The organism is Microbacterium daqui (assembly GCF_050408675.1).
In the GTDB taxonomy this organism is placed as follows: Bacteria; Actinomycetota; Actinomycetes; order Actinomycetales; family Microbacteriaceae; genus Microbacterium.
Genome location: NZ_JBNTKF010000010.1, coordinates 1 through 82602 on the forward strand (window position 1 = coordinate 1; position 82602 = coordinate 82602).

Here is an 82602-nt window from a genome sequence, read left to right on the forward strand (position 1 = left end):
CCCTCCTCAAAGCATCCGACTGCGAGTTCGCGTTGCTTGGGTGAAAGTGCGGAACGTGCACGCATAGAAAAACTCCCCGAAAATTGGTATCTGATTTCTCAGTCCAACTTCCGGGGAGCAGTTCAGAGAAGGCGCCCGCTCTTTTCGTTGTGAAACTTAGGCGGCGACGTGTGCCGTCAAGAACCAGCGGTCCTTTTCGAGGCCGCGACGAATCTCAATCGCAACGTCTTGGCTCGTGAGGTCGATCTCGTCGAGGCCGTCGATAGCGTCCTGCGTCTGAGCAAGAATCTTGTCGATGTCGGCGACGACAGCGTGAATCATGGCGTCCGAGCTCGCGAATGCGGCGGGAACAGCGGTCTCACCGGTCTCGGCTGCGACGACGCTGGCGCGGGCGTCAATGGGCAGACCCAGCGCAACGATACGCTCGGCGGCCGTGTCGGCCCAGTCCATGGCGTGCGCCACGACCTCGTCGAGCAGCTCGTGAACACCCACGAAGTTCGCACCACGAACGTGCCAGTGTGCCTGCTTGCCGTTGAGTACGAGCGCCTGCAGGCTGTGAACCAGCGGCGTCAGGAACTGAGCGGAGCCTGCAGCGACGGTCGGGTCGCTGGCGGTGGTTGCGATGGTCTTCGACGTGGTCATGAGGTCCTCCTCGGTTGGGGTTGTACTCGGTATAACACCTAAGGTACTCGTTTCATTCCGTCGCGCAAGCAAGCTGAGGCTGGGCTAACTCCCTGATAGAACGCGAAATTTAGGTGAGCCTTAGCGAACTTGACCGGCTAACCCAGCGCGGGCGGCCACACGCCGATGATGAGAGCCATGACGACGACGGTGACCAGCTCGTGAGCGATGTTCATGATCGTCAATCCGCTCGGTCGCCCCTCAAAAGCATCGTGGGTGATGAAGCGGGCGGCGGTGAAGCCGGCCCACAGCAAAACGCCCGTGACGAGCGCGGCGATGAGGTAGCTGCCGTTGTAAAAATTGTGAGCGATGGTTGTGGCTCCCGCGAGTACCCAGGCTGAGACGAAGCTCACGACAACGGTGACGATGATCGGAACCACAGCGTTCGAGGCAGAACCGGGCGTCACCTTGGCAAGTTTCATCCAGCGGTCGCCAAAGACCTTCGGCGTGTACCAAACGGAGCCAACGATCATAGTCGACAGAGTGGCGAGAATGACGGCCCAGTAATTGATTTCCGGAACCATGAGGTGCTCCTTTTCATAGCGTTGAGTGAATGATGACGCACGATGAGCGGTATGAACAAGAGGCGCGCTTGGGCAGATTCGTTGCGACCCCTAGAGTCGGGAGCATGACGATTTCACCTGATGCTTCGGTTCTGCCTGTCTCCGGCATGACGCCCGCGATTGCCGACACGGCATTCATTGCGGCTGGTGCCCGACTCATTGGCGACGTGCGTCTCGCTGACAACGCCAGCGTGTGGTTTAACGCGGTGCTTCGCGGCGACAGTGCGTCGATCACGGTCGGTGAGCGCAGCAACCTGCAAGACAACGTCTCGGTGCATGTTGATGCCGGTCACCCGGTGGTCATCGGCACCGATGTTTCGGTCGGCCACAACGCAGTCGTGCACGGATGCACGGTTGAAGATGGCTCGCTCATCGGTATGGGTTCGGTGATTCTGTCGGGCGCCGTGATCGGTGCGGGCAGCCTCGTTGCCGGGGGAGCGGTCGTGCTCGAAGGAACCATTGTGCCGCCGGGTTCGCTCGTGGCTGGTGTGCCGGCCAAGGTGCGCCGTGAGCTTACCGACGACGACAAGGCGCGCCTCTTGAAGAATGCAGCGGTGTACCTCGACCACTCGATGAATCACTCGGCAACAGTCAACGCTGACTGAGACCGAAAACGAATGAGGCGGGTACCATACGGGGCACCCGCCTCATCGCGTTGCGAGAGTCTTAGCTGTCGTTGCCGATGGCCTTCATACTCGCAGTGTCGCGCGAAACTTCGACGTGCGTGGGGTCGAGCACACGGCGCAGGAAGTCTTGCGTGCGCGGCTCGCGCGGGTTGCCGATCAGATCGTTGGGGTGGCCCTGCTCGACGACGACGCCGCCGTCCATGAACACCACGTGGTCTGCCACTTCGCGGGCGAACGCCATTTCGTGGGTCACAACGACCATCGTCATGCCGTCGCGCGCGAGGCCGCGCATAATGGCGAGCACGTCTCCGACGGTCTCGGGGTCGAGGGCCGAGGTCGGCTCATCGAACAGCATGAGCTTCGGGTCCATCGACAGCGCCCGCGCAATCGCAACGCGCTGCTGCTGGCCGCCCGAGAGCTCGACCGGGTAACGCGATTCGAGCGAGGCCAGGCCGACGGCGGCGAGGTGCTTGCGGGCGACCTCCTGTGCCTCAGCGCGCGGGCGCTTGAGGACTTTCTCCTGCGCCACGGTGCAGTTCTGTAGCACGGTGAGGTGGGGGAAGAGGTTGAACTGCTGAAAAACCATGCCCACCTGGGCGCGCATGGCATCCACGTCAACATCTTCATCCGTCGCGTCAAAACCTGCGACGTGAATGGTTCCGCCATTCGGCTGTTCCAACAGGTTGATGCAGCGCAACAGCGTGGATTTGCCAGAACCAGAGGGGCCGATGAGACACACTACTTGACCCTGACGCACGTTCAGGTCGATGCCCTTCAGAACTTCGTTGGAGCCATACGCCTTGCGCAGACCGGTGATCTGTACTCCGGCGGGGGCGATTGCGGTGGCGGTCATCGCTTTTCCTTTCGCGACGTGCGCTGAGAGTTCTGTTCGCTACGGCGCTCAAACCAGCGCGCCAGCATGCTGAGCGGAACCGTGATCACCAGATACAGAAGACCGGCAACGACGAAGGCGGTGGCGCCACCGCCGTACGTGATCATGCCATCACGGCCGATCTTGGTGATGTCGTAATTGATGGCCTGCATGCCGAGCACGTAGACGAGCGAGGAGTCTTTCGTCAGAAGGATGACCTCGTTGGTGAGGGGAGGCAGCACGATACGGAACGCCTGCGGGATCACGATCGTGATCATGGCGCGGGTGTGCGACATGCCGAGGCTACGCGCCGCCTCAATTTGGCCCTTTGGCACGGCTTGCAGGCCAGCACGGAGCGTTTCAGCCATGTAAGCGGCGGAGACGGCACCGAGCGCGATCATCACGGTGGCCCACAGGGGGAGCTTGAGTCCCTGGAATGCGATCGGGAGGAGGAAGCCCGCGCCGATAAGCACGAGCAGTGCCGGAATACCACGGAAGAACTCGATGTAGACGGTGGCGATCCACTGGTATGGCTTGAACGTTGCCATCTTCATGAGCGCAAGAATGAGGCCGAACGTCAGTCCGAACGCAAACGAGGCGCCGGTGTACAACAACGTGTTCACGAGGCCGGGGAAGAGGATCGTGGGGAAGAGCTTCGGGATGACCTCAAAGCGCAAGAACGAGTCAACGACCGCAGGCCAGTCGATGATGAAGGCGAGGACAGCAATGACGACGATGCCGATGCCGCCCTGAATCCAGAGGCTCCGCTGCCTGCGTTGAGTGGCGGTCAATGCCATGAGGGCACCTTTCACAGAGTGGGCCGGCCCGCGTAAGCGAGCCGGCCCCGGTACGAATTACTTACCTTCGAACCACTTAGCTTCGAGCTTGGCGAGGTCGCCGCTGTCCTTCAGCTTCTTGATCGTCTTGTTGACCTCCGCGAGGATCTCAGCGTTCTTGCCCTTGGGCACGATGATGCCGAGGTTCTCGTCGGTGGGGATGTCTTCCACGACGACGAAGTCATCGTTGCCCTTGATCGCGTACTTGAGAACTGACTGGTTGCCCAGCGATGCCGCCGTGTTGCCGGCGGTCAGCGCGAGAATCTGCTGACCCGAGTCTTCGTACTCGGTCGGGTTGAGGCCCTTGTCCTTCGCGTAGGTAGCACCCGTGGTCGCTGCCTGAACGCCGACCTTGTCCTTGGCATCTTCGAGCGACTTAATGCCGGAGGCCTTCGACGCGACCAGCACGAGTGCGTCATTGTAGTAGGGCTCCGAGAAGTCGACGTTCTGCTTGCGCTCGTCGTTGATCGTGATCGACGACGCCGCGATGTCGCAGTCGGTGCCGAACAAGCCCGACGTGATGGCCTCGAACGACGAGTCGACGACGGCGAGCTCAAGGCCCATGTCGTCGGCAACGGCGCGCGCGATGTCAATGTCGAAACCAACCGGGTCACCGGTGGCCTCGTCGAGCATTTCAAACGGCTCGTAGGGAATGTCGGAGCAAACGGTGAGCTTGCCCTCGGTGATCGTCTTGATGCCGCCCGCAGCGTCGCCACCGTTTGCGTCACCGCCAGTGCCCCCACAAGCGGAAAGGGTAAGCGCAGCGGTGGCTGTGAGGCCCAGCAGCGCGATTCGGGAAATACGGTTATTCATAAGAACACCCATCTGTGAATGAGTCATGTGTTGCGCAAGTGTATCCGTCAGGCGCGCCGATCTCATTACGCCACGGCAGATCGTTTCCCGGTGGTTATATCCGACCGCTCAAGCACCGCTGAGTGGGCGTACGTACGCGTCGCCGCGTTGAGAACGCCCGGACGCTGACACCGTGAACCGCACGATGTCACTGAGATAGCGATCATCGGAGGCCTCGTATCGCTGTCCGTTTGCATCGCGACTAATGCGGCGAAGCCGCAATATAGGAAAGCCACGGGGGACCCCGAGGAGCTTTGCATCCGTCTCATCGGCGGCAACGGCGTCGATTTCGTGCTCAACGGTTGCGCCCGCAAAACCACGCGACTCCAAGTACTCCGTAATGGACACAGTGTCGAGGTCTACGTCGAACAGTACGCGGCCAACAGGCGCGGTAAAGCTCAGCCGCTCGAACATGGTCGGCCGGCCATCCAGACTGCGCAGGCGCAACACGTCGACGACGGCGTCGCCCTCGGCGATGCCCAGCAACGCGCTGAGTCGGGCGGGATTGACGTATTGACCCCCGCGGAAACCGAGCGGTTGATGCCGGTCCGGCGGGGGATCGCTGCCGGTGGCGGCTGGATCCGGACTGACCTGCAAACCGACCCGCGCGCGGCGGGGGCCGCGATCCGCGCGTACCTCGCGGGGCAGGGCGTCGACTTCTTGTTACGCACTCACGTCGGTGACGTGTTTGCGACCGAGCCGATCGCCATAGACCCGGAAGATCTGATCAGACGATGCATCACTCTTCGAGGGTTCACAATTATGCGCCTCGCGATCTCGGTGATGCGGTGCGGTTTCTGCGTGACCGCCACAGCCGTTATCCGTTCGCTTCACTTGTCGGTGAAACGTTCACGCTCGATCAGATCGATCAAGCGATCGCGTGCGCAGCCGAAGGAGCACACGCGCGTGTCGGAATTCACCCCCGTTGATGGGGGAGCTGGGCTACCGTAGCGGCATGACCACAACGGAGATTCCCACCATCGCCGTCACCGGTGCCGCCGGCCAGATTGGCTACAGTCTGTTGTTTCGCATTGCCGCTGGCGGTATCTTCCGGCACCGTCAATTCCGGCTTCGATTGCTGGAGATTGAGCCAACATTGCCCGCACTCGAAGGTGTGGTGATGGAACTCCAGGACGGCGCCTTTCCGCTGCTCGCTGGCATCGACATCGGGTCCGACCCGCACCAGGTCTTTGATGGCGTCAACCTCGCACTCTTGGTCGGGGCGAGGCCCCGCGGACCAGGAATGGAACGCGCTGACCTGCTCCAGGCGAACGGAGCGATCTTTACGGCGCAGGGGCGCGCGCTCAACGAGGTTGCTGCTGACGACGTGAACGTCATTGTCACTGGCAACCCCGCGAACACGAACGCCCTCATCGCGCAGCGCAACGCGCCCGATATTCCGGCCAGCCGCTTCTCGGCGTTGACGCGGCTCGACCACAACCGCGCGATTTCGCAGGTGGCCGCGAAGACGGGGGCTGCCGTGCGTGACATCTCCCGCGTCACGGTTTGGGGCAACCACTCCGCATCACAGTTTCCCGATCTCGCTCACGCTCATATCGGCGATGAAATGGCCGTCGACGTCATCGGCGACGACGCGTGGATTGAGAATGAGTTCATTCCCACTGTCGCGCAACGTGGCGCCGCGATCATTCAGGCGCGGGGGTCGTCGTCTGCGGCCTCAGCCGCCTCGGCAACCGTTGATGCGGCACGCGACCTGATTCATGGTTCCGCAATCGATGACTGGGTGTCGATGGCTGTGCCCTCGGATGGCTCGTACGGCGTGCGTGAGGGGCTCGTCTCGTCGTTTCCGGTCACGACCGCTGACGGCGAATGGACGATTGTTCCTGACCTGGAGATCAGCCCATTCGCACGTCAGCGTATCGACGCGTCGGTTTCCGAGTTGCAGGAGGAGTACGACGCGGTAACGGCGCTCGACCTTATTTAGCCGACTCTGCTTCCTGCGACCTTCGCCCCGAAGACGCGTGAGAACCTAGGCGGTCGGTACCGGCTCCCGATCGCGCTCGGTCGCGTCGTCACTATCGTCAGCGTCGTGATCCGTGTTGTTGTGTGCCACCGGGTGCTTGCGCTCAAGCGAAGCGCCCTCAACATCAACGTCAGGCATGATGCGGTCGAGCCAGCGCGGCAACCACCACGCCGACTTGCCGAGCACCGTCATGACGGCGGGCACGAGCACCATGCGCACGACGAACGCGTCGAACAGCACGCCGATCGCGAGACCGAAGCCGAGCGGGCGAATCATCGTGAGGTGGCTGAATACGAAGCCGCCAAACACGGCGATCATGATGATTGCTGCGGCCGTCACAACCGGGCGGCCGCCGCGGAGGCCCGCAACGACGGCTTCGCGCGCCGGAACGCCGTGCACGTAGGCCTCACGCATACCCGAGACGAGGAACAGCTGGTAGTCCATCGCCAGGCCGAAGAGCACACCCATCAGGATGATCGGTGCGAAGCTCAGTACCGGCCCCGGAGCGTGCACGTCGAAGATCTCCGACAGCCAGCCCCACTGGTAGATCGCGGTGACCGCACCCAGCGACGCGAAGAGCGACAGCACGTAGCCGGCGGTGGCGATGACCGGAACCAGGATGCTGCGGAACACGAGGACCATGATGATGAGCGACAGGCCGAGAACGACGAGCAGGTAAACCGGCAGGGCATCTTGCAGCTTCTCAGAGACATCGATGTTGCCGGTCGCCTGGCCAGCCACGCCGAGCGTCGCGTCTTCGGTCAGATCGAGACCGCGGAGCGTGTGAACGAGGGTTTCGGTCGTCTCACTCGTGGGGCCATCGGTTGGGATCACCTGGAATGCAAAGACGGTGCCATCGGCGGAGACCCCCACGGGTGCTACGGCCGACACGTCGTGCTGCGCGCCGAGCTGGGTGCCGACAGCGGCCTGCGTCGCCAACTGATCTGCTTCGGCGACAGCGTCATCGAACGTGGCGACGACAAGGAGCGTGCCGTTCTGACCAGCACCAAACTCTTCGGTCACCGTCGTGTAGGCCTGATACTGCGTGGTGTTAACCGGCTCAGATGAGCCATCGGGAAGGCCGAGACGCATCGACAACGCCGGAATCGCGATAACCAGGAGCGCCGCAATCGCGACCGCTGCGGCTACGAGCGAGCGTCCGACGCGCATCGCCTTGAGCGGGCGCGGAGCGGCTTGCGCCTCGCCAATCAGTGCGCGCTTGCGCTTCGGCAGTGCGCGGAGCTTCATGAGACCGAGCAACGCCGGCGTAAAGGTGATGGAGACAAACACGGCGATGGCCACACAGACAGCGGCCACGATACCCATGACACCGAGGAACGGAATGCCCGTGACGAGCAGCGCAACCAGGGCCACGATGACCGTGCTGCCAGCGAAGACCACGGCGTTGCCGGCGGTTCCGTTGGCGAGACCGATGGACTCTTCAACCTCGATGCCCTGCAGAAGCTGCTGGCGGTGGCGGTTCAGAATGAACAGGGAGTAGTCGATACCGACCGCGAGACCCAGCATGACGCCGAGAGCAGGCGTGATCGACGCCATATCGACAACGCCCGAAAGGGAAAGTGAACCGGCGACACCCACGCCCACGCCGACGATCGAGCTGAGCAGGGGCGTAACGGCGGGCAAGAACGCGCGCATCATGATTATCAGCACGATGGCGGCGAGAAGGATACCCACAATCTCACCGACACCGATGAGGCCATCGACGCTCATCGTGATGGTGGCGGAGTAGTCAATGTTGACGCCCGCGATGCCAGCGGAATCGAGGGCATCACGAACCTCGGCCTTGGTGTCGTCCGGGAGCGTGTAGACCATCTCATCAAACTGCACGGCACCGATAGCCGTTGTGCCTGACTCCGAAACCATCGACAGGTTGGTGCTCAGGTCAACGAGCGTCTGTCCGTTCGTGACGTTTGCCTGCTGGGTCGCCAGCTCCGTGGTTCCGGTTTCAATCTGTGCCAAACCGGCGTCGATGTTTGCCTGCTCCGTATCGAGACCGGCGAGCTGGCCGTCAAATACGGGCTTCGCCATTTCGTACGTGCCGTCTGCCTTCGCGGCGGCAACCGCGGCCTCGAGCTGAGCACGACCAGCATCAAGCTGCGTCTGACCAGCCTCGAGCTGAGCGCGGGAAGCATCGAGTTGTGCCTTGCCTGCATCGATCTGCGCCTGACCGTCGGTCAGCGCGGTCGCCTGCTCGGTGCGCATCTGCTCAACGGCGAATGGGTTGGTCGCACCAGCGACGCCGGCGATGCCGGAGACATCGTCGAGAAGGGCCGCAATATCGGCCTTCTGCGTGTCGGTGAACGTCGTGTCGTCATCGGTCGAGAAGACGACGGTTGCCGAAGCCCCGGTGAGTTCGGGGAAGGTATCGGCGAGCTGATCGCTGACGCGCTCGGTCTCAGTATTAGGAATCGAGAAGCTCGTCGCCAGAGCGCCGCCAAACGCCAGGAAAGCGACGCCAGCGAGGCCGAGAATAACAAGCCAACCGACGATGACAGCCCACGCGCGACGCGCGCTAAATCGGCCGAGTCGGGAGAGCAATTCCGCCATGAGTGATCCTTCGAGAAGAGTGGACAACGCGGGGTGCTTCATCGAACCCAAATCCACGCTATCCGACAAGTGTTGGAAAAGTTGCGTCAGGACGAAACGATGGAGCAAACTCCCGGTTTCGCGGGGTGTATCTGCGAAGATCGGGGGCATGGACCCCCGTATCGCCCGCAGCCGCGCCGTTTTGCACGAGGCGATGATTGCGCTGGCGGGGGAGCGGTCGCTTGATGACATCACGATCGCCGACATCACAGCCCGCGCCGGAGTCAACCGATCAACGTTCTATCAGCACTTTTCTGACAAGGGTGCGTTGCTCGCCGACGCGCTCGAAGCCGCGGCCGACGTGGCTGCGGGGGCGCTGCGAGAAATGGGGCCGGCTGACCCGGGCGATCCGATGCCGCCCGCACTGCTGACATACCTTGAGCACATTCGTGATCACGCCGCGCTCTATCGTCGCGTGCTCGGCGATCACGGTTCCGGTGTCGTCGCTTCGCAACTGCGCGGCCACATTGGCGCGATTGCCATTGATGTGGTGCGCCGCGTCGTTCCGGAGGGCGCGTTCACCGTCCCGGCTGATGTTGTTGGTGAGGCTTACGGTGGCACCGCGCTGGGTGTGGTCACCGCGTGGCTCCGTCATGATCCGCTGCCCGATGTGGATGTCGCCGCCGGTTGGCTGTGGTCGATGGTCGTCGGCACCTATATTGCCGACCCACCGCAGTCTCTCTGATAGCCGCCCACTGGTTCCGTCGCCGCATTCGTCGTTCCGACTTCGCCAACAGCGGAACCAGGGGCTGGGAAAAAAGAAAACCCCCGGTTTGCCGAGGGTTTTGTTGGAGGGGCTGACGAGAATCGAACTCGCATCATCTGTTTGGAAGACAGAGGCTTTACCACTAAGCTACAGCCCCAAAGCGCGGAATTACGCGGCTTTTCAGCCATTCTGCGTTCGGTGTTCATTGGATTGAACGTGTCTACACTAGCGGATATTTTTGGGTGCTCATGACGCTTGGCCCAAATTTTTACCGAGTGCGTGTCGCCGCGGCACGCAAGCCCATTTCCATCGGCTAGACTTTCGGGGGTCGTTTCCGTGCGTTTGTGCGCAATAGTTCCGGGGCGTAGCTCAGTTTGGTAGAGCGCCCGCTTTGGGAGCGGGAGGTCGCAGGTTCAACTCCTGTCGCCCCGACCAACGACCATCCAGAATCTTCACCAGCATTTCTGCACGTGAAGAACCAACAAGGAGAACGAACAAGCATGGTGAACAGCACCGTCGAGAAGCTGAGCCCCACGCGGGTCAAGCTGCGCATCACGGTCACGCCGGAAGAGCTCAAGCCTTCCGTTGCACACGCGTACGAGCACATTGCTCAGGACATCCAGATCCCCGGCTTCCGCAAGGGTAAGGTTCCGGCCCCGATCATCGACCAGCGCGTCGGTCGCGGTGCTGTCATCGAGCACGCTGTCAACGAGGGTCTCGACGGTTTCTACCGCCAGGCTGTCAACGACAACGAACTGCGCGTTCTGGGTCGCCCGTCGGCAGAGATCATCGAATGGCCGTCGGAGAAAGACTTCTCTGGTGACGTTGTCATCGAGGTTGAGGTTGACGTTCGCCCCAAGTTCGAGCTGCCGGCACTGGCAGACATCAAGCTGACCGTTGACGCTGTTGCTGTCGACGAGAACGCTGTCGCCGAAGAGCTGGACCGCCTGCGCGGCCGCTTCGGCACGCTGGTCACGGTTGACCGCGCTGCCAAGAAGGGTGACTTCGTTGAGCTGAACCTGGTTGCAGCGATCGACGGTAACGAGATTGACCGCGCCGAGGGCGTTTCGTACGAGGTGGGCTCGGGCGAACTGCTCGAGGGCACCGACGAGGCTGTTGAGACGCTGACCGCTGGTGAAGACACCACGTTCCGCTCGAAGCTGGTCGGTGGCGAGCACGCTGGCGAAGAGGCTGAGGTCGCTGTCACGGTTGTGGCTGTCAAGGAGCGCGAGCTTCCCGAGGCTGACGACGACTTCGCTCAGATGGCGTCGGAGTTCGACACGATCGCTGAACTGCGCGACAGCCTGCAGGCACGCGTTGCTGAGCAGGGTGTCTTCACGCAGGGTGCGGCCGCTCGCGACAAGCTCATCGAGGCTCTCCTCGAGAAGGTGGAGATTCCGGTTCCGCCGCAGCTCATCGAAGACGAGGTGCACGCACACCTCGAGGGTGAGAACCGTCTCGAAGATGACGCACACCGCGCAGAGGTTACCGAAGCGAGCGAGAAGCAGTTCCGCACGCAGATGGTTCTCGACGCTGTGGCTGAAGACGCCAAGGTCCAGGTTGGTCAGGAAGAGCTCACGCAGTACCTGATCCAGTCGGCTGGCCAGTACGGCATGTCGCCGCAGGAGTTCGCTGACATCCTGCAGCAGAACGGCCAGATCCCAGCCCTCGTTGCTGAGGTTGCTCGCAACAAGGCTCTCGCGATTGCTCTCGGCAAGGTTTCGGTCGTTGACACCGACGGCAAGGCTGTTGACCTGAGCGGCTTCGCTGCCGTTGAGGACGACGCTGACGAGGCCGAAGAGGCAGAGGCTGAGAAGCCCGCGAAGAAGGCTCCTGCAAAGAAGCCCGCCGCGAAGAAGCCGGCCGCGAAGAAGGACGAAGCGGCTGACGCAGACGAGAAGCCTGCGAAGAAGCCCGCCGCGAAGAAGGCTCCAGCCAAGAAGGCTGAGTAATTCGTAACGCGAAGGCCGGACGATGCGAATCGTCCGGCCTTCGTCGTCTCTATCGACCGAATTTTGGCAGGGGAGAGGTCTTCGTGGTGAGTATGCCGCGACACCTGATATGCCGACGGCGAACACGGGCGAGACGGGCCTGTGACGCCGGTAGATTCGAATCACCACAAGGAATTGGGAGCACTCATGGCTGAACCCCTCATGGCGACCAGCGTCTTCGACCGGCTGCTGAAGGACCGCATCATTTGGCTCGGGTCCGAAGTTCGCGACGACAACGCAAACGAGATCTGCGCCAAGATTCTTCTTCTTGCTGCGGAAGACCCGCAGAAAGACATTTACCTCTACATCAACTCGCCCGGTGGTTCCATCACCGCGGGTATGGCGATCTACGACACGATGCAGTTCGTTCCGAACGACATCGTGACGGTCGGCATCGGTATGGCCGCCTCGATGGGCCAGTTGCTGCTGACGAGCGGAACCAAAGGCAAGCGTTACATCACGCCGAACGCCCGCGTTCTGCTGCACCAGCCGCACGGTGGCTTCGGCGGAACCGCCAGCGACATCCAGACGCAGGCTGCTCTCATTCTCGACATGAAGAAGCGCCTCGCTGAGATCACGGCTTCGCAGACCGGCAAGACCGTTGAGCAGATCAACGCTGATGGTGACCGCGACCGCTGGTTCACGGCAGAAGAGGCCCTCGAATACGGCTTTGTCGACCACATCCGCGAACACGCGACCGATGTGGCCGGCGGCGGCGGTACCGAGAAGTAACGGCATAAGGACGAAGGAATCGAGTAATGAACACTCCCTCTTACGGTGGCCCCTCGGGCCTGCAGATGCCGTCGAGCCGCTACATCCTGCCGCAGTTCGAAGAGCGCACCGCCTACGGCTACAAGCGTCAAGACCCGTACAACAAGCTGTTTGAAGACCGCGTGATCTTCCTCGGCGTGCAGGTTGACGACGCATCGGCTGACGACGTGATGGCGCAGCTCCTGGTTCTGGAGAGCCAAGACACCGACCGCGACATCACGATGTACATCAACTCGCCCGGTGGCTCGTTCACGGCGATGACCGCGATCTACGACACCATGCAGTACGTCGCACCCGACATCCAGACGGTCGTTCTGGGTCAGGCCGCGTCGGCAGCTTCGGTGCTACTCGCCGGTGGTACGCCGGGCAAGCGTCTGGCTCTGCCGAACGCGCGCATCCTGATGCACCAGCCCGCTGTTGGTGAGGCCGGTCACGGTCAGGCCTCTGACATCGAGATTCAGGCCGCCGAGATCATGCGCATGCGCACGTGGCTCGAAGAGACCATGGCGAAGCACACCGGCCGCTCGGTCGAGCAGGTCCACAAAGACATCGATCGCGACAAGATCCTGTCGGCACAGGAGGCGCTGGAGTACGGTCTGGTTGACCAGGTACTGACGACGCGCAAGCGCAAGCCGCAGGCGCTCACCGCGTAAGTATCCCGATTGATGGCCTCGAGATTAACCTCTCGGGGCCATCATCATTTCGACGTGTTGTTCCGTTACACGGCGAATATCCGAGCCGATGTCGGTAGATGCGTTTAGGCTCGAAGTGTCAGCAAACGAAGGAGAAATCGATGACACGTCTCGGTGAGAGCGCCGATCTGTTTAAGTGCTCCTTCTGTGGCAAGAGCCAGAAGCAGGTGCAACAGCTGATCGCTGGCCCCGGCGTCTACATTTGCGACGAGTGCATTGAGCTCTGCAACGAGATCGTCGAAGAGCGCATGGCTGAGGCGGCCAACGGTGAGGTCGTCGAGTTTGATCTGCCGAAGCCGCGTGAGATTTTCTCCTTCCTCGAAGAGTACGTCGTCGGTCAAGAGCCCGCGAAGCGTGCGCTGGCTGTCGCCGTCTACAACCACTACAAGCGCGTGCGTGCACGCGGAACCTTGCAGGCGGCTGAAGACAAGGCTGAAGACATTGAGATTGCCAAGAGCAATATCCTCATGATCGGCCCGACGGGTTGCGGTAAGACGTATCTCGCACAGACCCTCGCCAAGCGCCTCAATGTTCCGTTCGCCGTCGCTGACGCCACCTCGCTCACCGAGGCTGGTTACGTCGGTGAAGACGTTGAGAACATTCTGCTGAAGCTCCTGCAGGCCGCCGATTACGACGTCAAGCGCGCTGAGACCGGCATCATCTACATCGATGAGATCGACAAGATTGCCCGCAAGGCGGAGAACCCGTCGATCACGCGTGACGTGTCGGGCGAGGGCGTGCAGCAAGCGCTACTGAAGATTTTGGAAGGAACCGTGGCTTCGGTTCCGCCGCAGGGTGGTCGCAAGCACCCGCATCAAGAGTTCATCCAGATTGACACCACGAACGTGCTGTTCATTGTTGCTGGCGCATTTGCTGGCCTCGAAGACATCGTGTCGTCGCGTGTCGGTAAGCACGGCGTCGGCTTTGGCGCTCCGCTGCACCACAAGGGTGATGACATGGACCTGTTCGCTGAGGTGCTGCCAGAAGATCTGCATCGCTTCGGTCTGATTCCGGAGTTCATTGGCCGACTCCCGGTTGTGGCTTCGGTATCGCCGCTCGACCAGCGTGCGCTGATGGATATTCTGACAGTGCCGCGCAACGCCCTGGTCAAGCAGTACCAGCGCATGTTCGAGCTCGACGGCGTGACGCTGGAGTTTGACGAAGACGCGCTGATCGCCGTGGCCGACCTCGCGGTTGCTCGCAAGACCGGTGCCCGCGGCCTCCGCGCGATTCTGGAAGACGTGCTCGGCCCAATCATGTTCGAGATTCCCTCGGCTGACAACGTGCAGAAGGTCATTGTCACGCGTGCCGCCGTCGTTGATGGCGACGCACCCACGCTCGTGATGAAGCAAAAGCGCAAGAGCGCGTAGTCCGTGACACCGACGCCCGAGGCAACGAAGCCTCCCGTGCTCGCCCCGATCCTCGCAGGCGTTAGCGGTGCCCTCGCGGGCTTTGCGTCGTCGTTTGCGATTGTGATGGCCGGTGCCGTCGCGGTTGGGGCAACGGCTGGTCAAGCGGCGTCGGGTCTGCTTGTCGTCAGCCTGGTGCAGGGCGTTCTCGCGATCGTGCTGTCGGCAACCTCGCGGTGGCCGATCTCTATCGCATGGTCGACGCCGGGTGCCGCCGTTTTGGTGGGCGCCGGCACCATCACGCAAGACTTCCCAACTGCTGTGGCGGCCTTCATCGTCGTGGGCGTCATGATTGCGCTCACCGGGCTCTGGCCGTGGCTGTCACGGGTGATGACGAGTATTCCGGCGCCCATTGGTTCCGCGATGCTCGCCGGCATTCTGCTACCCATTTGTCTCGTGCCGGTCGAAGCGTCGATGACGTTCCCCGCACTCGCTCTGCCGCCGATTCTGGTGTGGCTGGTGCTGTCGCGATTCGCGGCTCGCTGGGCGGTACCCGCGGCAGTGCTCCTCACCGTGGTGCTGGTGATCATCTCAGCCGGGCCATCGTGGGCGGCGGGCGTTAACCTCGCACCGCATCTTGAGCTGGTCGCACCGTCATTCGCCGACCCACTCGCGATCGTGTCGCTCGCGATTCCGATGTACATCGTGACAATGGCGGGCCAAAACATCCCCGGCTTCACCGTGCTGCACACGTACGGCTACGCGCCAGCGCCAGCCCGGCAGATCATGCTCACGACCGGGCTCGCGAGTGCAGTCTCGGCGCCGTTCGGCGCCCAGACGGTCAACCTGTCCGCGCTGTCGGCCGCGATCATGGTCGGTGACGAACACACGCCTCGTGATCGCCGATGGATCGCAACGGCTACTGGCGGCATCGTCTACATTCTGCTGGGACTGACAGCCACCGTCGCTGGTGCGCTCATCACCGCAAGTCCGACGATTCTCATCGTGTCTGTCGCCGGGCTCGCGTTGCTCGGAGCGCTGATCACCGCGATCATGAGCGCTCTCGAAGACGCGCGCGCCCGCGTGGTGGCGGTCGGAACCTTCATCGTCGTCGCCAGCGGCATGACGGTCTTTGGCTTTGGTTCCGCTGTCTGGGGCCTCATCGTCGGAACCATCATATGGCTGGTCTTCATCACGAGCGCCCGTAAGCCTCGTGCCGAAGCTGACGCTACGGCTTGACGGGCAGAATGAGGTCGGTGCGCATGTTGGTGGTGGCGACCGTGCGCGGGTCGCTGACGTAGGCCTCAATCCAGATGTCGCGCAGCTCACCGGTGGCACCGCTCGTGACCTTCTGCCACGAGTCAGACATGGTCTCGTAGGAGCCCGTGTGGCTGAGAATCATCGCGGGGCCCGCCGGCAATGCTGAGGCGTGAATGCGTCCGGCTGGGCTCTCAATAACGCTCGTCGGCGCACCCATGGCCGGGAAGCCGACCTCTACATCGAACACACCCGTCGGGTCGCCGTAGTAGACCGCGTATGCCGGGCCGACAGCAATGAACTGGCCTGCAGACATCGAACGCCCCAGGGCATTGAACGACGAGTCGAAGATGTTGCGCAGGTCAGCGACCGTCACACCCTCGTGGCGAATGACGACGAGGAGTTCAGCCTCGAGGCTCTCCGAGGTCACCTCGGTGTAGGGTTCGGGCGAAAGCGGGGGAATCGACATGGGTGCTCCTCGATGGGGGTGCGGGTGTTGCTCCACCCGCACCCCTCAATGTTATTCGCTCAGGCCGCGACGTTTCAGGAGCGGCGCGATGTCAGCATCGCGACCGCGGAAGTCGCGGTACGCCTCGAGCGGGTCTTTGGAACCACCGACGCCGAGCAGTCGCTCGCGGAAGCGGTCGCCGTTCGCGCGGGTGAGTCCGCCCGACTCTTTGAACCACTCGACGGTGTCGGCATCGAGCACCTCGCTCCAAATGTAGGAGTAGTAGCCGGCGCTGTAGCCGCCCGAGAAGACGTGCGCAAAGTACGTCGACGCGTAGCGGGGCGGAACCACGGCATTGTCGAGTCCGATGTCAGCAAGTGCAGCCGCCTGGAAAGCGGCAACGTCGGTGACGGCCTGCGCATCGGCAGCCGACAGCGAGTGCCATGCCTGGTCAAGCCACGCCGCCGCCAAGTATTCGCTCGTCGCGAAGCCCTGGTTGAACGTCTCTGACTCCGCCATGCGGGCGACAACGACGGCGTCGAGCGGTTCGCCCGTCTCGATATGGCGAGCGTAGTTGCTGAGCACCTCGGGCCACATGATCCACATCTCGTTGACCTGGCTCGGGAACTCAACAAAATCACGGAACACATTCGTGCCAGCGAAGTGCGGATAGGTGGCGACGGCAAATAGGCCGTGTAGCGCATGACCGAACTCGTGGAAGAGCGTGTTGACCTCGTCAAGCGTCAACAGCGTCGGCCCGGAGGCGGGCTTGGGCACGTTGAGGTTGTTGAGCACAACGGGCTTCGTGCCCCGCAGGTGTGACTGCGAGACGAGGTGGTTCATCCACGCTCCGCCGCGCTTCGAGTCGCGCGTGTAGAGGTCAAGAATGAAGAGCCCGAGAGCGGAACCATCTTCGTTGAAGACCTCGAAGGTGCGGGCATCGGGGTGGTACGTCGGCAGATCGGGTCGTTCCTTGAACGTGATGCCGTACAGCTGCGTCGCAGCATAGAAGACACCGTCGGTCAGCACACGTTCGGCTTCAAACCACGGGCGCAGTGCGGCGGTGTCGACGTTGTACTTTTCGGCGCGGACCTTCTCCGTGTAGAACGCCCAGTCGTGGGCTTGCAGCTCAAATGGTTCCGCTTCGCTCTTATCGATGAGCTCCTGCAGCGCCTGCTGCTCGGCAACAGCGTTACGGGCCGCGGGGGCGGCGAGCTCGCGCAGGCGTGTGTGGACGGCTTCGGGGGAGCCAGCGGTCTCATCTGACGTGATGTAGGCCGCGTGTGAAGCGTATCCGAGGAGTTCTGCGCGCTCGGCACGCAACCGCACGATCTCGAGGAGCACTTCGGCGTTCGAGTGTTCGCCAGCGGTGGCGCGGGCGAGTGACGCCTGCATGATACTTTCGCGCGACGCGCGGTTGGTGAGGGATGCGAGCAGGGGGTGGCCGGTGAACAGGGGGAGTGAGAGCATGTAGCCCTCCTCGCCGCGCTCGGCGGCTGCTGCACGGGCGGCGTCGAGTTCACTGGGCGTCGCGCCGTCGAGAGCGCTGGCGTCGGCAAACAGCGGTGCGAGGCGGTTGGTGTCGCCGAGGAGGTTCTTTTCGAACGACGTGGTCAGTGTCGCAAGCCGCGCGTTGAGCTCCTTGAGGCGCGTCTTTGCGTCGTCATCGAGACCGGCTCCGGCGTGCGTCATTTCGGCGTAGCGACGCTCAATCAGGTAGCGCTGCTCGGGGGTGTACTCGCGCTCGTCACGCGACTCCCAAATCGTCTTCACGCGCGAGTACAGGAACGCGTCGAGAATGATCGCGTCGTTGTGCGCGGCGTAGAGCGGGGCCAATTCTTCTTCGACGGCCTGAATGTCTGCGGTGGCATCGGCCGAGCTGACCGTGTAGAACGCGTTGGTGACGTACTCGAGCTGCTCGCCGGTGCGCTCCCACGCTTCGAGCGTGTTCTCAAACATGGGCATCGATCGCACGCGCGTAATAGCGCTGATCTCCTGCAACTGCTCGGCAAAAGCCGCCTGGAATGCCGGAATATAGTGCTCGGGCTTGATGTCGGAGTAGTCGGGGATTCCGTAGGGGAGCGATGACGGAGTCAGCAGCGGGTTGTCAGTATCTGTCATGGCGAAAGCCTATCGAGCGGGGCGCACGAGCTACCACCTTCGTGAGTTGGCCAAGCACGACCTCATTCGTGAGGTTCAAGGGCAGGGCACCGCTCGCGAGCGCTGGTGGGAGCGCCCCCGCGGTTCGGTCGCGATGGGTGCCCCTGATGCGCGGGTGACGCCTGCTGGCAAGCTCGCCACGTCAATCGTGATCGAAGAGTTCTACCGTCGTCGCCACGAGCAGCTTCTCGGCTTCTTGCGCGACACGGCTGACATCCCCGATGACGACGACCTCAAGGCCCTCCTCACAACCTCCACTGTCTCTCTCACTGACGCGCAGTTCACTGAGATGGCAGAAGCGGTACAGAACGTGATCTCTGAATACGTCGAAAAGTACCGCGACCAAACCGGTGACGGCGTGCGACGCTTTGCCGTCCGCGCCGACATCTTCCCCCTTCCAGCCTTCGATGACTCGGAGACGGCTCTGAACGCCCGTCGTGACGCCTCTGCTGCGCGCCACGTCGGCCTTCTCCCGCGATGACGACCCACGCGCAGCGTGCGTGCACCGCAACCAAGCCGCACCTCGGTTCCACTTTTGCGAAGCTGTGGACAGCCGCCGCCTTCTCAAACCTCGCTGACGGCCTCGGCCGCACGGCGGTGCCGCTCATCGCAACGACCCTCACGCGCGACCCGCTCGCCATTGCGGCGCTCGGAGCGGTCGCCTTCTTGCCCTGGCTCATTTTCGGTCTACCCGCCGGCATGATCGTCGACCGCTTCGACCGCTGCTACATCATGGCGCTTGCCAACACACTGCGTGGTGGGGTCGCGCTGGTGTTGGCCATTTTGGCGTCGACCGGAACCTTGACAATCGTGAGTCTGCTGGTGGCCACGTTGGTCTTCGGGCTGGGAGAGACGCTCTTCGATAATGCGACGAACGCCGTTTTTGCCAGATGTATCTCCGTTTGGAACGTGCCGTGGGGTGCGCTACGTCAGACCATCATTCTGAACCGTCTGTTTGGGCGCGTGCTCGGCATCATTCGCTCGGTCACCTGGGGCATCATGCCTATCGCGACCCTGATTGGCGGCATCGTGGCGCGCCAAGACTTGCGACTGCCGTTCATCATCGGCGCTGGCATTCAGCTCGTCGCGACACTGCTGTGGTCACGCGTGATTCTGCGGGCCAGCGAGTACAACGAACCCATTCCCGCGCCGCGACGCGAAACCATGACTGCGGAGTGACTAGCTCCAGGGTTGCGTGATGACCTCGTCATCAGCGGTGATCAGCACTTCGTAGCCGCTGTCGATTTCAGCGCACGGGCGGCCCTCAAGCCACGTCAGCGTCCACATCGCCCCGGCCGGCGCATCAGCGTCGACCGCAGAGATGGCGCCGCGCAGGGCGTCAGGAACGGAACGGGGTGGTTCCGAGCCTGACGCCCAACGCGTGCCGAGTTGCATTACGCGTCTTCCGCCGGTGCCAGCTCGATCGAGACGACGGCGAGTTCTTCGCCTTCGACCACGTCAAGCTGCGCGATACGTCCGACAGCGCTGAGGTCAGCGGCCGCTGCTTGCAGTGCGGGAAGCGTTGCCGCGGGAGCCGCGATGACAGCGCGGTCAACCGCGGTCTTCTGCGATGCCTTAGCCTCGGTCTTCGCGCGGCGAATACCGATCAGGGCAGCCGATGCCGTCTCAAGAACGGTCGGGTCGCCAGCGGTCTCACGCGAAACCGGCCAGGCGGTGGCGTGAACCGAACCCTCGTTGAACCACGACCAGGCCTCTTCCGCGGCAAACGCGAGCACCGGGGCCAGCAGGCGCAGCAGTGTCGACAGCGCGATGCGCAGTGCGGCCACGGCCGAAGCGCCCTCGGCGCCGCCCGCGTACGCGCGCTCCTTGACGAGCTCGAGGTAGTCGTCGCAGAACACCCAGAAGAAGCTCTCGGTGACTTCCAGCGCACGCGCGTGGTCGTAAGCCTGCAGCGCCTTCGTGGCCTCGGCGATAACGCCGTCGAGCGTTGCCAGCATCGACAGGTCGAGTGCTTCGGTGACCGACTCTTCAGCGGCGTCGCCGAACGACAGCACGAACTTCGCCGCGTTGAGAACCTTGATCGCCAAGCGGCGACCGATCTTCACCTGCGTCGGGTTCTGCGGGTCAAACGCGGCGTCAGCGCCCAGGCGGCTGGAAGCCGCCCAATAGCGGACCGCGTCGGTCCCGTGCTGGTTGAGGATGTCAGCCGGGGTCACAACGTTGCCCTTCGACTTCGACATCTTCTTGCGGTCAGGGTCAACGATGAAGCCGGAAATAGCGGCGTCAGACCACGGCGCGCGGCCGTCCTGCAGCGCCGAACGCAGCATCGTCGAGAAGAGCCACGTGCGGATGATGTCTTGACCCTGCGGGCGCAGATCAAACGGTGCCACGAGGTTCCACAGTTCGTCGTCGCGCTCCCAACCACCAGCAAGCTGCGGGGTGAGCGACGAGGTTGCCCAGGTGTCGAAAATGTCGATTTCGCCCTCGAAGCCGTTCGGCTTGCCACGCAGGCTCTCGTCGTAGCCCGCGGGAGCGTCGCTCGACGGGTCAACCGGAAGCTGACCGAGGTCGGGCGTGATGACGCGGTCGTAGTCGCGCTCGCCGTTTTCGTCGAGGCCGTACCACACCGGAATCGGCACACCGAAGAAGCGCTGGCGCGAAACGAGCCAGTCACCGGTCAGGCCACCAACCCAGTTTTCGTAGCGCACGCGCATGAAGTCGGGGTGCCAGTTGAGCTCCTTGCCGAGCTCGATCAGGCGGTCACGCAGTTCGGTGTCGCGGGCGCCGTTGCGCAGGTACCACTGGCGCGTCGACACGATCTCGAGCGGGCGGTCACCCTTTTCGAAGAACTTCACGGGGTGCGTGAAGGGCTTCGAAACCTCAAGCATTTCACCGGTCTCGAGCAGCTTCTCCACGATCGCCTTGCGGCCTGAGAAGACCGTCTTGCCGGCAACCTGCTCGGTGTAGAACGCGATGGCCTCTGCCGACTCGATGCCAGCGGGAGCGTCAGGGAGGAAGCGACCGTCCAGGCCGAGCACGGTGCGGTTGGGCAGGCCCTCACCGTCAGTGGTGCGCAGCTCGCGCCACCAAATGATGTCGGTGATGTCACCGAAGGTACACACCATGGCGATACCCGAACCCTTGTCCTGCTTCGCCAGGTGGTGGGGGAGCACCGGAACCTCGACATCGAAGAACGGGGAGCGCACGGTGGTGCCGAAGAACGGCTGGTAGCGCTCGTCGTCGGGGTGAGCGACCAGGGCGATACACGCGGGGAGCAGCTCCGGGCGCGTGGATTCAATCACGATGTCACCGGCGGGGCCGTGGAACGCGATCTTGTGGAACGACGCCTGCTGATCGCGGTCTTCGAGCTCGGCCTGCGCGATGGCAGAACGGAAGTCAACGTCCCACAGCGTCGGCGCGAGGTCTTGGTAGGCCTCGCCGCGCTCGAGGTTCTTGAGGAACGCAAGCTGCGACGTGCGAATCGTGTCGTCAGAGATGGTGCGGTAGGTCTGCGTCCAGTCGACGCTGAGGCCAACCTGACGGAAGAGCGATTCGAACTGCTTCTCGTCTTCGATCGTCAGCTCTTCGCAGAGCTCAATGAAGTTACGGCGGCTGATCGGCTTCTGGTCTGCGGCCTTCGACGACTTGTTGTCGCCACCACGGAACGGCGGCTCAAAGTCAGCCTCGTACGGCAGTGACGGGTCGCATCGCACGCCATAGTAGTTCTGCACGCGGCGCTCGGTGGGCAGACCGTTGTCATCCCAACCCATCGGGTAGAAGACGTTCTTGCCCTGCATGCGCTCAAAACGTGCCTTCACGTCCGTGTGCGTGAACGAGAACACGTGGCCAATGTGCAGGCTGCCCGACGCGGTGGGCGGCGGGGTGTCGATGGAGAAGACGCTGTCGCGACCGTTCTGCACGGCGGCGGTGCGGTCAAAGCGGTAGACGCCAGACTGCTCCCACGTCTCGCCCCATTTCGCTTCGAGACCTTCGAGGGCGGGCTTGTCAGGAATGTGCGCGTCAGCCATGGGTATCTCCAAGCGATATAGGCGGCACCGTGTGAGCGTGCCTGATGTGAACTGACCTCCAGGATACCAGCGCTTGCACCACCGGTCGGCCTACGCACGCACCCCGGCGGGCGGCTACTCTGCGACGCGAATACCGGCGGCCGTAGCAAGTGCGACGGCGGCGTTCTGCGCCTGCTCGACTGAGATCGTCATGCCCCGCAGTGCTGCCATGTCGGTGACGCGGGCGAAGTCGAGACCGCGCAGATCAACGTGTTGGGCGGTGCTCTCGCGCGGGTCGAGTTCGCCAGCCGTGCTCTCGACAAAACGCACACGGTTGAGTTTTGCCACGGGCATATCGAGCGTGTCGATGAGGCAGTGTCGAACATCAACGTCGCGTACCGATGCTCGGCCCAGCGTCAGGTAGTCGATGCGCACGCCATCGAAGACGACGGCGTCGAGCCCGGCTTCAGTGAGATCAAGGGTGCCGATGCGCCCACCGACGAACCGTACGCGACCGAGGTGTGCGCCTCGCAATTGCAGAGAGGCCACGCGCAGATCGCGAAACTCAACGTCGCTGATGTCGGCAAACTTGAGCACCAGGGTGTCGCAGCTCACGCCACGCAACACGGACTCACGAACAGTGCTGCTGGTTCCGTCGGCATCCTCGAGCGTCGCGAACTCCACGCCTTCAAAGAGCCCGTGGGGGCGCAACGCTGTGGCCTCATCAAACCTGTTCGGCAGGTCAGGAGAATCGGCACGCGGGGGAGTGAGAGACGAACGTATAGCCACCACGCCACGGTACCCGTCGCCGCTGACAGCGCGCTCACCGCCTAGGCTTTCGGCATGGTGTTTCGCATTGTGCTTCTCGGTAACGGCAACCTCGCGAGCCTGCTTACGACGGCGATCGCAGAGCGCCCGAACTATGTGGTCGTCGGAACCATCGGGCGCGCTGATGAGATTCCTCCGGTCGCCAATTACGACCTGCTGGTTGAAGTTGCCGCGCCTGAGGCGGTCAGTGCGCGTGTGCTGCCTGCAGTCGAGGCTGGAGCCACCGCACTGATCGCGAGTGTGGGTGGTCTCGCCGATGCTGACGTGCGCGCCCGTCTCGAGCGGGCGCCGGGCCGCGTGCTCGTCGCGAGCGGCGCCGTCGGCGGCCTCGACCACGTACGTGCGTTGGCGCTGAGCGGCGAAGTCACGGCGGCACACATTGCCTCAAGCAAGCTCCCCGCAACGTTGATCCAGCCGTGGATGGACGACGACCTCGTCGCCCGGCTTCGTGCCGGTGCCGAGCGCATCGTCGTGGCATCCGGAACCGCGGAGCATGTCGCCGCGCTATTCCCGCGATCTGCCAACGTGGCCGTTGCCGTCACGCTCGCGGCAAACGCCTGGGGGCGTACGACCGCCGAAATGATTGCTGACCCGGCCGCCATCAGCACGACGCACCTCATCACGGCGACCGGCACTGCTGGTTCCGCTCGCTTCGAAGTCTCCAACGTGCCTTCCCCGGCGCAGCCGCGTTCCAGCATGATCGTGGCGTCATCGCTCATGCGATCAATCGACGCGATTGCCGCGGTACATGGTGACGGTAATGCTGCTGTCGGCAACCTCCTATCACTGCTATAGCACTTTGTGAACGGCGTCTAACAACGCCAAATGGCGCTAGGCTTTGGGTATCCCGCTCCTTCCGCAAAGGATTCCTATGTCTTTTCGTCGTGCCCGCCGCGCTCTTCTGCTGACCGCGGCCGTTTCCGTGTTCGGACTCACACTCAGCGCTTGCGCCACTGACGCGCCCGCTGGGGGCAACACCGCTGAGGGCGGCGAAGTTGTGTGGGCAATTGAGGGTGCCAACCTCTCCGATAGCCACATGGACCCGCATACGAGCCAGATGGACGTGAGCTCGATGGTGCAGCGTCAGATTCTGGACTCGCTGGTGTGGCAGAACGCCGACGGCTCGTTCTCGCCGTGGCTTGCGAAGGAATGGACCGTCTCAGAAGACGGCCTGACGTACACGTTCACGCTGCGTGATGATGTGACCTTCCACGATGGTGAGAAGTTCACCGCGGAGTCGGTCAAGGCCAACTTCGAGCACATCGTTGACCCCGAGACGAAGTCGGCGCAGGCCGCCAGCATGATTGGTGGCGAGTGGTACGCCGGCACCGAGGTCATCGACGAGTACACCGTCGAAGTGAAGTTCACCCAGCCGTACGCACCCTTCCTCTCCGCGGCCAGCACCCCGCTGCTGGGCTTCTACTCCACCAAGGCGCTGGAAGCCGGAACCGAGAAGCTGAAGGCGGGTGCGCCCGGTGTGAACATTGGTACGGGTCCCTTCGTGCTGAGCGAGTTCATTCCGAACCAGGAGATCGTTTACACGCGCAACGACGACTACAAGTGGGGCCCGCAGGGCCAGGAAGCTCCGAGCATCGACACCCTTCGTGTTGCGCTGGTCTTGGAGTCGAGCGTGCGTACCGGCATGCTGAACTCGGGCGAGGCGCAGCTCGTCAGTGACCTGCCGCCGAGCGCCGTTGGTTCCGTCGATGAGGGTGCCACGATCGAATCGAAGCCGGTTCCGGGTCTGCCGTACTCGCTGTACCTCAACGAGAAATACGGCGTGCTTGCTGATCAGAAGGTGCGCGAAGCGATTTCGCTCGGTATCGACATTGACACCGCCGTTGACACGATCTTTGATGGCCAGTTTGAGCGGGCGTGGAGCATTCTCAGCCCCTCGAGCCCGGGCTACGATGCGTCGCTGGAGAACGCGTGGGCGTTTGACCCCGCGGCTGCCGCAGCACTGCTCGACGAAGCTGGTTGGACGACTCTCGACGCCGATGGCTACCGCACGAAGGACGGCAAGCGCCTGTCGGTGCGTTGGATCGCATGGACCCCGATCGCTGACGAAAACAAGGCGCTCGGCGTCGCGTTTCAGGCAGACCTGAAGAAGATCGGCGTCGAGCTGATTCGTGAAGAGCTGGAGCCGGCCGCCTACAACGAGCAGTACGGCCCGAAGACGTTCGACATCACCGACTGGAGTTTCTCTGGCCCAGACTCCGACCTGCTGCGCAGCCACCTGCACACCGACGGATTCCAGAACGCTTCCCAGGTCAGCAACCCCGAGGTTGATGCCCTTCTCGAGAAGGCCATTGCCTCGAGCGACACCGACGAGCGCAACGGGTACTACACCGAGCTGCAGCAGTGGAACGCTGCCGACAACGCGATCATTCCGATCTACGTGCCCGCGCTGATCTCAGCAGTTGATGGCTCGGTCGACGGTCTGGCGTTTGACGTCTACGGTCGTCCGCTGTTCTACGACGTCAAGCTCGACAAGTAAGCCATCGCGCTTCGGCGCGCCAGAATGAGTCGCATGACAACGTCGCGCAGCGCCATCACCACGGGTGCCCTTCGGGCCCTGGTGATGGCGCTGTTCGGCGTTCTCATTGTGTGGGCTGCGGCGACCCTCGCGTTTGTCATCACGAATGTTCTACCGGGCGATCCCGTCGCGGTCATGCTCGGGCCGCAAGCGCAGATCTCAGAGGAGGCAAAAGACGCTCTTCGTGAGGAGCTGGGGCTCACGCAGCCGCTGTGGAACCAGTACGTCGCCTACATTTCTGGGCTTATGCGCGGTGATTTGGGGGAGTCCCTGCAATTGCGGATGCCCGTGATTGACGTCATCGGTCGACAGTTCGGCTCCACACTCCAGCTCACCGGGCTGGCGCTGCTGTTTGCGCTCGTGATCGCCGGCGCCGTCACGTTCATTGCCCGCGGACGCCGTGCACGTCGTGTCGCGGCCACCGCCGAACTCATCGTGCTGTCCGCTCCGGTCTTCTGGATCGGCCTGCTGTTGCTCACGGTCTTCGCGTTTGGGCTCGGATGGTTTCCGGTCTCCGGGGCGCGGGGTTTTGCGTCGCTGATTCTGCCCGCGCTCACCCTGGCATTGCCGTGCGCCGCGCTCATCGGTCAGCTTGTTCGCGACGGCGTCGAAGAGGCCGAGAACCAGCCGTTCGCCTTCACGGTGCGTGCCCGCGGCGCCAGCGACGTGCGGTTGCTGACCCGCCACACCCTGCGCCATGGTTCCCTCGGCGCGCTCACTATGGCGGGATACCTCGTCGGTTCGCTCCTCGGTGGGGCGGTGCTCGTCGAAACCGTCTTTGCCCGTCAGGGCGTCGGGCGCGTGGCGCTCACCGCGATCCTCAACCGCGACCTGCCAGTCATCTCTGGCGTCATCGTGATGAGTGCGCTGATCTTCACGATCATCGCGATTCTCTCTGACGTTGCGATGACGGTGCTGGACCCGCGCCTGCGCAGCAGGGGGAGTCGTTCATGATGCTCCTGCGCAAGCCCAGCGCTTTGCTATCGATCGTGTTTCTTGCCGTTGTGGTGGTCGCGATGATCGCGCCGCAACTGCTCACCCAGCGCGACCCGCTTGAGGTCGACCTGAGCGTTGCCCTCCACGCGCCGAGCCTTGACCACCTGTTCGGCACCGATCAAACCGGTCGCGATGTCTACACGCGCGTCATTTATGGGGCGCAAGCGTCGATTGGTGTGGGCCTCATCGCAACCGGAACCGCCCTCATCGCCGGACTCGTGTTCGGCACCCTCATCGGGCTCGCACCCCGCTGGCTCGACGCGATCCTGATGCGTGCCGTTGACCTGTTGCTCGCGGTGCCAGAGTTCGTACTGGCGCTCATCATCGTCGCGGTTCTCGGCCCCGGCCCCGTCAACATCGCGTTCGCTGTGACCCTCTCCGTGGTTCCGGTCTATATCCGTCTCGCCCGAGTGCACACGCGCAGCCTCCGCCAAGCCGAGTTCGTGACATCCGCGAGGTTGTTGGGCATTGGTTCCGTGCGCGTGCTGTCGCGGCACGTCATGCCCACCGTGCTGGCAAGGCTTTCGGTGCTCGCCACGATCGGCGTCGGCACCGCGATTCTGTCGGCAGCGGGCCTCAGCTTTCTCGGCCTCGGTGTCACCGAACCCGCGCCCGAATGGGGGCTCATGCTCTCTGGCGGCCGCAACGAGCTGGCGACAGCGTGGTGGATCGCGGTGTTCCCGGGCCTCGCGATCACGGCAGTCGTTATCGCCACGAGCGTGCTCGGCCGCCACTTGCGCCGCTTGACCGAGGAGGGTGCAGCATGACCGCCGCCGCAGTGCAGGGGCTCACCGTGCGTTTTGGTGATGTCGTGCGGGTTCGCGATGTTTCGCTCGCCGTTGAGCCGGGCTCGATTCTCGCGATCGTTGGTGAATCTGGTGCCGGCAAATCGCTCCTGGTATCGGCGCTTCTGGGGCTTACTCCCTCGGCTGCGACGACGACTGCCGCGTCGATTGCCATCGGCGGCGTCGACCTCACGCACGCGACGGAACGCCAGTGGCGAGCCGTGCGTGGCGTGCAGGTTGGATTGGTGTCGCAAGACGCGCTGAGTTCGCTCGACCCGTTGCGCCGCATTGGTGCGGAGGTTGCCGAGCCGCTTGAAGTGCATGGCATCGGTTCGCGCGCGGATCGCCGCGAGCGCGTTCTGGATGCGCTTCGCGAGGTGGTGATGCCGGAACCATCAGAGCGGGTTCGGCAGTATCCGCACGAGTTGTCGGGTGGGTTGCGTCAGCGTGCCCTCATCGCGTCGGCGCTCGTCGCGGACCCGCCGCTTCTGATCGCCGATGAGCCGACGACCGCATTGGATGCGACCGTACAACGACACATCCTGACCCTGCTGCGTTCGCTCGCTGACGAGGGTCGCGCGATCATTTTTGTGAGCCACGATCTGAGTTCCGTCGCACACATCGCCGACCGGGTCATGGTGATGCGTGACGGTGCTGTGGTTGAGCATGGCGACGCTCGTGCGCTACTGCGATCACCTCAACACGAGTACACGCGCGAGCTCATTGCCGCGTCGCAGTTTACTGTCGAGAATGCGGCGGCGGTGCACGGCGAGCGTGTGGTGGAGGCGCACGGAGTGACGGTGCAGTTCGGCTCGCGAGTCGCCACCGAAGACGTCAGTTTTTCGTTGCGGGCCGGAACCACGTTGGGCATTGCGGGGGAGTCGGGCTCGGGTAAGTCCACGGTCGCGAATGTCGTGATGGGCTCGCTCGCGCCCACGTACGGGCAGGTTGTGTTGCTCGACAGCCCCTGGAATCCCGGGACGGAATCAGCTCGGCGTCCCCGCCGCGGACTCATCCAGCTCGTGGCACAGAACTCGCGCGCATCGCTGAACCCGCGCTGGAGTGTGCGGCGGGTTCTCGCCGAGGCGCTTGGCGCAGCGGGACGCCGTGCCGATGACGCAACGATCGATTCACTGCTCGCTGACGTCGATCTGCCTGCCGATGTCGCGGTGCGTCGCCCACGTCAGCTTTCGGGCGGTCAGGCGCAGCGCGTCGCCATTGCGCGTGCGTTGGCGATGAACCCGCGCATTCTCGTGCTCGATGAGCCGCTCAGCGCACTCGACGTGTCGGTTCAGGCGCGCATTCTTGACTTGTTGCGCCGACTTCAGCAGGAGCGCGGCCTCAGCATGATCTTCATCTCCCACGACCTCCGCGTCGTCGCGGGCCTTGCCCACGACCTCATCGTGATGAAAGACGGTGCAGTTGTCGAGCAGGGTGAAACCCGCGAGATCTTCGCCAAACCCACCCACCCCTTCACCCGCGAACTCCTCGCCGCCGCAGCCCTCACCCCACGCGATCCCTAGCCCCGCGCCGCTGGTTCCACAGTCCTGGTTCCACTCCTCCCTGTTCTGCACGACGAAATCTGGTAGATCGCCCGACACTCCGGTATTTGTGACGACGCCATCACGTTGATCGTGCAGAACAGGATTGACGGAGGGGGAGGAGTGGAACCACCGGGGCGCGGAGGGCGGAACGACAGCACACGGCGCGATAGGTCCCAGCACACTTGCGTCCCGCACGTCAAATAAAACCGCGCTAGAATGGACGAACACACTGCGATCCGGCTATCACCGGGGAGTGCTCGGAAGAACAGGCGCAAGCCCTAGTAGAACCGAGCGGGGCAGGCCCGTTACAGCCGCTGAACGAGTGGTTCGTTGCCCTCCGGGTATACGAGCAATGCGGGGTGGTACCGCGGTCGACAGATCGTCCCTGCAGGAGCCAAATTCAAGCCCTGCGAGAGACCATGACCTATCCTCGTTCCTCATTCGGACCAGCCGCTGATGCTGTCGTGCCCAGCCCGCGCTTCCCGGAGATCGAAACCGACATCCTGGAGTTCTGGGAGCGCGACCAGACGTTCCGCGCGAGCATTGCGCAGCGCGAGGGTAACGAAGAGTGGGTCTTCTACGATGGCCCGCCGTTCGCCAACGGCCTCCCGCACTACGGTCACCTGCTGACCGGGTACGCGAAAGACCTGTTCCCGCGCTTCCAGACCATGCGCGGCAAGAAGGTTGACCGCGTCTTCGGCTGGGACACGCACGGTCTTCCTGCCGAGCTCGAAGCGATGAAGCAGCTCGGCATCACCGAGAAGAGCGAGATCGAAGCCATGGGCATCTCGACCTTCAACGCGAAGTCCCGCGAGTCGGTTCTCGCCTACACCCGCGAGTGGCAGGACTACGTGACCCGCCAGGCGCGCTGGGTTGACTTCGACAACGGCTACAAGACGCTCGACACGTCCTACATGGAGTCGGTCATGTGGGCGTTCAACCAGCTGTTCGAGAAGGGCCTCGCCTACGAGGGCTACCGCGTTCTGCCGTACTGCTGGCGCGACGAGACGCCGCTGTCGGCGCACGAACTGCGCATGGACGACGACGTCTACAAAGACCGTCAAGACCCGTCCGTCACCGTCACTTTCCCGCTGGTGGGGGAGAAGGCGGAACAATTGGGTCTCGCTGGTGTGCGCGTGCTCGCGTGGACGACGACGCCGTGGACGCTCCCAACCAACCTCGCTCTCGCCGTTGGCCCGGAGATCGACTACGTCGTGGTTCCGGCTGGCCCGAACGGCGCCGCTGACGCCGAAGGCGGCACGTACCTGCTCGCTGACGCGCTGCTCGGCAACTACGCGAAGGACCTCGGCTACGAATCGGCCGACGACGCCCGCGCCGCCATCGCCCGCACCCTTCCTGGTTCCGACCTCGCCGATGTGCAGTACGAGCGTCTCTTCGACTACTACGCCGACGCCGAGACCTACGGCACCGAGAACGCGTGGCGCATCCTTGTCGACGACTACGTCACGACCGCTGACGGTACCGGTGTTGTTCACCAGGCACCCGCCTACGGTGAAGACGACATGCGCGTGGCTGCGGCCGCCGGCATCCCAACTATCCTGTCGCTCGATGACGGCGGCAAGTTCCTCCCCAACGTCACCGACGTTGCCGGCATGCTGTGGCTTGACGCGAACACGCCGCTCATCCGCCTGCTGCGCGCTGCTGGCCGCATGCTTCGGGAGCAGAGCTACGTGCACAGCTACCCGCACTGCTGGCGCTGCCGCAACCCTCTCATCTACAAAGCCGTCTCGAGCTGGTTCGTGCGCGTCACTGACTTCCGTGACCGCGCGATCGAACTCAACGACGACATCACTTGGGTGCCGGAGAACGTCAAGCACGGCCAGTTTGGCAAGTGGCTTGAGGGTGCACGCGACTGGTCGATCAGCCGCAATCGCTATTGGGGCTCGCCGATTCCGGTGTGGAAGAGCGACAACCCCGAGTACCCACGCGTGGATTCGTACGGCTCCTTCGCCGACCTCGAGCGCGACTTCGGCCGCTTGCCCCGCAATGAGCAGGGCGAGGTCGACATGCACCGCCCGTACATCGACGACTTGACGCGTCCGAACCCCGATGACCCCACCGGCCAGTCCACGATGCGTCGCATCGAAGACGTGCTCGACGTGTGGTTTGACTCCGGTTCGATGCCGTTCGCGCAGGTGCACTACCCGTTCGAAAACCAGCAGTGGTTCGACGAGCACTCGCCCGCCGACTTCATCGTCGAGTACATCGGTCAGACGCGTGGTTGGTTCTACGTCATGCACGTGCTCTCGACCGCACTGTTTGACCGCCCCGCCTTCACCGGCGTGAGCTGCCACGGCATCGTGCTCGGCTCTGACGGCCAGAAGATGTCGAAGTCACTGCGCAACTACCCGGACGTCTCCGAGGTCTTCGATCGCGATGGTTCCGACGCTATGCGCTGGTTCTTGATGTCGTCGTCGGTCCTCCGCGGTGGCAACCTTGTCGTCACCGAAGAGGGCATCCGCGCCGGCGTGCGGGAATTTATGCTGCCGCTGTGGAGCTCGTGGTACTTCTTCGCGACCTACGCCAACGCGGCGCAGGAGGGTGGCTACGAAGCCTCGTGGCGCACCGACTCGACCGACGTGCTCGACCGCTACATCCTCGCCCTCACCGGCGACCTGGTGCGCGGTGTCGCCGAAGACCTCGAAGGTCTGGATTCCACGAGCGCGACCGAAAAGCTCCGCGACTTCAGCGACGCGTTGACGAACTGGTACATCCGCCGCTCGCGCGACCGCTTCTGGGTTGGCATCACCGACGACGAAACGTCGCGTGAAGCCTTCGACACGCTCTACACGGTGCTCGAGACGCTGACCCGCGTCGCGGCCCCGCTCATCCCGCTCATATCTGAGCAGGTCTGGCAGGGTCTCACCGGTGGTCGCAGCGTGCACCTGCAGGACTACCCAGACGCTGACGCCTTCCCGGCGGCAGAAGACATCCGCTCCGCGATGGACGCCGTGCGCGACATCTCGTCGACCGCCAACGCCCTGCGCAAGCAGCACAAGTTGCGCGTGCGTCTGCCGTTGCAGTCGCTGACGGTTGTCACGAACGGAACCACGGGGCTGGCTCAGTTTGAAGCGATTCTGCGTGAAGAGCTCAACGTTAAGTCCGTGGAACTCGTCGAGGCCGTTGACGGCATCGGTGCGCAGTACGGCATCACGCAGCGACTCGTTGTGAACGCTCGTGCTGCGGGCCCGCGCCTCGGCAAGCAAGTTCAGCAGGCCATCATGGGCGCGAAGAACGGCGACTGGAGCGAAACCGACGGTGTGGTCACCGCCGGTGGCCTCGCGCTGGTCGAGGGGGAGTACGAACTCGCTCTCGAAGCTGGCGGTGTTGCCGAAGGCACCGCGATCTCGCTGCTTCCCGGTGGCGGCTTCGTGCTGCTTGACACGGTCACGACCCCGGAGCTTGAGGCGGAGGGCATCGCGCGCGACGCGATCCGTGTCGTGCAGGAGGCTCGTAAGAACGCTGGTCTCGAGGTCAGCGACCGTATCGTGCTGGCGCTCAACGTCGCCCCGGCGATCGCCGAGGCGCTGAACACGCACGCCGAACTGATTGCCGCAGAAACGCTGGCCGTCGGCTTCGCCGTGCAGGCCACCGAAGGCATCGATGAGCTCGTCAAGACGGTCACCAGCCCCGGTGACGGTGTGTTCCGTAGCGGAACCACGGCGCTCGGCTCCGACAAAGCAGCCATCGTCGTGACGATCGAAAAGAACTCGCAGGGAGACCAAGCGTGAGCGACATTCAACGCGCTGACCGCGTCTATTCCGAACTGCTGACCCGCCAGGGGGAGCAGTGGGTGCAGCCGCGCGTCGAGCGCACGCGCCGTGTGCTCGAACTGATGAATGACCCGCAGAAGACGTACCGGGTCATTCACCTGACCGGAACCAACGGTAAGACGTCGACTGCTCGCATGATTGAGAGCCTGTTGCGTGCGCATGGTTTGCGTACCGGCCTGTTCACGAGCCCTCACCTCGTTCGCTTCACCGAGCGCATGATGGTCGACGGTGAACCCGCCAACGACGGTGCTGTCGCCGACGCGTGGGAAGAAATCGAACCGTTCGTTGACATGGTCGACGCCGAGCTGGCAGCCGCCGGCGACGCACCGCTCACGTTCTTCGAACTGCTCACGATCCTCGCGTTCGTGGTCTTCGCTGACGCGCCCGTAGACGTCGCCGTGATCGAAGTCGGTATGGGCGGCGCGTGGGATTCCACCAACACAGCCGATGGTGATGTCGCGGTGTTCGCACCGATCGACATCGACCACGCGGCCCGCCTCGGCGACACGATCGAAGAGATCACGATGGTCAAGGCCGGCATCATCAAAGACGGTGCCTCCGTGGTTTCGGCGCGCCAGACGCCCGAAGCCGAAGCGATCATTCGCGCTGTCGCTGCCGACAAGGCAGCCACCGTCGCATTCGAGGGGGCTGACTTCGCCCTCGTGTCGCAGCGTCTCGCCGTGGGTGGCCAGCAGGTTACCGTTCGAGGCCGCGCCGGTGTCTACGAAGACGAATACCTCCCGCTGTACGGCGCACACCAGGGCTTCAACGCGGCCCTCGCTATCGCCGCCGTAGAGTCGCTCATTGGCGATGGCAGCAACCCGATTGCTGAAGACATCGTGGCCGAAGGCTTGCAAGAGTCGACCTCCCCCGGTCGCCTCCAGCTCATCGGCACCGAGCCGACCGTCCTTGTCGACGCGGGCCACAACCCGCACGGTGCCCGCGCGCTGGCAACGGCACTGCGCGAGTCGTTCGATTTCGACGAGTGGGGCCTCGTGCTCGGTGTCCTGGAAGACAAGGACGCCGTCGGCATTGTCGACGCACTCCGCGAGATTCCGGCACACGTGTTCGTGACATCACCGACCTCTGACCGTGCGGCAGACGCTGACCGCCTCGCAGACGTCGTTGAGAATGCGGGTCTGCCGGCCACCGTGCACCCGGTGCTCGACGATGCGGCTGAAGCTGCACGCGAGTGGGCCGCAGTCTCGCCCCGTCGTGCCGTCATCATCGTTGGTTCCGTCGTTCTTGCGGGCGAAGCCATCGCTCTGTCCGAAGAACAGAGCTGGAAGCCCGCTACCGGAGGTCAGGCGTAATGAAGAAGAGCTATCCGCTCGCCGCGCGCCTCGGCGCCGTCATTCTCGGCTTTGAGTCGATCATCATGTTCCTCGGCGGTCTGTTCATTTTCGGAATGAAACTGACTCCCGAGGGAATTGAACCGTGGTGGGGCATCGTCCTCGGCATCGTGATGACCATCGCGATGATCGTCACGGCAGGCCTCTGCCGCTTCCAGTTCGGCATCATCATTGGCTGGATTCTCCAACTTGTCGTCCTCGCAGGCGGCTTCCTCAACCTCGCGTTCGTCGTCGTGGCTGCCGTTTTCGGTGGCCTGTGGGCGTATGCGATGATCACGTCGGCGCGAATTGCCCGCCAGGCTCCTAGCGCCGCACAAAACACAGAAGGTGACTGAAATGGAAATCGAAGAGACGCTCGTCCTCGTTAAGCCCGATGGTGTCGCACGCGGCCTGACCGGTGCGATCCTCGCTCGTATCGAGGCTAAGGGCTACGCACTCGTTGACCTCAAGCTCGTCCAGCCCGACCGCGCGCTGCTCGAACAGCACTACGCCGAGCACGAGGGCAAGCCGTTCTACGAGCCGCTTCTCGAGTTCATGATGTCGGGCCCGTCGGTAGCAATCCGCCTCGCTGGCAACCGCGTCATCGAGGGCTTCCGCTCGCTCGCGGGCACGACCGACCCGACGACCGCGGCTCCCGGAACCATCCGTGGCGACTTCGGCCGCGACTGGGGCCTCAAGGTTCAGCAGAACCTCGTTCACGGTTCTGACTCGGTCGAGTCGGCAACGCGCGAACTGGGCATCTGGTTCTCCTAAGCACAACGCAAGAGGCGCCGCATCCTTTCGGGTGCGGCGCCTCTTGCATTGCGTCAGAACTTAGACGAACAAGACGTTGAGAAGATCCAGGCGCAGCTGAGCCATCACGGCGACAGCGGCGTAGCTCACGACGGTGAACAGGGGAGTCCACCCCATCAGCCTGGCGCCGAAGTCTTGCAGGCGGGCACCGAAGACACCGATCCGCATGACGTGGAAAGTCACCGCCCAGAATGACGGAATGACGACCGCCCACGTCACCATGCACCACGGGCAGAGTGTGCCGAGCTCGAAGATGCTCTGCGTCATGAGCCAAATCACGAAGCCCTGGGCGAAAACAAAACCGCCCCAGAACAAGAACCAGAACCACTTCGCGAAGCGCGCACCAGCCAAAATCGCGACACCAACCACGATCGGTGCAAACCACATCGTGAGCCCGAGCAGTGGGTTCGGAAAACCAAAGACCGAGCCCTGCGCTGACTCCAGGTTTGCCTTGCACTGCACCAACGGTGAGATGTCGCAATTGAGAATGGCGTCGGGATTCAGGAGCAGATGAAACCGCTCAAGGGTGAGCTGGAAGGCCGCCCACCAGCCAATAACGCCCGCGATGATCAGCCAGATGGCGAACACGGTCGGACGGGTGCGCTGTTCGGTCATGTCACCAGTATTCCATCAGCGCAATACGGCGCGGCCGTGAAAACTATGCCGGAATACTGCACCGGGCCGCGGTTAGTGCGATAATAGACACAGAACTACATCTCGGCCGCGCCGAGACCGTGGTCCAAGAAGACTTTGGGGGCACAAGATGCCCTCGCGATCCGAGCCTCGAGCCGATCGCACGCCGATAGAGTTCGCGGTACCGCAGGTGCGGAGCCGCACGAGAGAATTGCCGGGCAGCGCGCGGAGTTGCCCGCAGGGAGTGCGCCAGCAATGGCTGATCAGAATAATGAAGAACACGCTACCCACAACGACGACGCGCCTGTCGAGCCCACTGAGGTTCACGAAGGCGTAGCTGTCGAGGCTGACGCTCCGGCGGCAGAACCAGCCGAGCTTGTCGTGCCGCCCGTGCCGCCACTGCCGGAGACCCCGGCTGAGGTTGCTGCCGCTGCCGAGCCCACCGCTGAGACGGTTGTTGAGTCGGCCGCGGAAGATGCCGCTGAGGCGACCGTTGCTGCGCCTGAAGCCGATGCTGTCACCGAGACCGAGGTTCCGGAACCAGTGGCTGCAGACGAAGCGCCGGCTGACGCCGCCGAGGCGGAAGCTTCGGAAGAGCCGGCCGCCGAGGCTGAAGCTTCGGAAGAGCCGCCAGCTGAGGCTGAGGTAGCGGAAGCACCGGTGGAAGAGCCTGAGGCCAAGCCTGAGCCCGTGACTGCCGTTTCGCTCGGCCTGTTGCCCGAGACGTTTGTCTCGCAGGTGACGACGGCGCTTCACTTCTACGCGCCCGAGTTCATTCCGCTGCCGGCTCGCCCGACGCACCACAACGACGAAGAGTCGTCGAGCTCGCGTCGCCGTCGTCGCCGCGGCAGCTCGAATGAGGTCGAAGAGGCCCCGGCAGCGCCCCCGGCACGCCGTCAGCGCGCGGTTGAGGTCATTACCGAGCCGCAGCGCATCAAGGGCTCCACGCGTCTGGAAGCGAAGAAGCAGCGCCGCCGCGATGGCCGCGAAGCTGGTCGTCGTCGCACCGTCGTGACCGAGGCTGAGTTCCTCGCCCGTCGCGAGGCTGTCGACCGCAAGATGATCGTGCGTTCGAAGTCTGGCCGCGTGCAGATTGCTGTTCTCGAAGACAACGTGCTCGTCGAGCACTACGTTGCTCGCAACCAAGACGCTTCGCTCATTGGCAACGTCTACATCGGTCGCGTGCAGAACGTGCTGCCGTCGATGGAGGCTGCGTTCGTTGACATCGGCCGCGGCCGCAACGCCGTGCTGTACTCCGGTGAGGTGGACTGGGACTCGGTCGAGACCGGCAACCAGCCGCGTCGCATTGAGCTCGCCCTCAAGACCGGCGACAAGGTTCTCGTGCAGGTCACGAAAGACCCGGTCGGCCACAAGGGTGCCCGCCTGACGAGCCAGATTTCACTGCCCGGCCGCTACCTCGTGTACGTTCCCGGTGGCGCCATGAACGGCATCTCCCGCAAGCTGCCCGACACCGAGCGTGCGCGCCTCAAGCGCATCCTCAAGGAGGTTCTGCCCGAATCGAGCGGCGTCATCGTCCGTACCGCTGCCGAGGGCGCAACCGAAGAGCAGCTCACGGTCGACGTGCAGCGCCTCACCGCCCAGTGGGAGCACATCGCCAAGGTCTCTGAGTCTGGCCAGGCGCCGCAGCTTCTGCACTCCGAACCCGACCTGCTCGTCAAGATCGTCCGCGACGTCTTCAACGAAGACTTCACGAAGATGATCATTCAGGGCGACGAAGCACAGCGCACGATCGAGAGCTACCTCGCCGGTGTCGCTCCTGACCTGCTGGAGCGCGTCGAGCGCTACGAGGGAGACGCTGACCCGTTCGACTCGTTCCGCATCACGGAGCAGATTGAAAAGGCGCTCGACCGCAAGGTGTGGCTGCCGTCGGGTGGTTCGCTCGTGATCGACCGCACCGAGGCCATGACCGTTGTCGACGTCAACACCGGCAAGTTCGTCGGTTCCGGCGGAAACCTCGAAGAGACGGTCACCAAGAACAACCTTGAGGCTGCTGAAGAGATCGTTCGCCAGCTTCGCCTCCGTGACATCGGTGGCATCATCGTCATCGACTTCATCGACATGGTGCTGGAGACGAACCGTGACCTCGTGTTGCGCCGCCTCGTTGAGTGCCTGAGCCGCGACCGCACGAAGCACCAGGTTGCCGAGGTCACGTCGCTCGGTCTCGTGCAGATGACGCGTAAGAAGCTGGGCCTGGGCCTGCTGGAGACCTTCAGCGAGCCGTGCGAGGTGTGCGCGGGCCGCGGCGTCGTCGTGCACCACGACCCGGTCGTGAAGCACCGTTCGAACTCGTCGAATAACAGCAACTCGAACCAGAACCGCCGCCAGCGGGGCAACCAGAACTCGAACCAGAACTCTGGCGCGTCCTCCAACGCCGCAACCAATGGTTCCGCGCCCTCGTCTACGGCCCCCGCTACGGGCACGCACGTGATCCCTGAGGGTGCGAAGAGCGCACTCGCGCAGATTGCGGCATCGACGAAGGCTCCGAACGCAGCGGAACCAGCGGCTGAGTCGCCGGTAGAAGCACCCGTCGAGCGTCCCAAGAAGCCGCGTAAGAAAAAGCCCGCCGCCGACTCGCCGAGCGAAGCGCGTCCGAAGTCGGAGAAGGAGCAACTTCTGGAGTCCGTGCTGGACGCTCTGCCGGAGCCCAAGGCTCCCGGCCAGGGCCGCTCGCGGTCACGCCGCGTGACGACCGCTGCGCTTACGGGTACGCCGGTTTCGACGAAGCCGGCGGCTGACGCAGCCGCCGAGAGCACGCCGAGCGAATAACGCAGAAACTCAGAACCGCCCACCAGCCTTATGGCCGGTGGGCGGTTCCGTTTGCATCGCTCTTAGCGACCGCGGCGCTCGCGCATCGTGACACGCAAGCCGGAGGCAATGAGTCGGCGGGTGAGTTCATGACTATCGACAAGCGACGCGCCGTCGGCGATGAGTCGCGGCAACATTTCTTCCGGAACGTCGTAGTGATCAAAATCAAACGCTCGTCGGGGGATTTGGTTGCGCGCCGCGAATTCATGAAGCTCAGCCAGATTGTCGTCACTGACCAAATGTGCCCATAACCGGCCGTGTGCAGGCCAACGGGGCGTATCGACGAGTATGCTCACTATTAGATGTTAGGTCTCACGCAGTGAGGCCAAGCGTTTGTCTACGGGCGTTGTAGTGGTTCTCCTTTCGGGTGCCGCTGGGAGTCGCCTGCGACACGCCACCCTGGTTTTGCCGGGTGGGGCATGTATCAGGTAAAGTAGACCCTTGGTGCGCATACCGCGTCGTCCGCCCAGGCGGCGTCGAAAGACTTGCAGCCGCACCACCTCCTCGTGGGGGCCCGATTTTTCGGGTGATGCAAGCAGAGTCTTTTACGACATTTCGGAGCAATTCCGCTCCCTAACGAAACAAGGTGTGAAGTGGTTTACGCAGTTGTGCGCGCCGGCGGCCGTCAGGAGAAGGTTGAAGTTGGCACGATCGTGCAGCTCGACCGTCTCCAGGCAGCTCAGGGTGAGAAGATCGAGCTTCCCGCTGTCCTGCTCGTTGACGGCGAAGCCGTGACGACCGACGCGGACAAGCTCGCGAAGGTTAAGGTCACCGCTGAGGTTCTTGGCAACCTCCGTGGCCCGAAGATCGTCATCCAGAAGTACAAGAACAAGACCGGCTACAAGAAGCGCCAGGGTCACCGTCAGGACCTGACCCGCGTCAAGGTCACCGGCATTAAGTAAGCCAAGGAGAAACACGAGATGGCACACAAAAAGGGCGCAAGCTCCACCCGTAACGGTCGTGACTCCAACGCACAGCGCCTCGGCGTGAAGCGTTTCGGCGGCCAGACCGTCAACGCCGGCGAGATCCTCGTCCGTCAGCGCGGCACGCACTTCCACCCCGGCGCAAACGTCGGCCGTGGTGGCGATGACACGCTCTTCGCTCTTGCAGCGGGCGCTGTCGAGTTCGGCACGAAGGGCGGCCGCAAGGTCGTCAACATCGTCGCTGAGTAACACTCAAGCTTCAGGACAGGGGCGGGCTTCGGCTCGTCCCTTTCCATTTACCCGGAGGAATAATGGTTTCGTTTGTCGACCAAGTAACGCTGCACCTGCGCGCAGGCAAGGGCGGTAACGGCTGCGTCTCCGTTCGCCGGGAGAAGTTCAAGCCGCTTGCTGGCCCTGATGGCGGCAACGGCGGTGACGGCGGTCAGATCGTTCTGGTGGCTGACCCCCAGACGACCACGCTGCTGTCGTACCACCACAGCCCGCACCGTAACGGCGGAAACGGCGGCTTCGGCATGGGCGACCATCGCTCCGGCGCGGCGGGGGAAAGTCTCGAGCTTCCCGTTCCCGTTGGTACCGTGGTGAAAGACCCGAACGGCGAGGTCCTTGTTGACCTTGTCGAGCCCGGCATGCGCTTCATCGCAGCTCCCGGCGGCCAAGGCGGCCTGGGTAACGCGGCTCTCGCAACTCAGAAGCGCAAGGCACCCGGTTTTGCTCTACTCGGAACCCCGGGGTGGACGGGCGATGTCGTTCTTGAACTGAAGACGGTCGCTGACGTTGCGCTCGTCGGCTACCCGAGCGCGGGTAAGTCGAGCTTGATCGCCGCAATGTCGGCAGCCCGCCCGAAGATCGCTGACTATCCGTTTACGACTCTGCACCCGAACCTGGGCGTTGTGCAGGCCGGTGACTCGCGATACACCGTCGCTGACGTTCCTGGCCTCATTGAGGGCGCGAGCGAAGGCCGCGGACTCGGCCTCGAGTTCCTCCGTCACGTCGAGCGTTGCTCCGTGCTGGTTCACGTTCTCGACTGCGCAACGCTGGACCCGGGCCGCGACCCGATCAGCGACCTCGACATTATCCTCGCGGAGCTTGAGGCCTACCCGGTTCCTGAAGGACAGCTGCCGCTTCTGGAGCGCCCGCAGCTCATCGCTCTGAACAAGGTCGATGTTCCTGATGCCAAGGAGCTCGCCGAATTTGTACGCGGCGACCTGGAAGAGCGCGGCTACCGCGTCTTCGAGATCTCGACCGTCGCCCACACGGGCCTGCGCGAGCTGTCGTTCGCGATCGCCGAACTGGTTGATGAGCACCGCGCATCGCTCGAGCACGAGCCCGCGCCGCAGCGCGTCGTGCTGCGCCCGAAGGCCACGAGCGAGGGCGATTTCTACGTGCGCATGGACGGCGGTAGCTACGGAAACTACTACCGCATCATCGGCGAGAAACCCGAGCGATGGGTCCAGCAGACCGACTTCCAGAACGATGAGGCCGTCGGTTACCTCGCCGAACGTCTCGACAAACTAGGCATCGACAACGCACTTTTCCGTGCTGGTGCGGTTCCCGGTGCAACGGTCATCATTGGTGAGGGCGATGGCATCGTCTTCGACTGGGATCCCTCGATTTCTTCGGCTGCCGAAGTCATGGTCTCGCCCCGTGGTTCCGACCCCCGCGTTGACCCGAACACCCGCCGCACCACGTCACAGCGACGCGAGCAGTACAAGAAGACGATGGATGCACGCACCTTCGAGCGTGCTCTGGAAGAAGAGCGCCGCTTGGCACGCGAGGAGGACGAAGCGGAATGACCGCGCAGAAGCGAGCAGACATTGCGACATCGCGTCGCGTTGTTGTGAAGGTTGGTTCGTCGTCAATCTCTGGTGAAGAGTCGTGGCGAATCCCGATGCTCGTGCATGCGCTTGCCGACGCACACCGTGCCGGCATCGAAGTCACGCTCGTCTCGTCCGGTGCCATCGCCACCGGCATGCCGTACCTCAACCTGGAGTCGCGCCCGTCCGATCTGGCCACGCAGCAGGCCGCTGCTGCCGTCGGCCAGAACGTTCTGGTGTTTCGCTACCAGGAGGCGCTCCGGCCGTTCCAGATCGTCGCGGGCCAAGTGCTGCTGACAGCGCACGACCTGGAGAACCCCACGCCGCGTTCAAACGCACGCCGCGCGATGGAACGACTGCTGAGCCTGCGTATTCTGCCGATCGTCAACGAGAACGACACCGTGGCGACGCACGAGATTCGCTTTGGCGACAACGACCGTCTCGCCGCCCTTGTCGCACGCCTCATCGGTGCCGACGCCCTCATTCTGTTGAGCGACATTGAGTCGCTGTACACGAAGCCGCCGCAGGAGGAGGGCGCCGAGCCCATCGACACCATCCTGCCGACCGACGATCTTTCGGCACTGGAGTTTGGTTCCGCTGTCGTGAACACCGTCGGAACCGGTGGCGCGGCCACGAAGGTCTCGGCGGCTCGTCTGGCGGCTGCGGCCGGCATCGGTGTGCTCGTCACGAGCGCAGACAATGTCGCCGCAGCGCTCAAGGGCGAAGCGATCGGCACATGGTTCGCGCCTGCCGACGTCGACAACACGCCCGTCACCGGCGCAGTCGATATGGTTGAGGCGTGACCGAAAACTTTCCCGCAGAACTGGTTGACCGCCTGGTTGCTGCGAAAGAGGCTTCCCGTGCCGTCGCACGTTTGACGAGCGGTCAGAAGGCGACGGTGTTGAACGCGATCGCTGACGCCCTCGTCTCCTCGAGTGCACGCATCGTTGCCGCCAATCAAGGCGATCTGGATAGGGGAGTGGCCGACAATATCGGCGACGGACTCCTTGACCGGCTACGCCTTGATGAAGCACGCATCGAGAGCCTCGCGGCCGCGGTGCGTGACGTTGCGAAGCTACCCGACCCGGTCGGTCAGGTTGTTGGCGGACACCGCCTACCCAACGGCGTGGCGCTCGAACAGGTACGCGTACCGTTCGGTGTCGTGGGCGCAATTTACGAGGCTCGCCCGAACGTTACCGTTGACATTGCGGCCCTGGCTCTGCGCTCCGGCAACGCCGTGCTGTTGCGCGGCGGCTCGGCAGCGCGCGACAGCAACACAGTGCTGGTCGCCGTCATGCGCGAAGCGCTCGAAGCGGTCGGTGTGACGGCAGACGTGATCGGTTCTGTCGATGACTTTGGTCGTGAAGGTGCTCGCGCACTCATGAAGGGCCGCGGCTTTATTGATGTTCTCGTGCCCCGTGGTTCCGCTTCTCTGATCGAAACCGTGGTGACGGAGTCGACCGTACCCGTCATCGAGACGGGTGCCGGCAACGTGCACATCGTGCTCGATGAATCGGCGCCGCTTGAGTGGGCGCGCGACATTGTTGCCAACGCGAAAACGCAGCGCCCGAGCGTGTGTAATGCCGTTGAGACTGTCCTCGTGCACCGCGATGCTGCGGAACGACTGGTTCCGGCAGTTGTTGAAGCACTTCAGCAGGGTGGTGTCACCGTGCATGGCGACGACCGCGTGCAGGGCTTGGCGTCGGGTGTCGTCCCGGCGACCGAAATGGACTGGGATACCGAGTACCTCAGCCTGGACGTCGCGATGAAGGTTGTCGACTCACTCGATGAGGCGCTTGCTCACATTCGCCAGTATTCGACCGGTCACACCGAGTCGATTATTACCACTGACCTGCACAACTCCGAGCGCTTCCTTGCTGAAGTGGACTCGGCCGTTGTCATGGTGAACGCCTCGACGCGCTTCACCGATGGTGGCGAATTTGGTTTCGGTGCCGAGGTCGGCATCTCCACCCAGAAGCTTCACGCTCGCGGGCCGATGGGGCTGAGCGAGCTGACCAGCACGAAATGGCTCGCGCGCGGCGCGGGGCAGGTCCGCGCATAAAGAACTAGACTGAGATTAACCTCTCAGAGATCACCCGATCGGAGTACATCAATGACCATCGCATCCGCGATCCTCACGACCGCATCTGAAGCCGGCCAAGACCCGCTCGCCGTCATGATGCAGACCTTCCCGGCCTTCATCATCGCGATCAGCATCTTCGGTGTGCTGGCTCTCGTTGCCGCGTCGTACCGCAACGTTGCTAACCGCCACGCACCCAAGGCTGAGCAGTACGCAGCCCGCCACGGTGGCGACGCGCATGGAGCAGGTCACTAGGTTTTCTTGATGACGCAGACGCGGCTTCCTCGTATCGGGGTGATGGGTGGGACGTTCGATCCCATTCACCATGGTCACCTTGTAGCAGCGAGTGAGGCCGCTCACTCCTTTGACCTCGATGAGGTCGTCTTCGTGCCAACCGGGCAACCGTGGCAGAAGTCCGGAGTCAGCAATCGCGAGCACCGGTATGAAATGACCGTGATCTCGACTGCGTCAAACCCGCGATTTACCGTGAGTCGCGTAGATATTGACCGTGAGGGCCCGACCTACACGATCGACACTCTGCGCGACCTTGCGGCACAGCGTCCAGACGCCGAGCTGTTCTTTATCACCGGAGCAGACGCCGTCGCACAAATTCTCAGTTGGCGCGATCACGACGAGCTGTGGGATCTTGCCCACTTCGTCGCGGTCTCACGCCCCGGGCATGTCCTCAGCACCGAAGGACTTCCCAGCGAACGTGTGAGTCAATTAGAGATCCCCGCAATGGCCATTTCATCGACTGATTGTCGCGAACGAGTACAAAGAGGACACCCCGTGTGGTATCTCGTTCCCGATGGTGTCGTGCAATACATTGCAAAGCATCACCTTTATCGGAGCACTGAATGACCTCCAGCGACCAGCCTGCAGACAAGCAGCTGACGCGCCGTCAGCTACGCGAAATCCGGATGACCGGCGCGACGCCTATTGTCACGCCCGAAGCTGCCGCCGAGGCGGCCGCTCAGTCCGCTGCCGCCGCGCAGACGGAACCAGAAACCAGCACCGAGGCAAGCCCCGCGGTCGAGTCTCCCGCGACGCCTGCAGAACCGGTCGCGGTCGAAACTCCCGCTGAGCCACCGTTGCACTTGCCGCGCGCTGCGGAGCCGATCGTAGAATCGCCGGCACCCGTTGCCGACGCGGCAGTCGATCTGGGTGTGCGCGCCCGCACGCGTCGCCAGGCCCGTGACCAAGAGCGCATCCGAACCAATTCGATTCCGGTGCTGACGCCCGAAGCTGGCACCCCCATCGTGCCAGCTGATGAGCCGACTGCTGCCGACGAGGCGCCGGAAGCAGTGGTGCCGGAAGACGTAGCCGCTGAAGCGCCCGTGGTTGCTGAGGCGACTCCGGAACCTGCACCCGTCGTTCCGGAGCCAGTCGTTGAGCCGGAACCCGTGGCAGAACCCGAGCTCGTGGTTCCGGAGGCTGCTCCGGTCGCAAGCGAGCCAGACGTGGCAATCGTCGAGCCGGTTGCTGACGAATCGGCGCCCGAGGCTGTCACCGAAGCGCCCTCGGCGTTGACGCTTGACCCGGAACCCGCGGCAGAAACGCCCGAGTCACAGTGGGCACCGCGCGCGGCAACGGGTGCGGCCCCGATCCCGCTGTCAGACCCCAACCACGCAAGCGAATCGATTGCGGCTTCGATGGCTACGAGCTCCGAGCCCGAAGCAGACGACAAGCACCAGGTGCGCGCTGACTTTGGTTCGGCGCTGCTGACACCGGCCGAGAGCTTCGACGACCTGCTCGTGCGTAGCTCCACCTCATCGGGGAGCGCGGGTTCCGCCAGCATGCTGGTGTTGCCAGAAGACGTTTCACTGATGCCGCTGACGGCTCCCGTCACGTCGACCGGTCAGGTCATTCTGACGGGCACGTTCGCGTTGCCCGAGGGGCTCGGCTCGCAGGGCCACGCCCCGGGCATCGCCGACGGCAAAGACGTTGACGCTGTTCTGATTGACGGCGAACTCGCGCCGCAGTCATCTCCCACTCCCATCGCCGCCATCGCGGCTGTGAGCCAGGCTAAGACGCCGGTCGAAATGATTCGTCCGCCGGCCCCAGAAAAGAGCAGCAAGCTCGTGGTGGCGCTCGCCATTACCGCTGGTCTGCTTTCGCTGGCTGCCATTGGCTTCACGATCTATGTCGTAACGACCGGAAAGTTCTAATGACGACCTCCCAAATCACGATCGACATGGTGTCGATCGCCGCCCTGGCCGCCGACGCAAAGGGTGGCGTTGACATCGTCGCTCTCGACGTCTCTGAGCCGCTGCCCTTCGTCGACGCGTTCGTTATCGTCACGGGCCGCAACGAGCGCCAGGTGGCCGCTATTGCCGACGAAGTCGAAGAGAAGATGCTTGAGGCTGGCCACAAGCGTTTGCGCCGTGAAGGCCGTGCTGACGCCCGCTGGGTGCTGGAGGACTTCGGTGACGTTGTCGTTCACGTCTTCCACGAGGAAGAGCGCATGTACTACTCGCTCGAGCGCCTGTGGAATGACTGCCCGACAATTCCGTTTGAATTGCCAAGTCCTGTCGAAAATTCCTGATTTGGTCAGAACCACCATTCAGCATGTAGTAGGCTGAATGAGTTGCCTCGCAAGGGCAACAGAGGGTCTGTGGCGCAGCTGGTAGCGCACCTGCATGGCATGCAGGGGGTCAGGGGTTCGAGTCCCCTCAGATCCACCACAACGAAGAAGGGCGTCCCGAAAGGGGCGCTCTTCTTCGTTTATGAGATCCTCAGTGTTTGGCGCGCGTCGGCCTTCGGACTGCGCCACACCAGCACCGCGACCACGGCGACGAGAATGCCGGTTGTCACGGCAAAGGGGAGTGGGATGAGCGGATCCAAGCGGCGCGACGTGCTCGCCCTCTTGCACCGCCGAAATGATCGCGTTCGACGATGCCAGTAGGCTCTCGCCGAGCAAGAACAACGTGAATAGTCCGTAGCGCTCCGTGACGTGATGCGGGTGCCACGGCATGGTTCCATTTTTCTCCGCCACGATCGGTACCGATATCTCTGCGATAACCAGCGCAACAACGGCAAATCCGAACACGGAGCTTGGCAACAGAAGCGCGAGAAGCCACAGCACCTCGACGATCGCGATGCCCGCAGCGTAGGTGAGGGTCGTTCGACGCAACTCGCCGGCACCGTGGGACGCCCGCATCCATTGCGCCAGCATGGCCACACGCATGACGACGTAGGCGAACACCGAGATTGTGAAGTTGCCTTCGGTGAATGCTGGGCCGATTCCGGCGGCGAGCACGAGCACGCCGCACGTGGGCTCCGGAGCCAGAGGAGAACTCCGGCCACCCCCGTCAAGTCACGGGCGCGGCGATTCTGGCTAACCGGTGCGCGTTAGAGGTGTTTACCGCCGGTCACCGCGAGCACCGCGCCGGATACGTACGATGCGTCTTCCGAGGCGAGATAGACGTAGGCGCCGGCGAGCTCGGCAGGCTGTCCGGCGCGGCCGAGCGGGGTGTCCTGCCCGAATTTCGGCAACTTGTCTGGCCAGTCGGTTGCCGGGATGAGTGGCGTCCAAATCGGTCCGGGCGCGACGGCATTGACGCGAATACCCGCGGCACCCTGTTCATCGGCGAGAGCTGTCACAAAAGCGACTTGCGCAGCCTTCGTCATCGCGTAGTCGAGCAGCTCAGGCGACGGCGAGGCCGACTGGATAGAGGAGGTGACGATGACGCAACTGCCCGGCGGCATGAGCGGAAGTGCGGTGCGCACCATCCAAAATGGCGCATAAAGGTTCGTCTTCATGACGCGATCAAACTCGGCCGTACTGAATGCTGCTTGCTCATTGCGGCTGCGCTGATACCCGGCATTGAGCACCAAAATATCGAGTCCGCCTAACGCCTCGAACGCGTCTCGTACGACTTTCTCACTCGTCGCCTCATCAGTGATGTCGCCCGGCAACGAAACCGCCGTGCGTCCTGTCGCCCGCAGGATTTCTAATGTGTCGTCAGCGTCACCCTGCTCTGCGGGCAAGTGGCTGATCGCAACGTCAGCACCTTCTCGGGCGTATGCGATGGCGACCGCGCGCCCGATGCCGGAGTCACCACCGGTGATCAGCGCTCGCCGCCCGGTCAAACGCCGGGCGCCCTGGTAGGAGTCTTCGCCGTGATCGGGCTGAGGAGTTGTTTCGGTCACCAACCCAGGCTGAGAACCGGTGTCGCGGGGGAATCCGTCGGAATGATATTTCGTACGTGGATCCACGATTGTTTCAGTCATATCCCCACGATAAGGAGCCGAAGTTGCCTGGCCGAGGGGGTTGACACTCGGTAGAAGCGATGCGTTGCCTACCGCTCGAGGAGTGTTCGCAACCCCGTGACACCGGCGCGACTGCCGCCCCGCAACACCTCGCCCGTTTCATACGCTTCGAAGAGCCGCGGGTCGATGTAGCTCGCGCGTGCGACGGCCTCGGTGTTCCCCAACGCGGCCGCGGCAGCGCGCACAGCGTCGCGCACTGCCGAGGCTTGCTCCGTCTCAGACTCCCGATAGCCGATGGCAGTCAGTGCGCGCGCAGCCTCTAACGTGCCGTGCAACGTACGGAAGTCTTTGGCAGTGAACTCGCCGCCAGTACGGTCGCGCACGTCGGCGTTCACTTCGGGAGCCCGCAGCGGATGCCAACCGATGTCATCCTGCCACGCGAGGAGCCGCTTGCTCGGTCCGCGATTCGCCAGCGTCTTGAGCACGGCGGCAAGATCGGGGTCATGGAGTTCGGAGTCCCATCGCAGACCACCCTTGGCGCGAAATCGTAACCTGATGTCGGCGCCATCGAGCCAAACGTGCCGGCAGCGCAGGGTCGACACTCCGACCGTCTTGTGCGTTTGTTCGTACGCTTCCGAACCGATCCGCACGAGTGCAGAGTCCAGGATTCGAAACGCCGCGGCCAACACGACGCGCCGCTCCATGGTTCCGCGTCGCAAATCTTTCGTCACGCCTTGACGCGCCATCGGTAAAACGTCGGCGAGATCCAGCGCACGCGAGAGCTTCTTTGCCGCCGCCGCCTCGATCCACGATGGGTGGTAGCGGTACTGGGTGCGGCCATCAGCATCAACCCCGGTTGCCAACACCTTGGCATCGGGGGAGCGAGCGATGTGCACGTCGGTCCACGCGGGTGGAATCACGAGATCCCGGAACCGTTGCAGTTGCGCGTTCGACGTGATGCGGGCACCATCGGCGGCACGGTATTCAAAACCACGCCCGCGGCGAACTCGCCGGGTCGCGTCCCCGCCCACCGCGGTCATCTTTCTGTACCGTGATTAGTCGTCTTGGACTTCCCACCCAGCGCGTGGCTGCGTGGTTCCATCACTGTAATCAGGGCGCTTCGGCTGGGGCGGCTGATCGGAACCTTCGCCGCCTACGCGGCCACCGAAGGGGCGGCCATGGTCGGCATACTCATCGCGTTGAAACACGAGTCGCCACGGCCCTGCGGTGAAATGGGCGCCGTGGCGTAGGGTCTCGGTATCGTCACCGGGGGCCGTGGCACTCGACATCGGATTAGCGTTCATTTCGCCGTCGCCATGCAACGTCAGCACATACTCGTCGCGGTCATCGTGAATGATCGTGGCGTGCAGCGAGTCCATATCAGGAAGCGTCAGCGTGCACGTTGATGACGAACCAATCGTGGTCTCTTCATCGACGATCTCATGGGTCATTCGTTCAGTCTCGTTGGTTATCAGAAGCCGCGGATGACCCGCACCACGCTGAGCATGGCTCGTGGTTGGTGGAGGAGTCGAGCGCACCGTTTGTTCGGTCATAGCGCCATGCATTCGTTCGTTCATACCCGCAGGCTAGGCCCGTTCGCAGGCGAACGTGAGCCCCTTGACAAGCCACGCCGGGCATGACGGCCGAGTGTCAACGCGCGGTGCCGAGGGGCACGCTTTTGGGAGCGGTTAGTCTTTCGGCGCTGGCGACTCCCCCCGATGCGCGTAGTCGGGACGATCGGGTTGCGACTTCTGCATCGAAGCCCAACCGCCCTCGCGTCCGCCGTACGGCCTACCATGGTCGGCAAACTCGTCGCGCTGGTAGACAAACCGCCAGGGCCCGGCCGTGAAGTTCGCGCCGGAACGCAGAATCTCACTGTCTTCACCGCGAGAAACCGGGTCAATGTGGAGATTGGCGTTGGTGGTGCCGGCGCCGATCATCGTCAGCGTGCGTGGTGGTGGGCACGGGACCGGTGCGCATGTGCTGTTCGGTCATAGCGCCGTGCATTTTTTCGCTCATGCGCGCATGCTACGCGTGAGAAGCGGAACCATCTAGCCCTGTCGGTGACGGTGCGAGCGCCGGTGCAGGAAAAGAATGGGGCGCTCACCGAAACGGTGAGCGCCCCAAGACTATTTAGCGGTCGCTGTTCTTATGACGCGGCTTGCGTGCCGGTCGCTCGTCACCGCGATCTTCGTAACGCGGTCGATCGTCGCGAGCGGGGCGGTCCTTACGGAAGCCACCGTCACGGTCATCGCGACGAGGACGATCGTTGCGGTANCGCTCGTCACCGCGATCTTCGTAACGCGGTCGATCGTCGCGAGCGGGGCGGTCCTTACGGAAGCCACCGTCACGGTCATCGCGACGAGGACGATCGTTGCGGTAGCCGCCAGCCTCGTCATCACGACGACGCCCACCCGGACGACCGCGGTCGGGCTTGATCTCGATCAGGCGGCCCGAGATGCGCGTGTCGCGCAGTTTGTCGAGCGTTCCCGCGGGCAGCGAGGTCGGCAGCTCGACGATCGAGAAGTCCGGCTTGATGGCGATCGCACCGAAGTCATCGCGGCCGAGGCCGCCCTCGTTGGCAAGGGCGCCGACGATCTGACGCGGCTCGACGCGGTGACGGCGTCCCACTTCAATGCGGTAGGCGGTGAAAGCACCCGAGTTGCGCTCACGACGCGGGCGGGCTTCGCCGCCATCGCGGTCGCGGGTCTTCTTGCCGCGACCCTCAACACGAGCGAGTTCTTCGCGCATGCGCTCGTCTTCAGCCTCGTCGAGCAGCAGGGGAGTTTCGCCCTGCGAGACGATAGCAAGAGCCGCCGCAACATCCGCTTCCGGCACATCATGGTTCCGCACGTAGTGCGCAATGATGTCGCGAAACTTGTTCATGCGATCGGTCTCGGCGAGGGCAGCCGTGATCGAGTCGTCGAAGCGCGTCAAGCGCGTGTTGTTGACGTCTTCGCTCGTCGGCAGCTGCATCTGGGTGGGCTGCTGGCGGGTCGCCTTCTCGATGTGTCCGAGCAGGTAGCGCTCGCGTGGCGTCACGAAGCTGATCGCGTCACCGGTGCGACCAGCGCGGCCGGTGCGACCAATACGGTGCACGTACGACTCGGTGTCGGTCGGAATGTCGAAGTTCACGACGTGGCTAATGCGTTCAACGTCAAGACCACGAGCGGCAACGTCGGTGGCAACGAGAATGTCGAGCTTGCCGTCCTTCAGCTGGTTGACGGTGCGCTCACGCTGAGCCTGAGCAACGTCACCGCTAATGGCGGCGGCCGAGTATCCGCGAGCACGAAGCTTCTCTGCGACGGTCTCGGTTTCACCGCGTGTGCGTACGAAGATGATCATGCCGTCGAAGTTTTCCACCTCGAGGATGCGCGTGAGCGCGTCGATCTTCTGCTGGTGCGAGACGATGACGTAGCGCTGAGTGATGTTGGTGTTGGTCGTGGTCTTCGACTTGACCGTGATTTCTTGCGGCTCGCGCAAGTAGCTCTTCGAGATTCGGCGAATCTGCGCCGGCATCGTGGCCGAGAACAGCGCGACCTGCTTGTCAGCAGGAGTCTCAGCAAGAATCGTCTCGATGTCTTCGACGAAGCCCATCTTGAGCATTTCGTCAGCCTCGTCGAGCACGAGGTACTTGAGCTCAGAGAGGTCAAGCGTGCCCTTGTCGAGGTGGTCCATGATGCGGCCGGGGGTGCCGACCACAATGTGCACGCCGCGGCGTAGCGCCGACAGCTGAACGCCGTAGCCCTGACCGCCGTAAACCGGGAGCACGTGGACGTTCTTCATGCGTGCCGCGTACGCTTCAAACGCCTCAGAGACCTGGAGCGCGAGCTCTCGGGTCGGTGCGAGCACGAGAGCCTGCGGCGTCTTCTGCGAGACGTCGAGGCGCTGCATGATCGGTAGCGCGAATGCGGCGGTTTTTCCGGTTCCGGTCTGTGCCATACCGACGACATCGTGGCCGTCGAGCAGAGTCGGAATGGTGGCTGCCTGGATCGCGGAGGGTCGTTCATAACCGAGGTCGCGGATCGCGGCAAGAACGGGCCCATCGAGGCCGAGATCAGCGAAGGTGACCTGTTCCTCGTCAGTTTCGGGAGCGGTGTCTTCTGTTTCCTTCACCTACCAAGCGTACCGCCTCCGCCCGTTCACATCAGTCGTTCGGGTACCGAGTGGTAGTGTTGGCAGGTACTGCACACCAATTCAACCCGAAATGTGTCGCAGGCTAGGCCGCTGAGCTGATTGATTTCTTCTACCGCGGCGATCGGAGCCGGAGCTGGCTCCACCGCCTGACGGTGAATGACGCCGTCGCGTTCTCATGCTCAGAAAGCCCATGTCTACGCAGACTACCCAGACCACTATGTCGTTCGCCGAGCTCGGCGTTCCCGCATCTATCGTTGATGCCCTCGTCGCCGAAGGCCGCCCGACGCCGTTCCCGATTCAGGAGTCGACCCTGCCGTCGACGCTGGCTGGCGTTGACGTTCTTGGTCGTGGCCGTACCGGCTCCGGCAAGACGCTTGCCTTCGCCATCCCGCTCGTCGCTCGCCTCGGTGCGCTGCGCGCCGGCGAAAAGCGCCGCGGTCGTCGCCCGGCGGGCCTCGTGCTGTCGCCGACCCGTGAGCTTGCGACGCAGATTGCTGCCACAATTGAGCCGCTTGCCAAGGCCGAGGGACTCAAGGTCACCACGATCTTCGGTGGCGTTTCGCAAAAGCGTCAGGAAGACGCTCTCCGTGACGGCGTTGACATCGTCGTGGCCTGCCCCGGCCGGCTCGAGGACCTCATGAAGCAGGGCTACGCCCACCTCAACGAAGTCAGCATTAGCGTGCTCGATGAGGCTGACCACATGGCTGACCTCGGCTTCTTGCCGGGCGTGACCCGCATCATGTCGGCCACCGACACCAACGCCCAGCGGTTGCTGTTCTCAGCGACGCTGGACAACGGCGTCGACAAGATCGTGAAGCGCTTCCTGCGCAACCCGGTCGAGCACACCGTTGACGAGGCCAACGCGCCGGTTGTTGACATGACACACCACCTCTTCGCGATCGAAGACCAGGACGAAAAGAATGCAATCGTCAAGGCGCTCGCTTCTGGTTCTGCTCGCCGCGTCTTCTTCATGCGCACGAAGCACCAGGCGAAGAAGCTCGCGAAGCAGCTCACCGCGTCGGGGATTCCCGCCGTTGACCTGCACGGCAACCTCTCACAGGCTGCCCGTGACCGCAACCTCGCCGCCTTCTCGTCGGGCGAAGTGCGCGTACTCGTCGCTACCGACGTCGCCGCTCGTGGCGTGCACGTTGACGACGTTGACCTCGTCGTTCACGTGGACCCGCCCGCCGAGCACAAGGCGTACCTGCACCGCTCGGGCCGCACGGCTCGCGCCGGTAACTCGGGTGATGTCGTTACGCTCATGCTCGAAGCACAGCGCAAAGACACCCTCGACCTGCTGAAGAAGGCAAAGATCAAGGTCACGCCGCAGCGTGTAACGGCGTCAAGCGAGCCCGTTATTGCCATGATCGGTGAGGTTGCGCCCCGCGTTGCACCGCGCGCCGGCGGCCCCGGCGTCGGCAACAAGCCGCTCGAGACCGCGCCGACCGGAAAATCGCAGGGCGCCAACGCGCAGCGCAAGCGCCAGGCTCGCGAGCAGCGGGCGGTCAGTGGAACCGCGGGTCGTCCGTCGCGCACGCGTCGCGTTGGCGGTCAGCCGCGTCGTGAGGACGGTCGCCCCGAGGGTGAGCAGTCGCAGCAGCGCCGCCAGCAGCGTCCCGCAAACGGCGGTCAGCGTCACACGGATAACGCTCGTCGCGGCGACAACCCGCGTCGCGGTGACAACGTGCGTGGTGCTGACGCGCCCCGCACGAACGGTGGCGGCCCGCGCCAGGGCGCTACACAGCGCTCGCACGGTGACAACCAGCGTCACGGTTCCGCTCCGTCGCAGCCGGCCGGTCGTCCGGCTGGTCAGCGTCGGCGCGCTGGTCGCCCGAGTGGTGCTCCGACGAGTCGCTAACACCTGATTTATGAGTGAAGCCCGGCCACTGCGGCCGGGCTTCAGTCATTTGTCGCCTTCGCGGCGGCGCACGATCTCGTTGATCCAGCTCGGCGCGAAGGGCGATGTGCAGTTCGGGGGAGTCGGGTAGTCCTTGAGCACCTCAAGGCGCTCACCGATGTCGAGGGCACGTTCGCGCAGGTGCGGGTGGTAGATGCCGATGTTCGCGAGGGTTTCGTTCATGTTCCACTGCAGGGTGCCGGGAGCGGCCACCATCTCAGCCTCGATCTGATCGAGTAGCCCCTCGAGGTCCGGGCCAGCCGGCTTCTTGATGACGCGATCAGTGGTCAGCGCCCACCCTGCGGCACGCACGTGGGTGTCAGCGTCAGTGAACCAGGCCTCACGCAGTTTTGGCTCGAGGGGCGACTTCTTGGCGATGTAGTTGACGAGCCAGTCGGTCGTCTTCGGTGTGCGCGACTCGCGCAACATGGTGTCGAGTTGGGCGACCGTGTACTCCTTCGGCCGGCTGATGAGCAGCGCGACCAGGCGGGCGGGCGTCACATCGGTCGCCCACAATTCGCCGGCGAGCTCACGATTCATGCCAATGCGTTTCGCAACGCCGCGCAGCTTGGTGAGGTTCACGCCATGGTCGTCACCATGCCGCTCGTTGACAGCGCGCGCCTTCGGGTCTTCCAGCGCGCTCAGCTCATCAATAACGTCTTGTGCGGTCGTCATGCCATCTCCTCGAAGGTTGTCACGGCCGAAATCATGCTATCCCGCAGCGACTCACCGCGCGCAGCGAACTCACGTTGCCGCCGCACGTACTCGGCCTTGCCCGCGGCGGTCTCAACGGGCACAGCGTCATAGCCCCACGCGGTGATGTCATAGGGCGAAGCCTGCATGTCAAGGAGGCGAATGTCGCGCGCTAACTCGAAAGAGTCGAGCAGCACATGGCCTGGTAAGACGGGCCCCAGTTTGAGTGCCCACTTATACAGATCCATGCCAGCGTGCAGACAACCCGGCTGCTCCATCACGAGCTGCAGCTGCCGCGTTGGTGCGACCGCGTTCAGCGGCACCGCAGCGGGCGTGAAGAACCGGTAAGCGTCGTAGTGCGTGCATTTCAGGTCAGCCGCCTCGACAACGGCGTCGGTGCCGGCTTGGCCGAGCCGCAACGGAACCGCATGGCGGTGTTCGTCTTGCCGATACACCATGGCCCACTCATGCATTCCGAAGCAGTCGAACCGGCCCGGTCGCGACGCCGTCGCGCGAAGCAACGACACAACGTGCTGCACACCCGCACCGCGCAATTCGGTGAACGCGTCGGTGTCGAGTCGCGTGGTTCCGTCGTCATCTGTGACGTACCAGCGCATATCTGCGCGGGCAGTGCCGGAGACGTCGGCGAGATCGACGCCAACTCCGGGATGCCACTTGCGCATCACCGCGGGCTTGTACGAGTAGTACGTAAAAAGAAAGTCCCAAATGGGATGAGTTTCGCCGCGCAGAGTGCGCTCGCGATGCCCGGCGGTGAGGGCGTCGGCGCGCTGATGATGCGCGGTCTCCAGCGCTGTCCACTCGGCCCGCGACAGCACGACGCCCGGCACGACAGAAACAACGCTCACGGTTCTATTCTCGCAGTGATTATGACGCCGTGACCCAGCGGGTGCCGCTGGGCTCGGGAACCACCGAACCCGCGGTGAGCGCCGCGAGGATACCGGCGAGCGAGGGCGCGGTGTCGCTGTCGGAGCCGACCGTGAGTGTCACGTCGGCGCCCCATATTGTGTCAATGATCGTGAAGCCGCGGCGGCGAAGATCAGCCTCCACAGCGCCGGCCGAGACCAGGGGGAGCGTCAGACGTTGTTCGAGCATGAGTTCGCGGCGCACCGTCTTCGCGACGTCGACGCCCGCGCGCACAGCATCGGAGTAGGCGCGGATGAGACCGCCCGTGCCGAGGAGCGTACCGCCAAACCAGCGTGTGACGACGGCGACGACGTCGCTGACTCCGGAACCATCGAGCACGTCGAGCATCGGGGCGCCCGCGGTGCCGCCGGGTTCACCGTCGTCGCTTGAGCGTCGTAGCGACCGGTCGGGGCCGATCACGAACGCGAGGCAATGGTGACGCGCGTCGTGAAACTTCTCTTTGGTTCCGGCCCAGACGGCACGGGCCTCGTCATCGCTCGACACCGGCGTTAGCGTGCAGAGAAAACGGGACCGAAGTACTTCGATCTCAGCAGACGCCTCAGCGGCGAGTGCGGTGTACTGCGAGGTAATCACGGCGGGCCTTCGTAGGGGAGGAGGGTGAAACAGAAGGGCCCCGATCCGAAGATCGGGGCCCTTCTGGCATTACTTAGTTCTTGCTGTCTGCGCCAGCTTCGACCTCGGCGGTTTCGCCGTGACCGGCAACACCGTGTGCGTGGTGCGAAGCTGCCTCGTCGAGCTCGGCCTGCGTGACCGGTGCGAGACGGTCTTCGAAGAACCAGCGCGACAGTGCCGCACGGAACTTCTGCATTGCCGGGATCCGGCCCTTGTCGTTCGGGCGAACAACCAGGGGCTCGTAGGTCTGGTAGTCGACCAGCTTGACCATTTCGTACTCGTCCACCGGCTGGTGAACTTCGATGTACTCGCCACCGGGGAGGCGGACGATACGGCCCGACTCGTAACCGTGGAGGGCAATCTCGCGGTCCTTCTTCTGCAGTGCGATCGCGATGCGCTTCGTGATGAAGTACGCGAGGATCGGGCCGAGGAAGAGGAGAGCCTGCAGTGCGTGGATAACGCCTTCCATGGTGAGGCTGAAGTGCGTTGCCATGAGGTCAGACGAAGCTGCCGCCCACATGACTGCGTACATCGTGACACCAGCCGCACCGATAGCGGTACGGGTTGCTGCCTGACGCGGGCGCTGAGCGATGTGGTGCTCGCGCTTGTCGCCCGTGATCCACGCCTCGATGAAGGGGTAGAAGAGGACGAGCAGGATGAACACACCGATGATCGCGACCGGGATCAGAATACCGAGCGAGAGCGTGTGGTTGAAGATCACGACATCCCAGTTCGGCGGAGCCAGACGCAGCATGCCGTCAGCAAATCCGATGTACCAGTCAGGCTGCGTACCAGCCGAAACCGGCGACGGGTCGTACGGGCCGTAGTTCCAGACCGGGTTGATCTGGAAGAGCGACGCGATCAACACGATCACACCGAACGTGATGAACAGGAAGCCGCCCATCTTCGACATGTAAACCGGCATCATCGGGTAACCCACGACGTTGTCGTTCGAGCGGCCGGGGCCAGCGAACTGCGTGTGCTTGTTCACGATCATGAGCACGAGGTGTAGGCCGATCAGGGCGATCACCAGCAGCGGCAGAATCAGGATGTGCAGCGTGTACAGGCGGCCGACGATCTCAGTGCCCGGGAACTCGCCACCGAAGAGCAGGAACGAGGTCCAGGTTCCGATAACGGGGAAGCCCTTGATCATGCCGTCGATAATGCGGAGACCGTTACCCGAGAGCAGGTCGTCGGGGAGCGAGTAACCGGTGAAGCCTTCTGCCATCGCGAGGATGAAGAGGACGAAACCGATGACCCAGTTGAGCTCGCGGGGCTTGCGGAATGCGCCGGTGAAGAACACGCGAAGCATGTGCACACCGATACCCGCAACGAAGACGAGTGCTGCCCAGTGGTGGATCTGGCGAACCAGGAGACCACCGCGAAGGTCGAACGAGATGTAGAGCGTCGACTCCATCGCCGCCGACATCGGAATTCCCACCATCGGCGCGTAGGCACCCGTGTAGTGAGTTTCGACCATCGAAGCGTCGAAGAAGAACGTCAGGAAGGTTCCGGAGAGGAACACAACCACGAAGCTCCACAGCGCAATCTCACCCAGCATGAACGACCAGTGGTCGGGGAAGATCTTGCGACCGAGCGCCTTGACGAAGCCGGAGAGGCTCGTGCGCTCATCGAGGTAGTTGGCTACGCCACCGACGAACTTGCCGCCGAGCGGAGCCTGCTTCTCGCCCTTGTCAATCACAGGGCTGTTTGCGGTACTCAATGACGCTCCCAGAAGCTCGGGCCGACGGGCTCGGTGAAGTCGCTACGTGCCATCAGGTAGCCCTCATCGTCGACGGTGATGGGCAGCTGCGGAAGCGGGCGTGCCGCCGGTCCGAAGATAACTGCCGCGTGGTTAGTGATGTCGAACTGCGACTGGTGGCACGGGCACAGCAGGTGGTGCGTCTGCTGCTCGTACAGAGCAACGGGGCAACCGACGTGCGTGCACACCTTCGAGTAGGCGACGATGCCGTGGTACGACCAGTCCTTGCGCTCGGGCAGCTCGTTGAGCTTGTCCTCGGGAACGCGAACCAGGAGAACGATGGCCTTGGCCTTCTCCTCGAGGTAGCCGTCCGAGTGCGGAATCTCCGACAACGGCTGGGGGATCACGTGAACAACGGAACCATAGGTGAGATCCGATGCCTTGATGCGCTCACCAGACGGGTCGTGAGCAAGGTACATGTCCTTGTCCCACATCGTTTCCTTCAGCAGTGCGACGGGGTCAACACCGTGCGGAGCGAGGCCGCGGAAGAGCGTGATACCCGGGATGACGCTGGCAACGATCGCTGCGATGAGCGAGTTGCGGATCATCGCACGGCGGCCGAAGCCACTCTCTTCGTTAGCGTCCGCGAAGTCCTGAATGGCTGCCGCGCGAGTCTCTTCTGAGCCGCGGGTAGCGTGGCGCTCCTCGGTGAACTCCTTGTCGCTCATCAGCGCCTTGGACCAGTGAATGGCACCAATACCGATGGCAAGGAGGGCGAGTGCGATGCCGAGACCGATGTACAGGTTGTTCGCGCGCACAGCGGTGAGTGGGTTGATCTGATCTTCGATCGGGAACAGCATGTAGGCGGCTACCGCCCAAATGCTGCCGGCCAGCGACAGGTAGAAGAGCGAGTAAACGGTGCGCTCGGCACGCTTCTCAGCCTTCGGGTCTTTGTCGGTCATCCGCTCGCGGTGCGGCGGCAAACCGGGGTTTACAGCAGGGTCATCGACCTTGACGGCGATGCCCGATGAAGGCTGGTAGCTGTGCTCCAGCGCCTTCGGGTCATCCACGTGAGTCATTGTGCTCCTCGTATCTCAAAGCTTAAAAATGAACCTGCGTTAGTTGGACTTCGCGGTGATCCACACAGTGAGTGCAACGAGCGCGCCGATTCCAAAAATCCAAACGAACAGACCTTCAGACACGGGGCCGAGCGATCCGAGCGTCATTCCACCGGGGGAGGGCTCGTTCTGCATGTAGAGAACAGCGGAGATCAGGTCACGCTTTTCATCTTCGGTCAGGGTCATGTCGTTGAAGACCGGCATGTTCTGCGGGCCGGTAACCATGGCTGCGTAAAGGTGCAGAGCGGAGGTGTTCATAACCGACGGGGCGTACTTACCCTCGGTCAGTGCACCACCTGCACCGGCAACGTTGTGGCACATGGCGCAGTTAATGCGGAACAGCTCAGCGCCGGCTGCGACATCGCCGCCACCGTCAAGAATGCGCTCGTCGGGGAACGTGGCGCCGCCACCTTCCTGCTGAATCCAAGCAGCAACGGCAGCGATCTGCTCGTCGGTGAACTGGGGAGCCTTCTGCGGTGCCTGCGGTGACTGTGACTGCATCGGCATGCGACCGGTTGCCATCTGGAACTCGACAGCGAGTTCGCCGGTACCGATGAGGCCGGGACCTGCTTCGGTACCTTCGAGGTTCATGCCGTGGCAGGTTGCACAGTTTGCCTGGAAGAGCTTCTTGCCGTCGTCAACCGTCAGCTCGGTGGCTGCCGTCGACGAGGGGGTAGCGGCCATGGCGGCGGAAGCGCCAGCGTATACTCCACCCGTCAAAAGCAGGCCGATGCCGATCAGGGCAACGGTGGCCATGCGGCTACGACGGCCGCCAGCACGGGTCTTCTTCTCGCGTGACATATCGAGTTCAGCTCTGCTTTCTTACTTGAGGAAGTAGATGACGAGGAACAGGACAATCCAGACCACGTCGACGAAGTGCCAGTAGTAGGACACGACGATGGCCGTGGTGGCTTCCTTGTGACGGAAGTTCTTCACCGCGTACGCGCGTCCGATGACGAGGAGGAACGCAATCAGACCACCGGTCACGTGCAGGGCGTGGAAGCCCGTCGTGATGTAGAAGGCCGAAGCGTAGGAGTCAGCCTGAATCGGCAGCCCCTCAACCACCAGGGTGGTGTACTCCCAGACCTGACCGGCGACGAAGATCGCGCCGAGTGCGAAGGTGATCCAGAACCACGGAACCATACCCATACGCTTCTTGCCCTCGGAGAGTCCCGAGTACGGCTGGAAGCGCTCAGCAGCGAAGACACCCATCTGGCAGGTGAACGAAGACGCCACCAGGATCAGGGTGTTTACCGTTGCGAACGGAATGTTCAGGAGTTCGGTGCGGGCCGCCCACAGCTCGGGAGAAGTACTCCGAAGCGTGAAGTAGATGGCAAACAGGCCAGCGAAGAACATAACCTCGCTACCAAGCCACACGATGGTACCGACCGAAACCGGGTCTGGCCTCTTAACTGTTTTTGCCGCCGGGGCATGCGTCACTGTGCTCGTCACCCTTCCATTATGGCCGATAACCGAGCGTGTTTTATGCATCGGGCCGGATCAAACGGGCTTAAAGCGAACTTAGGGCATCCTTACAAGTGCCTGGGAACCTGCCTTGTATCAGGCACAGTGCGTCTGTGAGCCGCGTAAAGACACGGAACGTTACCGACGCACTGTCGGCGTGTCGCGCCTCGCTAATATTGAACAATGTTCGATGAGATCTCCTGGCCCCATATTTTGACAACCCTTCTAGAGGGCAAAGACCTCAGCGTCGGGGAGTCGACCTGGGCCATGCGGGAGATCATGCAGGGCCGCGCGACCGAATCCCAGTTGGGTGGCTTCCTCGTCGCGCTACGCGCCAAAGGGGAGACGGTTGATGAGATCGTGGGCTTCCGTGACGCGATCCTGGAATCTGCGCATGGTCTGCCCGTGCCGGCCGACGTTCTTGACATCGTCGGAACCGGTGGTGACCGTTACGGCACCGTCAACGTGTCCACGATGGCGTCGATTGTGTGCGCGGCGAGCGGTGTTCCGGTCGTTAAGCACGGCAACCGTGCGGCAACGTCATCTTCCGGTGCTTCGGATGTCGTGAGCGCTTTGGGCGTCAACCTCAACACCACACCCGAGCAGGTCGCCGAGGTTCTCGAGAAGGTTGGCCTCTCCTTTGTATGGGCTGCTGCTTTCCACCCGGGCTTCCGCTTCGCTGGCCCGACGCGCTCTGAGCTGGGCGTGCCGACCGTGTTCAACATCCTCGGTCCGCTGTGCAACCCCGCGCGCGCCGAAGCCAACGCCGTGGGTGTTGCGCAGCTTGACCGCGTTCCGCTCATTACCGGCGTCTTCCGTACGCGTGGCGCCACGGCACTCGTGTTCCGCGGCGACGATGGCCTGGACGAGCTGACGATCACCGGCCACAGCCGCATTTGGGAAGTGTCGCGTGGTGATATTCACGAACACGACCTCGACCCTCGTGACCTCGGGTTTGCTTATGCCTCTATTAGCGACATCCGGGGCGGCGATCCCGCGTACAACGCGCAGGTCGTTCGCGACGTTCTCGCCGGCAAGGAAGGGCCGATCCGCAACATCGTGCTCCTGAATGCTGCCGCTGGCATTGTTTCCTACCGCCTCTCGCATGATGCATCACAGGCGCAACGCTCCATGGTTGAACGTCTCGCTGAGGGTCGCGACCAGGCAGTAGCCGCGCTGGATAGTGGAGCTGCCGCGGCCAAGCTCGACGAGTGGGTGCGCGTGACGCAGTCATTCGCCGCCGCAGGTTAGCCAGGAAGGCGCAAGAACGGAGCGCCCCGAGCCGAAAGCTGGGGTGCTCCGTTTCGTTTTCATTGGGCTAGCCGCGCGGCGCGATGGCTGCGCGAAAACGCTCGAGTGCCGTCGTGTACGACCATTTCTCGGCGAGTGCCTCGGCGTGCGCGGCCTCATCGGCGATGAGCGGCGTGAGCGGAACCAGGGGGAGAGTGACGTCGACGTTGCGAGCCACCTCCACAACAGTTGGTGCAACGTCGAGATAGTCATTCGCCGTCAGGATCTTCTTGGCGACGCCCGCTGACATGCCCGTACCCTCAGTTGCTGCCGCACGAATGGCGGCGAGGTTGCCGTGATTCTGCAGGAGGGTCGCGGCGGTCTTCTCACCAACGCCGGCAACACCGGGGAGGCCGTCGGAGGCGTCACCACGCATCGTTGCGAAGTCCGCGTATTGATCGGCGCGGACGCCGTACTTTTGCTGCACGACAGTGTCGGTGATGATTTCTAGGTTGCTCATGCCGCGCGCGGTGTAGATGACGCGCACGTCGCGCGCATCATCAACGAGTTGGAACAGGTCGCGATCGCCGGTCACAACGTCAACGTTGCCGCCCGCGACAGTGGCGAGCGTGGCGACAATATCGTCTGCTTCGAACCCAGCGTGACCAACGATGGGGATATTCAGTGACGTCAGCATGTCGCGAATAATCGGAATCTGCGTCTCCAGCGGGTCTGGTACCTCTTCAACGTCGGGCCCGCCGGCCACCTCTTCGACAACACGGTGTGTCTTATAGGTCGGAATGAGGTCAACCCGCCACTGCGGACGCCAATCATCATCCCAGCAGGCCACGACAGCATCAGGCTGATACAGCGTGACGAGCTTCGTGATGATGTCGAGCAATCCGCGCACGGCGTTCACGCTGGTTCCGTCCGCGGCCTTCACAGAGTCGGGCACGCCGTAGAACGCTCGGAAGTACAAAGAGGCGGTGTCGAGAAGCATGGTGCGGGGCATGTGGTCATTTTGTCACGCGCCACCGTCGGTGGGGCGTCGTATGGTGTGGGCATGCCGAAGAGTCGTGAGGATCAGTTTCGTGCGCTGCTTGCCGAGCAGCGCGAAGAGGCGTTGCGTGCTCTTGCCGCAGCCCAAGCATCGCTCGCGATGGTGGCGGAAGCACGTGATCAGGCCGGGGGAGACGACGAGCATGATCCGGAGGGTGTTCCGCTGTCGCGAGAGTGGGCGCGCGTAGATGCTGCGGCGACGGAAGCTCGAGCGCGGCTCGATGAGGTCGATGCAGCGTTGCTGCGCCTAGAAACCGGCACGTACGGCGTGTGTCGTAGCTGTGCCGGCGCGATCCCGATCGAGCGGCTGCGGATTCGTCCGTATGCCGATGTTTGTGTCCCGTGCGGATCCCGGTCGCGGCGCTGAACCCGCTGTTCGTCCGGGGCGACCATCGCAGCGTCAGTAGGCTGGAAGCATGCTTCCCCTGACTCTGACTGACGGCGCTGTGCTGCGCGATGTGCGCATCGATGACGCCCCTGCGCTGCTCAACCACATCAGAGAACTCGCTGAATATGAGCGTGAGCCTGATGCCGTCCTCAACACGGTGGCCGCGATCGAGTCGACGTTCTTTGGTGACAACCCGCATGCGTTCGCACACGTTGTCGAGCGTGATGGTTCCGTCGTCGGCATCGCTATTTGGTTCTTGACCTACTCCACGTGGACCGGCACGCACGGCATTTGGCTCGAAGACCTGCACGTCTACCCGTCTGAACGCGGTCGCGGCTACGGCAAGCAGCTGATGGCATCGATCGCAGCGGTGTGTGGCGAGCGCGGATACCGTCGCATGGAGTGGACCGTTCTGAACTGGAACGAGCCGGCTATCGGCCTCTACCGTTCGCTCGGCGCAGCCCCGATGGACGAGTGGACGACCCAGCGTTTGGTGGGCGACGAGCTGTCGGCGTTGGCTGCCACGCTTTCCTAATTGCGGCCTGGATTTCACCCACTGTGGCGTGCGCGCCGCGCGTGTCGTATGGCGGGTCAATTCTGATATGCTGAGGTGTCATCTTTGTGGCTGTATTAAGCGACAAGACGAGTGACACAAAAATCCATTTGCTTAAACGCCTGAGATTGCGTGCGTCCAACCACGCCGTCGCTGACGGAGTCTAAGCCCGAGTTTCCAATCCAACAAGGACAACCCACTACATGACTAACGCAACCGCCCTGGCCACCAAGCAGGTCGCCATCAACGACATCGGATCTGCTGAGGACTTCCTGGCCGCGGTCGAACTGACTATCAAGTCTTTCAACGACGGCGACATCATCGAGGGTACGATCGTCAAGATCGACCGCGATGAGGTTCTCCTCGATGTCGGCTTCAAGACCGAGGGTGTTATCCCCTCGCGTGAACTGTCGATCAAGCACGACGTTGACCCCAACGAGGTCGTTTCCGTCGGTGACCTGGTCGAGGCACTTGTTCTCCAGAAGGAAGACAAGGAAGGCCGCCTGATCCTGTCGAAGAAGCGTGCACAGTACGAGCGCGCTTGGGGCGACGTGGAGAAGATCAAGGAGAACGACGGTGTTGTCACCGGTTCTGTCATTGAGGTTGTCAAGGGTGGTCTCATCGTTGACATCGGACTCCGTGGCTTCCTCCCGGCATCGCTCATCGAGCTGCGCCGTGTTCGCGACCTGACGCCGTACCTCGGCCAGGAGATCGAAGCAAAGATCCTCGAGCTCGACAAGAACCGCAACAACGTCGTTCTGTCGCGCCGCGCTCTGCTCGAGCAGACGCAGTCGGAGACCCGCACGCACTTCCTCAACAACCTGCACAAGGGTCAGGTTCGCAAGGGTGTCGTTTCGTCGATCGTCAACTTCGGTGCGTTCGTTGACCTCGGTGGCGTTGACGGTCTCGTCCACGTTTCCGAGCTGTCCTGGAAGCACATCGAGCACGCTTCTGAGGTCGTCGAGGTTGGCCAGGAAGTCACCGTCGAGATTCTTGAGGTTGACCTGGACCGCGAGCGCGTTTCGCTGTCGTTGAAGGCAACGCAGGAAGACCCGTGGCAGGTATTCGCACGTACCCACGCAATCGGTCAGGTTACCCCCGGTAAGGTCACCAAGCTGGTTCCGTTCGGTGCATTCGTGCGCGTTGCTGACGGCATCGAGGGTCTCGTTCACATCTCCGAGCTCTCGGGCAAGCACGTTGAGCTTGCTGAGCAGGTTGTCTCGGTTGGTGACGAGGTCTTCGTTAAGGTCATCGACATCGACCTCGAGCGTCGCCGCATCTCGCTGTCGCTGAAGCAGGCTAACGAGTCGGTTGACCCCTACGGCACCGAGTTCGACCCGGCTCTGTACGGCATGGTTGCAGAGTACGACGAGAACGGCGAGTACAAGTACCCGGACGGCTTCGACGCTGAGTCGGGCGCTTGGAAGGAAGGCTTTGACGCCGAGCGCGAGAAGTGGGAGCAGGACTACGCTGCTGCCCAGGCTCGTTGGGAAGCACACAAGGCTCAGGTCATCAAGGCCGCTGAGGCTGAGGCTGCAGCTCCCGAGTTCGATGCAGGCGCATCGTCCTTCTCGAGCGACTCGGCTGCCGCTGGCACGCTGGCTGACGACGAGGCACTCGCAGCTCTCCGCGAGAAGCTCTCGGGCAACGCTTGATCTAACGATTAACTGACGGGGCCGGAACCATATGGTTCCGGCCCCGTTTTCTTTTTTGCTGTGTGGAATGCTGTCGCGGAACCACGGGGCTGGCTCTGGCAGGATGGTGCGTATGCCTCTCATTGCGCTCACCGGCGGGATCGCGTCAGGAAAGTCTTCGATCGCCCGCCGCTTTGCCGAACACGGTGCGATCGTCGTTGATGCGGATGCGGTGGTGCGGGAGCTGCAGGAGCCGGGCACACCGGTGTTGGCGGCCATGGTTGCCGAGTTTGGCGCCGACATTCTGGACGACACGGGCGCGCTGAAGCGTGCGGAGCTGGGCGCGCGCGTCTTCGGCTCACCGGAGAAGGTGGCCACGCTGAATGCCATTGTGCATCCCGCGGTTCGTGCGAAGACCGAACAGCGCTTCACGGAAGCGTTTGCGCGCGATCCGGAGGCCGTGGTGATCTACGACGTGCCGCTGTTGGTTGAGGCTCGGTCGAGCGACCCGTGGGAACTCATTATCGTGGCGCACGCGCCGGCAGAAGAACGCGTTGCGCGCCTCGTCGAGTTTCGCGACATGAATGAAGATGAGGCTCGGGCCCGGGTGGCCTCGCAAATCCCTGACGAGCAACGCCTGCAAATCGCTGACGTCGTCATTGACACGAGCGCGTCACTTGACCAGACGCTGCTGGAAGCCGACCGGGTATGGAACGACCTGGGTTCGCTTCTGCGTATCGCTCGAGATCGTCGCGAGGAGCGCGCTTAGCCACGCGTCGCGCCGAGTGTCTGAGGGCACGCGTAGGCTGGTGGCATGCAACCCACGCGTGCCGTCCGTCCCTTCGAGGTCATCAGCGAATACGAGCCCTCAGGTGATCAGCCGCAGGCGATCGCTGAGCTGGCGGCGCGCATTAATGCGGGCGAGACTGACGTTGTACTGATGGGTGCCACCGGTACCGGTAAGTCTGCAACGACGGCCTGGCTCGTTGAACAGGTGCAGCGGCCGACGCTCGTGTTGGCGCACAATAAGACGCTCGCCGCGCAGCTCGCGAACGAGTTTCGTGAGCTGATGCCGAACAATGCGGTTGAGTACTTCGTCTCGTACTACGACTACTACCAGCCTGAGGCGTACGTTCCGCAGACAGACACCTTCATCGAGAAAGACTCATCGGTCAACGCCGAGGTTGAGCGACTCCGCCACTCCACGACGAATTCGTTGCTGTCGCGACGTGACGTTGTCGTGGTGTCGACGGTGTCTTGCATCTACGGGTTGGGTGCGCCGGAGGAATATCTGCGCGCCATGGTCGCGCTACAGGTGGGGGAGCAGTACGATCGCGATGCCCTCATTCGCCAGTTCATTTCGATGCAGTACAACCGCAATGACGTTGACTTCTCGCGGGGTAATTTCCGTGTTCGTGGCGACACGATCGAAATCATTCCGGTGTATGAGGAGTACGCGATTCGCATCGAGATGTTCGGTGATGAGATCGAAGCGCTGTACCGTCTCCACCCGCTGACCGGTGACGTCATCGACAAGCTGGACTCGGTTCCGATCTTTCCGGCCTCGCACTACGTCGCCGCAACTGATGTCGTGCAGCGATCGATCAAGACGATCGAAGATGAGCTGGCGGAACGGCTGAAGGAGTTTGAGAGCCAGGGCAAGCTTCTCGAGGCGCAGCGTCTGCGCATGCGCACGACGTTTGACCTCGAGATGTTGCAGCAGTTGGGCTTCTGCTCGGGCATTGAGAACTACTCGCGTCACATGGACGGGCGTGAGCCCGGCGAGCCGCCACACACACTGCTCGACTTCTTTCCCGATGACTTCCTGCTTGTGATTGACGAATCGCACGTCACCGTGCCGCAGATTGGCGCGATGTACGAGGGTGATGCGTCGCGCAAGCGCACGCTCGTTGAGCATGGCTTCCGTTTGCCGAGTGCGATGGACAACCGTCCCCTGCGATGGGACGAATTTAAGAACCGCATCGGTCAGACCGTCTATCTGTCGGCGACGCCTGGCAAGTACGAGATGGGCATTGCCGACGGTGTCGTTGAGCAGATCATTCGCCCGACGGGCCTCGTTGACCCGGAGATCGTCGTCAAGCCGTCCAAGGGGCAGATTGACGATTTGCTCGAGCAGATTCGCATTCGCGTTGAGAAAGACGAGCGCGTGCTCGTCACGACGCTGACGAAGAAGATGGCTGAAGAGCTCACCGACTTTTTGCAAGAGCACGGCGTGCGCGTGCGGTACCTACACTCCGACGTTGACACGCTCCGACGTGTTGAGCTGCTGAGCGAACTCCGTGCGGGCGTTTATGACGTGCTGGTGGGTATCAACCTGCTGCGTGAAGGCCTTGACCTGCCCGAGGTATCGCTGGTTGCGATTCTCGACGCTGACAAAGAAGGATTCCTGCGCAGCGGAACCTCGTTGATTCAGACGATCGGTCGTGCGGCTCGTAACGTCTCGGGTCAGGTGCACATGTATGCCGACCGCATCACGGACTCCATGGCCAAGGCCATCGAAGAGACTGAGCGCCGTCGCGAAAAGCAGATTGCGTACAACACCGAGCACGGCATCGATCCGCAGCCCCTCCGCAAGAAGATCGCGGACATCACTGATGCGCTGGCGCGTGAGGGCGCTGACACCAAGGCGATGCTTGCGCGAACCGGGGGAGCGAAGAAGAAGTCACCGACTCCGAAGCTCGGCCGCGAAGGCATTGCGGCTGAAGGCGCAAGCCAGCTGGAGTCGACGATTGCTGACCTCACCGATCAGATGCTGACGGCTGCGCAAGAGCTCAAGTTCGAGCTCGCAGCGCGATTGCGCGATGAGGTGCAAGACCTGAAGCGTGACCTGCGTCAAATGGAGAAGGCCGGCCACGCGTAACGGTGCTCTAAGACGGGCAGTGCATGAGGGGCTTCGGTCCCGAGCGATCGAACTCGTGCTCGTTCATCGGGTGACCGCACAGGGGGCAGGCCTTCGCCACAGACGACTCAACCGGCGTGCTCTCGTACGGACCGACTGATGCGGGGCCAGCGAACTTGATGAGGCGTGAGTTCAAGAACGTGTACAGGCCTCCGGCTTCGCGGATACGCGTGCGGAGCGGCTTCTTCTCAGGCATATTCCTTAGTGTACTAAACATTAGGTCGTATAGAATGCAGATATGACGATTTCACGTGACGACATGCTTGCCCTAGACAGTCAATTGTGCTTCGCGCTCGTCACTGCTGCACGCAACGTCGTATCGATTTATCGTCCCATTCTGGAGCCGCTGGGCTTGACTCATCCGCAGTATCTCGTGATGCTCGCGCTGTGGGAGAGTTCGCCGCGCACGCTCAATGACCTCGCCGATGCTCTCGCCATGGATTCCGCGACAGCCTCGCCGTTAGTAAAGCGGCTGGAGGTTATGGGGTTGGTGGCTCGTCAGCGCAGTGCGACCGACGAGCGACGCCTCGATATCGTCGTTACCCTCGAAGGGCGAGCGCTCCGTGATCGCGCCCTGGAGGTTCCGCCCGCCGTCATCGAAGCCACCGGAATGACCCTTGATGACATTGTGGCGCTGCGCGAGTCGTTGCGGCCGTTCGCCGGGAGGAAGTTGGTGACCAATGCTTCGGAATGATGAGACCTCCCTCATCCGCTTTCCTGAGAAACGGCTGAATTGCGCCGGAATGTAGCGACTTTGCACGTTGAGAGGATGAGAACCATCTCAGGCTGAGCAGTTTGCCCGGTGGGATCCCTAGGCTCGCGCGAGAGGGCGGCGTTGTGCCGTACCCGCCCGTGAGAAGGGATCCACAAGCATGTCTTCATCATCCATGCGGCGCCGTCGCGCAGGTCTCGCCGTCGTCACGACGGTCGCGCTGGTCTGCGGCGGTGCACTTGCCGCAACCCCGGCAACCGCAGCCGACCCGGTCACGATTAACCTCGTGACCTTCAACGACTTTCACGGTCGTCTGCAGAACGAGCCGCGCTCCGATGCCGCCGGCATTGCGGCGCTCGCCGGCGCCATTTCGGAAATCCGCGCTGGCAACCCGAACACCGTTGTTGCGGCGGCGGGCGACCTCGTCGGCGCTTCGACATTCACATCGTTCATTCAAAATGACGAACCGACGATTGCCGCGCTGACCGCTGCCGGCCTTGATGTGAGTGCAGCGGGCAACCACGAGTTTGACCAGGGCTGGGCGGATCTTCGCGACCGCATTCAACCGCTAGCCGGCTGGCAATACATTGCCGCCAACCTGCACGATCGCGTCACTGGTGACCCGATCATGCCCGAGTACTACACCCAAACATTTGACGGCGTAACGATTGGCTTCATCGGCGCCGTCACCAACGAACTGCCATCGCTCGTGAGCCCCGCGGGGATTGCCGACGTCGTTATCGGCGACGTTGCCGACAACGTCAACCGAGTGGCTGACGACCTGCGTGATGGCGACCCCGCCAACGGTGAGGCCGATGTGGTCGTTCTTCTCGTGCACGAGGGCGCAGCCGATACGACGCTCGCATCCGCAACAGACCCGGCGTCACCGTTCGGTCGCATCGTGACGCAGGTTGATGGCGACGTTAACGCTATTGTTTCCGGCCACACGCACCTCGCGTACAACCACGTGATTGACGGGCGACCGGTCATCTCCTCCGGGCGATACGGTGAGATGTTCTCTGACATGGAGATCGTCGTTGATCCCACCACGAAGCAGCTCGTCTCGATGACGAACGAGACGTTCTCGATGAAGACCAACGGGGTACTCAACTATCCCGAAGACCAGGCTATTCTCACCGACATCGTGGAGCCCGCCGCCCTCGTTGCGGCCGAAAAGGGCAAGGTTTCGCTGGGATCGATCACCGGTGACTTCAATCGCGCACTGAAGTCGGACGGCAGCACGGAGGCGCGCGGCGGCGAATCAGTCTTGGGCAACTGGGTTGCCGACGTGCACCTGTGGGCAGCGCAGCAGGCCAAGCCCGAAACGCAGATCGCGTTCATGAACCCTGGTGGCCTCCGCGCTGACATGCCATACGCAGGCACCTCAGCAGAAGACCCCGACGGCAACGTGACCTTCAAGGAAGCGGCCGATGTACAGCCGTTCGCCAACACACTGATGACGCTGACGCTCACCGGTGAGCAGATTCGCCAGGTGCTCGAGCAACAGTGGCAACCGGCCGGGTCTTCGCGGCCGTTCCTCAAGCTCGGTGTGAACGATGGTTTCCAGTACACGTTCAACCCGACAGCAGCGCTGGGCGAGCACATCACGTCGATGACGCTCAACGGTGTCGAGATTGACCCCGCGGCGTCGTACGTTGTCGTGGCCAATAGCTTCTTGGCTACGGGCGGGGACAACTTCGGTGCCTTTAAGAACGGCGTCGGCCTTGCTGACTCCGGTCTCAGCGACCTCCAGTCGGTGGTGGACTGGTTCGTTGCGCACCCCACGGCGACCCCCGACCTCGCGCAGCGCGCCGTTGGGGTCGTCGCAAGTGCACCCGCGGATGCTGCTGGCTTTGTTGCGGGGGAGACCGTGACGCTCGACCTGTCCGGCCTGGAGTTCACGACTACCGAGGCGCTTGCCGGCACGGTGACCGCAACGCTCGGCTCGGCATCCGTCACCGCTGACATCACTCGCACAGTGACCGACAACGATGACCTCACCGGCCAGGCCACGGTCTCGCTCGTGGTTCCCGCGGACGTCTCCGGTGACGTCAGCATCGCCGTGACGACCCCCACCGGAACCTCGGTGATGGTTCCGCTCACCGTGCAGGTTCCGGTCGTCAAGGCCGACACCACGACGGTGGCGTTTGCGAACAAGGTGCTCGCGAAATCCAACCAGAAGATCAAGGTGACCGCGCTCGTGTGGGCAGACGGCGCCCAGGTCGCCGGAACCGTCACGGTTTACGACGGCGACACGGTCGTGGGCACCGGAACGGTGAACAAGCACGGCGTTGCGAAGATCACGGTGTCGGGCCTCGCCGTTGGCTCGCACAAACTGATCGCGGTCTACGAGGGCAACGACGAGCTCAATAGCTCGACGAGTTCCGGGTGGCCCATCTACGTGTGGCACTAGTCGCTGACACGGTGGACACCAGTGGGTGGAAGGCAACGGGCCTTTCACCCACTGTGTTTTTGCCGAGAGGGAGCCCGTGCGACCTCAGTGTCGGAGGCCACGCCTAGACTTGTCGGGTGCCCATTGTCTCTGTTCCGAACTTATCCAAACTGACCGTTCGTGGCGCTCGCGTCCACAACCTGCAAAACGTTGATCTCGACATTCCTCGTGACGCCATGGTCGTCTTTACCGGCCTTTCTGGTTCCGGTAAATCCAGCCTCGCGTTCGACACGATCTTCGCTGAAGGCCAACGTCGCTATGTGGAGTCGCTCAGCGCCTACGCACGTCAGTTTTTGGGGCAGGTAGACCGACCAGATGTCGATTTCATCGAGGGGTTGAGCCCAGCGGTCTCGATCGACCAGAAGTCAACGAACCGCAACCCGCGCTCAACGGTCGGCACAATCACGGAGATTTACGACTACATGCGTCTTCTGTGGGCACGCATTGGTGTGCCGCACTGCCCGGAGTGTGGCGAAGTCATCCAACGCCAGACCGTGCAGCAGATCGCCGACCAGCTGATGGATCTACCTGAACGCACGCGCTACCAGGTGGTGGCTCCCGTCGTCTCCCAGAAGAAGGGTGAGTTCGTTGAGCTCTTCCGCGAGCTCGGTGCCAAGGGCTTCAGCCGCGCGATGGTCGACGGCGAAATGATTCAGTTGGCTGAACCGCCGACGCTCAAGAAGAGCTACAAGCACGACATTGCCGTCGTCATCGATCGTCTCGTGGCGGGCCCCGGCATTCTGAGCCGCATCACCGACTCGGTCGAGACGGCGCTCGGCCTGACGAACGGCATCGTGCAGGTCAACTTCGTGGATGAAGAGGGCGACGACGCATGGCAGTCGTTCTCCGAAAAGCTCGCGTGCCCCAACGGGCACCCCGTGCAGTTGACTGAGATTGAACCACGCACGTTCTCGTTTAACGCGCCGTTCGGTGCGTGCCCGACGTGCTCGGGTTTGGGCACCCGCATGTCGGTCGACAGCGAGCTGCTGCTCGGAGACGTTGAGCTTTCAATTCGCGATGGCGTCGTGATTCCGTGGACGACCCAGGGCAAGGGTCTCTTCCAGTACTACGAACGCCTGCTTGAGGGTCTCGCACGAGACCTCGATTTCTCGCTGGACACCCCGTGGAACCAGCTGAGCACGGAGGTGCAAGAGGCCGTTCTGCACGGTGAGAACTACAAGGTCACGGTGAAGTGGAAGAACCGCTACGGCCGTGAAATGCGGTACGCGTCGGGCTTCGAAGGCGTGGTTCCCTACATTGAGCGCCAGTACCAGCAGGCCGAAACCGACACACAGCGTCAGCGCTGGGCTGAGTACCTTCGCGAGGTTCCGTGTGCTGCGTGCGACGGCGACCGCTTGAAGCCTGAAGTGCTGTCGGTGCTGATCCACGGCCACTCGATTGCCACGACCACGCGGCTAAGCCTTGCTGAGGCTCACGAGTTCTTCGACAAGCTCGAGCTGAACAACCGTGAGGCGAAGATCGCGGCACAGGTGTTGCGCGAGATTCGGCTGCGTCTGCAGTTCTTGATTCAGGTGGGTCTGACGTACCTCAACCTGTCGCGCTCCGCTGGCTCGCTGTCGGGTGGTGAGGCGCAGCGCATTCGTCTGGCGACCCAGATTGGTTCTGGCCTGACGGGTGTGCTCTATGTGCTCGATGAGCCGAGCATTGGCCTGCACCAGCGTGACAACCGTCGCCTCATTCAGACGCTCGTCACGTTGCGCGACCTGGGCAACACGCTCATCGTCGTCGAGCACGATGAAGAGACCATTGAAGCGGCCGACTGGATCGTTGACATCGGCCCGGGCGCTGGCGTTCACGGCGGCACCGTCGTGCACTCTGGCCCGTACCCTGAGCTCCTCGCCGACACGGCCTCGATGACGGGTGACTACCTTTCTGGCCGTCGCTCCATCGCGTTGCCGGAGAAGCGTCGCGCGATCGACCCTGACCGTCAGATTTCGGTTGTCGGAGCAAAAGCAAACAACCTGCGCGATGTGACGGCTGACTTCCCGCTCGGCGTCTTCACCGCCGTCACCGGCGTCAGCGGTTCTGGTAAGTCGTCCCTTGTCAACGACATCCTGTACCGCGTTCTTGCCGGCCGCCTGAACGGTGCCCGCACGCTCCCCGGTAAGCACTTGCGCGTCACAGGCCTCGACAACCTAGACAAGGTCGTGCACGTCGACCAGGCGCCGATTGGGCGCACGCCGCGCTCCAACCCAGCGACCTACACCGGTGTGTTTGACCGCATTCGCACCCTGTTCTCGGAGACCACCGAGGCCAAGGTGCGCGGCTACCAGCCGGGTCGCTTCTCGTTTAACGTCAAGGGCGGCCGCTGTGAGGCCTGCTCGGGTGACGGAACCATCAAGATCGAGATGAACTTCCTGCCAGACGTGTACGTAGCGTGTGAAGTGTGCCAGGGCAAGCGATACAACCGCGACACACTCGCCGTGCACTACAAGGGCAAGAACATCGCCGAAGTGCTCGAGATGCCGATCGCAGAAGCGGCCGAATTTTTCGAGCCTATCCAGGCGATTCACCGCTACCTGAAGACCCTCGTTGACGTGGGCCTCGGCTACGTACGCCTCGGGCAGTCGGCCACGACGCTGTCTGGCGGTGAAGCGCAGCGTGTCAAGCTCGCGACCGAACTGCAGCGCCGCAGCAACGGCCGCAGCATTTATGTGCTCGACGAGCCGACCACGGGTCTGCACTTCGAAGACGTCCGTAAGCTCCTCGAAGTGCTCAATGAGCTCGTCGACAAGGGCAACACGGTTGTTGTCATCGAGCACAACCTTGACGTCATCAAGTCGGCCGACTGGGTTATCGACCTGGGCCCCGAGGGCGGGTCCGGGGGTGGCATGGTCATGGCGACCGGAACCCCCGAAGACATTGCGCTGGCGGAGGGTAGTCACACCGGTCACTTCCTCGCAGAGATCTTTGCGAAGGCTGGCGTTGATCCGGCACAGGTGGCACGCCCGAAGCTGGTGAAGAAGAAGGCAGTGGAACCAGTGAAGAAGGCGACTGCGAAGAAGAAGACCTCGGCGGCGCGGGCTAAGAAAGCTAGCTAATGGCCAGCGATCTGCCCTACAAGCCGAAGCCGGGGGAGATTCCGACCAACCCCGGCGTGTATCGCTTTCTCGATGCCGCGGGGCGCGTGCTCTACGTTGGCAAGGCGAAGAGCCTGCGTCAGCGGTTGTCGAACTATTTCGCACCGTTGCACACCCTGCACGAACGCACGCGTCGGATGGTCACGACGGCGGCAAGTGTGGAATGGACGGTCGTCGATAGCGACGTTGATTCGCTCCAGCTGGAGTACATGTGGATCAAGGAGTTCGATCCGCCCTTCAACGTGCGGTACAAAGACGACAAGTCGTACCCGTACATGGCGATCACGCTGGCAGATGAGGCCCCGCGCGTAATCGTGACGCGCAACCCCAAAATTCGGGGAGCCAAGTATTTCGGGCCGTACCCGAAGGTCTGGGCGGTGCACGACACCATCGATCAAATGATCAAGGTGTTTCCGATTCGCACGTGCTCGGACGCAGCCTACAAACGCGCCATGCAGTCGGGGCGCCCATGCTTTCCCGGTCAGATCGGCCGCTGCGGCGGACCGTGCTCGATGAAAGTGACGATCGAAGAACACCGCGAGATGGTGAATGACTTCGTCGCGTTCATGTCGGGTGGCGACTCCCGCTTCACGAAGAAGCTCACCGCTCAAATGCAACAGGCCGCGGCCGACATGGATTACGAAGCGGCCGCAAAGTATCGTGACCAACTCGCCTCCATCGAAGCCGTCCTGAGCAAGAGCGCACTCGTCTTGCCAGCAGACGAAGATGCCGACCTGTTCGGCATTGCCGAAGATGAACTGGCAGCTGCCGTGCAACACTTCATCATTCGCGGTGGGCGTGTGCGCGGTGTGCGCTCCACGACGGTCGAGAAAGAAATCGACATCAGTGGTGCGGAGCTGGTCGATCAGCTCTTGCAGCGCGTCTACGGCGACGCGAACCCGGAGTCCATTCCCAAGCGAGTATTGGTTCCGTCGCTTCCTGATGATGCTGCAGAACTCGAGCAGTGGTTGCGTGCACGGCGGGGCAAATCAGTGCAGCTTAAGGTTGCGCAGCGTGGCCAAATGGCCGACATCATGAAAACGGCAACCCTCAATGCGTCGCAAGCGCTCATGCTGCACAAGACGCGTCGCTCTGCCGACTACGTGTCTCGTTCGCGCGCACTCACCGACCTGCAGGAAGCTCTCGGGCTGGAAACGGCGCCACTGCGCATCGAGTGTTACGACATTTCGCACCTCTCCGGCACGAACGTCGTCGCGTCGATGGTCGTGTTTGAAGACGGCTTGCCGCGCAAAGACCAATACCGGTCGTTCAACATTGCCGAAACCACCGACGACACCGACTCGATGTATCAAGTGCTATCGCGCCGCCTCGCCCGCCTGGACGACGACGCCGAAGCGGTCGATGAAGCCGGCAATCGCAAGCGATTTGCCTACCCGCCGCAATTGCTCGTTGTCGACGGTGGCCAGCCACAGGTTGCCGCAGCAGCGCGCGCCCTGGCCGACGCTGGCCGCACCGATATTGCGCTATGCGGCATTGCGAAGCGCCTCGAAGAGATCTGGTTGCCCGGTGACGACTATCCCGTCATTTTGCCGCGCACCAGTGAGGCCCTGTATTTGGTGCAACGCTTGCGCGACGAGGCGCACCGATTCGCCATCACGCATCAGCGCAAGCGTCGCAAAAGTGGCATCACCACGGTGCTTGCCGAGGTTCCGGGTCTGGGGGAGACCCGCATCAAAACGCTCTTGCGGCACTTTGGCTCTGTCACGGCGCTGAAGAACGCGACCGCGGCAGAAATCACCCAGGTGCCGGGTATTGGCCAGGGTCTCGCAGAAACAATTAGCGAGCACCTGAAACCTCGGTAGTCTTGATGTAGCGAGAGGAGCACAGCGTGAGCACGTCAGACGAGGGCCAGGTCCTCATCGTCACGGGAATGTCGGGGGCAGGGCGCTCGACGGTAGCGAACGCGCTGGAAGACCTGGGATGGTACGTCGTCGACAACCTCCCGCCGCAAATGTTGCGTCCGCTGCTCGACTTTTCCAGTGCGAGCGGAACCTCATTCCCTCGCGTTGCGGTCGTGATCGACGTGCGTGGCGGCACCCTCTTCGCGGAATTGCCCGACGTGCTGCAAGAACTGCGCCGACGTGGTGACACCCGATTGGTGTTCCTCGACGCTTCTGATGAGGTTTTGGTGCGCCGTTTTGAAGCCGTGCGCCGACCGCACCCCCTGCAAGGGGAGGGCACGCTCGTCGACGGTATTCACGCCGAGCGCGAGCGCCTGCGTATGGTGCGGGAGAGCGCCGACGTCTTGATCGACACCACCAACTTCAACATTCACCAGTTGGCGAATGCCGTTTCTGACACGTTCCGCGACGAGGATTCGTCAAAACACGACGTCACGGTGATGAGCTTTGGCTTCAAATACGGTCTCCCGACTGATGCGGATTTCGTGGCTGACATGCGTTTTCTTCCCAACCCGTTTTGGAACGAAGAGCTGCGCCCGTTCACCGGAAAAGATGCCGCAGTCTCGGACTACGTGCTTTCCCAGCCAGGAGCGAGCGAGTTCATTGAGAGTTACGCCGCAGCCGTTCGGGCGGCGATTGACGGGTATCAGCGAGAGAACAAGCGCCACTCGGTTATCGCTGTCGGTTGCACGGGCGGCAAGCACCGCTCAGTCGCAACGTCTATCGAATTGGCAAAACGCTTGGCAGAAGTGCCAGGCATTGCCGTTCGAGTGAAGCATCGAGACCTCGGTCGAGAGTAAGATAGAAGTTCCGCCTTTTTGCGCGCTCCCGACTTTTTATTTGAAATAGAGGTACCCCAGTGGCACTGACCGCCGATGTCAAAGGCGAACTCGTCTCGATTCGCGACCCGCGCCCTTCGGTTCGCGTTGCAGAGCTGACGAGCATCCTGCGTTTCGCTGGCGGACTGCACTCGATTGCCGGCCGCGTTGCGGTCGAAGCTGAGGTCGATGCCGAAGTCCTCGCGCGCCGTGTGGCTCGCGATCTTGTTGAAATTTACGCTGCCCGTCCGGAGATTGTTCCGGTTCAGGCCTCAGGCTCGCGCTCGGGCAACCACTGGGCTGTTCGCGTGATCGAAGGTGGCGAAACGCTCGCCCGCCAGACCGGTCTGCTCGACCAGCGCCGTCGCCCTGTTCGTGGCCTGCCCAACCGTCTCACTACGGGCACGCGTGATGACCTGGCCGCCATCTGGCGCGGTGCATTCCTCGCCGCCGGAACACTGACCGAGCCCGGTCGTTCTGCCGCAGTGGAGGTCAGTGCACCGTCGGGTGAAGCGGCGATGGCCCTTGTCGGCGCCGCACACCGCATGGGCATCGCGACGAAGGCCCGTGAGGTCCGTGGCGTGCCGCGCGTCGTTGTCCGCGAGGGCGAGTCGATTCGTGCGATTCTCGCCGCGATGGGTGCTGTGCGCACCGCCGCTGCGTGGGATGAAATGCGTCAGCGCCGCGAAGTACGTGCCGGCGTGAACCGCCTCGTCAACTTCGATGACGCCAACCTTCGTCGCTCGGCACAGGCTGCCGTTGCCGCGTGTGCTCGCATCGAGCGCGCGCTGGAGATCCTGGCCGATGAGGTACCTGATCACCTCCGTCAGGCTGGTGAGCTACGCCTTGCGCACCGTGACGCGAGCCTCGATGAGCTGGGCCACCGCGCTGACCCGCCGCTGACCAAGGACGCCGTCGCAGGTCGCATCCGTCGCCTCCTGGCGATGGCAGACAAGCGCGCCGAGGTTGAGGGAATCCCCGGAACCGAAGCTGCGGTTCCAACCGGCGAAGACTAAACACCGCCAATACTTTACCCGCCGCCCGGCACGGGAATCTTCCCGAGCCGGGCGGCGTTGGCGTCGGTAGGATGAAAATGATTGACCCTCCCGCTTCGGCGGCTCCGGGGGTCACCAAGGCGCCCGATGGGTGCGGACCAGAAAGAAGCGAAATAATGGCGACATACACGCTGCCAGAGCTCACCTACGACTACTCGGCTCTCGAGCCTGCAATCAGCGGTGCCATCATGGAACTGCACCACGGAAAGCACCACCAGGCCTACGTGACCGGTGCCAACACGGCCCTCGAGCAGCTGGCTGAAGCACGTGCGGCAGGCAACTTCGCAAACATCAACAAGCTCGAGAAGGACCTCGCGTTCAACCTTGGTGGTCACACCAACCACTCGATCTTCTGGACAAATATGTCGCCGAACGGTGGCGACAAGCCCACCGGCGAGCTTGAAGCCGCAATCACGGATCACTTTGGTTCGTTCGACGCATTCCAGGCACACTTCACCGCCGCAGCACTCGGCGTGCAGGGTTCGGGTTGGGCTGGCCTGTTCTGGGACTCGATCGGTGAGAACCTGATCATTCAGCAGTTCTTCGACCAGCAGTCACAGTTTGCCGCGGGTTCCGTGCCGCTGCTGCTCCTTGACGTCTGGGAGCACGCATACTACCTCGACTACAAGAACGTCCGTGCCGACTATGTCAAGGCGTTCTGGAACATTGCGAACTGGGACAACGTGCAGACACGTTTTGAAACAGCACGCACGCAGAGCAAGGGCCTGCTGGTACAGTCGTGAACGGTGGCGTCCCCGGTTGGGATCACCACCGGGGACGCCGATGTCCGCGAAACTATTCGTCACGCGTTCATCGGCGCGCGTGACAGACCACTAGGGAGCATAAGTGGCTGTAAAGATTGGCATTAACGGCTTCGGCCGTATCGGGCGCAACTACCTGCGCGCGGCTCTGGCGCAGGGCGCCGACCTCGAGGTTGTTGCCGTCAACGACCTCACCGACAACAAGACCCTCGCGCACTTGTTGAAGTACGACTCGATCCTTGGTCGCCTCGACCAGGACGTAACGTACGACGACGAGTCGATCACGGTGGGCGACAGGGTTATTCGGGTGTTCGAGGAGCGCGACCCCGCAAACCTGCCCTGGGGCGAGCTCGGTGTTGACATCGTTATCGAGTCGACGGGTCGTTTCACGAAGGCCGAAGACGCTGGCAAGCACATCGCTGGCGGCGCCAAGAAGGTCCTCATTTCGGCACCCGCAACGGGTGAAGACGCAACGTTCGTCATGGGTGTTAACGAGCACCTGTACGACCCCGCTGCGCACCACATCATCTCGAACGCCTCGTGCACCACGAACTGCCTCGCGCCACTCGCGAAGGTGTTCAACGATAACTTCGGTATCGAGAACGGTCTGATGACCACGGTTCACGCCTACACGGCTGACCAGAACCTGCAGGATGGCCCGCACAGCGACCTTCGTCGTGCACGCGCCGCCGCGGTCAACATTGTTCCGACGTCGACGGGCGCTGCCAAGGCTATTGGCCTGGTTCTTCCGGAGCTCAAGGGCAAGCTTGACGGCTTCGCACTGCGCGTTCCGGTTCCCACCGGCTCGATCACTGACCTCACGGTGACGGCTTCGCGTCCGGTCACGCTGGACGAGGTTAAGGCTGTCTACAAGGCTGCCGCGGCTGAGGGCCCCCTCGCCGGCATCCTGAAGTACACCGAAGATGAAATCGTCTCCAGCGACATCGTCACTGACCCGCACTCCTCGATCTTCGACGCAGGTCTGCTGCGCGTTATCGGCAACCAGGTCAAGCTGTCCAGCTGGTACGACAACGAGTGGGGTTACTCCAACCGCCTCGTAGACCTCACCGAATACGTTGGAGAGCGCCTCTAAATATGACTCTGCGAACCCTCGACTCGCTCGGAAACCTGGCGGGTAAGCGCGTTATCGTGCGCTGCGACCTGAACGTGCCGTTGAAAGACGGCATTATTACGGACGACGGCCGCATCCGCGCCTCACTTCCTACGCTGAACACCCTCATTAACCAGGGTGCTCGTGTAATCGTGTGTTCTCACCTCGGGCGTCCCGAGGGTGCACCGGACGAGCGCTACAGCCTCGCTCCGGTTGCGCAGCGTCTTGCCGAACTCCTCGGCAAGCCGGTCGCGTTTGCGCGCGACACGGTAGGGGAGTCGGCGCAAGAAGCAGCAGCTGGTCTCGATGACGGCGGCATCGCCGTCATCGAGAACCTGCGCTTCAACCCGGGCGAGACCAGCAAAGATGCGGGCGAGCGTGCAGCGTTCGCCCAGCAGCTGGCTGCCCTGGGCGACGTCCTCGTCTCTGACGGATTCGGCGTTGTCCACCGCAAGCAGGCCTCTGTCTACGAACTGGCGCAGCTGGTTCCGTCTGCCGCGGGCCTGCTGATTGCAACCGAACTTGATGTGCTTGATCGCCTCACCGAGAACCCGGAGCGCCCTTACACAGTCGTGCTTGGCGGCTCGAAGGTCTCCGACAAGCTCGGTGTTATTGAGCACCTGTTGCCGCGCGTTAACCGCATTCTGATCGGCGGCGGCATGCTCTTCACGTTCCTGAAGGCGGAGGGCCACAACGTGGGCTCAAGCCTCTTGGAAGAAGACCAGCTCGACACCGTTCGCGGCTATCTCGCTGACGCGCGTGAGCGCGGCGTAGAGATCGTGCTGCCGACGGATGTCGTCGTCGCGGAGAAGTTCGCCGCTGACGCTGCACACGAAGTCGTTCCTGCGAATGCCATTGAGGAGACGAGCTTCGGAACCAGTGGCATCGGCCTCGACATTGGTCCAGAAACGTCGAAGGCTTTCGCTGACGCCGTGCGCTCCAGCAAGACCGTGTTCTGGAACGGCCCGATGGGCGTGTTCGAGTTCGCCGCGTTTGCTGGCGGCACGAAGGCCGTGGCGCAGGCTCTCACCGCCGTTGACGGCTTGAGTGTGGTCGGCGGTGGCGACTCTGCCGCAGCCGTACGCCAGCTCGGATTCAACGATGACCAGTTCGGTCACATCTCCACCGGCGGTGGAGCCAGCCTCGAATTCCTCGAAGGTAAGAAGCTTCCCGGACTGGAGGTCCTCGGATGGTCGTAACGCGTATCCCCCTCATAGCGGGTAACTGGAAGATGAACCTGGATCACCTCCAGGCCGTCGCATTCGTGCAGAAGCTGCACTGGACGCTGAAAGACGCGAAGTTTGAGTCCAGCGCGGTTGAGCTGGCGGTATTCCCGCCGTTCACCGACATTCGCTCGGTGCAGACGCTCATCGACGCTGACAAGATTCCGTTCTCGCTGGGCGCGCAAGACATTTCGGCACACGACTCGGGTGCGTACACCGGTGAAATTTCCGGCCTGTTCCTCTCCAAGCTCAAGTGCGGCTACGTCATCATCGGTCACTCCGAACGTCGCGACTACCACAACGAGACCGATGAGATCGTGGCCGCGAAGACGAAGGCCGCCATCAAGCACGGCGTTGTTCCGGTGATTTGCGTCGGTGAAACCGCAGAAGACCTGGAGAAGCACGGCGCGAGCGCTGTTCCGGTCGCTCAGCTGCGCGTTGCCCTCGACGGTCTCGACAAGAAGTCTGACATCGTCGTTGCGTACGAGCCGGTGTGGGCCATTGGCTCCGGCCAGGCGGCAACTCCGACGCAGGCGCAGGATGTTTGCAAGGCCCTCCGCGGCGTCATTGCCGCGACTCTGGGTGACGATGCGGCTGCCCGCACCCGCATTCTGTACGGCGGATCCGTCAAGGCCAACAACATCGCTGCGTTCATGCGCGAGCCCGATGTTGATGGTGCTTTGGTTGGCGGCGCAAGCCTTGTGGTCGACGAGTTTGCGGCAATCGCGCGCTTCCCGAGCCACGTCGGCGTCTAGCGTTTCGCTCTGGCAGATTCGTCTTCTCCCATATACTGGAGTTTCGTGCGCGATCCGTTCGCACTTGAAAGGTTTTCCCGTGGCTATTCTTGAGCTCATCCTGCAGATTGTGCTGGGCCTCACCAGCTTGCTGCTGACCCTGCTGATCCTTCTCCACAAGGGTCGTGGTGGCGGTCTCAGTGACATGTTCGGTGGCGGAATGAGCGCCTCCTACGGTTCGAGCGGACTCGCCGAGCGCAACCTGAACCGCTTCACCGTGGTTCTTGCTCTCGTCTGGTTCGTGACGATTGTTGGCCTGGGCCTGATCACCAAGTTCAACGGATTGGCAGGCTAATGGCTACCGGAGGTAACGCTATTCGGGGTACCCGCGTTGGCGCTGGCCCCATGGGCGAGCAGGATCACGGCTACCACGCTGACCGCCTGGCGGTTTCGTACTGGGACGCGCTCGGCAACGAGACGGTTCGCTATTTCGCGGCCAACCTGCCGGAAGAAGAAATTCCGGAGCAGATTGACTCGCCGCAGTCGGGTCTGCCCGCCGGTCGCGACAAGAACAACCCGCCGGCGCTGGCAAAGCCCGAGCCCTACAAGACGCACCTCGCATACGTGAAGGAGCGTCGTACCGACGAAGAGGCTGTTCAGCTTCTCGACGAGGCTCTGGCTGCCGTGCGCGCACGTCGCGGTCAGTAAGACATCACAACGAGAAAGGGCGGGAGCATTTTGAACTGCTCCCCGGAAGTTGGACTGAGAAATCAGATACCAATTTTCGGGGAGTTTTTCTATGCGTGCACGTTCCGCACTTTCACCCAAGCAACGCGAACTCGCAGTCGGATGCTTTGAGGAGG

General features: G+C 62.8%; 77 protein-coding genes, 3 tRNA genes and 1 pseudogene. 51 read left to right on the top strand and 30 right to left on the bottom strand.

The features are described 5' to 3' along the window. Positions 1-156: 156 nt before the first annotated feature. Together ACQUSY_RS07820 and ACQUSY_RS07825 are read right to left on the bottom strand one after the other, a co-directional pair. Positions 157-642: a Dps family protein gene (locus tag ACQUSY_RS07820; protein WP_428903930.1), complete on the bottom strand. Its 486-nt coding sequence runs from the start codon at positions 640-642 to the stop codon at positions 157-159. Between the two features lie 137 nt (positions 643-779). Continuing rightward, entirely contained in the window at positions 780-1205 is a 426-nt protein-coding gene (locus tag ACQUSY_RS07825; protein ID WP_428903931.1) for a DUF1761 domain-containing protein, read from the bottom strand. 104 nt (positions 1206-1309) lie between these two features. Here ACQUSY_RS07825 and ACQUSY_RS07830 point away from each other — a divergent pair, with 104 nt between their 5' ends. Continuing rightward, complete coding sequence (locus ACQUSY_RS07830; RefSeq protein WP_428903932.1) at positions 1310-1849, top strand: gamma carbonic anhydrase family protein; 540 nt, start codon at positions 1310-1312, stop codon at positions 1847-1849. A gap of 61 nt (positions 1850-1910) precedes the next feature. On the opposite strand, the gene ACQUSY_RS07835 is transcribed toward ACQUSY_RS07830, so the two are convergent. The 4 genes from ACQUSY_RS07835 to ACQUSY_RS07850 all read right to left on the bottom strand — a co-directional run bounded on the left by ACQUSY_RS07835 (position 1911) and on the right by ACQUSY_RS07850 (position 5026). Then, the gene (locus tag ACQUSY_RS07835) at positions 1911-2723 is read right to left on the bottom strand and encodes an amino acid ABC transporter ATP-binding protein (protein ID WP_428903933.1); all 813 of its coding nucleotides are present in this window, start codon (positions 2721-2723) and stop codon (positions 1911-1913) included. Next, positions 2720-3538, bottom strand: a complete 819-nt coding sequence (locus ACQUSY_RS07840) for an amino acid ABC transporter permease (protein ID WP_428903934.1) — start codon at positions 3536-3538, stop codon at positions 2720-2722. The genes ACQUSY_RS07835 and ACQUSY_RS07840 overlap by 4 nt, the downstream gene beginning before the upstream one ends. A 57-nt stretch (positions 3539-3595) precedes the next feature. After that, complete coding sequence (locus tag ACQUSY_RS07845) at positions 3596-4417, bottom strand: transporter substrate-binding domain-containing protein (RefSeq protein WP_428903935.1); 822 nt, start codon at positions 4415-4417, stop codon at positions 3596-3598. 81 nt (positions 4418-4498) lie between these two features. Beyond that, positions 4499-5026 (bottom strand): GntR family transcriptional regulator, encoded by a 528-nt coding sequence (locus ACQUSY_RS07850; protein WP_428903936.1) that lies wholly within the window; start codon positions 5024-5026, stop codon positions 4499-4501. On the opposite strand from ACQUSY_RS07850, the gene ACQUSY_RS07855 reads away from it, so the two are divergent. Both ACQUSY_RS07855 and ACQUSY_RS07860 read left to right on the top strand, forming a co-directional pair. Further along, the gene (locus ACQUSY_RS07855) at positions 4943-5380 is read left to right on the top strand and encodes a hypothetical protein (protein ID WP_428904005.1); all 438 of its coding nucleotides are present in this window, start codon (positions 4943-4945) and stop codon (positions 5378-5380) included. The two genes, ACQUSY_RS07850 and ACQUSY_RS07855, sit on opposite strands and share 84 nt — an antisense overlap. A gap of 4 nt (positions 5381-5384) precedes the next feature. Then, the gene (locus tag ACQUSY_RS07860; protein ID WP_428903937.1) at positions 5385-6374 is read left to right on the top strand and encodes a malate dehydrogenase; all 990 of its coding nucleotides are present in this window, start codon (positions 5385-5387) and stop codon (positions 6372-6374) included. 45 nt (positions 6375-6419) lie between these two features. Here the strand turns inward: ACQUSY_RS07860 and ACQUSY_RS07865 are convergent, their stop codons facing one another. Next, complete coding sequence (locus ACQUSY_RS07865) at positions 6420-8981, bottom strand: MMPL family transporter (RefSeq protein ID WP_428903938.1); 2562 nt, start codon at positions 8979-8981, stop codon at positions 6420-6422. 148 nt (positions 8982-9129) lie between these two features. Between ACQUSY_RS07865 and ACQUSY_RS07870 the strand changes: the two genes are divergently transcribed. Continuing rightward, positions 9130-9705 carry a TetR/AcrR family transcriptional regulator gene (locus ACQUSY_RS07870; protein WP_428903939.1) on the top strand — a complete coding sequence of 192 codons (576 nt, stop codon included), beginning with the start codon at positions 9130-9132 and terminating at the stop codon, positions 9703-9705. A gap of 104 nt (positions 9706-9809) precedes the next feature. On the opposite strand, the gene ACQUSY_RS07875 is transcribed toward ACQUSY_RS07870, so the two are convergent. Next, positions 9810-9883: transfer RNA gene (locus ACQUSY_RS07875), tRNA-Gly, on the bottom strand. 201 nt (positions 9884-10084) lie between these two features. Here ACQUSY_RS07875 and ACQUSY_RS07880 point away from each other — a divergent pair. The 6 genes from ACQUSY_RS07880 to ACQUSY_RS07905 all read left to right on the top strand — a co-directional run bounded on the left by ACQUSY_RS07880 (position 10085) and on the right by ACQUSY_RS07905 (position 15768). After that, a tRNA-Pro gene (locus tag ACQUSY_RS07880) sits at positions 10085-10161 on the top strand. 65 nt (positions 10162-10226) lie between these two features. Beyond that, on the top strand, positions 10227-11678 hold the full coding sequence (tig, locus tag ACQUSY_RS07885) for a trigger factor (RefSeq protein ID WP_428903940.1): 1452 nt from the start codon (positions 10227-10229) through the stop codon (positions 11676-11678). A gap of 186 nt (positions 11679-11864) precedes the next feature. Further along, complete coding sequence (locus ACQUSY_RS07890; protein ID WP_428903941.1) at positions 11865-12449, top strand: ATP-dependent Clp protease proteolytic subunit; 585 nt, start codon at positions 11865-11867, stop codon at positions 12447-12449. Between the two features lie 26 nt (positions 12450-12475). Beyond that, positions 12476-13141, top strand: coding sequence for an ATP-dependent Clp protease proteolytic subunit (locus ACQUSY_RS07895; protein ID WP_428903942.1), 666 nt, complete (start codon positions 12476-12478; stop codon positions 13139-13141). Between the two features lie 140 nt (positions 13142-13281). Further along, positions 13282-14550 (top strand): ATP-dependent Clp protease ATP-binding subunit ClpX, encoded by a 1269-nt coding sequence (gene clpX / locus ACQUSY_RS07900; protein WP_428903943.1) that lies wholly within the window; start codon positions 13282-13284, stop codon positions 14548-14550. A 3-nt stretch (positions 14551-14553) separates the two neighbouring features. Continuing rightward, on the top strand, positions 14554-15768 hold the full coding sequence (locus ACQUSY_RS07905) for a benzoate/H(+) symporter BenE family transporter (RefSeq protein WP_428903944.1): 1215 nt from the start codon (positions 14554-14556) through the stop codon (positions 15766-15768). On the opposite strand, the gene ACQUSY_RS07910 is transcribed toward ACQUSY_RS07905, so the two are convergent. Together ACQUSY_RS07910 and ACQUSY_RS07915 are read right to left on the bottom strand one after the other, a co-directional pair. Continuing rightward, complete coding sequence (locus ACQUSY_RS07910; RefSeq protein WP_428903945.1) at positions 15758-16255, bottom strand: GyrI-like domain-containing protein; 498 nt, start codon at positions 16253-16255, stop codon at positions 15758-15760. The genes ACQUSY_RS07905 and ACQUSY_RS07910 overlap by 11 nt on opposite strands. Before the next feature lie 51 nt (positions 16256-16306). Continuing rightward, positions 16307-18355 (bottom strand): M3 family metallopeptidase, encoded by a 2049-nt coding sequence (locus ACQUSY_RS07915; RefSeq protein ID WP_428903946.1) that lies wholly within the window; start codon positions 18353-18355, stop codon positions 16307-16309. Here ACQUSY_RS07915 and ACQUSY_RS07920 point away from each other — a divergent pair. After that, positions 18354-18875, top strand: a complete 522-nt coding sequence (locus ACQUSY_RS07920) for an ArsR family transcriptional regulator (protein WP_428903947.1) — start codon at positions 18354-18356, stop codon at positions 18873-18875. The genes ACQUSY_RS07915 and ACQUSY_RS07920 overlap by 2 nt on opposite strands. Continuing rightward, complete coding sequence (locus ACQUSY_RS07925; protein WP_428903948.1) at positions 18872-19573, top strand: MFS transporter; 702 nt, start codon at positions 18872-18874, stop codon at positions 19571-19573. The genes ACQUSY_RS07920 and ACQUSY_RS07925 overlap by 4 nt, the downstream gene beginning before the upstream one ends. Here ACQUSY_RS07925 and ACQUSY_RS07930 read toward each other — a convergent pair whose 3' ends face one another. The 3 genes from ACQUSY_RS07930 to ACQUSY_RS07940 all read right to left on the bottom strand — a co-directional run bounded on the left by ACQUSY_RS07930 (position 19574) and on the right by ACQUSY_RS07940 (position 23151). Continuing rightward, positions 19574-19789, bottom strand: coding sequence for a hypothetical protein (locus tag ACQUSY_RS07930; protein ID WP_428903949.1), 216 nt, complete (start codon positions 19787-19789; stop codon positions 19574-19576). Then, positions 19789-22383, bottom strand: a complete 2595-nt coding sequence (valS, locus tag ACQUSY_RS07935; RefSeq protein WP_428903950.1) for a valine--tRNA ligase — start codon at positions 22381-22383, stop codon at positions 19789-19791. The genes ACQUSY_RS07930 and valS overlap by 1 nt, the downstream gene beginning before the upstream one ends. A gap of 114 nt (positions 22384-22497) precedes the next feature. Further along, positions 22498-23151, bottom strand: coding sequence for a pentapeptide repeat-containing protein (locus ACQUSY_RS07940; protein ID WP_428903951.1), 654 nt, complete (start codon positions 23149-23151; stop codon positions 22498-22500). 54 nt (positions 23152-23205) lie between these two features. Between ACQUSY_RS07940 and ACQUSY_RS07945 the strand changes: the two genes are divergently transcribed. The 9 genes from ACQUSY_RS07945 (at position 23206) to ndk (ending at position 34950) form a co-directional block, all read left to right on the top strand. Next, positions 23206-23985: an aspartate dehydrogenase domain-containing protein gene (locus tag ACQUSY_RS07945; RefSeq protein WP_428903952.1), complete on the top strand. Its 780-nt coding sequence runs from the start codon at positions 23206-23208 to the stop codon at positions 23983-23985. Between the two features lie 76 nt (positions 23986-24061). Beyond that, positions 24062-25687: an ABC transporter substrate-binding protein gene (locus ACQUSY_RS07950; RefSeq protein ID WP_428903953.1), complete on the top strand. Its 1626-nt coding sequence runs from the start codon at positions 24062-24064 to the stop codon at positions 25685-25687. Between the two features lie 33 nt (positions 25688-25720). Continuing rightward, positions 25721-26680 (top strand): ABC transporter permease, encoded by a 960-nt coding sequence (locus ACQUSY_RS07955; RefSeq protein WP_428903954.1) that lies wholly within the window; start codon positions 25721-25723, stop codon positions 26678-26680. Next, positions 26677-27489: an ABC transporter permease gene (locus ACQUSY_RS07960; protein ID WP_428903955.1), complete on the top strand. Its 813-nt coding sequence runs from the start codon at positions 26677-26679 to the stop codon at positions 27487-27489. The genes ACQUSY_RS07955 and ACQUSY_RS07960 overlap by 4 nt, the downstream gene beginning before the upstream one ends. After that, on the top strand, positions 27486-29030 hold the full coding sequence (locus ACQUSY_RS07965) for a dipeptide ABC transporter ATP-binding protein (protein ID WP_428903956.1): 1545 nt from the start codon (positions 27486-27488) through the stop codon (positions 29028-29030). The genes ACQUSY_RS07960 and ACQUSY_RS07965 overlap by 4 nt, the downstream gene beginning before the upstream one ends. Before the next feature lie 440 nt (positions 29031-29470). After that, positions 29471-32803: an isoleucine--tRNA ligase gene (gene ileS / locus ACQUSY_RS07970; protein ID WP_428903957.1), complete on the top strand. Its 3333-nt coding sequence runs from the start codon at positions 29471-29473 to the stop codon at positions 32801-32803. Then, positions 32800-34158 (top strand): bifunctional folylpolyglutamate synthase/dihydrofolate synthase, encoded by a 1359-nt coding sequence (locus tag ACQUSY_RS07975; protein WP_428903958.1) that lies wholly within the window; start codon positions 32800-32802, stop codon positions 34156-34158. The genes ileS and ACQUSY_RS07975 overlap by 4 nt, the downstream gene beginning before the upstream one ends. Continuing rightward, positions 34158-34532, top strand: coding sequence for a DUF4233 domain-containing protein (locus ACQUSY_RS07980; protein ID WP_428903959.1), 375 nt, complete (start codon positions 34158-34160; stop codon positions 34530-34532). Before ACQUSY_RS07975 ends, ACQUSY_RS07980 begins: the two co-directional genes overlap by 1 nt. Before the next feature lies 1 nt (position 34533). Then, complete coding sequence (ndk, locus tag ACQUSY_RS07985; RefSeq protein ID WP_428903960.1) at positions 34534-34950, top strand: nucleoside-diphosphate kinase; 417 nt, start codon at positions 34534-34536, stop codon at positions 34948-34950. A gap of 60 nt (positions 34951-35010) precedes the next feature. Here ndk and ACQUSY_RS07990 read toward each other — a convergent pair whose 3' ends face one another. Continuing rightward, on the bottom strand, positions 35011-35604 hold the full coding sequence (locus ACQUSY_RS07990) for a vitamin K epoxide reductase family protein (RefSeq protein ID WP_428903961.1): 594 nt from the start codon (positions 35602-35604) through the stop codon (positions 35011-35013). A gap of 273 nt (positions 35605-35877) precedes the next feature. On the opposite strand from ACQUSY_RS07990, the gene ACQUSY_RS07995 reads away from it, so the two are divergent. Beyond that, entirely contained in the window at positions 35878-38409 is a 2532-nt protein-coding gene (locus tag ACQUSY_RS07995; RefSeq protein WP_428903962.1) for an Rne/Rng family ribonuclease, read from the top strand. 62 nt (positions 38410-38471) lie between these two features. Here the strand turns inward: ACQUSY_RS07995 and ACQUSY_RS08000 are convergent, their stop codons facing one another. Beyond that, on the bottom strand, positions 38472-38744 hold the full coding sequence (locus ACQUSY_RS08000) for a DUF4031 domain-containing protein (RefSeq protein ID WP_428903963.1): 273 nt from the start codon (positions 38742-38744) through the stop codon (positions 38472-38474). A gap of 297 nt (positions 38745-39041) precedes the next feature. Between ACQUSY_RS08000 and rplU the strand changes: the two genes are divergently transcribed. The 10 genes from rplU to ACQUSY_RS08050 all read left to right on the top strand — a co-directional run bounded on the left by rplU (position 39042) and on the right by ACQUSY_RS08050 (position 45970). Further along, positions 39042-39350: a 50S ribosomal protein L21 gene (gene rplU / locus ACQUSY_RS08005; protein ID WP_428903964.1), complete on the top strand. Its 309-nt coding sequence runs from the start codon at positions 39042-39044 to the stop codon at positions 39348-39350. 18 nt (positions 39351-39368) lie between these two features. Further along, positions 39369-39620: a 50S ribosomal protein L27 gene (gene rpmA, locus ACQUSY_RS08010; protein ID WP_147824485.1), complete on the top strand. Its 252-nt coding sequence runs from the start codon at positions 39369-39371 to the stop codon at positions 39618-39620. A 62-nt stretch (positions 39621-39682) separates the two neighbouring features. Further along, on the top strand, positions 39683-41185 hold the full coding sequence (gene obgE / locus ACQUSY_RS08015; protein ID WP_428903965.1) for a GTPase ObgE: 1503 nt from the start codon (positions 39683-39685) through the stop codon (positions 41183-41185). Then, the gene (gene proB / locus ACQUSY_RS08020) at positions 41182-42009 is read left to right on the top strand and encodes a glutamate 5-kinase (RefSeq protein ID WP_428903966.1); all 828 of its coding nucleotides are present in this window, start codon (positions 41182-41184) and stop codon (positions 42007-42009) included. The genes obgE and proB overlap by 4 nt, the downstream gene beginning before the upstream one ends. After that, positions 42006-43268 carry a glutamate-5-semialdehyde dehydrogenase gene (locus ACQUSY_RS08025; protein ID WP_428903967.1) on the top strand — a complete coding sequence of 421 codons (1263 nt, stop codon included), beginning with the start codon at positions 42006-42008 and terminating at the stop codon, positions 43266-43268. The genes proB and ACQUSY_RS08025 overlap by 4 nt, the downstream gene beginning before the upstream one ends. Before the next feature lie 51 nt (positions 43269-43319). Further along, positions 43320-43541 (top strand): hypothetical protein, encoded by a 222-nt coding sequence (locus tag ACQUSY_RS08030; RefSeq protein WP_428903968.1) that lies wholly within the window; start codon positions 43320-43322, stop codon positions 43539-43541. A gap of 9 nt (positions 43542-43550) precedes the next feature. Then, positions 43551-44147, top strand: coding sequence for a nicotinate-nucleotide adenylyltransferase (gene nadD / locus ACQUSY_RS08035; protein WP_428903969.1), 597 nt, complete (start codon positions 43551-43553; stop codon positions 44145-44147). After that, complete coding sequence (locus tag ACQUSY_RS08040) at positions 44144-45454, top strand: hypothetical protein (protein WP_428903970.1); 1311 nt, start codon at positions 44144-44146, stop codon at positions 45452-45454. Before nadD ends, ACQUSY_RS08040 begins: the two co-directional genes overlap by 4 nt. Beyond that, on the top strand, positions 45454-45831 hold the full coding sequence (gene rsfS / locus ACQUSY_RS08045) for a ribosome silencing factor (RefSeq protein WP_428903971.1): 378 nt from the start codon (positions 45454-45456) through the stop codon (positions 45829-45831). The genes ACQUSY_RS08040 and rsfS overlap by 1 nt, the downstream gene beginning before the upstream one ends. Before the next feature lie 63 nt (positions 45832-45894). Beyond that, a tRNA-Ala gene (locus tag ACQUSY_RS08050) sits at positions 45895-45970 on the top strand. A 182-nt stretch (positions 45971-46152) separates the two neighbouring features. Here the strand turns inward: ACQUSY_RS08050 and ACQUSY_RS08055 are convergent. From ACQUSY_RS08055 to ACQUSY_RS08080, 6 genes and pseudogenes are all read right to left on the bottom strand, one after another. After that, positions 46153-46551: pseudogene (locus ACQUSY_RS08055) on the bottom strand (low temperature requirement protein A); the annotation flags it as partial. A gap of 86 nt (positions 46552-46637) precedes the next feature. Further along, the gene (locus ACQUSY_RS08060) at positions 46638-47519 is read right to left on the bottom strand and encodes an SDR family oxidoreductase (RefSeq protein ID WP_428903972.1); all 882 of its coding nucleotides are present in this window, start codon (positions 47517-47519) and stop codon (positions 46638-46640) included. A 68-nt stretch (positions 47520-47587) separates the two neighbouring features. Further along, positions 47588-48538: a DNA topoisomerase IB gene (locus ACQUSY_RS08065; RefSeq protein ID WP_428903973.1), complete on the bottom strand. Its 951-nt coding sequence runs from the start codon at positions 48536-48538 to the stop codon at positions 47588-47590. A 15-nt stretch (positions 48539-48553) separates the two neighbouring features. Next, positions 48554-48949: an FHA domain-containing protein gene (locus ACQUSY_RS08070; protein ID WP_428903974.1), complete on the bottom strand. Its 396-nt coding sequence runs from the start codon at positions 48947-48949 to the stop codon at positions 48554-48556. A gap of 237 nt (positions 48950-49186) precedes the next feature. Then, positions 49187-49438: a hypothetical protein gene (locus ACQUSY_RS08075; protein ID WP_428903975.1), complete on the bottom strand. Its 252-nt coding sequence runs from the start codon at positions 49436-49438 to the stop codon at positions 49187-49189. Positions 49439-49631: 193 nt separating this feature from the next. Beyond that, positions 49632-51614 carry a DEAD/DEAH box helicase gene (locus ACQUSY_RS08080; protein WP_428903976.1) on the bottom strand — a complete coding sequence of 661 codons (1983 nt, stop codon included), beginning with the start codon at positions 51612-51614 and terminating at the stop codon, positions 49632-49634. Between the two features lie 211 nt (positions 51615-51825). On the opposite strand from ACQUSY_RS08080, the gene ACQUSY_RS08085 reads away from it, so the two are divergent. Then, positions 51826-53493: a DEAD/DEAH box helicase gene (locus tag ACQUSY_RS08085; protein ID WP_428903977.1), complete on the top strand. Its 1668-nt coding sequence runs from the start codon at positions 51826-51828 to the stop codon at positions 53491-53493. Between the two features lie 45 nt (positions 53494-53538). Here ACQUSY_RS08085 and ACQUSY_RS08090 read toward each other — a convergent pair whose 3' ends face one another. The 7 genes from ACQUSY_RS08090 to ctaE all read right to left on the bottom strand — a co-directional run bounded on the left by ACQUSY_RS08090 (position 53539) and on the right by ctaE (position 60093). Further along, positions 53539-54207 carry a DNA alkylation repair protein gene (locus tag ACQUSY_RS08090; RefSeq protein ID WP_428903978.1) on the bottom strand — a complete coding sequence of 223 codons (669 nt, stop codon included), beginning with the start codon at positions 54205-54207 and terminating at the stop codon, positions 53539-53541. Next, complete coding sequence (locus tag ACQUSY_RS08095) at positions 54204-55091, bottom strand: 3-methyladenine DNA glycosylase (RefSeq protein ID WP_428903979.1); 888 nt, start codon at positions 55089-55091, stop codon at positions 54204-54206. Before ACQUSY_RS08095 ends, ACQUSY_RS08090 begins: the two co-directional genes overlap by 4 nt. A 19-nt stretch (positions 55092-55110) precedes the next feature. Further along, positions 55111-55743, bottom strand: coding sequence for an IMPACT family protein (locus tag ACQUSY_RS08100; protein ID WP_428903980.1), 633 nt, complete (start codon positions 55741-55743; stop codon positions 55111-55113). Positions 55744-55816: 73 nt separating this feature from the next. After that, positions 55817-57505: a cytochrome bc1 complex cytochrome b subunit gene (gene qcrB, locus ACQUSY_RS08105; protein ID WP_428903981.1), complete on the bottom strand. Its 1689-nt coding sequence runs from the start codon at positions 57503-57505 to the stop codon at positions 55817-55819. Continuing rightward, positions 57502-58563 carry a cytochrome bc1 complex Rieske iron-sulfur subunit gene (qcrA, locus tag ACQUSY_RS08110; protein WP_428903982.1) on the bottom strand — a complete coding sequence of 354 codons (1062 nt, stop codon included), beginning with the start codon at positions 58561-58563 and terminating at the stop codon, positions 57502-57504. The genes qcrB and qcrA overlap by 4 nt, the downstream gene beginning before the upstream one ends. Before the next feature lie 39 nt (positions 58564-58602). After that, positions 58603-59403, bottom strand: coding sequence for a cytochrome bc1 complex diheme cytochrome c subunit (gene qcrC, locus ACQUSY_RS08115; RefSeq protein WP_428903983.1), 801 nt, complete (start codon positions 59401-59403; stop codon positions 58603-58605). Positions 59404-59424: 21 nt separating this feature from the next. Further along, complete coding sequence (ctaE, locus tag ACQUSY_RS08120; RefSeq protein WP_428903984.1) at positions 59425-60093, bottom strand: aa3-type cytochrome oxidase subunit III; 669 nt, start codon at positions 60091-60093, stop codon at positions 59425-59427. A gap of 156 nt (positions 60094-60249) precedes the next feature. Between ctaE and trpD the strand changes: the two genes are divergently transcribed. Beyond that, positions 60250-61317, top strand: coding sequence for an anthranilate phosphoribosyltransferase (trpD, locus tag ACQUSY_RS08125; RefSeq protein WP_428903985.1), 1068 nt, complete (start codon positions 60250-60252; stop codon positions 61315-61317). Between the two features lie 67 nt (positions 61318-61384). Here trpD and ACQUSY_RS08130 read toward each other — a convergent pair whose 3' ends face one another. Beyond that, a complete protein-coding gene (locus ACQUSY_RS08130; protein ID WP_428903986.1) occupies positions 61385-62308 on the bottom strand; it encodes a 5'-3' exonuclease in 924 nt (307 codons plus the stop codon). Positions 62309-62359: 51 nt separating this feature from the next. On the opposite strand from ACQUSY_RS08130, the gene ACQUSY_RS08135 reads away from it, so the two are divergent. The 5 genes from ACQUSY_RS08135 (at position 62360) to uvrB (ending at position 67811) form a co-directional block, all read left to right on the top strand. Then, complete coding sequence (locus tag ACQUSY_RS08135; protein WP_428903987.1) at positions 62360-62722, top strand: TraR/DksA family transcriptional regulator; 363 nt, start codon at positions 62360-62362, stop codon at positions 62720-62722. Between the two features lie 49 nt (positions 62723-62771). Beyond that, positions 62772-63278: a GNAT family N-acetyltransferase gene (locus tag ACQUSY_RS08140; RefSeq protein WP_428903988.1), complete on the top strand. Its 507-nt coding sequence runs from the start codon at positions 62772-62774 to the stop codon at positions 63276-63278. Positions 63279-63499: 221 nt separating this feature from the next. After that, positions 63500-64951, top strand: coding sequence for a 30S ribosomal protein S1 (gene rpsA, locus ACQUSY_RS08145; RefSeq protein ID WP_428903989.1), 1452 nt, complete (start codon positions 63500-63502; stop codon positions 64949-64951). 112 nt (positions 64952-65063) lie between these two features. Then, the gene (gene coaE, locus ACQUSY_RS08150) at positions 65064-65699 is read left to right on the top strand and encodes a dephospho-CoA kinase (RefSeq protein ID WP_428903990.1); all 636 of its coding nucleotides are present in this window, start codon (positions 65064-65066) and stop codon (positions 65697-65699) included. 45 nt (positions 65700-65744) lie between these two features. Continuing rightward, on the top strand, positions 65745-67811 hold the full coding sequence (uvrB, locus tag ACQUSY_RS08155) for an excinuclease ABC subunit UvrB (RefSeq protein WP_428903991.1): 2067 nt from the start codon (positions 65745-65747) through the stop codon (positions 67809-67811). Positions 67812-67818: 7 nt separating this feature from the next. Here the strand turns inward: uvrB and ACQUSY_RS08160 are convergent, their stop codons facing one another. Next, on the bottom strand, positions 67819-68046 hold the full coding sequence (locus tag ACQUSY_RS08160; protein WP_428903992.1) for a hypothetical protein: 228 nt from the start codon (positions 68044-68046) through the stop codon (positions 67819-67821). A 42-nt stretch (positions 68047-68088) separates the two neighbouring features. Between ACQUSY_RS08160 and ACQUSY_RS08165 the strand changes: the two genes are divergently transcribed. From ACQUSY_RS08165 to ACQUSY_RS08220, 12 genes are all read left to right on the top strand, one after another. Next, complete coding sequence (locus ACQUSY_RS08165; RefSeq protein ID WP_428903993.1) at positions 68089-68544, top strand: MarR family winged helix-turn-helix transcriptional regulator; 456 nt, start codon at positions 68089-68091, stop codon at positions 68542-68544. Positions 68545-68722: 178 nt separating this feature from the next. Beyond that, on the top strand, positions 68723-70975 hold the full coding sequence (locus tag ACQUSY_RS08170; RefSeq protein WP_428903994.1) for a 5'-nucleotidase C-terminal domain-containing protein: 2253 nt from the start codon (positions 68723-68725) through the stop codon (positions 70973-70975). A gap of 116 nt (positions 70976-71091) precedes the next feature. After that, positions 71092-74076, top strand: coding sequence for an excinuclease ABC subunit UvrA (gene uvrA, locus ACQUSY_RS08175; RefSeq protein ID WP_428903995.1), 2985 nt, complete (start codon positions 71092-71094; stop codon positions 74074-74076). Continuing rightward, positions 74076-75938 (top strand): excinuclease ABC subunit UvrC, encoded by a 1863-nt coding sequence (uvrC, locus tag ACQUSY_RS08180; RefSeq protein ID WP_428903996.1) that lies wholly within the window; start codon positions 74076-74078, stop codon positions 75936-75938. Before uvrA ends, uvrC begins: the two co-directional genes overlap by 1 nt. 26 nt (positions 75939-75964) lie before the next feature. Further along, on the top strand, positions 75965-76837 hold the full coding sequence (rapZ, locus tag ACQUSY_RS08185; RefSeq protein ID WP_428903997.1) for an RNase adapter RapZ: 873 nt from the start codon (positions 75965-75967) through the stop codon (positions 76835-76837). A 59-nt stretch (positions 76838-76896) separates the two neighbouring features. Further along, positions 76897-77871: a DNA-binding protein WhiA gene (whiA, locus tag ACQUSY_RS08190; protein ID WP_428903998.1), complete on the top strand. Its 975-nt coding sequence runs from the start codon at positions 76897-76899 to the stop codon at positions 77869-77871. Between the two features lie 155 nt (positions 77872-78026). After that, positions 78027-78653, top strand: a complete 627-nt coding sequence (locus ACQUSY_RS08195; RefSeq protein WP_428903999.1) for a superoxide dismutase — start codon at positions 78027-78029, stop codon at positions 78651-78653. Positions 78654-78756: 103 nt separating this feature from the next. Then, positions 78757-79764, top strand: coding sequence for a type I glyceraldehyde-3-phosphate dehydrogenase (gene gap / locus ACQUSY_RS08200; protein ID WP_428904000.1), 1008 nt, complete (start codon positions 78757-78759; stop codon positions 79762-79764). 2 nt (positions 79765-79766) lie between these two features. After that, entirely contained in the window at positions 79767-80981 is a 1215-nt protein-coding gene (locus tag ACQUSY_RS08205) for a phosphoglycerate kinase (RefSeq protein ID WP_428904001.1), read from the top strand. Beyond that, on the top strand, positions 80972-81760 hold the full coding sequence (gene tpiA, locus ACQUSY_RS08210; protein ID WP_428904002.1) for a triose-phosphate isomerase: 789 nt from the start codon (positions 80972-80974) through the stop codon (positions 81758-81760). The genes ACQUSY_RS08205 and tpiA overlap by 10 nt, the downstream gene beginning before the upstream one ends. A 79-nt stretch (positions 81761-81839) precedes the next feature. Continuing rightward, a complete protein-coding gene (gene secG / locus ACQUSY_RS08215) occupies positions 81840-82094 on the top strand; it encodes a preprotein translocase subunit SecG (RefSeq protein WP_428904003.1) in 255 nt (84 codons plus the stop codon). Continuing rightward, positions 82094-82447 carry an RNA polymerase-binding protein RbpA gene (locus ACQUSY_RS08220; protein WP_428904004.1) on the top strand — a complete coding sequence of 118 codons (354 nt, stop codon included), beginning with the start codon at positions 82094-82096 and terminating at the stop codon, positions 82445-82447. The genes secG and ACQUSY_RS08220 overlap by 1 nt, the downstream gene beginning before the upstream one ends. Positions 82448-82602 lie beyond the last annotated feature (155 nt).

Coding starts and splice junctions, on each gene's coding strand:
- ACQUSY_RS07820 (WP_428903930.1), bottom strand. CDS start 642: ATGACCACGTCGAAGACCATCGCAACCACCGCCAGCGACCCGACCGTC.
- ACQUSY_RS07825 (WP_428903931.1), bottom strand. CDS start 1,205: ATGGTTCCGGAAATCAATTACTGGGCCGTCATTCTCGCCACTCTGTCG.
- ACQUSY_RS07830 (WP_428903932.1), top strand. CDS start 1,310: ATGACGATTTCACCTGATGCTTCGGTTCTGCCTGTCTCCGGCATGACG.
- ACQUSY_RS07835 (WP_428903933.1), bottom strand. CDS start 2,723: ATGACCGCCACCGCAATCGCCCCCGCCGGAGTACAGATCACCGGTCTG.
- ACQUSY_RS07840 (WP_428903934.1), bottom strand. CDS start 3,538: ATGGCATTGACCGCCACTCAACGCAGGCAGCGGAGCCTCTGGATTCAG.
- ACQUSY_RS07845 (WP_428903935.1), bottom strand. CDS start 4,417: ATGACTCATTCACAGATGGGTGTTCTTATGAATAACCGTATTTCCCGA.
- ACQUSY_RS07860 (WP_428903937.1), top strand. CDS start 5,385: ATGACCACAACGGAGATTCCCACCATCGCCGTCACCGGTGCCGCCGGC.
- ACQUSY_RS07865 (WP_428903938.1), bottom strand. CDS start 8,981: ATGGCGGAATTGCTCTCCCGACTCGGCCGATTTAGCGCGCGTCGCGCG.
- ACQUSY_RS07870 (WP_428903939.1), top strand. CDS start 9,130: ATGGACCCCCGTATCGCCCGCAGCCGCGCCGTTTTGCACGAGGCGATG.
- tig (WP_428903940.1), top strand. CDS start 10,227: ATGGTGAACAGCACCGTCGAGAAGCTGAGCCCCACGCGGGTCAAGCTG.
- ACQUSY_RS07890 (WP_428903941.1), top strand. CDS start 11,865: ATGGCTGAACCCCTCATGGCGACCAGCGTCTTCGACCGGCTGCTGAAG.
- ACQUSY_RS07895 (WP_428903942.1), top strand. CDS start 12,476: ATGAACACTCCCTCTTACGGTGGCCCCTCGGGCCTGCAGATGCCGTCG.
- clpX (WP_428903943.1), top strand. CDS start 13,282: ATGACACGTCTCGGTGAGAGCGCCGATCTGTTTAAGTGCTCCTTCTGT.
- ACQUSY_RS07910 (WP_428903945.1), bottom strand. CDS start 16,255: ATGTCGATTCCCCCGCTTTCGCCCGAACCCTACACCGAGGTGACCTCG.
- ACQUSY_RS07920 (WP_428903947.1), top strand. CDS start 18,354: ATGGCGAAAGCCTATCGAGCGGGGCGCACGAGCTACCACCTTCGTGAG.
- ACQUSY_RS07915 (WP_428903946.1), bottom strand. CDS start 18,355: ATGACAGATACTGACAACCCGCTGCTGACTCCGTCATCGCTCCCCTAC.
- ACQUSY_RS07925 (WP_428903948.1), top strand. CDS start 18,872: ATGACGACCCACGCGCAGCGTGCGTGCACCGCAACCAAGCCGCACCTC.
- ACQUSY_RS07930 (WP_428903949.1), bottom strand. CDS start 19,789: ATGCAACTCGGCACGCGTTGGGCGTCAGGCTCGGAACCACCCCGTTCC.
- valS (WP_428903950.1), bottom strand. CDS start 22,383: ATGGCTGACGCGCACATTCCTGACAAGCCCGCCCTCGAAGGTCTCGAA.
- ACQUSY_RS07945 (WP_428903952.1), top strand. CDS start 23,206: ATGGTGTTTCGCATTGTGCTTCTCGGTAACGGCAACCTCGCGAGCCTG.
- ACQUSY_RS07950 (WP_428903953.1), top strand. CDS start 24,062: ATGTCTTTTCGTCGTGCCCGCCGCGCTCTTCTGCTGACCGCGGCCGTT.
- ACQUSY_RS07955 (WP_428903954.1), top strand. CDS start 25,721: ATGACAACGTCGCGCAGCGCCATCACCACGGGTGCCCTTCGGGCCCTG.
- ACQUSY_RS07960 (WP_428903955.1), top strand. CDS start 26,677: ATGATGCTCCTGCGCAAGCCCAGCGCTTTGCTATCGATCGTGTTTCTT.
- ACQUSY_RS07965 (WP_428903956.1), top strand. CDS start 27,486: ATGACCGCCGCCGCAGTGCAGGGGCTCACCGTGCGTTTTGGTGATGTC.
- ileS (WP_428903957.1), top strand. CDS start 29,471: ATGACCTATCCTCGTTCCTCATTCGGACCAGCCGCTGATGCTGTCGTG.
- ACQUSY_RS07980 (WP_428903959.1), top strand. CDS start 34,158: ATGAAGAAGAGCTATCCGCTCGCCGCGCGCCTCGGCGCCGTCATTCTC.
- ndk (WP_428903960.1), top strand. CDS start 34,534: ATGGAAATCGAAGAGACGCTCGTCCTCGTTAAGCCCGATGGTGTCGCA.
- ACQUSY_RS07990 (WP_428903961.1), bottom strand. CDS start 35,604: ATGACCGAACAGCGCACCCGTCCGACCGTGTTCGCCATCTGGCTGATC.
- ACQUSY_RS07995 (WP_428903962.1), top strand. CDS start 35,878: ATGGCTGATCAGAATAATGAAGAACACGCTACCCACAACGACGACGCG.
- rpmA (WP_147824485.1), top strand. CDS start 39,369: ATGGCACACAAAAAGGGCGCAAGCTCCACCCGTAACGGTCGTGACTCC.
- obgE (WP_428903965.1), top strand. CDS start 39,683: ATGGTTTCGTTTGTCGACCAAGTAACGCTGCACCTGCGCGCAGGCAAG.
- proB (WP_428903966.1), top strand. CDS start 41,182: ATGACCGCGCAGAAGCGAGCAGACATTGCGACATCGCGTCGCGTTGTT.
- ACQUSY_RS08030 (WP_428903968.1), top strand. CDS start 43,320: ATGACCATCGCATCCGCGATCCTCACGACCGCATCTGAAGCCGGCCAA.
- nadD (WP_428903969.1), top strand. CDS start 43,551: ATGACGCAGACGCGGCTTCCTCGTATCGGGGTGATGGGTGGGACGTTC.
- ACQUSY_RS08040 (WP_428903970.1), top strand. CDS start 44,144: ATGACCTCCAGCGACCAGCCTGCAGACAAGCAGCTGACGCGCCGTCAG.
- rsfS (WP_428903971.1), top strand. CDS start 45,454: ATGACGACCTCCCAAATCACGATCGACATGGTGTCGATCGCCGCCCTG.
- ACQUSY_RS08060 (WP_428903972.1), bottom strand. CDS start 47,519: ATGACTGAAACAATCGTGGATCCACGTACGAAATATCATTCCGACGGA.
- ACQUSY_RS08065 (WP_428903973.1), bottom strand. CDS start 48,538: ATGACCGCGGTGGGCGGGGACGCGACCCGGCGAGTTCGCCGCGGGCGT.
- ACQUSY_RS08070 (WP_428903974.1), bottom strand. CDS start 48,949: ATGACCCATGAGATCGTCGATGAAGAGACCACGATTGGTTCGTCATCA.
- ACQUSY_RS08075 (WP_428903975.1), bottom strand. CDS start 49,438: ATGATCGGCGCCGGCACCACCAACGCCAATCTCCACATTGACCCGGTT.
- ACQUSY_RS08085 (WP_428903977.1), top strand. CDS start 51,826: ATGTCTACGCAGACTACCCAGACCACTATGTCGTTCGCCGAGCTCGGC.
- ACQUSY_RS08090 (WP_428903978.1), bottom strand. CDS start 54,207: ATGACGACCGCACAAGACGTTATTGATGAGCTGAGCGCGCTGGAAGAC.
- qcrA (WP_428903982.1), bottom strand. CDS start 58,563: ATGACTCACGTGGATGACCCGAAGGCGCTGGAGCACAGCTACCAGCCT.
- qcrC (WP_428903983.1), bottom strand. CDS start 59,403: ATGTCACGCGAGAAGAAGACCCGTGCTGGCGGCCGTCGTAGCCGCATG.
- ctaE (WP_428903984.1), bottom strand. CDS start 60,093: ATGCATAAAACACGCTCGGTTATCGGCCATAATGGAAGGGTGACGAGC.
- trpD (WP_428903985.1), top strand. CDS start 60,250: ATGTTCGATGAGATCTCCTGGCCCCATATTTTGACAACCCTTCTAGAG.
- ACQUSY_RS08130 (WP_428903986.1), bottom strand. CDS start 62,308: ATGCCCCGCACCATGCTTCTCGACACCGCCTCTTTGTACTTCCGAGCG.
- ACQUSY_RS08135 (WP_428903987.1), top strand. CDS start 62,360: ATGCCGAAGAGTCGTGAGGATCAGTTTCGTGCGCTGCTTGCCGAGCAG.
- ACQUSY_RS08140 (WP_428903988.1), top strand. CDS start 62,772: ATGCTTCCCCTGACTCTGACTGACGGCGCTGTGCTGCGCGATGTGCGC.
- rpsA (WP_428903989.1), top strand. CDS start 63,500: ATGACTAACGCAACCGCCCTGGCCACCAAGCAGGTCGCCATCAACGAC.
- coaE (WP_428903990.1), top strand. CDS start 65,064: ATGCCTCTCATTGCGCTCACCGGCGGGATCGCGTCAGGAAAGTCTTCG.
- uvrB (WP_428903991.1), top strand. CDS start 65,745: ATGCAACCCACGCGTGCCGTCCGTCCCTTCGAGGTCATCAGCGAATAC.
- ACQUSY_RS08160 (WP_428903992.1), bottom strand. CDS start 68,046: ATGCCTGAGAAGAAGCCGCTCCGCACGCGTATCCGCGAAGCCGGAGGC.
- ACQUSY_RS08165 (WP_428903993.1), top strand. CDS start 68,089: ATGACGATTTCACGTGACGACATGCTTGCCCTAGACAGTCAATTGTGC.
- ACQUSY_RS08170 (WP_428903994.1), top strand. CDS start 68,723: ATGTCTTCATCATCCATGCGGCGCCGTCGCGCAGGTCTCGCCGTCGTC.
- uvrC (WP_428903996.1), top strand. CDS start 74,076: ATGGCCAGCGATCTGCCCTACAAGCCGAAGCCGGGGGAGATTCCGACC.
- ACQUSY_RS08195 (WP_428903999.1), top strand. CDS start 78,027: ATGGCGACATACACGCTGCCAGAGCTCACCTACGACTACTCGGCTCTC.
- ACQUSY_RS08205 (WP_428904001.1), top strand. CDS start 79,767: ATGACTCTGCGAACCCTCGACTCGCTCGGAAACCTGGCGGGTAAGCGC.
- tpiA (WP_428904002.1), top strand. CDS start 80,972: ATGGTCGTAACGCGTATCCCCCTCATAGCGGGTAACTGGAAGATGAAC.
- ACQUSY_RS08220 (WP_428904004.1), top strand. CDS start 82,094: ATGGCTACCGGAGGTAACGCTATTCGGGGTACCCGCGTTGGCGCTGGC.